The sequence below is a fragment of the Armatimonadota bacterium genome (genome assembly GCA_023511795.1).
Lineage (GTDB): Bacteria > Armatimonadota > UBA5829 > DTJY01 > DTJY01 > JAIMAU01.
This window is the reverse complement of record JAIMAU010000003.1, coordinates 230,686-324,545: the sequence shown is the minus strand read 5'-3', so window position 1 is coordinate 324,545 and position 93,860 is coordinate 230,686. Positions and strand designations below refer to the sequence as shown.

The 93,860-nt window shown below is 50.0% G+C and carries 71 protein-coding genes (1 of these 71 running past the window's edge); 29 read left to right on the top strand and 42 right to left on the bottom strand.

Features of this window, described 5'->3' with window-relative positions; genetic code table 11:
- Positions 1–205: 205 nt before the first annotated feature.
- The gene (locus K6T99_05640) at positions 206–1,348 is read left to right on the top strand and encodes a uroporphyrinogen decarboxylase family protein (GenBank protein ID MCL6519294.1); all 1,143 of its coding nucleotides are present in this window, start codon (positions 206–208) and stop codon (positions 1,346–1,348) included.
- A 65-nt stretch (positions 1,349–1,413) separates the two neighbouring features.
- Here the strand turns inward: K6T99_05640 and K6T99_05635 are convergent, their stop codons facing one another.
- The 14 genes from K6T99_05635 to K6T99_05570 all read right to left on the bottom strand — a co-directional run bounded on the left by K6T99_05635 (position 1,414) and on the right by K6T99_05570 (position 22,035).
- Positions 1,414–2,943 (bottom strand): tetratricopeptide repeat protein, encoded by a 1,530-nt coding sequence (locus tag K6T99_05635; GenBank protein ID MCL6519293.1) that lies wholly within the window; start codon positions 2,941–2,943, stop codon positions 1,414–1,416.
- Complete coding sequence (locus K6T99_05630; protein MCL6519292.1) at positions 2,936–5,131, bottom strand: family 20 glycosylhydrolase; 2,196 nt, start codon at positions 5,129–5,131, stop codon at positions 2,936–2,938. Before K6T99_05630 ends, K6T99_05635 begins: the two co-directional genes overlap by 8 nt.
- On the bottom strand, positions 5,128–6,423 hold the full coding sequence (locus K6T99_05625; protein MCL6519291.1) for a neutral/alkaline non-lysosomal ceramidase N-terminal domain-containing protein: 1,296 nt from the start codon (positions 6,421–6,423) through the stop codon (positions 5,128–5,130). The genes K6T99_05630 and K6T99_05625 overlap by 4 nt, the downstream gene beginning before the upstream one ends.
- Before the next feature lie 21 nt (positions 6,424–6,444).
- Positions 6,445–7,722 (bottom strand): hypothetical protein, encoded by a 1,278-nt coding sequence (locus tag K6T99_05620; protein MCL6519290.1) that lies wholly within the window; start codon positions 7,720–7,722, stop codon positions 6,445–6,447.
- Positions 7,722–10,901, bottom strand: a complete 3,180-nt coding sequence (locus K6T99_05615) for a family 78 glycoside hydrolase catalytic domain (GenBank protein ID MCL6519289.1) — start codon at positions 10,899–10,901, stop codon at positions 7,722–7,724. The genes K6T99_05620 and K6T99_05615 overlap by 1 nt, the downstream gene beginning before the upstream one ends.
- 25 nt (positions 10,902–10,926) lie before the next feature.
- Positions 10,927–12,684: a tetratricopeptide repeat protein gene (locus K6T99_05610; protein MCL6519288.1), complete on the bottom strand. Its 1,758-nt coding sequence runs from the start codon at positions 12,682–12,684 to the stop codon at positions 10,927–10,929.
- 52 nt (positions 12,685–12,736) lie between these two features.
- A complete protein-coding gene (locus K6T99_05605) occupies positions 12,737–13,609 on the bottom strand; it encodes a carbohydrate ABC transporter permease (GenBank protein ID MCL6519287.1) in 873 nt (290 codons plus the stop codon).
- Positions 13,610–13,637: 28 nt separating this feature from the next.
- Positions 13,638–14,576 (bottom strand): sugar ABC transporter permease, encoded by a 939-nt coding sequence (locus K6T99_05600; protein ID MCL6519286.1) that lies wholly within the window; start codon positions 14,574–14,576, stop codon positions 13,638–13,640.
- 81 nt (positions 14,577–14,657) lie between these two features.
- On the bottom strand, positions 14,658–15,956 hold the full coding sequence (locus K6T99_05595) for a sugar ABC transporter substrate-binding protein (protein ID MCL6519285.1): 1,299 nt from the start codon (positions 15,954–15,956) through the stop codon (positions 14,658–14,660).
- A 5-nt stretch (positions 15,957–15,961) separates the two neighbouring features.
- Positions 15,962–16,777, bottom strand: coding sequence for an amidohydrolase family protein (locus K6T99_05590; protein ID MCL6519284.1), 816 nt, complete (start codon positions 16,775–16,777; stop codon positions 15,962–15,964).
- Positions 16,768–18,804, bottom strand: coding sequence for a hypothetical protein (locus K6T99_05585; GenBank protein MCL6519283.1), 2,037 nt, complete (start codon positions 18,802–18,804; stop codon positions 16,768–16,770). The genes K6T99_05590 and K6T99_05585 overlap by 10 nt, the downstream gene beginning before the upstream one ends.
- A 45-nt stretch (positions 18,805–18,849) precedes the next feature.
- Positions 18,850–19,611: an amidohydrolase gene (locus tag K6T99_05580; protein MCL6519282.1), complete on the bottom strand. Its 762-nt coding sequence runs from the start codon at positions 19,609–19,611 to the stop codon at positions 18,850–18,852.
- Positions 19,612–19,711: 100 nt separating this feature from the next.
- A complete protein-coding gene (locus tag K6T99_05575; GenBank protein MCL6519281.1) occupies positions 19,712–20,806 on the bottom strand; it encodes a right-handed parallel beta-helix repeat-containing protein in 1,095 nt (364 codons plus the stop codon).
- Positions 20,803–22,035 (bottom strand): DegT/DnrJ/EryC1/StrS family aminotransferase, encoded by a 1,233-nt coding sequence (locus K6T99_05570; GenBank protein ID MCL6519280.1) that lies wholly within the window; start codon positions 22,033–22,035, stop codon positions 20,803–20,805. Before K6T99_05570 ends, K6T99_05575 begins: the two co-directional genes overlap by 4 nt.
- Positions 22,036–22,279: 244 nt before the next feature.
- Between K6T99_05570 and K6T99_05565 the strand changes: the two genes are divergently transcribed.
- The 4 genes from K6T99_05565 (at position 22,280) to K6T99_05550 (ending at position 26,842) form a co-directional block, all read left to right on the top strand.
- Positions 22,280–23,287, top strand: a complete 1,008-nt coding sequence (locus K6T99_05565; GenBank protein MCL6519279.1) for a LacI family transcriptional regulator — start codon at positions 22,280–22,282, stop codon at positions 23,285–23,287.
- 154 nt (positions 23,288–23,441) lie between these two features.
- Positions 23,442–23,648 (top strand): hypothetical protein, encoded by a 207-nt coding sequence (locus K6T99_05560; GenBank protein ID MCL6519278.1) that lies wholly within the window; start codon positions 23,442–23,444, stop codon positions 23,646–23,648.
- 200 nt (positions 23,649–23,848) lie between these two features.
- Entirely contained in the window at positions 23,849–25,666 is a 1,818-nt protein-coding gene (locus K6T99_05555) for a PQQ-binding-like beta-propeller repeat protein (protein MCL6519277.1), read from the top strand.
- Positions 25,667–25,954: 288 nt separating this feature from the next.
- Entirely contained in the window at positions 25,955–26,842 is an 888-nt protein-coding gene (locus tag K6T99_05550; GenBank protein MCL6519276.1) for a CehA/McbA family metallohydrolase, read from the top strand.
- A gap of 141 nt (positions 26,843–26,983) precedes the next feature.
- Here the strand turns inward: K6T99_05550 and K6T99_05545 are convergent, their stop codons facing one another.
- The gene (locus K6T99_05545; GenBank protein ID MCL6519275.1) at positions 26,984–28,408 is read right to left on the bottom strand and encodes a trimethylamine methyltransferase family protein; all 1,425 of its coding nucleotides are present in this window, start codon (positions 28,406–28,408) and stop codon (positions 26,984–26,986) included.
- A gap of 41 nt (positions 28,409–28,449) precedes the next feature.
- Complete coding sequence (locus K6T99_05540) at positions 28,450–29,760, bottom strand: hypothetical protein (protein MCL6519274.1); 1,311 nt, start codon at positions 29,758–29,760, stop codon at positions 28,450–28,452.
- Between the two features lie 183 nt (positions 29,761–29,943).
- On the opposite strand from K6T99_05540, the gene K6T99_05535 reads away from it, so the two are divergent.
- The 18 genes from K6T99_05535 to K6T99_05450 all read left to right on the top strand — a co-directional run bounded on the left by K6T99_05535 (position 29,944) and on the right by K6T99_05450 (position 57,714).
- Complete coding sequence (locus tag K6T99_05535; GenBank protein MCL6519273.1) at positions 29,944–30,951, top strand: DUF4380 domain-containing protein; 1,008 nt, start codon at positions 29,944–29,946, stop codon at positions 30,949–30,951.
- Between the two features lie 47 nt (positions 30,952–30,998).
- Positions 30,999–31,826: a sugar phosphate isomerase/epimerase gene (locus K6T99_05530; protein ID MCL6519272.1), complete on the top strand. Its 828-nt coding sequence runs from the start codon at positions 30,999–31,001 to the stop codon at positions 31,824–31,826.
- 81 nt (positions 31,827–31,907) lie between these two features.
- Positions 31,908–33,446 carry a sulfatase-like hydrolase/transferase gene (locus K6T99_05525; protein ID MCL6519271.1) on the top strand — a complete coding sequence of 513 codons (1,539 nt, stop codon included), beginning with the start codon at positions 31,908–31,910 and terminating at the stop codon, positions 33,444–33,446.
- A 42-nt stretch (positions 33,447–33,488) separates the two neighbouring features.
- On the top strand, positions 33,489–34,979 hold the full coding sequence (locus K6T99_05520; protein ID MCL6519270.1) for a sulfatase: 1,491 nt from the start codon (positions 33,489–33,491) through the stop codon (positions 34,977–34,979).
- Between the two features lie 69 nt (positions 34,980–35,048).
- Positions 35,049–36,554, top strand: a complete 1,506-nt coding sequence (locus tag K6T99_05515; protein ID MCL6519269.1) for a sulfatase — start codon at positions 35,049–35,051, stop codon at positions 36,552–36,554.
- 23 nt (positions 36,555–36,577) lie between these two features.
- A complete protein-coding gene (locus tag K6T99_05510; GenBank protein MCL6519268.1) occupies positions 36,578–38,098 on the top strand; it encodes a sulfatase-like hydrolase/transferase in 1,521 nt (506 codons plus the stop codon).
- Positions 38,099–38,139: 41 nt separating this feature from the next.
- Complete coding sequence (locus tag K6T99_05505) at positions 38,140–39,528, top strand: glycoside hydrolase (GenBank protein ID MCL6519267.1); 1,389 nt, start codon at positions 38,140–38,142, stop codon at positions 39,526–39,528.
- Positions 39,529–39,601: 73 nt separating this feature from the next.
- Complete coding sequence (locus K6T99_05500; protein MCL6519266.1) at positions 39,602–43,189, top strand: hypothetical protein; 3,588 nt, start codon at positions 39,602–39,604, stop codon at positions 43,187–43,189.
- The gene (locus tag K6T99_05495; protein MCL6519265.1) at positions 43,186–45,117 is read left to right on the top strand and encodes a DUF4838 domain-containing protein; all 1,932 of its coding nucleotides are present in this window, start codon (positions 43,186–43,188) and stop codon (positions 45,115–45,117) included. Before K6T99_05500 ends, K6T99_05495 begins: the two co-directional genes overlap by 4 nt.
- Positions 45,118–45,243: 126 nt before the next feature.
- Complete coding sequence (locus K6T99_05490; GenBank protein MCL6519264.1) at positions 45,244–47,502, top strand: hypothetical protein; 2,259 nt, start codon at positions 45,244–45,246, stop codon at positions 47,500–47,502.
- 120 nt (positions 47,503–47,622) lie between these two features.
- Positions 47,623–48,918: an alpha-L-fucosidase gene (locus tag K6T99_05485; protein MCL6519263.1), complete on the top strand. Its 1,296-nt coding sequence runs from the start codon at positions 47,623–47,625 to the stop codon at positions 48,916–48,918.
- A complete protein-coding gene (locus K6T99_05480) occupies positions 48,915–50,951 on the top strand; it encodes a hypothetical protein (protein ID MCL6519262.1) in 2,037 nt (678 codons plus the stop codon). The genes K6T99_05485 and K6T99_05480 overlap by 4 nt, the downstream gene beginning before the upstream one ends.
- Positions 50,952–50,961: 10 nt before the next feature.
- The gene (locus tag K6T99_05475; protein MCL6519261.1) at positions 50,962–52,845 is read left to right on the top strand and encodes a DUF3604 domain-containing protein; all 1,884 of its coding nucleotides are present in this window, start codon (positions 50,962–50,964) and stop codon (positions 52,843–52,845) included.
- A 108-nt stretch (positions 52,846–52,953) separates the two neighbouring features.
- Positions 52,954–53,526: a rubrerythrin family protein gene (locus K6T99_05470; protein ID MCL6519260.1), complete on the top strand. Its 573-nt coding sequence runs from the start codon at positions 52,954–52,956 to the stop codon at positions 53,524–53,526.
- 42 nt (positions 53,527–53,568) lie between these two features.
- Positions 53,569–54,105: a ferritin gene (locus tag K6T99_05465; protein MCL6519259.1), complete on the top strand. Its 537-nt coding sequence runs from the start codon at positions 53,569–53,571 to the stop codon at positions 54,103–54,105.
- 391 nt (positions 54,106–54,496) lie between these two features.
- Complete coding sequence (locus K6T99_05460) at positions 54,497–55,816, top strand: sulfatase-like hydrolase/transferase (GenBank protein ID MCL6519258.1); 1,320 nt, start codon at positions 54,497–54,499, stop codon at positions 55,814–55,816.
- Entirely contained in the window at positions 55,816–56,592 is a 777-nt protein-coding gene (locus tag K6T99_05455) for a hypothetical protein (protein MCL6519257.1), read from the top strand. The genes K6T99_05460 and K6T99_05455 overlap by 1 nt, the downstream gene beginning before the upstream one ends.
- A gap of 42 nt (positions 56,593–56,634) precedes the next feature.
- Complete coding sequence (locus K6T99_05450) at positions 56,635–57,714, top strand: Gfo/Idh/MocA family oxidoreductase (protein MCL6519256.1); 1,080 nt, start codon at positions 56,635–56,637, stop codon at positions 57,712–57,714.
- A 39-nt stretch (positions 57,715–57,753) separates the two neighbouring features.
- Here K6T99_05450 and K6T99_05445 read toward each other — a convergent pair whose 3' ends face one another.
- The 5 genes from K6T99_05445 to K6T99_05425 all read right to left on the bottom strand — a co-directional run bounded on the left by K6T99_05445 (position 57,754) and on the right by K6T99_05425 (position 63,118).
- The gene (locus K6T99_05445; GenBank protein MCL6519255.1) at positions 57,754–59,043 is read right to left on the bottom strand and encodes an NCS2 family permease; all 1,290 of its coding nucleotides are present in this window, start codon (positions 59,041–59,043) and stop codon (positions 57,754–57,756) included.
- 110 nt (positions 59,044–59,153) lie between these two features.
- The gene (locus K6T99_05440; protein ID MCL6519254.1) at positions 59,154–59,675 is read right to left on the bottom strand and encodes an adenine phosphoribosyltransferase; all 522 of its coding nucleotides are present in this window, start codon (positions 59,673–59,675) and stop codon (positions 59,154–59,156) included.
- A gap of 63 nt (positions 59,676–59,738) precedes the next feature.
- On the bottom strand, positions 59,739–60,773 hold the full coding sequence (gene mtnA / locus K6T99_05435; protein ID MCL6519253.1) for an S-methyl-5-thioribose-1-phosphate isomerase: 1,035 nt from the start codon (positions 60,771–60,773) through the stop codon (positions 59,739–59,741).
- Positions 60,774–60,794: 21 nt separating this feature from the next.
- On the bottom strand, positions 60,795–61,643 hold the full coding sequence (locus K6T99_05430; GenBank protein MCL6519252.1) for a PIG-L family deacetylase: 849 nt from the start codon (positions 61,641–61,643) through the stop codon (positions 60,795–60,797).
- 56 nt (positions 61,644–61,699) lie between these two features.
- A complete protein-coding gene (locus tag K6T99_05425) occupies positions 61,700–63,118 on the bottom strand; it encodes an ROK family protein (GenBank protein MCL6519251.1) in 1,419 nt (472 codons plus the stop codon).
- 339 nt (positions 63,119–63,457) lie between these two features.
- Between K6T99_05425 and K6T99_05420 the strand changes: the two genes are divergently transcribed.
- The 3 genes from K6T99_05420 to K6T99_05410 all read left to right on the top strand — a co-directional run bounded on the left by K6T99_05420 (position 63,458) and on the right by K6T99_05410 (position 68,023).
- Positions 63,458–65,614: a hypothetical protein gene (locus K6T99_05420; protein ID MCL6519250.1), complete on the top strand. Its 2,157-nt coding sequence runs from the start codon at positions 63,458–63,460 to the stop codon at positions 65,612–65,614.
- A 119-nt stretch (positions 65,615–65,733) separates the two neighbouring features.
- Complete coding sequence (locus K6T99_05415; protein ID MCL6519249.1) at positions 65,734–66,930, top strand: MFS transporter; 1,197 nt, start codon at positions 65,734–65,736, stop codon at positions 66,928–66,930.
- 43 nt (positions 66,931–66,973) lie between these two features.
- Entirely contained in the window at positions 66,974–68,023 is a 1,050-nt protein-coding gene (locus tag K6T99_05410; protein ID MCL6519248.1) for a hypothetical protein, read from the top strand.
- Positions 68,024–68,115: 92 nt separating this feature from the next.
- On the opposite strand, the gene K6T99_05405 is transcribed toward K6T99_05410, so the two are convergent.
- The 20 genes from K6T99_05405 to mraZ all read right to left on the bottom strand — a co-directional run bounded on the left by K6T99_05405 (position 68,116) and on the right by mraZ (position 89,616).
- Positions 68,116–68,421 (bottom strand): STAS domain-containing protein, encoded by a 306-nt coding sequence (locus K6T99_05405; protein ID MCL6519247.1) that lies wholly within the window; start codon positions 68,419–68,421, stop codon positions 68,116–68,118.
- A gap of 173 nt (positions 68,422–68,594) precedes the next feature.
- A complete protein-coding gene (locus K6T99_05400) occupies positions 68,595–70,307 on the bottom strand; it encodes a TIGR03960 family B12-binding radical SAM protein (protein MCL6519246.1) in 1,713 nt (570 codons plus the stop codon).
- 119 nt (positions 70,308–70,426) lie between these two features.
- Positions 70,427–71,479, bottom strand: coding sequence for a cell division protein FtsZ (ftsZ, locus tag K6T99_05395; protein ID MCL6519245.1), 1,053 nt, complete (start codon positions 71,477–71,479; stop codon positions 70,427–70,429).
- A gap of 33 nt (positions 71,480–71,512) precedes the next feature.
- Complete coding sequence (gene ftsA / locus K6T99_05390) at positions 71,513–72,751, bottom strand: cell division protein FtsA (GenBank protein ID MCL6519244.1); 1,239 nt, start codon at positions 72,749–72,751, stop codon at positions 71,513–71,515.
- Positions 72,752–72,763: 12 nt separating this feature from the next.
- Positions 72,764–73,120 carry a small basic family protein gene (locus K6T99_05385; protein MCL6519243.1) on the bottom strand — a complete coding sequence of 119 codons (357 nt, stop codon included), beginning with the start codon at positions 73,118–73,120 and terminating at the stop codon, positions 72,764–72,766.
- 10 nt (positions 73,121–73,130) lie between these two features.
- The gene (locus K6T99_05380) at positions 73,131–73,892 is read right to left on the bottom strand and encodes a DUF881 domain-containing protein (protein MCL6519242.1); all 762 of its coding nucleotides are present in this window, start codon (positions 73,890–73,892) and stop codon (positions 73,131–73,133) included.
- A gap of 103 nt (positions 73,893–73,995) precedes the next feature.
- Positions 73,996–74,766 carry an FtsQ-type POTRA domain-containing protein gene (locus K6T99_05375; GenBank protein MCL6519241.1) on the bottom strand — a complete coding sequence of 257 codons (771 nt, stop codon included), beginning with the start codon at positions 74,764–74,766 and terminating at the stop codon, positions 73,996–73,998.
- The gene (locus K6T99_05370) at positions 74,766–75,779 is read right to left on the bottom strand and encodes a D-alanine--D-alanine ligase (GenBank protein ID MCL6519240.1); all 1,014 of its coding nucleotides are present in this window, start codon (positions 75,777–75,779) and stop codon (positions 74,766–74,768) included. The genes K6T99_05375 and K6T99_05370 overlap by 1 nt, the downstream gene beginning before the upstream one ends.
- A gap of 31 nt (positions 75,780–75,810) precedes the next feature.
- Positions 75,811–76,725, bottom strand: coding sequence for a UDP-N-acetylmuramate dehydrogenase (gene murB / locus K6T99_05365; protein MCL6519239.1), 915 nt, complete (start codon positions 76,723–76,725; stop codon positions 75,811–75,813).
- Positions 76,722–78,125, bottom strand: a complete 1,404-nt coding sequence (gene murC / locus K6T99_05360; protein MCL6519238.1) for a UDP-N-acetylmuramate--L-alanine ligase — start codon at positions 78,123–78,125, stop codon at positions 76,722–76,724. Before murC ends, murB begins: the two co-directional genes overlap by 4 nt.
- Before the next feature lie 2 nt (positions 78,126–78,127).
- Entirely contained in the window at positions 78,128–79,222 is a 1,095-nt protein-coding gene (murG, locus tag K6T99_05355; protein ID MCL6519237.1) for an undecaprenyldiphospho-muramoylpentapeptide beta-N-acetylglucosaminyltransferase, read from the bottom strand.
- Positions 79,158–80,351: a putative lipid II flippase FtsW gene (ftsW, locus tag K6T99_05350; GenBank protein MCL6519236.1), complete on the bottom strand. Its 1,194-nt coding sequence runs from the start codon at positions 80,349–80,351 to the stop codon at positions 79,158–79,160. Before ftsW ends, murG begins: the two co-directional genes overlap by 65 nt.
- Positions 80,352–80,354: 3 nt before the next feature.
- Positions 80,355–81,758, bottom strand: coding sequence for a UDP-N-acetylmuramoyl-L-alanine--D-glutamate ligase (murD, locus tag K6T99_05345; GenBank protein MCL6519235.1), 1,404 nt, complete (start codon positions 81,756–81,758; stop codon positions 80,355–80,357).
- Entirely contained in the window at positions 81,749–82,720 is a 972-nt protein-coding gene (gene mraY, locus K6T99_05340) for a phospho-N-acetylmuramoyl-pentapeptide-transferase (protein MCL6519234.1), read from the bottom strand. The genes murD and mraY overlap by 10 nt, the downstream gene beginning before the upstream one ends.
- A complete protein-coding gene (locus K6T99_05335; GenBank protein MCL6519233.1) occupies positions 82,713–84,095 on the bottom strand; it encodes a UDP-N-acetylmuramoyl-tripeptide--D-alanyl-D-alanine ligase in 1,383 nt (460 codons plus the stop codon). Before K6T99_05335 ends, mraY begins: the two co-directional genes overlap by 8 nt.
- Positions 84,096–84,211: 116 nt before the next feature.
- Positions 84,212–85,693, bottom strand: a complete 1,482-nt coding sequence (locus K6T99_05330) for a UDP-N-acetylmuramoyl-L-alanyl-D-glutamate--2,6-diaminopimelate ligase (GenBank protein MCL6519232.1) — start codon at positions 85,691–85,693, stop codon at positions 84,212–84,214.
- A gap of 131 nt (positions 85,694–85,824) precedes the next feature.
- Positions 85,825–87,615: a penicillin-binding protein 2 gene (locus K6T99_05325; GenBank protein MCL6519231.1), complete on the bottom strand. Its 1,791-nt coding sequence runs from the start codon at positions 87,613–87,615 to the stop codon at positions 85,825–85,827.
- A gap of 120 nt (positions 87,616–87,735) precedes the next feature.
- Positions 87,736–88,134, bottom strand: a complete 399-nt coding sequence (locus K6T99_05320; protein MCL6519230.1) for a hypothetical protein — start codon at positions 88,132–88,134, stop codon at positions 87,736–87,738.
- A 104-nt stretch (positions 88,135–88,238) separates the two neighbouring features.
- Positions 88,239–89,174: a 16S rRNA (cytosine(1402)-N(4))-methyltransferase RsmH gene (gene rsmH, locus K6T99_05315; protein ID MCL6519229.1), complete on the bottom strand. Its 936-nt coding sequence runs from the start codon at positions 89,172–89,174 to the stop codon at positions 88,239–88,241.
- A 13-nt stretch (positions 89,175–89,187) separates the two neighbouring features.
- On the bottom strand, positions 89,188–89,616 hold the full coding sequence (gene mraZ, locus K6T99_05310) for a division/cell wall cluster transcriptional repressor MraZ (protein ID MCL6519228.1): 429 nt from the start codon (positions 89,614–89,616) through the stop codon (positions 89,188–89,190).
- A gap of 317 nt (positions 89,617–89,933) precedes the next feature.
- Here mraZ and K6T99_05305 point away from each other — a divergent pair, with 317 nt between their 5' ends.
- From K6T99_05305 to K6T99_05295, 3 genes are all read left to right on the top strand, one after another.
- Positions 89,934–90,881: a glucosamine-6-phosphate isomerase gene (locus K6T99_05305; protein MCL6519227.1), complete on the top strand. Its 948-nt coding sequence runs from the start codon at positions 89,934–89,936 to the stop codon at positions 90,879–90,881.
- 244 nt (positions 90,882–91,125) lie between these two features.
- Positions 91,126–92,655, top strand: a complete 1,530-nt coding sequence (locus K6T99_05300) for a hypothetical protein (GenBank protein ID MCL6519226.1) — start codon at positions 91,126–91,128, stop codon at positions 92,653–92,655.
- Positions 92,656–92,841: 186 nt separating this feature from the next.
- Positions 92,842–93,669: a hypothetical protein gene (locus K6T99_05295; GenBank protein ID MCL6519225.1), complete on the top strand. Its 828-nt coding sequence runs from the start codon at positions 92,842–92,844 to the stop codon at positions 93,667–93,669.
- 73 nt (positions 93,670–93,742) lie between these two features.
- On the opposite strand, the gene hcp is transcribed toward K6T99_05295, so the two are convergent.
- On the bottom strand, positions 93,743–93,860 hold the final stretch of the coding sequence (hcp, locus tag K6T99_05290) for a hydroxylamine reductase (protein ID MCL6519224.1). It continues 1,526 nt past the right edge of the window; the window shows 118 of its 1,644 coding nt (coding positions 1,527–1,644); the start codon falls outside the window, past its right edge — the gene reads right to left on this strand; it ends in the stop codon at positions 93,743–93,745.

Below are 93,860 nucleotides of genomic sequence, written 5' to 3'. Positions count from 1 at the left end.
CGGGGGTTGGATTTGAACCAACGACCTTCGGGTTATGAGCCCGACGAGCTACCGGACTGCTCCACCCCGCAGTGTCGCTGAAATTATACCATGCTGTTCTAGTTTTGTAAAGACCGTGTCCGCAGTTTTTCCAAGGTTTAGTTCAATTTTTGTTATTTCTCGGTAAAAGGACTTCGCCGCCTTTGTGGTGTAACATACTCTTGAGATGATTCCAAAAGAGCGCATAACAGCGGCACTGGAGCACAAGCCGACTGACCGAGTGCCAATCTATCACTGTTCGGTTTCCTCGCGCACAGCATCGCTGGTTCTTGGGCGCGAAGCATATGTTGGCGGCGGCATTCAGCAGTGGCGCGAGTCTGCGGCGATGTGGAGTGGACCAGAGGCGCACAGGGAGTTCATTGAGCGCACCCGTCGGGACACGATTGACCTTGCCAAGGCGCTTGATGTGGACATGGTCCGCCCATCATGCTGGCGAATGACGAGAAAGCCGACCAGGCGGCTGGATGAATATACGTTTCTCTACGGCGATCCCGAAGGCTCATGGGAGGTCATGCGGTTTGACCCCGAGACTGAGCTTTACCAGACGGTTGACCGAAGCCCACAGCCCGAGCCGACCGAGTCAGACATAGAAGCTGAGGTTGAGCGCCTCGAAAGGGGTCTCGACTCCTACGACCCCAAATGCGAAGACGTATGCGCCGATGCGGTTGAGGTGCTGAAGGCATTCGGCGGCGAGCGCGCCGTCCCAGGGATGGGAGTCGGAGTTGGCGTGCCGAACCGCTCGACGATATGGTTTGAAATGATTGCCGCAAGACCTGATTTAGTCAAGCGCTACATTGAGGTTCAGACCGAATACACCTTAAAGCGGATAAGGTGCTACAGGGAGCTGGACGTGCAGGTTATGCTTGGCGGCGGCGACATGGCATGGAACGAGGGACCAATTTATTCTCCGAGGTTTTTCCGCGAGGTCATGGCGCCCGCATTTGAGCGGCTGACAAGCGAATGCAATGCGATGGGGAAGTACTACTTCTTCGCAAGCGACGGCAATCTTTGGCCCATAGCGGATGATGTATTTCCGATAGTTGACGGCTTCTATGAGATTGACCGCCGCGCTGGGATGGACTTGAGGAAGCTTCGCGAGCGGTTTCCGCACTTAACGCTGATTGGCAACATCAGCTCCCACACACTGCATATGGGCACGAAGTACGACGTAATTGAGGAAACAAGGGACTGCCTTCAAGCGGCGAAGGAGCTGGGCGGCATAATCGTTGGAGTGTCCAATCTAATCGTCTGCCAGACTCCGCCTGAGAACTTCTTTGCGATGCTCGAGACGATTCGCAGTGAGCGGTAGCAGATTGAACCGACGAGCTGATACTGGGCGGTTGGTGGGCATTTGAAGTTAGCTTCGTACCCCTGTCATCTTTTTGGAAGGCGCACGGGCGGGCACATGCGGCTGGCAGCTGCCTCGGAGCCGGCTGGCGAGAACCTGAGTTTGATTCTGCGGCGAATGTGCTGGATGCCTAAGCCTAAGCCGACGGCCGCAGATTTTGCTAGCGACCAAAGGACTGCGGCTGGTGTTGCATCTTTTGCGCCGCCCATTTTGCGGAGTATCGGTCTGGCGGCTCTGTATAAGCGGGGGTTCGCAAGCTTTAGTGCTTCTGAGTAGCAGTTTGAAAAAAGGCGGGTATTTCCCTTGGCACTGCATATGCGAGCCATTGCAGAGTAGCCTTCCGACCAGAAAGGGCTTCGGAAGCCGCGCAGGGGAACGCTGGCTATAGGATGTTCAAGCGACCGCCCGGCGTGAGCTGTTCGAAGGTACCAGCGGTACTGCCGCAGTGCTTCTTCCAAGTCTCCTTCCGATTCGGCGAGCGCTGCTAATTCTCGGTGGACCTCAGCGGGCGCATTCGGAAAAGATGCGGCTTGGCTTAGGAATTTGCGGGCGCTTTGCTTATCATTCTTCCGCATGGCGATCCGTCCGAGGCCATACCAGCCCATTGGGTCGCTGTCGCTCAGCTCGATGGCAAGGCGGTAAGCCTTCTCGGCTTTGTCATATTCGCCGTGTGCCTCATAAATCAAGCTGCCGAAGCCGCACGAACATTTGTATGTCAAGTCAAGCTCAACTGCGCGAGCATGGGCTTCCCTGGCGGCATCAATGTTGCCCTCTGCCCTAAGAGCCAGTGCGCGCCAGTGGTGGAGTGAGGCATCTTGGGGATTAAGCTTCTCGGCGGCTTCTCGAAGTTTGTTGTGCAGTTTGATGTCGCCGTCAAGGAGTGCCTCAGCCATTTGCCGCTTAAGCGAGGCATATTCAAGTGCCTTGTCGGGCTGATTTGATGCTAGAATTAAAGCCAGGTCGTCGCCGAGGTGCTTCCACTGGAGGGGAACGAAGCATCCTGAGAGGGAATAGCTGATTGCAACCATCTCCGCCGCCAGCGCCAAATCTGACAGCAGGGGGGCAAGCTCGGATGGCCAAATCCAGGGCCGCTCAGCCATCCGATGGAACCCGCTCAGCGGTATATCTTTGAGGAGGAGGTAGTCAACGTCGATGTCTAGGAGGAGCGGCGGCTTGACTTCGGGGAGTGATTCGAGCGAGCATACCGTTACCGGCCGTCCGTAAAGTGAAAGCCCGCCCTGCCGCTTTTCTGGCTTGAACCAGCAGTCCGCTCCGCCGCTGGTATTGGCAATTGCTTTGAGGTGGCACCAGATGATTCTGCGGCTGGTGTTCGCGTCCCAAGTATGTTTGGGTGTGACCCAGTGAACCTCGCGCAGTATGCCTTCTCTCAGCGCCCACCGCAGGTAGTCGGAGATTACCGGTGCGCTTGTCCCTTGGGGCTCGAAGAGGTCAGGATGGGCATCTACGTGCACTACAGCCGCTTCTTTGATGCCCGCCGCTTTCCAAAGGTGGTAGGCTTTGTCGTGATTGTCGAATGTATTTATTTTCTCAGTCATTTGGCCATTCAATCGGCTTGCATTCCATGACCTTCAGTTCGCCTTTTTGCCCCATCCGAAGCTCGGCGGCGAGATCAACTGCAAATCGGCGCATTAGGGTAAGCTCTCTTAATGCTTGAGGCACGAAAGGCTGGAGCCATGTCTTCTCGATTGCCAGCATTGCTTCATCGAGCTGAGCGGCGGCTTTTTTGACTTCGTCTGCCGCTTTTAGAAGCCTTTCGCCATCTGCGCCACTGCGCGCCAATTTAACAGAGTTGGTCATGCTTAAAAAGAGGTCGAGCACCGCTTTGATGCGCCTGCATTCGACTAGATAGAGGTTGATTAGTGTGCTCTGGCTGTTGAGGGCTGACTTGCTCCTAGATTTAGATGATTTGCCGTCAATCATTCTTTCGAATATAGAAATTGCCTTTTGCGTTTCGGCGGACGCCTGGCTGAGAAAGCCCAATACATTCAGCGAATTGTGGAGCAGCTGTTCGATAATAGCCTGGGGATAGTTCTCGCGTATGAATGCGTCGGCTTCCCAATTGGCGTACAGATATGGATAGCTGAACAGCCGACTGAGCCAGTTCATCATGCCGCCGCCACCGGTAACGTTGTCGAAGTAGCAGAGCCCCCTCAGCCCTTCCTTCCAGCGGGCGCCGAAGAGGAGCTTCGCGTATTCTTCCCTTACTGCACCGGGGTGTGCCCAGCGTTCGGAGTTCCACGATTTCGCCGCCAGCATGATGTAGTGCTGGTGGAATGCTGGATGCCAGACTCCATATGCTTCGACGCCTTCTGCGCTCTCCTCGACGCCCTTATCTATCGCCCAGAAAACATTGTGCAGGTGGTCGGTGTAGTTAATCCAGTAGAAGTACCCCGTCATCGGCACCACCCACCGCCTGAATCCCAGCTCGGGCATAGTGGTGTCGAAGAAGTCGGAATACCGCCACCAGTGGAGCACAACCGAATCCTTTAAGCCTTCCTCTTCGAAGCGCCTCTTCAGCTCGTCATTCATTTTCCCGCCGCGGAGGAAGTGGTCGTGCCACATGCCGATGTGGTTTATCCCTTTCTCTTTTAGGTGTTTCGCCAGGCGAACTGCGTAGTTGACAAAGCGGTCTTCGGGCGATGTCTTTGAACATTCGGGGCACTCGCACCAGGGGTCTATGCGCTTTAGAGGCATATCCATATTCATCCCGACCAGCGGATATACTTCGTCCAAGCCAATGTGGAACCAGTCAATTCCGTTTGGCAGTAGATATCTGTCGCAGATTTCGTCGAAAATGCTGAACATCACCTCAAAGGTTGCCGGACTGCTCATGCAGAAGCCGTATTTCTTCGGTGTGCCGTCTGCGAACTTCGCCGATGTTTCTGGATAGTGGCGAGGTATTTGCGTATTGTGGCCTGGGGTGTTGAAGTGCGGCCTTACGATAACGCCCTTTGACTTCGCATACTTGATAATTTCGCCGAAAAGGTCTTCTGCATATATCCGAGGCACATACTCAAGGCGTATGTCTTTTTTCTTGGACGGCGAGTAGTAGTTTACGAGCTTGGGCGTCTTCAGCTTCGGATACTTCTTTATAGGCACCATCATCCATTCGGAGATTACCCCATCGTATTGGATTGGCCAGTTGTTGTACAAGCCTATGCTGACGATATTCATGCGCATTGCCGCAAGCTCGTCTATAGCATGCTTCCATTCATCGAGCGTCATGCTGTCTGGTCCCCAGCGGCATTCAACGTAAATGCCTCGGTATGCCATATCGGGGTAGTCGAAGACGCTGACATCGGGGAGCTGGGCATTTTTGCCCTTGCCTTCGACCAGCTCTGCGAGCGTCATTGCCGCATAAACCAGCGCCTGGGGAGTGTATCCGAGAAGGACGACATCATCGCCTGTAATGGTTATTTGGTAGGCTTGGTCGCGGTTGACTGGAGCTTCGGGAAGCCTGCTCCCCTCAATCATTCGGCTGAAGCGCGAAGGTCCATCTGGGGTGCATAGAATTATGGCGGGCGACTGCCTGCCGTCCTTGCTTTCGGGTATAATGCGGTCGCTTGGGTGGCTGACTGCCTCGCAGACTATCCGTGCGGCTTCGCAAACTGCCGCATCGGCATTGTCGGCAATCACCACGTGGTAGGCGGGCTTCCCTCCTTTGAAGAGAGGCAGTCTTCTTTCTCTAATCTCTATTTCTTTCGGCTTGAAGAATGCGTTCATTGATTCAGCAACTCTACTTCCCTTAATATGTCGCCTGCCGCATTTGCAATGCGGACTCCTGCTGATGGCTCCAGGGTTGCCGAGAGAATCGGCATCGTTTCGTATGTGCCTGGATAAAATGCGTCTTGGGTTGGGATGTATCCAAAGCATGCATTTGCCAGCCCGACGATGAACGTCTGCGAGAATGGCGACCACTCCTTAATGCTGAGCCCATATTCTACGAAGTATTCGCCTGGAATGCCTGCGAACGCTGTATCGCCTACGCGAATTACCTGCAGTTCAACATTGGCATTCTTGCCGTCAAGCTCGTATTTTTCGATGAGCTTTGCCTGAGCAAGGTCGAACTCGCTTGGGCTGGGCATACTGCGCACCTCAGCCGCCCTGCGCCGAAGCTGGTCGGTGAGCGGATGGTAGAGGATGTCGAGGATGCGCGTCTTCGCCGCCAGCACTTCTGAGCTCATTGGGGTGGAAAGCTCCGATGCGGCAAGCACTTTCCCTGCTAGTACGCGGGCAATTCGCACTGCCTCGCCCCACCCAGACTGCTTTCTTGGGTCTGAGACGTCGAGGTGGTTTATGTTCCCCTGCGCCCCCTGCACGAAGACTACCAGCGGCTTGCTTTCGTAAATATCGCTTACAATGCGCGCCATCTCGCCTGGGAAGTCAGCAGATATCTCGCATCCGCCCACTACGTCAACATGCAGGGCGTAGTTCGCCAGTATGGCGGTCGGCATGCCGTCTTCGCCATCTATGCGCAGTACGTTCACCTGCGGGTCAATTGGGCCGTCGGGGCCGAGTATGTCTGGGTTCAATTTCCCTGGGTTGAACCGCACGCTCCCATCCTTCATCCGATATCGGCGGTTGAAGGCAATTCGGTCCTCGTATTCCTCACCGAGCCTGAGGGTCGCGGGCTTCATGTTAGAATGCGCCTCGATTATGGCATCGGCAATAAGCCTGGGTAGCTCTTGAACATACTTGTCGTTCGGCAGTACAAGGGGCTGATGTATGCGCGTTTCGGGTCCTGTGTGGGTGTGGGTGGCGGAGACCATGATGTTTTCGGGCGGGATGCCGACTTCGCTGTGGACAAGTCTTCTTACTTCCGCGGTTTGGTAGGACTGAATCCAGAGGAGGTCGCAGACGCAGATGGCAGCTTTCGCCGTGCCGCTGTCGAGAACCACCGCCTTCGCCAGGAGGTCGTCGTGAACCGCCGTGGATTTGCGTTCGTGGAAGTACCCTGCAAGCGAGGTGCCTACAGGCGGTGTTATGACTTTTGTTCCTGTCCCAACTTTAATCATATTCTCCTCCGTGGTTGCCGTTTAAGCTAGTGTTTTCAGAAGTTCGCCCGCCGCATTTGCAATTATAACCCCAGCAGATGGCTCGAGCATGGCGGAGACGATAGGCATTGTTTCGTAGGTCCCTGGGCAGAACGCATCTTGGGTGGGTATGTATCCAAACGTATTGTTCGCCAGCTCCACAACGAATGTCTGCCGAAATGGCGACCATTCTTTGATGCTTATGCCGTACTCAACAAAGAGTTCGCCTGGGATGCCGACGACCGCCGTGCCTGCGATTCTAATCGCTTGGACCTCGACATCGGCGAGCTTCCCATCGAGGCTGTAGTTCTCAATGGCTTTTGCTTGTGCCTTGTCGAAGCTGTCTGCGGTTGGGTTTGACCGAACGGCGGCCGCCTTCTCTCTCAGCGACTCGGTCAGCGGATGATATGGTATTTTAAGAATGGATTTGCGAACCCCCAGTGTGCCGTCCATTGGCTGGGAGAGCTCCGAAGCCGCAAGCACTTTGCCCGCAAGCACTCGCGCTATCCGCTCTACTTCGTTCCGCCCTGTTTGGCTGTCTGGCTTTGAAACATCCCGATGGTTGATATTCCCGCATGCACCCTGCATGAAGACTACCAGCGGCTTGCTTTCGTAAATATCGCTTACAATGCGCGCCATCTCGCCTGGGAAGTCGGCAGATGCTTCACAGCCACCCAAAACATCGGGGTGGAGGGCATAGTTCGCCAGTATGGCGGTCGGCATGCCGTCTTCGCCATCTATGCGCAGTACGTTCACCTGTGGGTCAATTGGTCCGTCGGGGCCGAGTATGTTTGGGTCTTGCTTTGGGGGATTAAACCGCACGCTCCCATCCTTCATCCGATATCGGCGGTTGAAGGCAATTCGGTCCTCATATTCCTCACCGAGCCTGAGGGTCGCGGGCTGGAGATTGTCGTGCGCCTTGATAATTGAGCTGGCAATCATCTCCGGCAGTTTGCTGAGGTATTCCTCGCTTACTGGCACAGCTCGCCCGCGCCTGACCTGGGGGCCTGTATGCGTATGAGTCGCCGAAATCATTATGCTGTCGGGCGATATGCCGGTTGCCCGATGCGCAATCTCTCGCGCTCTGCGGACCTCTTCGGCTTCGACTGCTTGGAGGTCGCAGACTGTTATGCTGACCTTCGTTGAGCCGTCGTCGAGAACGACCGACTTTGCAAGAAGGTCGTCGCAGATTCCCGAGCACGGCCGCTCGTAGAAGTAGCCGCCAAGTGAGACGCCAAGCGGCGGGTTGATTATTTGTGTGCCTGTGCCTGCTCGCATCATTATTTGCTACTGCTCAGTTCGAACGAGTATTCCCCGGAGCCGACCTCAAATCTAACCCAATCTCCTTCGTCGCCTGCTGATTCTATGCCGTCAGCGCCTGGGATGAATTTGCCGTCTTCCCATACCAAGACCCCGCTTTCTTTGACGATGGGGTTCTTTATGCCATTCTTCGGCACCCAGATGGATGCGCGGGAGTTTGCGGGAACAGCGGCGGCAAGAGTCAGCTTGCCTTGGGAGCGCTTCCAGTGCGATGCGGCAGTCCCTCGGATGGTTTCAACCGAAGCCTTTGCCTCTGTCAGGTCTCCCATTACAAATGGCTTGATGTCAAAATGCTCGAACCCGCCGTGCTCGAACTTCGGCGCTATGCCCGCAATCTTTCGATAGAACCAGGCGCTGATTGAGCCGAAAGCCGGATGGTTGTGTGAGTTCATGCCGTTGCCCACAGCATACACCCACAGCTCCCATATAGTAGTCGCTCCATTTTCTATCATATAACCCCACCCGGGGTAGTCTTTCTGAGTTGCTATAGTATAGGCGACATCCGGGTGTCCTTCGTTGCAGAGGACGTCGGGAAGGTAGCGTGCCCCAAGGAATCCCACGCTCAGATGCCCCTTGTGGTTTACCATTATATCATGGGCCAGGTTATCCACAACCGCCTTTTTGTGCTTCTCAGGGACGATGCCGAGGTAGAGCGGCCAGGCATTCGAATATTGACTGCCATTTCCATACGTATTGGACTCTGGATGGAAAAACTTGGCATTGAAGGCAGAGGCAATTTTCGAGCACAAGGCGTCGTATTTGCGAAAATCCTTGAAATGGCCTGTTTTTCTCGCTATCTGCCTCAGAATATCAGCGACGTAGTAGAACGCTCCCGTCGAAATTAGGTCCTTCGGAGTCTCGACGACGCCCACCCAATCGCCGTAATTGTTGCGGCTTAGGATGCCGTCTGGCGCCTCTTTGGCAAGCATATCCACATAGCGCTTGAGGTTTTCGTAGTGTCTTTCCAAAAGCCGCTGGTCGCCGGTATGGCGGTACATGTCCCAGACGATAACATGATAAGCCGCCGCCCACATCGGATCTCCGGGATTCGACCCCCAAACATGGGGGACTGTATCTGGGATACTGCCATCTTCGCCCTGCTGGTCTTGTATGTCCTGGAGGAATTTGGAGAATGCGGCACCCATATCGAAGTTGTAGAAGCCGACCTCCGCCGCTACTCCTGCGTCGCCCATCCACCCCTGGCGTTCGTCGCGCTGGGGGCAGTCGGTCGGAATGCTGTGCCAGTTGGTTTTGTAGCCCCAGACGGAATTGTGCTGGATTTGGTTTATTAGCGCATTGGAGCATTCAAAAGAACCTCGCTGGGGGAAATCGGTTCGAACGACGCAGCCGAGAAGGGTGTCGAGGTCTGGCTCCCCAGGGAAGCCTTCCAGCTGGACGTACCGGAAGCCGTGATAGGTGAATCTTGGTTCGTAGACTTCGACGCCGTCACCCTTAAGGATGTAGCGGTCGGTGGCTCGAGCGCTTCTAAGGTTTTCTTGGTTCACCATGCCGTAGTCGTAAAGCACTTCGGCATAGCGGAGGCGCACCTCTGTTCCAGCTGGGCCCGACACTTTCAGGCGGCACCAGCCGGAGAAGTTCTGTCCGAAGTCGTAAACCCAGATGCCTTCTTTTGGACTGGAAACTGCCTTTGGCTTGATTGTCTCACTTACCCGAATGGGTTGAATTATTTCTGCGGAAAGTTTTTGGGTTGGCGGTGGGACTGTTTCCGCCGGCTCCCACTTTGAGTCGTCGAAGCCGGGAGCGTCCCATCCGGGCTGTTCAAGCCGAGCGTCGTACACTTCGCCATGGTAGAGGGAGTTCTCTAGGATTGGGCTGTTGCCTCGCTTCCAGTGGGAGTCGGTAACTATGCTTGTCCTTGTGCCGTCTTCGAATATAATGTTTAGCTGAAGAATGAATCGCGGAGACTTGCTGTACCATCCTTTGCCTAGTACTACGCCGACGGCATTTCTACCTTGCCAGAGCATGTCTGTTACATCGTATGTGCTGTAGAGCACTCGCTTGCCGAAAACCGTGTATGCCGGGTCGAGGACGCGGTCGCCCACTTTTTTGCCATTCAGGTGAAGCTCGCAGTAGCCTAGCCCTGTAACGTATGCCCGCGCCCACCTGACAGGCTTTGGCAGTTCGAACTCCCTCCGAAACAAGGGAGCAATCTTCGGCTCCTCAGAGGACCTGAGGATTCCTTCTGTAAGCTGGCTGGCAGACCATCCGCTGTCCTCAATGCTGTCGAGTGCTTTGACCTGCTTCCCAAAGGCGATGTCGGTGCCGTCTGGGCTTATGATCTGCATTTCTGCAAGTGCTAACAGCCTCTGGCCGTCCTGCCGCATCCAAAGCTTTGTAGCCGTCAGCCTGACGTAGCGCGCCTTGACGGCGTCGAATTTGTGCTCAACGGGCTGTTCCTTTGGGTTCGGCTGGTCCTCGGCAGTTTTGTCAGCAAGTATAGTTGGCTCCTTGAAGTCTGGTTCATTGGAAGCCTCAAGCCGGTAGCGCAGTGGAAAACCAAAGCCAGGGACGTCTTCCCGCCAGTTGTATGGTCTTGCTGGGAACAGCTTAACAGCCGAGAACTCCATTGGTTCGCCCAAATCAACCTGCACCCACTTAACGTCCTCCGCTTTGGAGCTGAGTGCTGAGTGGTAGCCGTTGCCGCCTCCCGGAGCCGCCAGCCAGACGCCCTGCCACTCGGATTGGTCCAGCAGGGCGGTTTCAAACCACGCAGGTTCGCTGAATTCGCTTTCGACATCATTTGCGTCCCAAACCTTGACGCGCCACCAGTATCTCGTCCCGCTTTTCAGCCGGGGTCCAAGCGGAAGCGCAGTTATGTTTTTGCTTGATTCTACTTTCCCGGCGTCCCAGATATTTGCCTTGCCGTTTAGGAGTTCCTGGAGGTCGTCTGCAATTTGAATCTGAAATGCGCTTTGCCTGCAGTTTCTTCCATCCTGAACAAACTGCCACGAGAATCTGGGTTCGAGTGCATCAATGCCAAGAGGATTCTCGCGATATTCAATCAGAAGGCGGGTTGCACGCGGCTTTGAGTCGGCGCGCACGTCGTTTGCAAGGTTGAGTATTACTCCTGCGGCGAGAATGAACAGAAGCCAGCATGGATTTGAAATGTCAATGCTCATAAGAAATCCTTCCCCCATGGTAGTTTTAATGATTGATACCTAATTTTTCTCTAACTTGCTCTACAAATTTTGCGTCGCCTTGGAAGCCTAGGCTGCGGGCAATGCTAATCTCGCGCCACGCCCCAGCATAGTCTCCTTTTGCGAATAGCGCGGTCGAAAGGTTGTAGTGTATAACAGGGTTGTTCGGCGTGAGCTCAATGGCGGCGTAATAGTGTTCGACTGCCTCATCCACCTTGCCGAGCTTCATCAAGGCGTTTGCCAGGTTATTGTGTGCCTTGGCGTCATCTGGTCTCATTTCCAAAATCTGCCGGTAGCCCTCAATTGCATCTTCAATGCGGCCAGTCGAACCTAGGGCGTTTGCCATATTCCCTTGCGCCTCAATTGATTCTGGGTGGATGCGAAGCGCCGCCGCATAGTGCTTTATCGCCTCACCAATCTTTTTCTGGTCTGCCAGCGCGAGACCCAGGTTGTTGTGTGCGACATCGCTCTCCACCACGGCGAGAGAGCGGCGGAAAAGGGTGAAGCTGTTCTTCCAATATCCGAGCTGGGTGTATGTGCATGCGGCGAAAACTGCTATGGTAGCGAACGCCAAGAATGGGAGAATGCTTGCTGGCGTTTTTGAAAGGAGGTCCCGGCTTTTCCCATTTGCCGCTTCTGGTTTGCTTTCTCTACTCGCACATCCTGCCAGTTCGGGCATTCCCCAGGCTAATATTATGAAGATTCCGATAAGTGGAATGTATGTATATCTGTCAGCCATTGCCTGCGCGCCGACTTGAACTAAGCCTATGACGGGTATAAGCGTTCCGATATACCAAAACCAACCTGCCATTAGGTAGGGCCGCCCATGCTTTGAAAGGCGGTAGACGAAAAACGATGCGCTGGCTAGGATTACCGCCGCCGCGAGAACCTTCCACTCCGGCAGGGTATCCTTGGGGTGCGGATAGAAAATAGCTAGGTTCCTAGGCCAGATGGTTTTCCAAAGGTATGTTGCATATGATACTGCGGCATTGGCGGTACGAATCCCAGGAGGAAGCACTTCCAGCGACCCAAGCGACCTGCCTCTCGCTTGGGCAAGGCAGGTAACAACGCTGGATGCAAGGGAAAGGGCGAAAAGCGGCGTCTTTTCCCAGATGAGCTTCCAATAAGAACCCCTGCTTTTCCTTTTTCTTTCGGCCGATATCTTGCTCTTTTGGTTGGTGGTGAATGGGTGAGTAATTCTGCACAGAGGCCAGAAGTCGAGGAGAAGTAGCACGAAAGGAAGAGTTACGAGCATGGGCTTTGCCATTAAGCCTGCGGCAAACAATATTACAACAAGCATATATCTGCTGGCGCTTGGATGCCGAGCATACCAAACGTATGCCAGCATGGTAAGCATCCAAAACATCGTGCTGAGGACGTCTTTTCTCTCGGCTACCCATGCGACAGATTCAATATGGAGTGGGTGGGTGGCGAACAGTGCCGCTACAAAACCGCTCTTCCACGGCGACCTCGTCATCCAATTAAAGGCTAGGAACAGCAGGAGGACGTTCAGCAGGTGGAGCACCATGTTGGTTAGGTGGTGCCCCATTGGCTTGAATCCGAAGAGTTGAATGTCCAATATGTGTGAGACCCAAGTCAGTGGATGCCAGTTGGCGGCATAGAATGAAGTAAGTGCCCAGCGGATGCTCTGCCACGTGCCTGTTCTCAGATAATCGTTGCGGGTAACGTATTTGTCGTCGTCATAGTTGATGAAGTCGTGGCTGAGCATCTGCCAATAGACGGGTAGGGTAATGGCTGTCAGCATAAGAATAATTGCTAAACTTGTACCCCAGGGCTTCTTAATAGTGCCTCACCACCTATCCCTTCAACCCCGACATCACAATGCCCCTCACGAAGTACTTCTGCGCCGAGAAGAATATTATCAGCACCGGCAGTAGGACCGCTACCGAAGCGGCCATCATCAGGTGGTACTCAGTCCCATGAAGGGTTTTGAATGATGCCAGTCCGAGCGCGAGCGTCTTATTCTCCATAGATTGGATGTAAATCAGCGGCCCCATGAAGTCGTTCCAGTGGCTCATGAAGCTGAATACCGCTACTGTTGCGAGCGCTGGCTTGGAGAGTGGAATTGCTACGTTCCAGTAGACTCCGAAAGGACTGCATCCGTCAATTTTTGCGGCGTCCTCCAGCTCTGTTGGGATAGTTAGGAAAAATTGCCTGAGCAGGAAGATAAAGAATGCGCCGCCGCCGAAGAATGCCGGTACAATGAGCGGCTTAAGTGTGTCAATCCACCGCAGATACGTAAATAAAATAAATGTTGGTATCTGCGTAACCTGAGCTGGAAGCATCATCGTTGAAAGCACAAGGATAAAAATCGCATCGCGCCCTGGAAACCTCATGCGCGAGAAGCCGAATGCAACAAGGGATGCGCTTAGCACTTGCCCGATTATGCAGGAGATGGTGATGATGAGCGTATTTTTTAGGAATAAGTGGAATGGCAGAACCGTCAGTGCGTCCTTGTAGTTTTTCCAGACGACAGGGTTGGGTATCCACGACCGATTTTTTACGATGACCTTTGAAGCTTCGGTAAGCGAGGTTGAAAGCATCCAGAAGAAAGGTATGAGAAAGACGCACGACAGCCCAATTAAGACTGCGTAAGTTAGCGCAATCTTCGCATTTCTCCATGCGCGAACTTTCGGGTTGCCAATTCGTTTATTTGAAGCTACAGCCATTGGTTGTTCTCGCCACTCTGCCTTTCTGCTACTGATAATGCACCCATCTTCTGGAAAGACGGAATTGGATTAGCGTAAGCGTAAGTATGATAATAAACAAGAGCCACGCCATCGCCGAAGCATATCCCATTCGGAAGTACATGAACGCGTTTTGGAAGAGATAGAGCACATAGAACAGAGTTGCATTCATCGGGCCGCCGCCAGTCATTATAAATGCGGCTCCAAAGACCTGGAATGCGCCAATAATGCTCATTATTAGGTTGAAAAAGATGGTCGGGCTGAGCATTGGGATGGTAACATAGCGGAACTTTTGGACGGTGTTTGCTCCATCAATCGTTGCCGCTTCATAAAGTTCCTCAGGAATCCCTTGCAGTCCTGCTAGATAGATGAGCATTCCGCCCCCAACGCCCCAAAGCGACATTATTATGAGCGCTGGCATTGCCCAGTGGGGGTCTGCCAGCCACTTTGGGGGATTCGCCACCAGCGGCACCAATTTCCAGTTTATCCCATTTGAAAAGTCAAGCCACCATACCTGATGCCTCAGCGCACGATTCAATAAGCCAAGCTCTGGGTTGAAAATCCAGCTCCACAATAGGTAGGTTGCGACGCCCGCGGTGACCGACGGCACGTAGAAAAGTGTGCGGAAGAGCCTCATGCCTTTTAGCTTTTGGTTAAGCAGAAGTGCCGTGCCGAGTGCGCCGCACATGCCTAGTGGAATTGCAAATGCCGCATAGTAGATTGTGTTAAACAGCGACTTTCGAATCAGTGGGTCGCTAGCCATCTTCGCATAGTTCGCAAAGCCGACAAACTTAGGCGGCGTAAGAATATCCCATTTGCAGAAGCTGAGCGCAAGCGATGCAATCACTGGGCCCAGGGCGAATACAAGAAAGCCAATCACCCATGGAAGGATAAACAAAAAGCCTTGAAAAGCCTCTATTCTTTGCCTCTTAGTCATGCGTTGCTTCATGATTTGACCATAATAGATAGTTGAACTAAAGAATTGCAAGCATTTTGCTTGCTGTCTTAATTTTTCGCAGTGATAGCCCTTCTACCATACTTCACCGCTGACAGCGGCATTTACCTCTGCGGCGAACTCCTTGCATACCTTTTCAACTGGTTCGAAGCCGAGGAATGCCGCTTCGAATTTTGTCATCGCTTGGTTGAACTCGGTGAACTGCGGTGGGAAAGGAGCCTGCCGCCCATATTCAATCGCATCGAGGAAAATCTTGTCGTTCGGCGGCGAGATTGGCGACTTTAATACCATATCGGACATTGCTACCTTTTTAAAGGCTGGGAATGCGTTTCCTGCCTTTACATTTAGGACTGCTCCCTCATAGCCCGATAGAAACTTCAGGAACTCCCATGCTTCTTTTGGATGTTTTGTCGTCTTGAGAATGCAGTTGCCGCCCCATATGAACGTTGTTGCGCGGCATGCTGGTCCCTTTGGCATATGGGCTATATCCCACCTGAAAGGCACCCCTTTGCTGAATATTTTGTAGGCATATCGGCTGTCGGCAATCATCGCCGCACGTTCGGCAATGAACATCTCTTCGAAGCTTTGGCCAAGGGTTTGCGTAGACGTTGGGGCGACGTGCTCTTTGATTGAAAGGTTTACATAGAACTCCATGCCTTTAATTGACTTGGGATCGTCCATTAGACATTTTTTCATGTCGGTAGTGAGAATGTCGCCGCCTGCCATCCAGACCCAGGCTGGCCACCGGTTGTAGGAATTGATGTTCACGAAGCCAAATTGGTCGATTGTGCCGTCGCCGTTGGTATCGCGAGTCAGCTTCTTTGCGGCCCACAGGAACTTATTCCAATCCCAGGTCTCGTCGGGATAGGAGACGCCGTATTTGTCGAACATATCCTTGTTGTATACGAGGGCGATGGTGGAAAAGTCGCTCGGCAAGCCGAGAAGCTTGCCTTTGAAGCGCATGCCGTCTAATACTCGCTCGAAGTAGTCATTTAAATCAAATGTCGGGTCCTTTTTAATTAAAGGGTTGAGGTCCAGCAGAATGTCTTTTACCGCATAGAATGGAAAGTTTTGCTGAGTAACGTGAATTATGTCAGGCGGAATCTTCCCAGCAATTAGCGTAAGCAGTTTTGCATCATATCCCGTATCGCCGAGGCTTGAGTTGAGGCGAATCTTGATATTTGGGTGGGTGCGCTCGAACTCGGGAATTAGGTATTTCTCATACAGCTCAAGGAATTCGGGAGTTGCGTAGTTGTACCATTCTATTACTACTTTGCCATTCTCGTACTCAACCCGTTCCTTGGGCTTCATCACCCAGTGAACCGCGGGAATTGCAATGATTATGATTGCAAGATATGTGAACGTCCTTTTCATTCCACTCAGATTCCGAAGATTCTAGCGGCGTTTAATCCTAGTATCTTTTGCTTGTCTTCCTCCGAGATTTTCGCAAAAGCAACACGCCCGATTTGCGGCCTGGCGTCGAGAAAGGGAATGTCGGTGCCGAAAAGCACTCGTTCAGCGCCGATTTGCTTTACCATTCGCTCGAGCGTGCCGTACACTATAACCGACCCTGTAAGTTCGAGGTTGATGTTTGGGTATTTGAGTGCCGCTTGAATTGACTGGTTTGCACCCTCTGAGCCGAAACCCGAATGCCCTAGGATAATGCTGACATTTGGATACATTTCCGCAAGCTTCTCAAACGTTTTAACAGGGTTTCGCCCGCCAGTCGAGGTATGGGAAAGGAGTGGAAGTCGGCGCTCATTTGCCCACTCCCACACTGGGCGGTATTTCTCATCGTCAACATTGCACTGGTGTACGTCTGGGTGAATCTTAACGCCGACCATACCTGCTGAGATGCATCTTTCCAGCTCGGCGACTAACTCGGCTTCGGGGTAGTTTGGATTCACGGTGGCATAGCCGTAAATTCGTTTTGGAAACTTAGCCATCGCACTAAGCACTTCATCATTCCCATATCGGAAGTCGGGACCAATTGCCGAATGATGAGCGACGATGCACGACCTAATTCCTAAACGGTCCATCATTTCAATCATTCCGGCGGCATCGCCTTTTGGGATATTGAAGTTGTGCCAGCGCCCCATATGGCAGTGAGCGTCTATTACTAGCAGGTCGTTTAGAGGTATGCCGCGGCGTACTTTATCCATCAGGCCGCCCTTAGTTTCTTTGTTCATCTCCATTTGTATATTTCTCCATTCACCTTTTTTGCCGCCGCAATCATCTCAGGGTAGGGCGTGTCGGTTACGTCTACCAGACCTATATTGTAGTTCTCTCCGTCGTAGACTCTGCCTGTAAGCGGCTCATCAACATACTGAAACCAATGACAGCCGACGAACGCTGGGCATTCGATGACGCTTCGCACATATTTTACGAAGCTTTCAGCCCTCTCGCGCTGATTCGCTGTCGGCACGAGCCCTTGGTGGAACATTCCTCGGTCCAATGCGCCAAAGTGGAACTCGCCGATGAGAATAGGCTTCCCAAGGTCGTTCTCGCCAGTCCAATCTGCGCAGTTTATTCCGCGGGTGTAGATGTTGAAGCTGACTACATCCGCAACATCTGCGGCGGCTCGGACTGCCTGCGGATGACTCCATGCGAACCGACAGCCTAGATAGAGATGATGCGGCGCATATTTCTTGAGCACACCCTTGATTATTTCAAAGTAGCGGTGCGAGAATGCATACACCCACTCGTTTAAATCATTTTGACAAGCGGCGTTTGGCGAATCAGGGACTCTTAGCGCATCCCAGCTGGCGGCTTTTGTTTCCCAGGCAGCATTTAAAGCTTCCAAAGTTTTGTACTTTTCTTTGAGCCTTTTAATCATCTCAACTCGGCAGGGTTGGTCTGGCGGGCTGGCAAGCGTTCCTTTCTCAATGGCATCCCATGCCAGCTCATTGTCAACGAAAAAGCCTATGCAGAACCTATCTGCCGTATGCTTCTTCGCTACAGGTGCGATTGAGTTTTCAGCCGCAGCAGCATACTCTGCGTCGAACACATCCGGCATCTTGGCCCAATACCCGCCGCCGCCTTCAATTCGTCGGAACTTCCCTGTCACATGGGCGCAGGCAACGTATGGCAGACAGCCGCTTGTCATGACGTCTTCCTGCGACCAATTGCCAATGGTGTTGAATCCCCATGCCTTCAATCGGGCGCAAGCTGTTTCTCGAAACTTCCGTTCCCATTCGCTTCCATATTTGCGGATTAGGTTAGCACGGTAGAAGTTGACGGTTTTCCCCTTGCCGCCAATTACGTCTGCCATAGAGTGTGCTCCGCTGGAGTATCCAACCGCTGGCTTGAACTTCTCATCTTCTCCAGGGAGCCACTCGAACCATTCTTCGCGCTTTTCGGTGAAAGTGCTGTCGCCAGTTCGCACGCAGTCCACGCCTATGGAGAAGAATAAATTGCCATCTGGGTCAACCAGCCACCATTTGCCTCCCACTTTTTGGGTTCTAAACCAGCCGGTCGCTTCTTGCTTTGGGCCATTTGCCCAGCCGCCGAATCTGTCGCGGTCTTGCCACTTGGATTCTCTCAGCGACTTCTCCTCCATCTCACGGCGTTCGGCGAGCTCTCGTTCGCTTTTTAGCTTTCCTGGCCAGGTTTCGTGCTTGTATTGGCCAAACTTGTCCACAAAGGGAAGAGAAATTGTATCTGCAATTAGGCGCATATTTGCAATCAAGAGAGTATACTCTTGATTGGGATGTGAAAGGAAGACCTGGAATCCGACAATCTTTGAGAGGTCGATGGGAGTACCCGATGCCGGCGGACCAGTAGCTGGCACTCCTCGCATCCCCCAGAATCGCTCGGGCTTGTTTGAGCGAAATGCCATCGAAAGCGTAGTCCACTTCCCCGGCAGAGCGGTCGCGTACCCGGTATTGCAGTGGTTCCACCCGTCAGCGCCTTCATTGTCAACGCGAACGCTGAACTGAATCGCTTGCTTTTGTGGATTGAAGACGTCCACGGCAATACCTGAATAGGCTGACCAGTCCCAGGTGCCTTCCTTGGGCTTGAAAAAGATATTTGGCCACTCTACCTTGCCGAATTTAACCCTAAGTGCGGGTCTGCCGTCCTTAATTTCAGCCTCCGCTTTGACGCTGTTTAATACTGCGTTTTCCGGAATGGATTTTCCATCCAGCGGAATAATTATTTTCTCGGCGCTGGCTGCACTTCCCTGAAGGACTAGCAGAGCTATTATGCTCATGGTCATCAGCATTTTTAGCCTCTCTAAATCTTTTTTTGGCTGAATAGTGATTTACACCTAATACCCTACATTCTGCAATAAGTTGCAGAGATTCTTTCCTGCAATCATTGCTTTCTCTTCGTCGGAGATGTCGGCATAAGCGATTTGGGCAATTGAAGGACCTGCTTCCGTAAATGGAAGACCGGTGCCGAAGAGAAGGCGGTAGGCTCCAAACCGCCTGCACACCTCCTCAATCCCGAAGTTCACCTGGTATGTTGCGGTTTCAATGCGCAAGCCTTCGTATTTCTCAAACAGTGGATAAATATATCGGTCAATTCGGTAGGAAGTCCTAAGAAGAATAAGGTTAATCTTCGGATAATCCCTGAGTATTTGGGCGACGTCCTCCCAACTCGTTTGGTCCATGTCGAGAAATAAGGGAATATTATTTGCCTCAATCATTTCTAGGAGCTCGCCGGAACACCACTTCGATAGGCGGAATTGGTGGAGCACAGGGAACGCACGCAAGGCGCGGACGCCTTTTTTTCTCATTTGCGCCAGGAGCTCGTCCGGGGGAGGCATCTCGCCGGTGTGGTGCGGCATCACGACCCAGCAGGGGTGGAGCGGCTTCCCTTTTATCTCTTGAATCAGCATCTCATTTCCGACGGATGGCGCATATTCTTTTGCCATGGAGTGGTAAACGAGTGCCTCCGAGATGCCGATGTATTCCATTTCTTTCGTCAGTTCATCCGCAGTAGTTAATGCTTCGGGATGGCGGACGCTGTACCTTCCGATTTGCGCATTGCAGTCGAAAAAGTTTATATCCGGTTGTTGATTAACCATTTCCCTCCTCCAAATAGTGGCAGGACTTCAGTGCTGAAAACTCACTCTCCGGTAGAACAAGTACCCAGGAGAGGACAGATAGGATGGCGTGATATTGAATTCACTTCTGCGTGTCAAGGATATTATCTTTCACAATGTGGCCAACTTTTCTATCATACACAATTGGAGTTTCCACACAGTGGCGGATTATGTTGTCCTTAACAATCCAATTTCTGCACCCCTGGCCGAGAACCAAGCCGGATTTCATTTTGGTTGAATTGCTGTCCCAGCTGAATATTTGATTTGAGCAGAACGTTGTATCAACCGCCTTGTATGCGACGACCGCCGAAAATTTCCCCGAATTGGTCTCGGAATTTGTATGTATGGTATTTCCAAGAAAAATGTTTAGCTGGCTCCACTCATCGCTTTTCGGATCGCCAATTACGATGCCGCTTTCCAAACTCTGCTCCAGCCGGTTGTTTTCAATCCTATTAAAATGGCTCCCTATTATCCTCAAGGCAACTTGATTGCCCCAGTGATAATTTTTTGTGTAGGTTCCTGCGGATGAATGGTCGAGATATGCACCTGTTCGAGGAACCCTATTAGGTTGCATTCCAAACTGATTGCCGGTGATGTAAAAATCATTATTGTAGCGGCTGTAAAGCTGATGGCCTAGGTTGCCTACCAGCCAGCAGTTGCTCACCGTATTCGAGGAAAATGGAGCTTTGGGATTTCCCTCAAAGCGAATTCCGCTTTCGGCAAAGTTCATGATGCGGCAGTAGTCAATGTAAGCGATTCCAGACCATTCGCCATCCTTAAATACTATGCCCGACCCAGTCTTTGCATTTGAATCTCCTGTGATTGCAAGATTGCGCACTGAGCAGTTCCAAAGGCTGCCTTGGAATACTAGGGCATCGCCATCGCCTTTTCGCTTGATTACGGTATTCCAGCCGCTGCCGGCTAAGCACACGTCGCTTCTCCTAATTACAATCGGCTCGGTGATTGTATAAGTGCCTGGCTCGAGTATGATTGTACCTCCTTTTTCGTTCGCCTCAGCAACGGATTTTAAAAGCGCCTCGACGCTCGATACCTGCGCATAAACCGGCTTTGCATGCGAATTATCGGCGGATGCCTTTGCCTTCGGTGCGCACATAATGATTAGAATGACTGCCGCTAAAGGGCACAGTTTCATTGTCTTAATCGGACAGCCTTTCAACTAATCAACTCCCCGATGTTGTCTTTGATTTTCCGTATTGCGCCTACTATATCGTCCATGTCTTGCTTCGTTCCAAGGAGCATGTTTTGGGTGAGCCATACGGCTTCGTTGGCGCAGGCATTCTCGGCAATTGGACAGCAGACCTTCGAATAGTCCATCTCCCGCCCGTAGAAAGCGCATCCGACGGGACAGCCGTTTGGCTCGACATAGAAAAGTTGCTCTTTGTAGAGCGGCACGTAGCCCGCACTGCAAGGTATTCCTTCGGCGTTTAGTGCCTCCAAAAACTTCGCCCGCGGAACGCCTCCGAAGCCTGCGGAATCATAGCGGAAAATATAGAGATGATAAGCGTGAGCCGTAACCCTTTGGTTTCGTTTTAGCGGTCGAATGCCCTCAATCTTTGATAGCTCTGAGTCGAGATAGAGAGCGTTTTCCTCGCGGATTTTCATCTGCTTTTCGAGCCGCTCCATTTGCGAAAGTAGGATTGCCCCCTGAAACTCCGTCATGCGCATGTTCCAGCCTAGGATGCGATGCTCATACCACTTCCCTTCCGGCACGCGTCCACAGTTGTGAAGCGACCATGCCGCAGAGTACACCACGGGGTCATTTGTAATTACTATGCCGCCTTCACCTGCCGTCAGATTCTTGCTTGCTTGGAAGCTGAACGTTCCAGCGTCGCCAATGGCTCCGACTCTCCGCCCTTTCCACGCCGCGCCATGAGCCTGGGCGGCGTCCTCGACAACCTTAAGGCCATGTTTTCTCGCGACCGCCATTATGCCGTCCATGTCTGCTGGCCCGCCGCCAATGTGAACCGCAATTATAGCCTTTGTTTTTTCTGTTATCGCCGGTTCAATCTTATTGGGGTCGAGATTGTAGGTGTCAGGGTCAATGTCAGCAAATACGGGTATCGCGTTTACTTGAAGCGCCGCGCTTGCGGAGGCAATGAACGTGTACGGCGGCACGATAACTTCGTCCCCTGGCTTAACTCCAACTGCTCTGAGTGCAACCTCCAGCGCCGCCGTGCCGTTGGTAACGCATACCCCATATTTGGCATCGTGGAACGCCGCAAATTTCTTCTCAAACTCGGCGACCTTGCTTCCAGTGAGACAGCCCCAGTGTCCACTTCGGACTACCTCCGCAACTGCGTTGACATCACTTTCATCAAAAACTGGCCAGCTCGGCCACCCTTTAGTCCGAACTTTGGCTCCACCATTTATAGCAAGCTTTCCCATATTATCGCTCCTTTTGCGAATCTCGAAGTATCAAAATATTTTTGATGCCGTGTAAAGTTTCAACATAGGTGGTCTATTTCCCTTCGCAAAAGAAGTAGCTAATTCCTGCTGGGGATGGTGTGGACAGCGGTATAATTGCCTTCGCTTGACAAACCTCAGCAAAAAGAGTAGTATGCCACTAATAGTCTAATTTCATTCGAAGGGTTTTTAAAGATTCTCCTCGAAGGAGAAGAGGTGATCTTCCGTGCTGCCAACTATCAAGGATGTTGCAAAGTTCGCTGGGGTGTCTACCGCCACCGTATCTCGCGTGCTCAACGGTGCGGATTCCGTTTCGGAGGAAACGAGAATTCGCGTCGAGCGTGCCATTGCCGATCTTGGATATCGCTATAATGCCCTTGCGCGCGGCTTAAAGAAGCGGCGGACAGGACTCCTTGGCCACATCGTTCCCAGTATTGCAGGACCAGTAAGCCCCGCTCTTGCTAGGGCAGTAGAGGACCAAGCTCAAAAGTTTGGATATAATGTCATCCTCTGCAACTCGTACGACAGCATAGAGAAGGAGCGGGCATATATAGATATCCTTCTCGAACGACGAGCCGATGGTATAGTAATGTCGTCGCCAATACTGCCAGAGCACATAACTTTTCTTCGAGAACGCGGGGTGCCTCTTGCGATTATCGAAAGAAGAATGGAGACCACCGGTTTCTATTATGTTGAGCCCGACAATCTCAAAGGCGCCCGAGGTGCCGTCGAATATCTCATCAAGCTGGGACACAGGCGCATTGCTATGATAACTGGGCCAATGCACACGCTAATCTCGCGAATGAGGGTGAAGGGCTATGCAGATGCTCTTGGGGATGCAGGCATTCCAGTAGACCCTGATTTAAAAGCCGAGGGCGACTACACTAGGGCATCTGGCTTCCAGGCTATGCAGAAGTTTCTCGAAATGAAGTCCAGACCAACGGCTGTTTTTGCCGCAAACGACGCAATGGCAATTGGAGCAATGCAAGCCGCACGTCAGGCTGGCCTCAGAATACCGGAGGATATCTCGTTTATCGGCTTTGACGATACTTACGCCGAATTGACTATTCCTCAGCTCACCAGCGTTCACCAGCCGCTTTATGAGATTGGCGTCCTTGCGGCTAAGCTGGTCGTAGCTCAAATCCAAGGGAACGCGGACCAATTCCGAATGGAAAATATCCTTCCATGCTACTTGAAAGAGCGCGAATCTTGTGCCCCAGCTCCGGAGAGTTAAAGCGCTGTAGAGCTGATGTAGTAACCATTGAGGATAGCCTATTTCCCAAGGAGACCCAATCGTTTTCCCAGTTGGATGAGCCACTTCGAGTTCCCCTTTCAATGAGAAAAGTGGTATAATAAATAAAACAAACTTTATTCACGGAGGTCTGTTTATGACCAATACGGAATACGAAGGCACGGGTGCCGAACCGCAGGAGACCCACTTCACGTCGACAAGCTACAGCAGTAAAATTCGATGCGGTGCTTGCGGCTCACCTGTGCGAAATGTTCCGACAATGTACGAACACATGAATATTGATTGGCGCTGTGCAAAGTGCCTCCGAAAGGACAAGCCAGTCCTAGAAGACCAGATTCCCTAGTGCAGAATCAACAAAATAGGTTTCTTAGGAAAGCCGGGTTAATCCCGGCTTTCTTTTTTGGGAAAATGGAACAAGCCATCGCTTTAACTACGTCAGTGAAATTGTATGATAGCTTGCCGTCGATAGACCCACTGGTGGTTGACGCTAAGCACCGTATGCGTTATACTTCTTTCGGACTGTTTTTTTGAAGGAGGATGACGATGCCCAGAAGGCTAATCGTCTGCGTTATAACCTTATTTGCTCTTTTATCCATGGCTGTAGCCTTTGCACAGGATAACTCACCACCGCCGCTCCCGCCACTTCCCCCTGAACAAGGCGTTGGGGCTGATGAGGCACTGCCGCCCATGCCGCCGCCTCCTCCGCCACCCGTGCCCAAGCAGAAGCCCCCTGCCGATGAAGCAAAAGAGGTTTTGCCAAAGCCTCCGGCCGAAAATGGCAACAATGGTTTGCCTGGTTCAACCGATGTGCAAACAGAAAATCTTGCGCCATCTTTCCCAAGCTCTGGTGCGAAGTGGCCAATGTTCAAAGGTAACGCGGCGCATACAGGATATACCGAAGAACAGCTTACATTCCCGCTCAAGCTCGCCTGGCGCCATGTAACGGAGAGGTTTCTTGAAAATCCGTCTTCGCCTGCAATTGCCGACGGAGTTGCCTATTTCTGTTCGAATGGAAGAATATACGCTGTAAATGTGGAAACCGGTTCGCTCAAATGGAGATATCCTGAGGAGAGCCTAACCGCCAGCATAAAGACATCTCCGCTGATAGGTGATGATTTAGTCTACTTCGCCGCTGGGGATGGAAATCTTTATGCCATTGACAAAGAAACCGGCACTCTGAAGTGGACGTTCCGCACAAAAGGAGGCATTGTTTCATCTCCCGTTCTTGTTGATGGTGTTATCTACATTGGGGCAACTGACAACAACCTTTATGCTTTGGATGCGGCTACCGGCGCACTGAAATGGCCAGGTGGCTTTCGTACGGGCGATGATGTTCTATGCTCGCCAGCAGTGGCAGAAGGGTTGGTTTATTTTGTATCAAATGACATGGTTCTGTACGCCGCTTATACTGCCAGCGGCAAGCTCAAATGGTCGGTTAGGATAGGCAGTGCAACCAGAAATTCAACGCCTGTCGTAGCCGAAAACACTGTATATGTTGGCGGCGGTGTAATCCTCCATGCTTTCCAGGCGCAAAGCGGACGCTTGAGGTGGGCGGTCAACCTCCCCACAGATATTTCGACAGTTCCTGCATTTGCAAACGGAACCATTTATGTTGGATGCAGGGACGGCAAAGTCTACGCGCTCACGTCGGCTGGCAAATTTAAATGGAGTGCTCCTCCCGACCTAGGTGCCCCCATTTATGGGTCTCCTATAGTGGCTGGAAACACCGTGATAGTTGGCGGGAGGAAAGGCGTTTTGGCGGCGATTGACGGAACCACGGGCGAAATCAAGTGGAAGTACATTTTGGGACCAACCATCTCGGAAGCCGGCTCGCTTATACAGGTGAATATAACCGCGGCGCCGGCCGTTTGCGATGGAACACTCTATGTCGTGGGGGATGATGGGTCTCTCAACGCATTCCGCGCTGACGCCCCTGACAGCACACCGCCGGTGGTCGAAGCCGTGAAACCTTCGCGAGACAGCGTTCTGCCCGGAATGCCGCCCGTGGAGTTTGCCGCTCTCGTTACCGACCCTGGTAGCGGGATAAACCCAAAGAGCATTTCAATGTTGCTTGATGGAGAAGCTGTTGATTATAAGTTTGCGGCAGAGCGAGGCATAATTTGGTATAAAACAGTTAGACAGCAGCCAATCACTCCTCTTAAAGATGGCCGCCATATTGTTACTCTTTCGCTTGAAGACTGGAGTGGAAACAAGACTACCGAGCAGTGGAGCTTCTTTGTAGACAACAGACTGCGTTTGGCTCCCAAGCCAAAGCCAAGTGGCACGGAGACTAGCGGAACGGGCGAAGGCCCGCCGCCAGGGGCCGCTCCCGGGGAAGGCCCGCCCCCAGGATATCGCTAGATTTTTACTGCTCAAGGATTTAGAGCGGGCAGTGCTTTTTGCGCACTGCCCGATTTTATTTGCATCCAAACATTGGCAGTCAGAAGGCGCCTGCACTGCTTGGCAGAGATTGGCAATGCGTGCAATAATGGATAGCGAGAAAGTGCCGAGGTTAGCAAGTAAATATAACCTTGCATTCATGATGACATGCCGCCTGGGAAGATATGCTCAAGCATATTCTAGGAGGCTGTCCTAATGAGGAGTTTTGATTACTTAACAAGGTATATGAAATTGTTGTGAGGTAGTACCGTGAGTGCAACATCGCCATTTGTAAATCCTTTCGAAAGCAGTGGAAATTGGTATAAAGCCAACTTGCACACCCACACAACCACGTCGGACGGGGGGTTTAGCGTGCAGGAGCGCATCCAACAGTACCACGAGAAAGGGTACTCCATCCTTGCTATCACCGACCACGACCGAACGAACGATGTCTCAGCTCTTTCGACGGATGAGTTTCTCGTTATCTCTGGAACGGAGACACATCCGAATTGTCCAGGTGCTGACCCGTATCACTTCGTTTTCTTAAACGTTCCATATGGTTTTGATTGCTTAAATGAACCTAATCCAAATGCTCGGATAAAAATGGCGCGCGAGGCGGGCGGAGAGGCGATTATCTGCCATCCATATTGGTGCGGCCACAATATAAACCACCTAATGAAGATTAGCGGGGCAATCGCCTTGGAGGTCTATAATGCTACATGCACAAAAATCGGCAAAGGGTTCAGCTCTGTTCAGTGGGATGACTTGCTCGACGCCGGGATTATCCTTCCTGCAGTAGCTGTTGACGATGCACACCGAGGCAGGGACATCTTTATGGGCTGGACGTGGTTCAAGGCTGAGAATCTTACTGCCGAGGCTGTTATGGAAGCACTTCGTACAGGATGCTTCTATTCCTCATGCGGTCCTATCATAGAAGATGCTCGGGTTTGCGATGGAAAGGTGATTGTAAAGTGCTCGCCAGCCTCCGAGGTACATTTCATTGCCCAGAGGTCACACGGCTTAAGCATCTACAGCGACGGCGAGGGGCCAATTACCAACGCAGAAATTCCTTTGCGCGATAGCTGGCGGTATCTTCGCGTAGAAATCGTTGATTTTCAGGGAAATCGCGCATGGACCAATCCACTTGTTGTTAGGTAGTAAACTTGAAGAAGCCATAGCGATTTATCATTTTGCTTGCCGCAGGTAGCGCGTTTTCGCGGCTATACCATACAAAGCTGTAGCGGTGGCGAAATGGAAATATTTTAATTATCCGGTTTGCCCAACGAATAGGCCATCCCCTCAGGCTTTCAGACTTCTGGCTTCCAGCAGTATCTCCTCAAATATTTGCTCAAGCTTGGGTGGCAGTGGCTCAGGCGTGTGGGTGCTGAGTATTTCCTCTTTTAGATGGCGGCACTTTTCTTCCGTGCTGAGTGCACCACTTTCGAGCCATGCTTGGTAGTAATTTCGGTCAAGCAAGCGAGGGAACCAAAGCTCGCGTCGGAAATGTTCCACAGTGTGTGGGCGGTCTATAAATATTCCCCCGGGTCCAACTTCTTCTATTTCTTTCAGCCCAAGCGCATCGTCCGAAAAATCAATTTCTCGCATTATGCTTTCTACATAAGAGATAATTTCGTCTTGCAGGACAAGAATGTCCAGCGATGATGCCTGGTCCACCCCTGAGATTCCCATGTGGCCAAAAATATCCGCTCCTGCGGCGGCTCCCAAAGCCAATGTGATTCCAACCTCTAGCCCTGCTTGGGCATCTGCGCGTTTCGAATCTGTTAGGCCGACGTTAATGTATACCGGCAAGCCGTAGTGCTTCCCTATTTGTGTCATTGCCACCCCGAAAATTGCTTGTTCCGGACCCGAGAAAATAAGCTGTGTTGTTCTCATGTCGAATGCATGACAAATGCCTCCATAGCATACTGGCGTTCCGGGCTTAATAAGTTGTGTTATGCAGATGCCTGCCAGTATCTCAGCATTTTCCTGCGCCAATGTCCCCGCTACTGTCGCCGGTGCCGAAAGACCCATTTGAGCCATCGGCCCGACTGGCACGGGAAGGTTGAGCCTTGCGGTCTCGAACAGAATGTCCACCCCGTTGAATGGGAAGCGCAGAGGGCTGATTGGCTCAAGAAAAGGATAGCAGACAGGGAATTCTGCCGCCTTTTTTTCATCGCCGCGCAGGGCAATCATCATCTCAATAATATATTTTGCGGAAAGCCGATCATGGAACCAGAAGTGAATCGGCTTGGTTGTGTTTCGAAGCATGGTTGCCATGACTTCCACGCACCGATATTCGGACGGAATCTCTCGGGGGTCTGCCATTGCGCCTACAATGTTGATATTATCCAGGGCATCGGCGAAGCGCGAGGCGGTTCCAACATCGGCTAGCGTTGCAGGCCGTCGGCTTTCGCCGAGATTGTCAACCCACAATGCTTCGCCGGCGATAGAATTGTAATTCCGTTTTCCAACACCAAACGCCGCTTCTTTGGAAACGTCGCGTCCGTAGATGGCAAACTTCTTCCCCGCCTGTTCCAGCGATTTTGCAACAAGTTCGTTAGGGATGTAGACGCGTTTGTTGCAGAAGTCAACCGACGCACCTGAGTCTGCGAAGCGCCGAAGCATTTCATCATGGGGTAAATGGATTCCGACCCGCTCAAGGATAATAAGCGAAACGTCATGTATTCGTTTTATTTGGTCGTCTGTAAGTACTTTTGCAAACATATATTAAACCCGCTTTTAAACCGCAGCCGAAACATCACCAATTAGTGTTCGAACCCCCAGAGCTCCTGCGGGAGATACTCCTTTTGAGCGGCTAGAAGCTCATCAGCCAATTTCTCAGCCATCTCAAGTGATTTGACCGAGCCATCAAGGACAAGCGCTTGGACGAATTTAGTTCTGCTTCCCTCTAGGGCGGCTTCGACAATTGTTTCTACCCACATCAGCCTAGTGGCAAGAGTTCCAGCCAATGCGGAGGGAAGAGGCTTCTGGGGGATTGGTTTTAAGCCTGATGCATCTGCAACTGCCGGCGATTCTATGACTGATTCCGGTGGCAGGTTTGGCACTTGTCCTCTGTTTGGCAGATTAGCAGAATAAACTCGCCCAGCATTTGTTTTGATGCTGTCAATGATTTCGATTACCTGCTCATGCTCGCCACCTATTTTCAGGAAGTATTCTTCCCTAAGTGGCTTCGACGACAGCGCATCTTCCTTCATTTCTTCAAATATCCTATCGCCCCAGGCGATTGTCTCCTCGAAGCTAAATGCATCTACCCCCAGTTTCTTGCCATAGTAGCTTCCATCCGAGAAAAACTGGGTGAAAAACTCGCATACATGCCTATCTAACACGGCTGGGAATGCGCCAAACAACTTAAGCAAATGCCAGCTGAATGGGTCGCCGTCTTCGATTTTTCTAACGGCTGCTATTTCCCGAAGCCTAGGCATCGCATCCTTTCCGTCAACCTGGACTTCGGTGAACCAAGTCAAATGGTTCATCCCCACCGCTGTGTAGCTCAAGCGCGAGATTTGGACGCCGAGCATATTTGCTAGGTAATGGGCGACTCCATTTACGCCGTGGCACAGCCCAACAACTTCAGCGTCGGTTGCCTTCCTCACGCCTCGACATACTGGCGCCATTGGGTTGCCATAATTAAAGAATAGAGCGTTTGGTGCAAGGTCGAGCACGTCTTTGGCGATTTCAACCATCGCTGGAATCATTCGCAGGGCGCGCGAACTTCCGCCAGGCATAACGCTGTCGCCCACCGGCTGGTAAATTCCATACTTTCTGGGAATGAAAACGTCCTTTTCCCATGCCCGCCGCCCGCCAACGCCTATAGTGCAGATGATGGCAGTTGCACCAGGTAACATGTCGCGTCGGTCAGTCGAAGCGCTGAGTTTGATTGGTGCTCTTCGAGCTTCAATCATTTTGCGAGCCAAACCTTCAGCCACTGCCAGAGCTTCGGGATTAATATCAACAAGCCCCAGCTGGATTTCATTCCCCCGATTGATTAGGTCTGCGATGAGTCCTCTTGTAAACATGGCGCTGCCAGCACCAATGAGAACAATTTTTTCTCCCACTTTTATCCTCACATTTTTTGGTTCTTATGAATCGGCATTTGCCTGCAGGGTGTCTGCTTTCTTATGCATTCTAGTCAAGCGCTCTCTCCTGGGTCAAGAGAAAGTTATTTGCAATTTATGAGCATATTAAAAGGATAACGCTTTTTCACCGATGAATTGTTCATTAAAGGAGCGCTATGGCATATGGAGAAAAAAATGCGAATTGGCGGCATGATTTTCCTGCTTGCGGCGGCAGCCATTCTAGCGAATACAAATATCTCGGAGGGCGGAAAGGTGAAGATTGACAAGATTGCATACTTCAATCAACCAAATTGCTATCGGCTTTCCAATGGCACGGTAGAGGTCATCGCCACTAGCGACATCGGCCCTCGGGTCATTGCTTATCGGTTCATTGGCGGCGAAAATATCTTGGCTGAGCTTGGACAAGGGGCGGTCGTGAAAACCGACCTCGGCGATTGGCATCCGTGGGGTGGCCATCGGCTGTGGCATGCACCAGAATCAATACCAAGGAGCTATGTTCCCGACAATGCGCCAATTGAGGTAGAAAAGGTTGGTTCAAATGCTATCCGACTGATACAGCCTGTTGAAGCACCCACCGGCATCCGTAAAGAGATTTTGCTAAAGCTGGCAGATGAGGGAACTAAGGTTACATTGATTCATAAACTTACAAACGAAGGTATCTGGCCTGTCGAATTGGCTCCATGGGCACTGAGTATTGTGGCGGGCGGGGGGACAACAATTATTCCTCAAGAGCCATTTATTCCCCATGAAAAGGAACTTCTCCCAGCTCGCCCTATGGTGCTTTGGCATTATACCGACTTGAGCGATTCCAGGTGGAGGTTCCTAAAGAAATACATCTGCCTGCGGACCGACGAGAACCTGCGATACCCGCAGAAGATTGGCGTATTGAACAAGCAGGGCTGGGCTGCATATCTCCGCAAGGAATTGCTTTTCGTTAAGAAGTTTCCTTTTGTGGAAGGCGCAACATACCCAGACATGGGTTGCAACTGCGAGACTTATACCGACGGCACGTTCATGGAAGTCGAGACATTAGGCCCAATGGTCAGACTTAACCCCGGGGCTAGCACAGAGCATATAGAGGAGTGGTTCCTTTTCGACGGCATAAAAGCAGAGCTTACAGATGCTTCGCTTGATGAGGTTCTCAAGCCAATAGTTGAAAAATGTAAATAGAGCGCATCAAGCGTTGTGTTTTCTATTTAGATGGTAGGAAACGTCCCATGAAATATTATCTTTTTGCAAAATTCTTCCAGCATCTCTCCATAGATGAGTTAATGGCTCACTGCGCAGAGGCTGGCGTCGATGGACCGACTGCCGTAATTCGTGAGGGGTATTGGCTCGAGCCTGAGTCATACGCAGAGGCGCTTCCGGGATACGTGCAGGCGGCTGAGAAAGCTGGATTAGAGGTAAAGTTTGCGGATACTAGCTTCCCAATGGGCGAGTTGGCGAGAGATAATACGCCTCTGAAGGTTCTTGCAGATAATGGCATAGAGGCCGTCAGGCTAGGTTATATTGCAAAGAATGATGCGGGACACATGCGCGACTTGGCCAACCTTGCCCGCTATCTTGCCGAGGGAGTTGCGCATGCCGCAGAGGATGCCGGCATAAAGGCTGTTATCCAGCTTCACGGCAACTGCTATCCCCACAATTCCACTGCCGCTTGGCCCATGGTTAAAGGGCTTGACCCTAAGTATATTGGCATAATGATTGACCCCGGCAACAACCTGCACCAAGAAGGTTTTGAGCGCTGGGACTATCAAATTCAGCTGCTGGGGGAGTATATCGCCGCCGTGGGTGCCAAGGATGCAGTGAGGGTACGCTCAGGGCAACCCGATTCTCCTACCAAAGGTTGGGTAAGCGAGTTTGTGCCGGCATTCGAAGGCCAAGCAAATTGGGAGCAGATTTGTGCCGAGCTCCACAACATCGGCTTTTCAGGCCCAATGATATTGATGCCGTTCTACGATACTGACAATTTTCCACTCATGTACAAGAAATTCAAGCAGGAGGTCGAGTATCTTAGAAACATCGAAAAAGCAGTCGGAAAGTAATCAAATGCATTGAGGATATTTCTCAGAGCTGGCCGCCTCGAATAATCGTTGCCAGCAGCATGAATGGCGGAGAGACAAGCCATGGAGCAAAACAATGCGATGACTAGAAGGAATTTTATTAAGGCGGCAGGCGTCATGGCTGCCGGACTAGCGCTTGGAAGTTCTGAAGCATACTCGGAGGAAGTCATGAAGAAAAAAAGACCAAACATACTTTGGATTTGCACCGACCAACAGCGATACGACACGATTGCCGTCCTTGGGAATCCTTATATACGCACACCAAATTTGGACAAATTGGTTTCAGAAGGCGTCGCCTTCACGCATGCCTTCGCCCAAAATCCTGTCTGCACCCCCAGTAGGGCTTCTTTTCTTACTGGGCGCTATCCTCGCACTACTGGCGCCAGGCAGAATGGCCAGGCAATTCCGCCGCATGAGGTGCTTATCACCAAAATGCTAGCCGATGCAGGCTATGACTGCGGCCTATCGGGCAAGTTGCACCTTGCTCCTTGCCATAAGCAAGTTGAAAAGCGGATTGACGACGGCTATAGGGTATTCAATTGGAGCCACGACCCTCACCCTCACTGGGGAAAGGACAACCAGTACACAGCTTGGCTTGAGTCCAAGGGCTATAAATGGAATGACATTTATCGTCCTCCAAAAGGCAAGCACGCCTTTGCAGGAGTGCCAGCAGAATTGCACCAGACCAAGTGGTGTGCTGATAGGGCGATTGATTTTATTACCGAGAAGCGTCAGGGTCCTTGGCTGATGAGTGTAAATATCTTTGCCCCTCACCACCCATTCGACCCACCAAAAGAGTATCTTGACCGCTACGACCCCGACAAGCTTCCAGACCCAGCATATAAGCCAGGAGAACTCCACAACAAGCCAATATTCCAGCAGGTAGACCACGACGGCGCATACGGGGGAATGCTGCTGGGATTCAGCAAAATGACTCGCAGAGAGCGGAGAGAGGTAACTGCCGCATATTACGCAATGATTGAGCAGATAGACGACAACGTCGGCCGCATGCTGAGAGTGCTGGAGGAAACCGGCCAAAGAGAAAACACGATAGTTATCTTCATGAGCGACCACGGCGAGCTTTTGGGCGACCATGGTATGTACCTCAAAGGACCCCATATGTACGATTGTTCGCTGAGGGTGCCGCTTATTATTTCTTGGCCAGGACACTTCGTAGCTGGGCTCAAGAGTGATGCGCTGGTCGAACTTGTAGATATCGTGCCTACGATACTTGACGCCGTTGGGATGGAGATTCCAGTTCGCGTTCAAGGCAAGTCGTTCTACGGCATCTGTACCGGAGATGCAGACCCACATAAGCACAAAGATTATATCTACGCAGAGTATTACATTGGTCAGCCTTTCCATGACAGCTTGAAGGAAAAACCCCTGCTGACTACTGTGCGAACTCGCAAGCATAAGCTGACTTCTTATGCGGGCTTAAAAATAGGCGAGTTGTATGACCTGGAGGCTGATCCTGGCGAACATGATAATCTGTGGGATAGCCCTGAGCACACCGCTCTCAAGATGGAAATGCTTAAACTTTGTTTCGACGCTAGTGTGCTTACTCAAGACCCAATTCCTTTGCGCACGGCACCTTGGTAAGTTATTTATTTAAAGCCTTCAAATGGCAGGGAGGGAGAAGAAATGAATAGTAAGCGAGCAATCACCCGGCGGGATTTTTTCAAAGCGGCGGGAGCGGCCTCAGTGGGTTTGGCATTCAATACCTTTGGCGTGGTTTCTTCTGCAAAGGCGTCCGACGAACGCCCGAATATCCTCTTCATGATTGCAGACGACTGGTCATTCCCGCACGCCAGCATTCTTGGCGATAGAGTAGTGAAGACCCCTACCTTCGATAGAGTTGCGAGAGAGGGCGTACTATTCACAAATTCATTTTGTGCCGCCCCAACATGTACGCCGTCAAGGGGAGCCATATTGACTGGCCAGGCTATACACTGTCTGGATGAAGGTGCAAACCTCTACGGCATTTTGCCTGCCAGGTTCAAGACATTCCCTGATATCCTGGAGGAAGATGGTTACTTTATTGGGCTGAGCGGCAAAGGATGGGGACCTGGGAAGCTTGAGGGCACGGGAAGAACGCGCAACCCAGCAGGTCCGCAGTTTAAAAACTTCAAAGAGTTTTTGGAGCAAGCCCCGAGAAACAAGCCATTTTGCTTTTGGTTTGGCAGCCATTTTCCGCATAGAGATTATGAATTGGGCTGTGGTGTTAATTCTGGTATGCGTCTAGAGGATGTAGAAGTTCCGCCTTTCTTGCCTGACACCCCAGAAGTGAGAAGCGATATCCTTGATTACTATTGGAACGTTGAGCAATTTGACAAGCAATGTGCCGCTGTGCTCGAAAATCTTGAATTGTCTGGCCGCGCCGAAAACACCATAGTGGTCATCACAAGCGACAACGGCATGCCATTCCCAAGGGCGAAGGCAAACCTTTATGAGGCAGGTGCGCATATGCCTCTCGCCATCCGTTGGCCAGCAAGAGTGAAGGGCGGCCGAAAAGTGGATGAGGTCGTAAGCCATACGGACTTCGCACCGACGTTCTTGGAGGCGGCTGGCCTGAAGCCGCTTCCTGACATGACTGGACGCAGCCTGATTGATTTGTTGACCGAAGATGAACCAGCACGGCGCGACGCCGTTTTCGTGGAAAAGGAGCGTCATGTAAATTGCCGTGAAGGCAACTTGGGATATCCTTGCAGAGCAATACGCACTAAGGATTTCCTTTATATTCGCAACTTCCACCCAGAGCGGTGGCCTGCAGGCGACCCAAAAATGTGGGTGGCAGTTGGCGATTTTGGTGATATAGACACAAGCCCATCTAAAAAGCTCATCTTGAGCCGGCGGGATGACCCCAAAATTAAGCCATACTTCGAGCTTTCAACCGCAAAGCGGCCAGCCGAGGAACTCTATGACCTAAAGCGTGACCCGTGGACCGTCCACAACGTGGCAGACGACCCTGAATATGCCGGCATCAAGGAGAAATTAGCGCGGAGACTGCAGACCTGGATGACAAAAACAAGGGACCCACGTGCGACTAATCCAAACGATGACCGCTGGGATAGCTATCCTTATTTCGGCAGACAAGGAGAGTGGGTTTACCCCAAACCTAAGCAAAACAAGTGATAATCAAAAGAAAGGGAGTCGAGCGATATGAAGCAATACACGCGAAGAGATTTCTTAAAAGCGACATTAATGGCTGGTGCTTTTGCCGGGCTTTCTGCCATTTCGCCAGAGCTTGCATTTGGAAAGGAAGAAGGCAAATATAATGTCCTTTTCATAGCCGTTGACGATCTTAGGCCTACTTTGGGATGCTATGGTGCACCAGTCATCAAGACGCCGAATATTGACGCCCTCGCAGCTCGGGGCACCGTCTTCACCCGTGCTTACTGCCAGCAAGCGGTATGCAGTCCGTCGCGGACCTCGCTCCTCACGGGTCTTCGTCCTGACAGTACCAAGGTCTACAACCTTGAGGATCATTTCCGAAAATTCATTCCGAACGTTGTAACGTTGCCAGAGTACTTTAAGAAGCATGGCTACCACACCCAGGCGATGGGAAAGATATACCATCCTGGCCTTGATGATCCCCAGTCCTGGAGTGTACCACATTGGGCGGCAAAGGCACCAACTTACTTGAAGCCCGAGAGCTTGGCTCAGCAGAAAGAACTTAGAGAGAAGCTAGAAGCACAAGGAAGAAAGCTCAAGGACGAGGTAGTAGAAAAAGACCCCCAAACTGGATTGCCTCTCAAAATTATCCGCAGGGCATCCATTCTAAAAGGGCCGGCTTGGGAAGACCCCGATTGTCCCGATAATGCTCTTGCTGACGGAATGATCGCCGACCATGCAATCGAAACCTTATGCGAAATCAAGGATAAAAAGTTTTTCCTTGCAGTCGGCTTCCATAAACCACACCTACCGTTTGTGGCGCCTAAAAAGTATTTCGATATGTACGCAGGCGAAAAAGCCAAAATAGGCTTATCTCCAAATCCCTTCCCGCCAAAGGACAGCCCTGAGATTGCACTTACTACTTTTGGTGAACTGCGTTCGTACACGGATATCCCGGACGTTGGACCCATATCCGATGAAAAGGCGCTAGAGCTTCGCTATGCTTATTATGCAGCCGCAAGTTACACTGATGCTCAGATTGGGCGGGTGCTTAATGAGTTGGAAAAGCTTGGCCTTAAGGATAAGACAATCGTTGTGCTTTGGGGCGACCACGGGTGGCACCTGGGCGACCACAGCTTGTGGTGCAAACATACAAACTTCGAGGTTGCAACTCGCTCGCCTCTCATCATAAGCGCCCCCGGACAAAAGAACAAGGGTGCAAAGACAGACGCTCTAGTGGAATTTGTCGACATTTATCCGACCCTCTGCGAGCTTGCAGGACTGCCCATACCCGATAACCTTGAGGGCACTAGCGCTGTGCCAGTGATGAATGATCCCAAGCGCAAATGGAAGAAGGCTGCATTCAGCCAGTATCCACGTCCGGGGAATGTGATGGGTTATTCCATGCGCACAGACCGCTATCGCTACACCGAATGGATTAAAATGGATGGTGGCGATGTTGTTGCAGTTGAGCTTTATGACTATGAAAAAGATCCATTGGGCAACGTAAACATTGCTGGCTTGCCAGAGAATAAGGAACTTGTGGCTAAATTGAGCAAGCAACTTCGCGGTGGTTGGAAAAGGGCTAGACCTTAAGAGCAAAGTTTAGGAGGCTTGGCATGTCCGAAAATCAACCTAGGCAAACAAGGCGGGAGTTTCTAAAGGGAGCTGGTGCGATTGCAGCAAGTGTAGCACTAAGCGGGCGAATTCCTGCTGGATTCGCTGATAATAATGCGCGAAAGCCAAATGTAATATTCATTTTTGCTGACCAACTCAGAGCCTGTTCTGTGGGATGTTATGGCGACAAGCAGGCGAGGACGCCAAATCTCGACAAGCTGGCGTCGGAGGGAGTGCGATTTACCAACGCCATCAGCACCTGGCCTGTGTGTTCGCCGTTCCGTGCAATGTTAATGACAGGGCGGTATCCTATGTCGAACGGCGTTGTATACAACGACTTCCCAATATGGGATGGGCTTCCGTATATTGGCACTGCGTTTAAATCACAGGGCTATGCCACAGGGTACATCGGCAAATGGCATCTTCAGGGCAAGACTGAAGGCAAGGGTGGAGTGCCGCCAGATAGAAGGCTTGGGTTCGACTACTGGGAGCCGGTGAAGGGACCGATACTCTCGGAAGGACCCGATGGCAAGCAAATATGGCGGCCTAACGTCCAAACCGACAAGGCAATCAGCTATATTAAAGCTAACAAGGATAGACCCTTCTGTTTATTTTTATCTTGGAACCCACCGCATGACCCATACATCGCTCCTGACGAATACATGGCAATGTTTCCGCCGGAAAAGATGGAGTTGCGCCCTAACACCGCTGAAAAAGAGCTTGTGCGAATCGAACTTGAGAGGCATCCTATTCCAGCTAGCAACTCCGAAGCCGCGATGAAGCGGGCAAAATGGCGGAGGATAATAGACTCCGACGACGGTATACGGCGGAATATGCAGGGATATTATGCCGCTACCCATGGCTTGGATGTCTGCATTGGTCGTATCATGAAGGCTCTAGATGAAGAAGGCATTGCAGAAGATACAATTCTTGTATTCAGCTCTGACCATGGCGATATGCTTGGTTCACATCGGATGTCGCATAAGCAGGAGCCGTTCGAAGAATCCATAAATATCCCATTCATACTTCGCTACCCAAGGCGCGTTCCTAAGGGCATAACTACTGATGCGCTTTTGTCGCCAATGGATATCATGCCGACGCTTCTTAGTTTGGCAGGTCTGCCTATTCCAAAAGGCGTTCAGGGAATTAGCCTTGCAGATGCGGCACTCGGCAAGCGCTCTGACCAACGCGATGCGCTGCTTATTATGAAGATGCTCCCCGGTGGCAATCCCTGGATTATAAACGCGGCCACTGAGTGGCGAGGAGTGCGCACAAAGACCCATACATACGTTCGCCTTGCGGACGGCGGACCATGGATACTTTATGATAACAAGAATGACCCCTACCAAATGAGGAATTTGGTAAACGACCCGGCATATAAGAAGCTCCAAACTGAGATGGAGAGCAGACTCAAGCGGCTCCTCAAGGAGGCAGGCGACCCATTTGACACAGAGAAAATCGAGCGGGAAATTGCTGAGAAAAGCAAGACAATGCTGAAAAGCCGAGCTGGAAAAGGCATTTAACCTTTTCATTTGTCAGGATTGTTCAGTGCGCCAATTATAAAATGAGCAGAAAAATTAATCGGCGGTTTTTTCTAAGGCAGCTTGGCATGTCTGCTGCTGGTCTTAAGCTGGCTCCAGGTGTGTTGTTAGGCAAAGATAGAGGCGAAGAAGCGGCAATGGGTAATGTGGAAGATATCCTAAACACAGAAATTCAGCGCACCAAGCCCGACTATATAGTGTATAAGCCTAAAAGCATTGATGGCTCAACGTTCGATACTGGAAACGAACATTTCCTGGTGTTTGATGGGCCGGATGGCTCGCTGATGGCTGTGTGGACCCAGAGTAGCTATGAAGGTGCTGGGGACCACCGCATTGTTTTCTCGCGTTCTGATGATGAAGGAGCAACTTGGTCTCCACCAAAGCGCTTGGTAGGTCCCACCAAACCCGGCGATGGATATATGGCAAGCTGGGGATTCCCCATTGTCTCGAAGTCAGGGCGCATTTATGTAATCTATAATCAGTATCAAGGCATAGACGATGTCATCCACCAACATACAGGCACAATGGACTGCATCTACAGCGATGACATGGGGAAAACTTGGTCGAAGCCGCAAACCATACCCATGGCTCGAAGCCCCTACGACCACCCTGATTCAAAAGTGCCCTCCAATTGGATTGTCTGGCAGAAGCCAATAAAAGATTTGAAGGGCAAGTGGTTTACAGGCTTTACCCGCTGGGTCAGCAAGGCTGTACGAACCCCTCCACATAACAACTCTTGGACTGCATGGGAAAGTGTGGTTGAGTTCATGCGCTTTGAGAACATAGATGAAAATCCTCAGCCCAAGGATATCGAAGTTACATATTCCGCTTGGGGTAACAATGCGCTCCGAGTCCCTCATTACAGCAATCCCCTTCTAAGTATTGCCCAAGAGCCGAGTCTGGTGCGACTTCCCGATAAGCGGTTGTTTTGCACAATGCGTACAATGTCTGGTTATGTTTGGTACAGCATTTCCAACGACGACGGTCTTAATTGGTGCAATCCACGGCCACTCCTCAGACGCGACCATGGCCTTCCAATACTCCAGCCGCTCTGTTGTTGTCCGATATACGAATATTCAGCGGGCAGGTACATCCTCCTTCATCACAATAACGATGGTCGTGTGGATGGCCACCAGCCTGAAGAGACGAAATTCAACCGCCGCCCAGCGTTTATCGCCCTAGGTGAGTACCGTCCAAATGCTGAACAGCCGATTTGGTTCAGCCAGTCAAAGCAGTTAATGGATAACGACGGGCATGGCATTGGTCCGCTGAACCGCCTCGATATCGGGGTCTATCCAAGTGTAACGAAACGCAATAATAACTTTGTGCTCTGGCATCCAGACCGCAAGTTTTTCTTGCTAGGCAAAAAGATAACCGATGAATGGCTGTCTGACCTGGAGGTGCCTGCCTGAATTGTTGCGTTTGACTACAGCCTTCGCCTGCTTGGCTCTAACGGCATTAACCTCATCTAAAGGAGTGTTCTCTATGGGTTATATGCTCGATGCCGTGCCGTGCGGTTATTACCTTTATGCTTATGACGATTGCGGCATCGAGGGTAGGCAGCCGCATGTTAGGATGGACGACTGCTATCTCTGGACCTTCAACACTAGCGATACGGACGCTGATTTGAAGTCTAGGTCGGCGGTCTTCAGCTATAAAAAGATAATCGCCGTATACGAAAATCTTGATCCAAAGCTGGACTACATTGTTGCCGTAACTTATGCGAATGACCACGTATACAACCGAGTGCAAAGCATGTGGGCGGATGGCGTCGAGCTCCATGGTCCATATGCGCTTCCAAAGGCGAAGGCAGTCCGTCTTATATGCAAAATACCCCCAGAAGCTACAAGTGATGGTAAGGTAACACTGGAGTGGAGAATTCACGGCGAGGTTAACGCCACAGTTTCGATAATTGAACTTTGGGCTTCGTCTCCACCACCAGGTCCATCTATTCGCTTTGGGTCTATTTTCGGCACTCAGACCGAGTTGACCGGCAAAATACTGAGTTTGAGCTATGATGGCATTGAGGGCGTTAATGTCAAGCTTACCTCGGCTGATAAACCTGGCGTGGTATTAGAAACTACCACTGGAGTCGGTGGCTCATTCAGCTTCGACCGACAGCAGGTTGAGCGATTGGAGGGGGATGTTCGCATCACGGCGAACTTTGAAGGGTCAAGGATTGAAAAGGTCTTGGCTTCTAAGGACTTATTCTTCGACCCTATTCGCTTCAGGCCGATTCCCGTCAAGGTGGGCGGCTTGAAAAGCAACCACCTGCTACTTGATGGCACCTGGCGCATCAGTCCCAACCCCCCTGAAGACAAGCGCCCGCTTCCAATGGACAGCACCCTTTGGGGCGATATAAAAGTTCCTGGCCAATGGCTCCAGCAAGGATACGATATCCCTCAGGATAAGCCGGTCGCAATGGCGCTCGAGTTTGTAATCCCACAAGAGTGGGCTGGCCACCGCATCTTTCTGCGGTTCGATGCAGTTCATGCCGGAACTGATTACTGGCTAAACGGGCGGTATCTAGGCTACAGCGAGAATCTGTTTACGCCTGTCGAATGGGAGATAACAAAATTCGCCCATGTTGGTGTGACAAACCGCCTCGACCTTCGCATGATTGTCGCAACCGTTTCTGAGGCACTTTCGTATTCTTCAGGGTATGCATTCCACAACCTGGGTGGTATTGATCGTTCGGTGCATTTGTATGCACTGCCGGCGGTCCATATCAGAAGCCTGCGTTTGAATACAGACCTGGACAAAGATTATAAAGATGCCGACCTCAAGCTTGCATTTTCTGTAGACGGAGCACCAAACCACGCGGGCATGGTGCTTAATATCCTTCTTTTTTCGCCCCAAGGAAAGCAAATCAAGCATTCCCTTCCGAAGCTTGACCTAGTGGCTGGGCAGACTGATTTTGAGGTGGTTGCTCATGTCAAGAATCCGCTCAAATGGAGTGCAGAGAAACCCAATCTCTACCGCCTTGTACTCGAACTCATGGATGGCGAAAATCTCGTTGAGCGGATTGAGCGCACCGTCGGCTTTCGCAAGATTGAATGGCACGACAAACAGCTTTTCATCAACGGCAAGCGAGTCAAGCTGGCTGGTGCATGCCATCATGAAGTTGACCCACTGACGGGTCGAGCGAATACGATGCACCATGCCGAAGAGGACGTTCGCTTGCTTAAAGCGGCGAACTTGAATTATATCCGAACATCTCATTACCCGCCGACCAACGAGCTGCTTGATGCCGCTGACCGACTTGGAATGTACGTCGAGGTGGAGGCGCTATTCTGCTGGGTGGGCCCTAGAGATGATGTGGAGTGCCTGCGGCAAATACTCGTACCAACGTCAGCAATGGTTGACTACTGCCACGCGCACCCCAGCGTGATTATCTGGTCGCTTGCCAATGAATCACACTTTAATGAGTTTTTTGAAGTCTCAAATAAGCTGATAAAGTATCTAGACCCTACGCGTCCCACGACATTCAACAACCCAGACCCGAAAGAAATCTGCGATATCGAGAATTACCATTACCCTCCAATGCCTTGGCATGAGCAGTTTAAAGATCGCTCACGTCCCATCCTCTTTGGCGAGTATTGGTTTCCGGTTTGCCATGAGCAGACCGACGTTATGATCAACCCTGGCCTGCGAGAATATTTTGGCCGCGGCCATGCCGACCCCGATTCGAAATTTGCAAGGGAAATAGCGGCAGAATATGACCTTCCGGTCATGAAGCCGTGCGCAAAGCCTGGCGCATGGAGCGGCATCTATCACTCCGACCACATAGTAGGTGGAGCGATATGGGCTTCCCACGACGATGCCTTTTACTTCCGCGATGGAAAGCATTGCGGGTATGCTTGGCACCATGGCTTTTGGGGCTTGATTGATGTCTGGCGCCGTCCGAAGCCTGAATGGCATCTTGCACGACTTATCTTCAGCCCTGTTTGGTTTCCAGCTAGTTGTGTGGATTATACCCCTGGCAAGGAGTTTGTGCGTGTTCCAGTAGAGAATCGCTATTCGTTCACAAGTTTGTCGGGATTGAAAATAACCTGGGAAGTTTGTGGTAAATCAGGAATCGTAAAAGCTAGCATTCCTCCTTCTTCGATTGGAAATATAGAGATTCCAATCCCAGAGGGGACTCCGATGGGCGAAAGTCTCATCCTGCGAGTTTGGGATAAAAATGGCAATTTGGTTAATGCCCGTTCGATTCAATTGGGTGAAATTGAGCAAAAACCTCTGCCAAGAAGTAAGGCCGGCCCGCCGGAATGGCAGGATGACGGGAAAACAATCGTTATTTGGGGCAGAGGATTCTCGCTGGTTCTCGACCGCACTCTAGGCGATTTCGCAGTCAATGATAAACGGCATGATGCTCCAATCACTGCATTTCCTTCCATCCACCTGACTAGATATGACTTTGGAGATTTGGCAGGCCCAAACTCGCCGCCCTACGCGGTATTCCCCGAAATCAGAACTAGGGTTGTTGAGGAGGTCTCCGCCAAAGAGACGCAGGAAGGCCTGAAGCTCACTGTTCGCGACCGCTATGAAGGTTTTGCAGGTTGGACCAGCTGGCTTGTAGATAAAGAGGGCATGGGACGAATTATTTATGACTATATCTACTTAGGCGACGAGATGAATATGCGGGAGCTAGGCGCAAAGCTTATCCTAAAGTCGGAATGCGACGAGATAAGGTGGCGCCGGTGGTCGGAGTGGGGAAATGTATTCCCCCAGGAGTGCATTCTTAGACCTGAGGGTAGCGCAAGGGCCCGCCGCGACTCAAGGTGGGGAGAGGAAGCGTGGAATAAGAAGCCAGCTTGGCCTTGGTCGCTCGACCAAACTGAGCTTGGAACTGCAGACTTCCGCTCAGTAAAGTTCAATATATACGAAGCATCGCTCGAATCGCCGGATAGAAAAGGCATCAAAGTTCACGCCAATGCCGACGTTCACGTACGCACCGCACTTTCGAAAGACGGCGTCTGGATGCATATCTTGTCTCAGTGTCGTCTTGGCCAGATTTTGCTAAAAAAGGGCGACCGCCTTTCAGGCGAGTATGTTGTGGAGATTGTGAAATGAGAAAGGGGTCGGTGTGGCTAATCGCATTAACCTTGCTTTTATTCCACAGTATGGGGGTTGCCGGCAATATGGAGGCTGAGATTGTTAAAAAAGGCAAAACTAACTGGCGGATAGTCAATGTATCAGACGGCGAAGTCTGCAAGTTTGCGGCAGGCGAACTGCAGAAATATCTAAAAGAGATGAGCGGCTGCGAACTGCCGATAGGTCCGGGCGACGGCCCTGCGATTGTGCTAGGCCTCCGCACGGACCTTTCTTCGGACGATGATATGCTTCTGCCAGAGCCCGCGGTTGGTTTTGATGGCTATGCTGTGGCAATAACCTCGGACAGAATTGTTGTTGGCGGCGACAATGAACGCGGCGTTGTTTATGGCATTTATGACCTCTTGGAGCGCATCGGCTGCCGATGGTTTTATCCTCAGCAGGATCCCAAAGATGTTGAGGTTGTTCCTCGCCTAAGTACTGTTCGTTTGGAGGTTGGTAAAACTGCGATTGCCTCACCTATCGAATACCGAATTTGCAACGCGAGCTCTTTCTTTTTTGAGGTTAATCCTCCAGCAATGAAAGCCCAGCTCGACGTTGCCATGAAAGCACGGTATAACGGCATGGGCTGGCAGTGTGACCACCGTACTCCCGTAGGCGAACAATATAAACAGATGGAGGCTGGGGGCGTCATTAAAGAGATAAAGAAGCGAGGCATGATTCTTCATGGCCCGGCGCACAGTTATCCCCATTTCCTTCCGAACGACCTCTACAGCGAACATCCAGAATGGTTCGGAATGCGTAATAGAAAGCGTGTTAAGCAGGAGTTTGCCGGCTCGCAATTCTGCCTTTCAAACCCTGAGGCTCGGCAAATGTTCATTAAAAATGCTGAGAAGTTTGTGCTGGAAAGCCCTGGACTAGACATTTTTTGCCCGCTTCCCTTCGATGGTGGGCAGTTCTGCGAGTGCCCCGAATGCTCCAAATCAACGCCAGCTGACCTGATGTTCGTGCTAATGAATGAGCTAATTGAGCGGCTTTCGGTAAGTGCGCCGAAATTGCTGGTCGAGACCTATGGCGGCTACAACCCAAAAGAGCCGCCAGAAAAGGTGAAGCCCCATCCAAAACTGCGAATCATTTGGGCTCACTGGGGGCGCTATCATGGCTATGGGTATGACGATGCAAGATATGACCTTAGAGATAATTTGGAGAAGTGGCGCAAGGCAGCACCAGGTGGGTTCACCCTCTGTCAGTATTATACCGATAACTTTGCAACTCCATGGATATCTGCACCTTATGCGATTGTCATTAAGGGTGATAGGCGATATATCCTAAGTAGTGGCGTCAAAGGTGTATATGTGCTTCATTGGGCGAAGGGATATTGGTGGAACCACGGTCTGAACAGCTATATGGCTGGTAGGTGCTTCTACGACATTTCCCTAGACCCATATGACCTAATTCGAGACTATGCCGTGCGCTATTTTGGCGAGAATGCTGGTCCATTGCTGTCAGCCTACTACATTCAGTGGGCAACGAATATAGATTTGCTTTATCATGTGAGGGATGGGACCAGCGAGTCGGACCGCAAATTGCTTGCCGAACAGCGCCGCCTCTGGGTAGACCCGGCGGTCGAGGCAGTTAAGGACGACCCCCTTCTATCCCACCGTGTTGGCAAGGTTGACAAGCTTCACCGTGTGGCTGAAATGCTGGCGGAGGCGCATCGCATGCGGGAGGAGGTTGCCGAACAGCGCAAAGCGGGCGACATCAAAGGGGCTAGGAAGTTGCTGGAAAAGGCGAAGGCATACACAGATGGAGTTCTCGCTTATATGGCATCCGTCGCCGAACTAGGAGAGGGCTTGATTGACCGCAACGAGGTTTCTGGTTTTATTACCCTGGGGGTCAAGAGATGGATTGAAGAAGAGGAAAAGGCGATTGAAGGGATTGCAAAGTAAAAGCCGCTTGCTTTTTAATTAAAACCGTTGGTTTTTGCCGATGAGAGATGTTTGCTTTTTAAGCAAGCGCTAATCTTTATCGGCGGTGAAAGAAATTACAAGCAGAGGATTTTTTGGAGGGTTAGTATGAGATTCCTAAAGTGCGGATTAGTAGTATTGTTGGCATTTACAATTCTGCCACTTGCAGCACTCAGCGGACAAAATACCGAAAGGATTCCAACGGTCCAAGAAGCTATTAATTCGCGGCGAGATATATGGGGCGAATTGGCGATGAAACAGCCTAATGGGCCAAGCTATGAGTTTTTCGAAAAGCTTCTTCCACCACTTAGGTATGTCAGTGCCACATTTGAGCACTACCCAATAGTGCTCTGCGCACCCAGTGGAAAAGTAAAGGCAAGGTTGGTTAGCAATGGGAGCTCGGTCAACGCCTTAGCCCGCACTCTAACTTGGCGCTCTGAAGCCGGCAACCCCGTTATCTTCTATGTTGGAAGGGATGAGGAAGTCTTCGGCAAGGACCTTAGCAAACTTGACGGCCCAAAGTACGAAAAAGGTTACCTCCCGATTGTTCACAACCGCTACCGCCATGCCGGCGTCACCATCGAACAAGAGGCATTCGCATGTGTTGAGCCGCCATATTCTGATAGCGGCGTCGTGTTCTTGAGCTTCAAAGGAAGCGGCAAATTGGTGGCATTGCTCACAATGACCACAAATGCGGCTATGTACCCCAAAGACGGAGTACTTCGCAATTCAGAAGGCGGCGCTGTGTTGTGGTTTGGCAAGGGATGGAAATGGGAGCCTGGAGGCCAAAGGTTGGTTACTGAACTGTCTCCTATTAGGCCGGCACTGCTAGCTGTTCCAACAAAGCCTATACAGGAACAGCTACCAGCTCTTGATCAATCGCTATATCAAGCTCAACGCAGAAAGTGTGCCGATGTCTGGGAAGCACTCCTCAGCCGTGGGATGCAAGTTGAGACCCCCGAGCCAATTGTTAACAATGCTTGGAAAGCCCTTATAATTGGTATTTTTGAACTCGTGCACGGCGATGAAATGCGTTATAGCGCCGGTAACCAATATGCGCAGATGTATGTAAGTGAAGGGTCAGACGCAATCCGAGCGGTTTTGCTGTGGGGCTATAAAGCAGACGCACGCCGAATGCTCTTGCCGCTAATGAACTTCAGACGCCAGGGTCTACTTTACCATCAAGCTGGCAAAAAACTTCAAATGCTGAGCCACTACTACTGGCTGACAAGGGATGAATCGTGGTTCAAGGAGCATCGGGACCTATGGATGCTCGAAGCCAACCGGCTTGCAAACGAACGCGAGAAAGAAACGGGATTGCTGCCTCGCGAACGCTACTGCGGCGATATTGGCACGCCGGTTTATTCCCTGAGCACGAATGCAAATGGATGGGCAGGTCTCCGCGACCTTTCAGCTATCCTCAGAGAAATGAAAGAGTATGACGAAGCAGTCCGTCTTGAAAAATCGGCTGAGGAATGGCTGCCACCTATATTCGATGCTCTTGAGAAAAGTATACGTAGAGATATAGACCCACCTTTCATCCCCATTGCGTTATTTGGAGAAGAAAAGCCATATGACCCTCTGACTGGGACGCGAATTGGCGGCTACTGGGACCTAGTGGCACCGTATATACTCGGTTCGGGCATTTTCAAAACTGGTTCGTACTATGAGACTTGCATCAAGCGCTACCTTGAGGAAAAGGGTGGGCTAATGATGGGTATGGTGCGCACCCATCCGGGGATATCGTGGTGGATGGTCAATCAAAACATTGATGATCTCTACACGATTCGGTATGTTCTTACACTGTTGCGGCGGGACGAAGTAGAGCGTGCTCTTGTGAGTTTCTACGGCAAGCTGGCTCAAGGGCTCACGCGCGATACTTTTATTGGGGGCGAAGGAACCTGCCCTCTGCCAAGGGACGAGTTTGGTCGTCAGATATCTCTCCCTCCTAATAGTGCAAGCAATGCTTTCTTCCTCTGGATGCTTAGGTACATCCTAATTCAGGATTGGGATACAGACGATGACCGAAAGCCAGATACTCTGCGGTTGATGTTTGCCACACCAAGGAGATGGATGGAAGATGGTAAATTAATCAAAGTAGAACGAGCTCCAACTGCCTTTGGGGAAGTCTCGGTAACCATGACCTCCTACCTTAGCAAAGGCGAGGTCATCGCCGAAGTAACCGCGCCGCCCGAGCCGCCGAAGCACATGCTTATCCGCTGCAGGCTTCCGGATGGTTGGAAAGTTGTCTCGGCAAAGGTGGGCAACCGCAACCTGGATGTAGATGGACAGGGCACTGTAGATATAACGGGGCTGAAGGGCAAATTTGACATGTCTTTCAAGGCCGTTCGAATAGCTAGCAGATAGCTTACGGCAGTTTAATAGATATTACTGCGATAAGAAGCTCAAATTTAGCAGTATATGCGAAGGATTTGCGGATTTACTGCCTAAATGTGAAACGAAGACTTTTGTAAGGAGGCTTGTACTATGCCAAAGCTACCAGATCCTACGCCTGGCGACACTAGTTGGTTTGTTCATGATAGATTCGGCTTGTTTATTCATTGGGGAATTTACTCCGCTGCGGCCCGCCACGAATGGGTCAAGAACCGAGAGAAAATCAGCGATGAGGATTATCAAGTATATTTTGACCACTTCGACCCTGACCTTTATGACCCCACCGTCTGGGCTAGGGAAGCAAAGAACGCAGGAATGAAATACTTTGTTGTTACAACCAAACACCATGACGGATTTTGCCTTTGGGATTCTGCGCTCACCGATTACAAGGCTACCAACACCCCGGCTGGGCGCGATCTCCTCAGACCAATGGTTGAGGCGTTCAGGGCAGAGGGCCTAAAAGTCGGATTCTATCACTCGCTTATTGACTGGCATCACCCTGAGTTTCCAATTGATGGCTTGCACCCAATGCGTGACAACCTAGAGTTTCGCGAAGCCCAAAAAGGGCGGGATATCAGAAAGTATGTCGAATACCTCCACGGACAGACTCGAGAATTGCTTACCATGTTTGGGCGTGTCGACATCATGTGGTTTGATTTCTCATATCCAAAAGCCGATTGGGGCTGGTCAAAGGGCAAAGGCCGCGACGACTGGCAGTCCGAAAAATTAGCCAAAATGGTTCGGGAGCTTCAGCCGCACATAATCCTTAATGACCGCATCGACCTGCCGGAAAGTGCGGATTTCCGAACGCCGGAACAGTATCAACCAAAAGGATGGCTGGAGGTTGATGGCAAGCCGGTTGTTTGGGAAGCATGCCAGACCTTCAGCGGAAGTTGGGGATACTACCGCGATGAATGCAATTGGCGCTCGACAGATGAGTTGATTCGGACGCTAATAGATTGTGTTTCCAAGGGCGGCAACTTCCTACTGAATGTTGGGCCGAATGCTCGAGGCGAGTTTGATCCAAGGGCTATTGAAAGACTTCGGGGAATCGGCGAGTGGATGCGCCTGCATAATAGATCAATCTACGGCTGTACTGCCAGCGACTTTGTGCCTCCTCCTAATTGCGCGTATACTCAAAATGGCAAGCGGCTGTACCTGCATATCTTTGCATGGCCTTATAAACACATCCACCTGGAAGGACTTGCGGGCAGGGTTGCCTATGCTCAGTTGCTGAACGACGCATCTGAAGTAAAGAGAATCGAGATTGACCCTCATCAAGAACCGCAAAACACTACGATGAAGGGCACGCCTGGGACTCTTACCCTTGAGCTACCGCTTCAGAAGCCGCCCGTGGCAATTCCGGTGGTGGAGTTGTTCCTCAAGTGAAGCAAATCATGCTTTTTCTTGCTATTATCCCAGCCTGCGTGTATGCAAGGGATGTATACCAGGTCCGCAGGCTTTCTGAGCATGAGTTGCTGAAAACCTACGAGAATATAATGCTTGACTGCTGCCGATTCTCGGACAGAGATTGGCATGAGTCAGCCTTCGATGTCGAAGCTGGATATTGGGGCAACGGAATAAGCGAGGGTAATGAGGGCATTCGTGCAATTGGAAACATGGTTCTCTCGAGTGCCGCACTTTTAAAGTACTCTCGCCTAAAAGATGCTGAGCGCCAATATCTCAAAAGCAGGGCTCTACGCGCAATTCGGTATGCTGTTGCAACCCATGTCACCGGGACGCAAAAGTGCACCGACGGCAAAAAGTGGGGCTGCAGTTGGCAGTCAGGGATGTGGGCGAGCAACCTGGCGTTCGGTGCGTGGCTTATTTGGGACGACCTTGATAATGAATTGCGGGAAGGGATTGAGCGCGTCATTTCTAAGGAGGCAGACCGCCTCCTTAATCGAACCCTGCCAACTAATCGCTGGGGTGATACCAAGGCTGAGGAGAATGGTTGGGACCTTACTTGCATATCTATTGCATCAAATATGTTTGCCCGGCATCCCAATGCATCTGAATGGAGCAAAAAGGCAATCGAATATATGATGAATACCCTTTCGGTTCCCCGCGACCTTAGGGATGAGAGGCTAATAGATGGGAGACCGGTCAAAGAATGGGTCAAGGGTGCAAATTTACATCCCGATTTCACGCTCGAGAACCACAACTTCTTCCATCCATCCTACGTTGCCTGCAGTAGTTATTTCCTCGCAGTGGCTTCGATGCACTATGCCTATGCAAGACGTCCAATTCCACAAGCAGCAACTCACCACCTCATGGATACTTGGGCAATGTTCCAAACTTTAGTGCTTCCCTGCGGAGAAACCATTTTCCCACAAGGGATGGACTGGGAGTTGCACGGGCTTCCCTATATAAATCTATTTGCTTTTCTATCCACCAAAATGCACGATTCCCTTGCCGCAAGGTTGGAAAGCATTCACTTGCAGTACATAAGGACGTGGCAGAATATGCAGGATGGCAACCTGGCAATTCCTGGGTCAAAATTAGGATTCACGCGACATGCCATCTTTGCCGAACAGGTGACATACGGCTTTCTCTCGCATAAGCTATTTGGTCCGGCATGCGAGCCTAACGCCGCCACTCGCCAATTGGAATGCGTGCGGCAATTCGGTCCAATTGGCGTTATTCTTCATCGCACCCCTAGCAAGCTCGTCTCTTTCTCCTGGAAAAATCGAATCATGGGCACGCTGGCACCCATTGGAGAGAAGCACGAAGGCAATTGTCATTTCGCCGTCCCGATAACGAATGGCTTTATAGGCACGTTCCAATTGGGCGAAGAAGGGAGCCAGGCGCTGACGGTTGTAAAGCACTCATGGCGAAAAGCGGAGAATGGATTCGAGACATTTGGTGAGCTGCTTACAAACGGCGGACTTCTTAAACAGGAGCTCAAGGTGACATCGGTTGGTGAGAAAGTAGTGGTCTATGAAGACAAGGTGACCGCTCTAGATGACGTATTAATTGAAAGCGAACTCGGCGTTCCAGTTGGTATTGAAAATGATATTCTCACTGGCGGCTTGAGAACTGTATATCACCAGGGCGGCAAAATTAACTTCGACTGGCGGAACCCGCAGAAGCCAGTTGCATTCCATGGCAAGTGGGTCAATGTAGATGGACGGTTGGGTGTTGTGTCTGTTGCTGGATCTGGAATAGCTTATGTGCAAGCCACGGCGTACAATAGTCAGGCAGTCTATGCAGATACACTCTATGGTTCTTTCTCAAATCGCCGGCGGCAATTCAAAGCAGGCGATCAGATTGCATATAGGTTAATTGTTTTCTTTGTTGAAACAACACCGGAAGAGACTTCTCTAATATCGGAAAGTGTAATGATAAAAGAGAAGCCCGAAGGCAGAGCGCTCAGCATTAAACTTTATGAAGGTAAAGAGCTTCAAGTACCGCTAATGTAGAGGTTTTTGCATGCAAAGTCGTCCGCTTAGAATACCAAAGGATGTGTTAATTAGCAAGCCTAATCCTCCAATCGCATGTGCCGGCGAAAAAGGGTCATGGGTTCTCTCCTTTATCCTCTCTAAGCCGGTTTCGTCTGACCAAGTGCTCTGGCTTTGCTTTCATGGCGGCCGCAATCTTAAGCCTCCATGGCAAGGGTTTCAAACCGATAATCCATCCCAAGAAGGATATGTTTCCCTGCAAACCGCATCTGGCGAACTGCTGAGCGCCATCAATCGTAGCGAAGATAACGGCATCTTTTCATTCAGGGTTCCCTTAGAAGGGTTTGAAAAAGGAGAGGTTTTGACAGCACATCTGACTGGAGTTACCGCACCTCGGCTGTCTCACCCCGATCGGTTTGTTCTGCTTATGGTTGCCTCTCCTATTGAGGAAATCAAAATTCACGGCCTTTTCGGAGATACGCTGAATCGCATCGTTGGTGCGTGCATGTTTCCAATCATAGGAAGTGTTCCTGTTGGCATCAGGGCAATAGCGCCGAGCACCGTTCCTCCTGCGGAAGGGTTCTCCCTGCTTGTGAGGCCTGAGGATGCGAATCGGAATACGGCGTGCCAAACCCCCGGTGATATTGTCGTGCACTTGAATGGCGAAAGGATACTCACCAGCCGCTTTGAGGTTGATGGCTCGAACTGCGTCCGCATTGCCGCTTCAATTTCCAAGGAGGGTATCTACCGATTCGAGGTGGAGGATGCCGCAAATGGTATGAAATCTGTTACTAATCCAATCATATGCGGCAACGCCGAATATAAACTCTTATGGGGTGCTTTCCACGGCCATACTGAAATTTCCGATGGCGTCGGCTCTCTCGATAGGTATTTCAAATACATTAGGGACGAATGTGCGCTTGATTTTGCCGCCTCAAGCGATCACGACAATGAGAAGGAAACGCCAGACAACCTTTGGCACTTAGTTCAGAAAGCTGTGGCTCGATATAATGAACCTCACCGATTCACAGTTTTCCTTGGTTATGAATGGGCAAAATGGCGCAAGCTTGGTCACGGTGACCGCAATGTGTATTATCTAGAAGATTATAGGCCAATCTACCGCTCTGATGAGGGCCATTATCCGACGCCGCTGGATCTTTTTGGTGCACTGAAGAATGAATCAGCAATCATCATCCCACATCATCCTCCACATCCGGGCAACCACAACGATTGGACCTTTCATGAGTCGGATAAGGAGCGGCTGGTCGAGATATATTCGATATGGGGATGCTCTGAACGCAGCCCCGAGGATGGCAATCCTTTGCCTGGTAGTCCTGTCCTTCGCGAGGATAACACGCCAATGAACCCCTTAGGCTACGTGCAGCGCGCCCTTGCGCTCGGATGGCGTGTGGGTTTTACAGCGGATTTTGATGACCATCTTGGTCATGTGGGCGACCGAACAACGCGCGGTCGTGGGCAGACTGGCGGGCTTACTGCTGTTTGGGCGAAAGAAAATACCCGGCAAGCAATCTGGGAGGCACTTTGGAATCGTCGGTGCTATGGAACTACAGGCGAGCGCATTATTTTGAATTTTCAAATGAACAATGGTTTTATGGGGTCGGAATTCCTGCTTGCAGAACATCCGAACCTTGCGTCATCTCGAAAAATCCTGGTTTCGGTCTGCGGCACTGCACCAATCAAGCTAATCGAAATAGTAAGGAATAATAAAGATATCTATACTTCAACTCCTGGCAGGCTCGACGTCGAACTAGAATGGGTGGATTGCGAACCGCTTGACGATGTTAATCTGCCGCCTACAGTGCACTTGCCCAAGCCATTCACCTTCTACTACGTTCGCATTACCCAAGAAGATGGCGCAATTGCCTGGTCGAGCCCAATTTGGATTATCTCATAGCACAATTTAGTGTTTTAAATTGCGCCTAGGTTGGTAGTATATTTAGGATAGGCAGGTTAAGCGCTAAGCCTATAAGGGTCAAAATGATGTAGAAGGGAGAAAAGCACTTTGGACTTGAAAGGAACGCAGACAGAAAAGAACTTATTAAAAGCATTTGCCGGAGAATCTCAGGCAAGGAATCGTTATACCTTTTTTGCAAGCGTCGCGAGGAACGAAGGCTATATGCAAATCGCTGACGTTTTCCTCGAGACAGCTGAGCAAGAGAAGGAGCATGCCAAGCGATTTTTCAAGTTTCTCCAAGGCGGCGATGTTGAAATTCAAGCCACCTATCCCGCAGGTGTGATTGGTACAACCGCTGAAAATCTCAAGGAGGCAGCAGAAGGCGAATACTTCGAATGGGCAAAGCTTTATCAGGAGTTCGCCAAAGTTGCCGAAGAAGAAGGCTTCCGCCAGATTGCAGCTGTATTCCGCGCAATTTCAATCTCCGAGAAACAACACGAAAAGCGCTATCGGGGGCTTTTGGCAAATGTTGAGGCTGGAACCGTGTTCCAAAAAAGCCAACCGGTGGTTTGGCGTTGCAGGAATTGTGGATATATTCATGAAGGAACATCGGCGCCGAAAGTTTGCCCAGCTTGCGAGCATCCCCAGGCATATTTTGAATTGCTAGCAGAGAATTGGTAGCCATCGCTATCAAATCCCATTAACTTGCAATAGGAGGCAAGAATGTTAAGTCAGAGAATGTTAGATGCATTAAACAAGCAGATAAATGCAGAGATGTATTCGGGCTACCTTTACCTCTCAATGTCTGCCTACTACCAATCAATTGGCTTGCCCGGTTTCGCAAATTGGTTCTTTGTGCAGAATCAAGAGGAGCAAGCCCATGCCCAGATTATCTACAATCACGTAATTGACCGCGGTGGGCGGGTCATCCTCAAAGCAATTGAGGCGCCGCCGACTGATTGGTCAGGACCTATCGCACCCTTTGAAGACGCCCTCAAACACGAGCAAAAGGTTACCGCAATGATTAATGATTTGGTGAACCTTGCGCTGGAAGAAAAGGATTTTGCCTCAAATGCCATGCTTCAGTGGTTTGTAACCGAACAGGTAGAAGAGGAGAAAAACCCAGCGGACATTCTCCAGCAACTCAAGTTAACAGGCGATGCACCTGGCGGTTTGCTGATAATTGATCGTGAGCTTGCCACGCGTGTCTTTGTGCCTCCCGCAATTCTAACAGGCGGTGAAGCAGCGTCCGCGGGTTAGCCCCTGTCGTTCGCAATATAGGCTTCTCTTCTCCCTTGCCTAATGAGAAGGAAAAAAGGCCCAAAAGGGAGAAGAGGAGCCTTGTGAGTAGATTCCAAATCCCAATCAACATTTTCCAGTTGAATGCTGATATATTTTTTCCTAGGACCATCTTGCATTCCCCAACCGAACACATAACTCCCTTGCATGCAATAATTAACTGCTTGATATTTATTCTGGTTAGCGGCGTGAACCCCTTAAATTATGAAGGTGAAAGCAGTTTGGCGAATCTTAAGGGTATATTAATTGCTTCGCTTTGCAAGGAAAATTAGTCATGTTAGAGCAAAAAGTAACTAGGCGGGAATTTCTCAAATCGTCCGCGGCAGTCGCCGTTGGAATCGGAGGTATCGGTATGCCTTTTGCAAAAGAGCCTGCTGCAAAGAAGCCCAACTTTGTTATTATCTACTGCGACGACCTGGGATATGGCGACTTGGGGTGCTTCGGGTCGAAGGAGGCGAAAACTCCAAACCTAGATTCTCTTGCTAAAAGCGGCGTACGCTTTACAAATTGGTATTCGAATTCCCCTGTATGTTCTCCATCTCGCGCATCTTTGCTGACCGGCCGCTATCCAATGCGCGCCGGAGTTCCTCGTATTCTCGGCGGGAAGCGGGGTTTGGCTGGCCTTCCGCCAACAGAGGTTACGTTGGCAACAGCCCTGAAGCCCCTCGGGTATCGAACAGCGATTTTCGGCAAATGGCATCTTGGCACGGCAGAAGAATACCGGCCAAATGCTCATGGGTTTGATGAGTTTTTTGGGTTTCTGGCTGGCTGTGTTGATTACTATTCGCATATTTACTACTGGGGCCAGGGACGCGGCGAAAATCCCGTGCACGACCTTTGGCACAACGACAGAGAGGTGTGGGAAAATGGGCGCTATCTAACTGAGTTAATCACCGAGAAAGCAGTGGAGTTTATCAAGCATCAAAGCAACCAGCCGTTTTTCCTCTATGTGCCTTACAGCGCACCGCACTATCCAATGCATGCGCCTAAAAAGTATCTTGACCGCTTTTCTAACATGCCTCCCGACCGCCGAATCATGGCCGCTATGATTGCCGCTGTGGATGATGGAGTCGGCGAGATAGTCAAAGCGCTCAAGCAGGCGGGTCAACATGAGAATACCGTAATCTTTTTCTCAAGCGACAATGGACCATCTAATGAGACCCGCAATTGGCTCGATGGCAGGGTTGATCCATATCTCGGCGGCAGTGCGGGAATCTTTCGCGGACACAAGGGGAGCCTTTTCGAGGGAGGAATACGCATGCCGGCAATCATGAGCGCACCTGGCCGCATTCCAGCAGGAAAAGTTTGCCACGAAGTAGGCGCAATGATGGACATCTTTCCGACATTCATTGAATTTGCTGGCGGTAAGCTCCCAGCTGGCCGAAGTATTGACGGCATAAGTATCCGGCAGATGGTAGTCGAAGGTGCAAAGTCCCCACATCATCGGCTCTTTTGGGAGTATGATGGCCAACTTGCAGTTCGACAGGGAGAGTGGAAGCTCGTGCTGAATGGCAAGCTTGATTTCAACCAAACCCAGCCCGATGCTGTTCATCTTTCTAATCTAGAGACAGACCCTGGCGAAAAGACCAATCTAGCAGATAAGCATCCGTCCCTCGTAGAAGAGCTGACGACTGCCGTCCAAGGTTGGTTCGCCGAACTAAGGAGTGATTAATGATGAGTGACAGTTCGAAAAATCGCCGTGGTTTTATATTGAAAGGCTTGCTGGCATTATTAGGTGGACTCATTGGCAGGCGCGTGCTGGCCGAGGAGAATTCTTCTGGATTAGAAACCGAAGGGGAGGTGCTCAAAACCTGTGTATATAAAGGACGGCCGCCTATTGAGCCGCTTGATACAATGATTCGCTTTGAGCGCTCGGATAACAATAACGGGCGGGCTATGACTCACGAAATCCTGTCCCTAATGCATGAAGAAAAGGGCACAAAGTCTTATCCTTGGACAATTTATTCTCACTTGACCACTCATCATGTCGAAGGAGATGCTTGTGTAATCTGTTCTCGCCTGCATAAAAACGGTAGGGGTTGGTCTTGTGGTCTTCATTCGGAAGTTTTCAGCAATGCTCCAATGGTTGGTCTAGGCGTTAATGTTGAAATGAGCAATCTTTATGCAGGCTCAGAGCAGACGGTATTGTATGGCGTCAATGTCATGGCTTGTGGACCAAATCCATGCCAGAGCGGCATTGTCATCAAGAATAATGGCTCAGGCCCAGGTGCTATCTTTGAAAAGCAAATATCGCTTGAAAGCAGCGGTTCGATTGGGATTGACCTGCCTGCGAAGTTTGACGTTGGCATTCAAATGCATGGGAATGCCATAGCTTTAGACGGTGAGGGCAAAATTAAATTGCGCTACTCCAATGGGCGCATAGAATTCCTAAATGGCGACAAATGCATTGGTCATATTAATGTGGAAGAAGAGGACCACAAATTATAGGGCTTGTGCATTTGAATATATTGGTCTTCAAAGGAGGAGAAAATGGCTTACAAGATGATTCAAGTTGGCACGGGAGGCTTTGGTGCCTGGTGGTGCAAAGTATTTCTCCCACCAAACATCAAAGAAGGACTTGTTGAAGTAGTAGCTGCTGTGGATATTAATTCGGAAGCTTTATTAAATGCTCGTGAGCATCTTGGTTTGCCAGAGGATAGGTGCTATACCGATATTAAAAAAGCGTTCGGCGAAAACCCTGCCGATTTCTGCACTATAGTCGTACCACCGGCATTTCACGAGGATATAGTCGACGTGGCGCTTGCTCATGATATGCATATACTATCCGAGAAGCCAATCGCAGACACCTTGGAAGCATCCGTCCGCATTGCCGAAAAAGTCAAACGCGCAGGAAAGAAAATGGGCGTTACCATGAGCCACCGCTTTGACCAAGACAAGACTACTCTTCGGCAGGAGCTTAGGTCGGGGCAGTATGGCCAGCTTGACTATTTAATTTGCCGATTCACATGTGATTGCCGGCGGTTTGGAAGCTGGGGCAAATTCCGTCATGAAATACCCGACACCCTAATGGTTGAAGGAGCTGTTCACCATCTCGACATACTTGCAGACCTAGCTGGGGCAAAGTGCGATACTATTTACGCACAGACCTGGAATCCGCCGTGGGGTGAATTTGCTGGTGACTCCCAAGGTCTTGTTATGATGTCTTTTCAAAACGGAGCGCGCGCTTTCTATGAGGGTGCCAAGACCAATGCTACGGGGCTCAATGGCTGGGGCCAGGAATACATTCGCGCCGAATGCGAGAAGGCAACTATTATCCTAAACCACCGCCGGATTGAGCGATTTTGGTACAACCCATCTGGTTCATATTCGGATGAAGGCACAGGCGAAACAATACCGCTCATCGAGCAGCCAAAATGGGCAAATACATGGCTTATTGAGAAATTCGTGCGTTGGCTCGACGGCGGCGAACCAATGGAAACAAATGTGGAGGACAATCTCCAGTCGGTTGCGCTAATCTTCGCGGCAATCAAAAGTAGCAAAACAGGTAGCCCCGTTAAGGTGCAGCAGCTTCTAGAAGAAACGCGCAGAAACATCACACTAGGCTGGTGACGGCATGGCGATGGCTATTTCGGCGAACAATCGCTTAGCTTATTTCTGCAAGGCGAAGCTTAGGGCGAATAGGGCGGAAACAACAACCATCAAAGGGTGCAATTCCCTCCACTTCCCAACCATCAGCTTAACTAGAGTGTAGGCAATGAATCCGTATCCGATTCCTCGCGATATGCTTAGTGTGAGAGGGATTACGAGGATGGTTAGGAATGCTGGGAACGATTCCTCTAAGTTGCCGAATGGAATCTCGCAGACTACAGCCATTAAAAGAAAGCCAACGACTATGAGCGCTGGCGCGGTTGCTACGGCGGGAACAATGCTGATTGCTGGTGCAAAGAACACGGCAAGCAGGAATAGAACGCCTACAACCACTGCAGTCAGCCCAGTTCGGCCGCCCGTCGAAACTCCAGAAGCGCTTTCAATATAGGTAGTTACTGAGCTTGCACTACATATCGAACCCCACACTGCCGCAAGTGAATCCACAAGGAGCACTCGGTTCAGGCGCGGAAGGCGTCCATCAGGGGTCAGATAGCCTGCTTCGCCTCCAACTGCGATTACTGTGCCCATGGTGTCAAAGAAGTCAGTGATTAGAAAAGCAAATATCGTTGCAACTAAGCTGAGATTCAACGCCCCCAAGATGTCCAGCTTTGCAAACGTCGAAAAGTCTGGAGGGGCGATTAGCTTATCGGGTATCTTACCAATTCCGGCGGCGATGGCAATGCCGGTGGTGATTAAAATCCCGAGAAGTATAGATCCTTTAATTCGCCGAGCCATGAGCACAAGCATGATAACTAAGCCGCATGTCGAAACTAACGTGCCGGTGTTTCGAAAAGAACCAAAGCTTGTTAGCGTCGCTGAGTCTCCAATTACCCAGCCGGCTTGCTGCATGCCGATATATGCGATTAGAAGTCCAATTCCAACCCCAATTGCTCGCTTTAAGCTTAGAGGGATAGCATGCATAACGGACTCGCGAATTCGGGTAAGCACTAGAATTGTAATGATTGCTCCCTCAACAAAAACAATTCCCATGGCTGTCTGCCATGGGATATTCATGCCCTTTACAACCGAATAGGCGAGCACAGCGTTTAAGCCCATTCCGCTTGCTAGCGCAAAGGGGTAGTTTGTGTAGAACCCCATCAAAAGTGTTGGGATTGCAGCAGCAAGGGCAGTGGCCGCGATAGTTGGGACAAGGGGTAGCCCGGCTGCCTGAAGTATGCTCGGGTTGACGAAGATAATATACGCCATGGTCATAAACGTAGTTAAGCCGGCAATTACCTCGGTTCTTATGTCAGTGTTTCTTTCTTTGAGTCGGAATATGCGTTCGAGCATTCTGCCACCCCAAACTGTTGCTATTGTTTCAATGCCCGGCTCTAGCCGACTTTTCTAGCGCCGTTGTGTCTTTTTTACCATGGACGATAACAAGAATCGAGCGATTTATATCAGTAAGTTACAAAGCTTTTCACATCATAGCCTTTGAGTTGATCTCGACCACGAAGGAAAGTAAGCTCTACAAGGAAGACAAGGCCAGCAACTTTTCCGCCAAGCTCCTCAACGAGCTTCACCGAAGCCGCCGCAGTGCCGCCCGTTGCCAATAAATCATCCACAATTACTACTCGCTGTCCAGGAACAATTGCATCACGATGCATCTCGACTACGTTTGTCCCATATTCCAAGGCATACTCGCACTGGATTGTTTCATGTGGGAGTTTGCCTAGTTTCCGCACGGGGATAAACCCAACGCCTAGCTCTAGCGCAATTGGAGTCCCGAACATAAAACCCCTTGACTCAATACCAACGATTGCCTCTGCCTTTTTCTCTCTGGCAAAGTCAGCCATCCTTTGTATAACCTCAGTAAATGCTTGTGGATGCAATAGGACTGGGGTGATATCTTTGAAGATTATCCCCGGCTTAGGGAAATCGGGTATATCTCGAATTAGGTTCTTTAAAAGCTGTTCAGACATGGCGTCAGCTCCTCTCTGTGAGCTATTGTAATTATAAGATACAGTAATTACAACAATAGTTTATTACCTCCTCCCAATTGCTAGGCTTTCCTCATATGGCGGCTTTAGGATGCCGCGCTCGGTGATGATAGCGGTCACATATTCGGCTGGAGTCACGTCGAAGGCTGGGTTCATTACACGCACGCCCTCCGGGGCAATTCGAATACCAGAAATATGGGTAACTTCCTCAGACGGTCGTTCCTCAATGGGGATCATTTCGCCGTTGGGAAGCGAAAGGTCCACGGTTGACATGGGAGCTGCGACGTAGAACGCGATGTTGTGTTTTCTCGCTAGAATGGCGAGGCTGTACGTGCCAATCTTATTTGCAACATCGCCATTGGCTGCAATTCTGTCTGCTCCGACAATCACGCAATTGACTAAACCTTTTTGCATGGCATAGCCAGCCATGTTGTCTGTAATAACCGTGACCGGAATGCCAAGTTGCTGAAGTTCCCATGCTGTAAGGCGCATGCCTTGGAAGCGAGGGCGTGTCTCGTCGGCAATGACTTTGACTTTTTTGCCAGACTCAACGGCGGCTCGGATTACCCCAATAGCTGTTCCATATCCTGCGGTTGCAAGGGCTCCTGCATTGCAATGAGTGAGCACGGTGTCCCCATCTTGAATAAGCTCGGAGCCATTCTTGCCGATGCGTCGGTTTACCTCAATATCTTCTTCGAGTATTGTGATAGCCTCGTCTACGAGTCTGCGCCGGATTTGGTCTATTGGAAGGCTAGCATTTTCGTTTGCCGCGCGTAGCATCCGTTCAATCGCCCAGAAAAGGTTTACGGCAGTGGGCCGGGTGGCGCGGAAATCATTGGCTACTTTCGCGATTTGTTCCCAAAAATTGTTTTCTGGAATTGACTGAGCAGCAAGAGCAATCCCAAGGGCAACCGCAACTCCTATGGCGGGTGCGCCTCGTACTTGCATTCTTCTTATTGCTTCCGCGATGCCTTGGTAGTCGGCATATTCAATATATGCCAGCTCGTCTGGAAGCTTTGTCTGGTCTATAAGAACTACCTTACCATCTTTCCAATCAACTGGTCGAAGTTCGGCAGCCACCGCAATACCTGTGTACTTTTTCTAGCTGAACTTAGTTAAGCGATTGGAGACTTCGTTTGCAAATCGCGAAATATAGCCTGCAACGTACTCCTTCACGTCTAGCGATGGGTTCTTAATTAGGGGAGTTAAGTCCATCGCAAAGCTCATCTGGGTTGTAATATCAGTGCCGTGAGACTCGAAGTAGGTTGCATTTGCCCTGCGCCGCCCAATTGTCGCTAAGTCATACCGCTTTCCTCCGCAGATTTGGGAGTCGAAGACTCCTAGGAGCGCTGCTGCCAAATTCTCATGCCCCGCAAGGTCGAAGGCTACTTTGTCCTCATCAGTCATCCAGTCGAGGTCCCGCCAAACTTCGCATCCATAGACGGCTTTGGGTTTGGCATCGTCCGGAAGCTCTCTCAATGCTTGAATTGTGCGGAGGGCGACCGACACGTGGGTGTCGTGTTTGTCCGCTAGGTTATGAGTATAAAGAATCTGTGGGCGGCCCGCTAGCAGCAGTTTTTTAATATCCTCAACTACGTTCTTGTTAGACGGATCTTTTACCGCTGAACTGCTGTAATCGAGAAGCGCAACCGCTGCGTATTCACCTACAACAGCTGCTTTCTTTTGTTCCGTTCGCCGGACCTTCTGCATGTCTTCATCGGTGTAGTTGGCATACAAGTCGTCCCTCGGACTGCCGGCTCCATTTGTCACTACAACGCCCGTGAACCAATTTGTTGGGCTTCCAAAGCATTTTAGAATGCCGTCGTATGCCATAATTTCAATATCATCTTGGTGACACCCTATTGCCATATGGGTTGTTCGAGCAATTGCTTTTTCAACTAGTTCGCCATCTGGGACAAATATTTCGGCATTTGGATTTGTGAGTTGCATTAGTTTTCCTCCGCATCCGTCGCTCCCTATTCTTGTGAAAGAGAGCGAGGTTTGAATTATTTCTTAATCTCCGGAAGGCTTGCCGCCGCAACGGCTTGGCCAACACGACGTGTGGCTTCATCCTCTGGCAGGTGAAGCGATATCCGGTCCACGAGCTCAGGAAATTCCGTCCGTAAGACTTCCTTCGCACGCTCGATTATTATTGGTCCTCCACTGCCTGAGGTTACGCGGCCAAGAACTAGCATGTGCCTGATTTCATAAAAGTCAGCGTAGTGGGCGATGGCGTATCCTACATAGCAACCAATTGTGTGCCAAATTTGCTTTGCACGTTCTTCGCCTGCCTCAAGCAAGTTTTGAACCGATTTTAGCTTGTCTGCTAAACTCAGATTCTCATTAAGTTCGATTCCTGCTGCGCTTGCCAACCTGAATACTCCCTGCTGGGAAAGATATTGAACGCCACAGCCTGCGTCACCTGACCATTCGTCTACCGGGGCATCAGGATGATAGTCAATCGGCGCAAAAGCAAGTTCATTCAGCCACCCTGTGATATTTCCTTCTTGGTTGACGTATCCTGCCGCCTCGCTTGACCCCATTGCAATGCCAAGAACGGCGTTGTCATTTAGAGACATTGCACCTGCAAGTGCGGTCACATCGCCGTCGTTTACAACAACTAGTGGAACACCCCATTCTTCGCCCATTCGATTGAATATCGATTTTACTTTTGTCTCAAACAGCTCCTTCGGGACGCCACGGAATAACGAGGCAACCATTGGGCGGTTATTGATAATAACCCCAGCAGAGCTTCCGCCTATTGCGTCTACCCGAGGCATATGGGCGGCGGCCGATTTGAGCCCAGCCATGATTTCGCGGTAGTGGTACTCAGGATCGCTCTGTCCGCGTGGGTCCCATACAACTTCCTCGCTGAAAACAGGCTCGCCATTAATCACAGCGGCGGCTTTCCGATCGCTTGCGCCGAGATCAAATCCTATGCGGCATCCATCTAAGTGTCTGCCAAGAGCGGCGCTAACTTCGTGTGGTGGGGCAACCTTTTCAGGGTCGGTAATTTCAACTTCGAACGGCTTCTCGTACGTAGTTGGGCCCATGAAGTCCCAATCAAAGGCGCGCTCCCCATTTGGCGAATACACTTCTTGAATGTATTCGCCAATCTCTCTCGGTCCGCCGATGGTTACTTTCCATGCGCCTTTCTGCCATAGAAAGAACTTTACCAGGCGCTCAACGTATGGAAAATTGAGGCTTGCTTTCTCATGGCTCGCCGGAAGTATCTGCGTTTCATATCGCGACCTGGTTCCGTCCCCTCTCTCCAAACCTATTACGAGAGGGACGCCTCTGCCAGATTCTTTGACAAGTTCGCGAAATGCCCGGTTTGCCAGGACCGCTGGGCGGAACATGTCATCTAATGGCGGTTTAACCTTCGGTATGCCGAGTTCTGCTAGCTTTTCCAAATCTTTACTCATACAATTACCCCTCTGCTATATGCGAATTGGCGGTATGATTGTTGCTGAACAGAGATTGCGGCGGTTTGCCCGCCTTTTTCGCCAAAACGCGATTGCCAATGTAAACGTATGCATTTCAATAATACGGTGCAGGAGTGATATTGTCAAGGTGGGTGAGCGTTTCCCAGCCTAGCAATTGGCGTTCATGCAGGACACGGCAAAAATACCTGGCAAATTCCAAATCTTTATAGAAGGATTTGACCTGCTATTGAAAGTATGAATCATAAAGAGGTTGATTATGATTATTTTTGAATACCAATACTAACCGAACAGTTGTATTGGACCTGGAGCGAGTAAAGGATGAAAAGAATTTGGGTTATTTTGCTTGCCTTAGGCATTATTATTCCCTGCAGAGGTGATGTCGTGAGCATTCCAGACGATTTTCCAAAGTTTTCAGTCCCTGGCTATGAAAAGGAGATGGCGAGCATTCGTCAGCTTTTCTGGCTGCATTACCCTGGCTCAGGTCCCAAGGCTACGCTTTGGGACGAGTGGCTCAGTAGCCCAGCATTGTGGCCTGCTGTGAGTGGTTCGATGGAAAAAATGCGTAAGGATTGGGCTCGTGTTCTTAGCGAAAGGATTATTGACCCCGAGGGGTATGTGGCTACTCATCAGCATGCATCAATAGCTCATCAGCTTGGCTGGCCGTTTCCTTTTTGGAATCAGGGCGTGGGTACTGTAGGGTGGCATTTTTCGTTCAAGAACACCGTGGGTCCCCCTTGGCGTCAGCATGATTTGAGCACAACCAGCGGATGGAAATTATCTGGTGCTGAGGATAATGGAATTAGCGAAGACGGTTGGAAACTCGAACTGACCGAGCCAAATGCCTCTGCTTCTACGCCTTCGATTAAGGTGGACACCTTCCAGTCGCCATTCCTCCAACTTCGCTGGTCAGCGACCGGCCTTGGAGATGCAAAGCCCTTCATCGAATGGGCAACCAAGGAAAATCCCAGGTTTTCTGCCGACCGCCGAATGTACTTTGAGCCTGTTGAGGGGACAGCGATAACCTATACGATGATTCCACTCTACAAGCACCCAAAATGGGGTGGTGAGGTCACAAAGCTTCGAATCTGCTTTGGAAACTCTGTTCCAGGCGGGTTGGTTACTATTCAAGCTTTTTTTACCCAATACGATACGCGGCACAATGTTAACAGCCAGAACTTTATACTTGGTTGCTCAAATTACTTTCACTGGACAGGTGACATCAATTTTCTTCGACGGAATATTAACCGCATGAGAATGGCGCTGAGGCATATGATGACAGAACATCATACGCTTGAGAAAAAAGTTGTCTATACTACTTGGGTTGGTCATGATGGTCGAAGCGGTTTGAAACGCAACGCCGATGGGTCAAAGGAAATCTTCTCCGGCATGGGAATTGGAAATAACTATTGGGATTTGCTGCCATTTGGTAGAATGGATGCGTATGCGACAATTCATTACTATGGTGCACTTCTGGCAATGGCAGAAATAGAAAAAGAAATTACTGAGCATCCGGAATGGAACATTCCGCTTGGCACGCTTGCTTTTAATTCCGAAATGCTGATTAAGCATGCAGAGGAAGTAAAGGAAACTGGCAACAAGATTTTTTGGAACTCTAAAACTGGACGTTTTGCTACTGGTCCCGATGCAGATGGGAAGATGCATGATTATGGATTCACTTTCTTAAACCTAGAGGCAATTTACTATGATTTTGCTACGCCAGAGCACGCACGCTCGATTATGGAATGGATGTCAGGCAGGCGTACTGTAAAGGATGATACTGCGCAAGGGCTGGATATCTACCATTGGAGATTTGCGCCTAGGGCGACTACAAAGCGAAATCTGGATTACTATTTCTGGGCATGGAGCTCACCTGAAAGCATTCCTTGGGGCGGTCAGGTTCAAGACGGTGGAGCAGTACTTGGATTTTCTTATCATGACATCATGGCGCGCATTTGCACTCTCGGTGCGGACGATGCTTGGGCTCGCCTAAAAGAAATCGTTAAATGGTTCGATGAAGTCCAGGCGGCAGGCGGATATCGGAAATACTACGACGGTTCTCGCGAGGGCACTTTGCAGGGTGGTGGAACCGCAGGCGGCCTCGGCCTTGATTGTGAGTTCTTCGAGAGTGTTATGGTTCCGCAAGTGATGCTCGACGGATTCCTTGGTTTCAAACCGACTGCGGATGGTTTTAAAATAGCCCCCAAGCTTCCGCGAGACTGGCTTGAGCTGACCATTGACCGTATCCGCTGGCACGATTTCATCTTTACCATCAAGGCGACGCATACCTCAGTAGAAGTTCGCCGAATTTCCAGTCTACCAGCATGTGAACCGGTCGTTATCTCACTGCCTGGCAGTTGGAAAGCATCGGATGTATCAGGAAGTGTGGTTAAGAGGCTTCACGATGGGTTGTTTGAAGTAGATTGGAGAAGCGGTGATGCTGTAAGGTTTGAGATGACCGACTCGAAGGTGCGATAGAAATAAGTCATCTGCGAAGAGGTTCGATGGCGACTTTCTAGGGTTTGCTTGACATACGCACGGATATATGGCATCCTGTAAGAAGTTATAGTACCCACAACAGTAAGGAAGATTAGTAGTTGTTCGCCGCACTCAGACACCGAAATTATAGGCTGTATTGGTCAGGAATACTGATCTCAGCCATTGGTAGCTGGGTGCAGACAATTGCTCAGGGATGGCTTGTCTTCAAGCTAACAAACTCCTCCCTGATGCTTGGCACAGTGCTGTTTCTAAATAGTATTCCCTTCACAGCGCTGTCGCTTTTCGCGGGGGTGATTGCAGACCGGGTTGACCGCCGAAAGTTACTTCTGCTGACCCAAAGCATATTGGCACTTTCGGCTTTCATATTGGGGGTGCTCATCACTATTGGGAGCATTAGAATTTGGCATATAATGGGGTTGGCGTTTTTAAGTGGATGTGCAAACGCTTTCGATATCCCCACACGCCATTCGAGCATCCCTTTCCTTGTTGCAAAAGAGCACATAATGAATGCAATTGCTTTGCAGTCGGCAGCGTTCAACAGCGCACGTATCATTGGGCCGGCGATTGCAGGGATACTTGTAGAACACATCGGGATAGGACGGTGTTTTTTCGTTAATTCGGTTAGTTTTTTGGCGGTCATTGCGGCCTTAATATTAATAAGAATTAAAAGTCCGAAGACTGCAGAGCGAGCCGACGTGCTCTCTGAGTTTCGACAAGGGATGAGATATGTTTGGGAGCACAGCACCATTAGGACTCTTATCATTATGGTGGCTTTCCCCAGTGTGTTTTCGATGCCTTATACGACGTTGATGCCTGTATTTGCAGACCGAGTGCTAAAAGTTGGCGTGACTGGCTACGGGACCCTAATGTCGGCAGTAGGTATAGGAGCACTTGTTGGAGCATTGAATCTTGCTTTTTTTAGCAATTCCCAGAGGAAAGGCTTGATTCTCTCCATAGCGTCGGTCTCGCTTGCAGTTATGCTGATACTTTTTGCAAATTCAAAGATATTTCCCTTGTCGCTGGTTTTTTTGGTTGGCCTTGGTTTTATGAATGTAACTTACCTTGCAACGACAAATACGCTTGTGCAGAGCATTGTGCCGGATAATCTTAGGGGGCGCGTTGTGAGCGCATACTTATTTGCATTCCAAGGCCTTTTGCCACTTGGGCATATCCAAGCGGGGGCGCTGGCAAATATAATTGGAGCGCAAGCGACGTTGACTATTGGTGGTATTATCTGCGGCAGCGCCGCTACTCTGATGCTCTTATGTCAACCCAAAGTAAGGTCCCTTAAGTGATGTTTTAGATGATACCGCCTAATCCGATTATGGAGGTAAGTATTTGTTCCGAATCTGTTATATAACTTTGCTTTTCTTGGTTTTATCTGTGGGTGCAACAGCGGCTGTCTCAATCCCACCAGTAGCTTGGTCAGGTGACGGTGCAAAAATTGCCGTAGCCAGCCAAATTGAAGGATCGTATGGCATACATATATTTGACCCTAATGGATGTAGGGGTAATTTTATAAGATTTCACCATGAAATTCTTGCGATGAAATGGCCAGCAAGCGACCAGCCAATTGCAGTTTTAGCACGTCAGCCGGATGGCAAGTGCTATTTGTGGCTATTAAATATTTCAGGAGTCATTAAGAAAATTTCTAGCAGGGCTGTCTACATACCGAAAATAGCAAGCCCAAATTATTTCTCTTGGTCGCCAGATGGAACATCTATCGCCTTCGCTTCGAACTCCGGCGGTAGCGTGGATATATACCGCATTCGGGTTGATTCGGGCAGAGAGCAAAAGCTGACAAGCGGGAGCATGGATTTTGAGCCAGCTTGGTCTCCCGATGGTAGTAAAATTGCTTTCACAAGCAGAAAGGGAAAATCCCTTGGCATATATCTCGTCTCCTCAGCAGGCGGTTCTGCGCGGTGTGTTATTGACACACCTGACGACGAAGAGAACCCAACATGGTCGCCCGATGGTACGCACTTAGCATTTCTTCGCACTGGCGGGCGTACCGGAATATACACCATATCAATCTCAGGTTCGGGGTTAAGGCCAGTCGCCATAGGGGGAAGTAGTTATCGGTCGCCAGTATGGTCATCTACCGGTAAGTGGATTAGTTATATATATGGAAAGGAACCAGCAAACATTTTTGCTACTAGCGTTGCAAAGTCCACAGGATTTGGTCCCCATTTTCAGGTTTCGTTCGACCGTTCAAAAGCATTTAGCACCTGGTTAAGAGTGCCGACGTGGTCTCCAAACCACGACCGCCTTGTTTATGCAACTTACGAAGACGGGAGATTGAGCGTCCGCATTGCCACTCTTTCAGAAAAAAGTGGCCCCGCGATATCTTATGTTTATACTGCTCCGCCTATTGTCCACAAGCGCTAGTAAGGGCAATTGTTTAGATTCATGCGCTGTCAACAATTCAAAAGCGTATTTATATCGAAAAAGCAGACGTTCCACGTATTCGAATGCTAAAATCATTTGATGTCGAAAAGTTTGTGTAGACCTGAGATTTCAAATATTCGGCGGATTGAGCCATGAGTTCCTCTCACCTGAATTTTCCCTTGTCCTTTTAGCTCATGGTAAGCTTTAATAAGAGCTTTCAATCCCTCCGAATCCATGTATTCGACGCTAGTTAGGTCTACGCAAAATGTGGTATGATTACTTTCTATTAGTTGTTGGAGACATTTGGCGAGGTGCGGGGATGTATCAAAGTCGAGATCACCAGTTACAATGACGACAGGCATTTCGCCATCGTATTCGAGGTTTACTTTGAAGTCCATCTACTTCCCCCTAATCAATTTTTTCTTTGCCATCCCTCAACTTCGGGGGATAACGACGGCCTGCTTATCCTATAAATTAGCATATATTAGCCTTCTTGTCAATCTCTTTAAGCAACTAGTAGATTAAAAATTCGCTTTTAAAATACTTTGACTTATTTAAAAGTATTGCTACTTTAAGTATGGCAGACGCCGCATCTACGGCAGATTCCGACCAAACATTCTTCCGTAGGAGCAGCTATCATTGCTCGCTCGTATTCAGCCCAGAGATATGCTTTTGCTACTCCGATGTGGATGTGGTCCCAAGGGAAAATTTCATCTTTGTGCCTCTGCCGGTGAGCGTAAAATTCGGGGGAAATCTGAGCATTCTCAAAAGCTTTGCGCCATGAGAGACCCTCACGATGCATCAAGAGTAGTATTTCTTTCAGCCTGCGGTCGCCTCTAGCGAAGATTCCTTGGAGCACGGCTTCCCTTGCGCTTTCGCATGAAACGTTCACATGTTTGACAGTTCGAAGCGCCCTTCGGATGGTCGTTAATTTTTCTGAAAGTTCTTTTTCATGTTCCATTGAGCACCATTGGAATGGCGTCCAGGGTTTAGGAACAAAGCAGCTAGCAGATACGATAAGCCGCCGCCATTTAAATGCCTCAGCAATTTTCGTAACGAGGTGAATGATTGCATGAACATCTTTGGTTTCCTCAGTTGGAAGACCAACCATAAAATAGAGCTTCAAGCTTCGAAAGCCTCCGTCCCAGGCAATGGCCGCCGCATTAAGTATCGCTTCGTCGCTTATTGGCTTATTTATCACTAAGCGAAGCCGCTCACTTCCCGCCTCCGGTGCCAATGTTAGAGTCTCATGGCCGCCTGCATGAAGGGCTCCTACAATGTCGCGGTTGAGGGTGTCCAAGCGAGTGGATGATATCGAAAAAAGTCTGTTTTGCTCAATAAGCGATTGGCAAATTAAAAGCGAACTTGGATGGTCGAACACAGAAGCACTCACAAGGCCTACTCTTGTTTGTCGTGCCGAGCGCTCGGAAGCCTTTATCCCCGAAAGCACAGATTCTGGGCTTCGGGGTCTTGGAGGGCGATAAATGTGTCCCGCAACGCAGAATCTGCATTGCCTACCGCACCCGCGTGCAATCTCGGCGAGTATCATATTCGAAAACTCGGTCTCGGGCGTTTGTATGACGCTTGCTGGGTTATACAAGTTGAGGTTCCTTACCCAGCGCCGCCTAATTCGTTCTGGTGCGCCGTGGGTTACTTTGTAGCCGCTGAGCGTGCCATCGTCTTTATAAGAGGGGTGGTAGAACTTCGGTATGTAGATTCCTTCGACTTGTGCCAGGGCTTCCAAAACGGCATCACGATCGTTCGGGCGGCGAAGTATCTCAACCATTTCCTTGATGAGTTCTTCCGCCTCACCGATTATAAAGGCATCAAAGAACGGCGCTAGAGTTTCAGGATTGAATGTAACGGCGGCTCCCCCTGCGATTACAAGTGGCTGGTCTTGCCCACGTTCCTCTGGAAGTTCGCTAATTTTCGAAAGAGAAAGCATTTTAAGCACATTGAGGTAATCAAGCTCATATGAGATTGAAAAAGCTAGCACATCAAAGTTTCGAACCGGCATTTGGGATTCCATGGTTATAAGCGGCTCGTTGGTTCTAAGTAGGTCTGCCATATCATCGGCATCGGGGAGGAAAACTCTCTCACAGACCGCGCCCTCTGTTTCATTTAGCATACGGTAGACCACTTGGAAACCTAGATTTGACATGCCGGTGTAGTATGTGTTTGGGAAAGCGAGGGCGAATCGAATGTTTGCAGCATGGGGTTTATAGATTGTGCCCGTTTCCTTTTCAAGGCGCTTCCTAATAGTCTCTGCTAGCTGCTTTGACATGCCGGCACCTCAGGGAACGGGTTAATAGAGAATGGGAGAATGGGAATCATTGCTCTTCTTTTCTTTTGCCCATTCTCCCATTTTAACTCTGGTTTGTTTTTACCCTTTTGCGTGTCTTTTTATCTTCGCCGCAGAAAAGCAGGGATATCAAAATCTTCTGCCACGCCGCGGGTTGGAATGCTCTCGCGGGCTGTCATGCGTTCGGTGCCCATGGTCCTAGCTCCGTCGAAGCCAGTTGCTAGAACTGTGACCTGGACTGCGCCTTCCATTCGCTCGTTAATAACTGTTCCAAAGATGATATTTGCGTCGCGTTCGTCGCTTGTCTTGAATATAACGTCAGCTGCTTCATATACCTCGGAGAGCGTCAAATCTGGGCCACCGGTAATGTTGAAGAGAACTCCCCTGGCTCCTTCGATACTGCTTTCAAGAAGCGGGCTTGATATCGCCGCCTGAGCAGCCTCCACAGCGCGATTGTCGCCCGTTGCATAGCCAATGCCCATTAGGGCTGTTCCTGCGTCTGCCATTACAGCCTTAACATCTGCGAAGTCTACATTAATCATGCCGGGAATAGTGATGATATCCGAAATTCCCTGAACACCCTGCCTGAGGATGTCGTCTGCCATCCGGAACGCCTCAATGAGGGTGGCTTTCTTTTCGGTGACTGCTAGTAGACGGTCATTTGGGATTGTGATGATTGTATCAACTTTGTCCCTGAGGCTGTCTATGCCTTCCTCTGCTGTGCGCGCCCTTCGGGGCCCCTCGAAGCTGAATGGTTTGGTGACCACAGCTACCGTGAGAGCACCCAATTCTTTGGAAATTTGGGCCACAATCGGAGCAGCGCCGGTCCCTGTGCCGCCGCCCATGCCTGCGGTGATGAAAACCATGTCCGCGCCTTCAAGTGCCTTTTTGATGTCTTGCTTGCTTTCCTCAGCCGCATTTCGTCCAATCTCAGGATCGCCACCGCAACCCAGGCCTTTTGTAAGGTTCTCGCCAATCTGCAACCGTTCGTCAGCAGATGACATTGCAAGGACCTGTGCATCGGTGTTCATGGCTAGGAAGCCTACGCCAGTAACGCCGCACTCAATCATGCGATTGACTGCGTTCGTGCCTCCTCCCCCAATGCCGACCACTTTGATTTTTGCGTAATGGTCCGAATTGCTGCCGTTTGCCATAATACTTTGCCCCCCTTTGCTGTATTTAGAAAGCTAGTCTTGGTTAATCCTAGCAAATATCTCGCGGATACGCTTTAATATGTTAAAGAGAACTGTGCCGTCGCGCCTTTCATCCATTTGCTTGTCCTGGTATTTGCGCCAGAACTCTAGCAGACCGACCGCCGTCGAACATGCTGGACTGCTCACCGCGCTTGCATGCCCAGTAAGGTTTGACGGTGCCCCGACTCTCACGGGGAAGCCTAGTACCTCGGACATCAACTCCGGCAGACCCCGAAGTAGTGCTCCTCCGCCAGTTAGCACTAGCCCAGCAGAGAGCTTTTCTCGGCATCCTGCCTTTTCTATCTGCTCCCCAATAAGCTGGCACATCTCTGCGGCTCTGGGTTCGATTATCTCCGCCAGCACTTTTTGGGGAAGCCGCCTTACTTTATTGCTGCCTATACTGGTGAATTCGAAGCTTTCATCATTTCCCACAAATTTGATGGCAGCATATCCATAATTTAGTTTGATGCGCTCCGCTTCCTCAATTGTTGTTCGAAGACCGACGGATATGTCCTTTGTGACATGGTTTCCGCCGACGGGAACAATCCCAGAGAAATATATTTCTCCTTCTATATATGCGGCAACATCACTTGTGCCGCCGCCAATGTCTGCCAGGGCAACGCCAAGCTCGCGTTCCGCCGGCAGAAGTACACACTCGCCGGTTGCTACGGGCTCAAGTACCGTGCCATCAACCGACAGCCCAGCTTGGTGGACACATTTTAGCACATTTTGGAGGAATGTGGATACCCCTGTTACAACATGAGTTTCTACTTCTAACCGATTTCCATGCATTCCAATTGGGGCACGAATGCCACGCTGTCCGTCAACCGAATACCACCGCGGGATTGCATGGATTATTTCACGGTCGGAAGGCAGAACAATAGTTCTGGACGATTCCAAGGCACGCTCTAAATCGGCCTCGGTAATTTCTCTCCTCGGATGTGTTATTGCTACAACGCTTCGACTATTTAGGCAGGCGATATGTTCGCCAGTTATGCCGACGACTACGGAGTCTATCCTTTCGCCTGCCATTTTTTGTGCTTCCTCGACTGCCTTGCGAATGGCTGAAACGGTCGAGGCAATATCTACTACCACCCCTTTCCTTAACCCCGTGCATGGAGTTATTCCAACACCCAGTATTTCAAGGCTTGCACCAGTGGTTATCTCGGCAACTAGGCAGCAAATTTTAGTGGTTCCAATGTCTAGACTGCTTATTAGATAACTGTAGTCCAAAGCAATCCCCGCCTAATGTTCCTTTTTTGTCAGCGCAATCTGGGTGAGCCAGTAGCGCCTTATAAGCGACAGGTTGAGGAAGACTCGCCCTCCAAGTGCAACAACAGCCGCAAGGAATAAATCAACTCCAATCTGGTCGCCAAGATAAGCTAGCAGAACGGCGAGAAGCGTATTTACTAAGAAACCGCTAATAAATATGTCTGCGCGAAACTTTTCTTCCAGTCCTGCGCGAATACCGCCAAAAAGTGAGTCCAATCCGGCAAGTGTCGCCAGGGAAAGGTAGCTTGCAAATCCAGCTGGTACTGTAACATTTGGTAAATATATAATTGTGAATCCAATTAGTAAGCCAACTATCGGCAGCCAAACCATTCTGCCCATCCTATTCTACGCTCACCGGCTTGGCATATTGGAATTCTGTGCTTCCGTTGTATGCCGGCACCATCAGGTTTTTCTTTTTTTGAATTCGAACCATATCGCTTAGGTCTTCTAGCATTTTAAACTGGTCGACAATCCCGCCCCTGATTTTTAAAGCACTCTCCATCGCATCCGGTGGCCCAATAGCAACAATTGTGTATGGAGGAGCAATGGCTACATCATTTACTTTGATGCTTCCTCCTGTGCATCGAATTGCTGATTTTGCTATGAGGCGCTGGCCGTTTACGGCTATTGCCTCCGCTCCTGCCGCAAGGAGCTCGTTGACAAAATTGCGAATGTCCTGATCGTGAATAATATATTCCTGTGCTAAATCGGGCGGTGCATCCGGCGGTGGTTCCTTGGTGCTGTCTTTGAGAATAACTACTATTCCATCTCCTTGAACGGGGGTCAGACCAGCGAGAAACTTCGCCTTCTGCAAGTCTTTGTTCAAGAGTTCTGTGCGAGTCGACCCCTGCCCGAGAGCTGACTGATACTCCTCTAATTTCTTTTGATAATTTGCGATTTCTTTGCGCAATTGCTCTCCTCGCTGGCGCTCGTCTTGAAGGGCTTGAACCAACCCTGGGAAACGAGTAGTGGGAATCCCAGAGGCAGTGCGGATGTGTTGCTGAGTTTTTAATGCTGCTGCTAGTAGCATTCCCAACACAATGCTGAGAATTGTAACCTGCCATATCCACGAGTTGTGTTTGATGCCAACGGGAGTGCTCATATTTGTTGACCAAGGATTGTCCTTTAGATTGCTAAGGACATTCTCCTATCATTGCGTTTTATTTATAGAAGCGAGTTAAATTATAGTGCAAAACCCTAAGGCTTTACTTGTATTTTATCGCCGAACCTTCGCGCCCGCAGCTGACGTCAATATATTCCGCACCAGTGCGTGCGCTTGGCAACTGCTTCATTACCGACTCGACTATATCAAGCTTTTCGTCGAGTTTGTCTGGGCGGCCTATTTTGACCTCAAGCCCGTCGGATGTATTTAAACATAAATCACCATTTTGGTCAACGAATATTTTGGCTACGGTGAAATTCTTTTTTTGTTGCGCAAGAAGCAAGCATTCTATTGCAGAATTGAAATTTTGCGTTTTCAATGGCTTGCCTAAAAGGATTTTTCGCGGGGCTGGGCAGATTACTAGCGGAAGGTTCGCAGATGGTTTGGGAACAATTCTAAATGGCACGCTGTAACGGTCAATTTCATAGTATTTGTCGTTCGCACTTAGTGTTAGTATTGGTTTTCTTTCTGTAATTCTGACAACTAGGGTTCCGGGAACTACCTTGTGCACTGAGGCTCGAAAAACAATTGGATTGCATTGTAAGCGCTTAACTAACCGGCGGGTTTGCAAACGAAAAAGGTTAGTCTTTGGTGGAATATTAAGATCCTGCGCTACCGCTTTTGGAGAAAGAATTTTTGTCCCTTCAACTCTGATATTAGTAATATAGAACCATGGCGAGGTGAAAGCTGTTGCCACAAGTTCCAAGAAAAGTAGAAAGAGCAGGCAAGATAATGTCAGACGCCAAGCGTTTATGATGTAGCGCTTTCGACGTCGGCGCTTTGGTCTCGGCTGTATGTAGGTAATATCGTTCATTAAGCTCTGCCTTCCAATGCGTACTCGATTAACATATCAAGCAGCTTTGGGAAAGAAATACCCGCGGCTTGTGCCGCACGCGGTAGCAGGCTTGTTGGGGTCATTCCCGGGATTGTGTTTACCTCTAGCACCCAAATGTTCGTTCCTTTGACTATCATGTCTGTGCGCGACATCCCCCTGCATCCAAGAGCTTTATGTGATGCGAGTGCCAAGCGCTCGGCTTCGCGGTATTGTTCCCTTGGGATGCGAGCTGGACAGATTTCCTCGGTTGCGCCAGGTGTATATTTGGCATGGTAATCATAGAACCCACCTTCGGGTACAATTTCAACTAACGGTAGAACGAAAGGCTTTTCATTGCCAAGCACTGCGCCGGTAATCTCAACTCCGCCCTCGATGAATTCCTCAACTAAAATGTCGCTGTCGTATTCATAGGCAGATTCGATGGCCTTAGCGAAGTCCCCTGCAGTTCGAACTATGCTGATGCCAATGGTAGAACCTTCCTCATTGGGCTTAACGATGACGGGGTAACCTAATATGCGCTCGACTTCGGCCTGGAATTCTTTTATATCGCTGCCTCGGCGAATTGAAAGACCCTTAGGAACAGGGATTCCCTCGTATTGGAGCACTTTGCGAGCCATGATTTTATTGAGAGCTAGGGCGCTGGCAAGCACGCCCGAGCCGACATATGGTATTTCAAGTAGCTCAAGTAGTCCCTGAATGGTGCCATCTTCGCCAAACTTTCCATGGAGTGCGATAATTACTACATCAGGTTTTGGAGAATGGTCGTCCATTCGAACTATGTCGTCAAGAGGCCGCAGTTCAATCGACGCATTGGATGAAGGTTCAGCCTTCGCCGACGACCCTGTAAAGGCAGTTTTCGGTTGAGTTGCGGCCGATACCCCAATCAGTGCACTATCAACCGCAAAGGCGTCGTACTTTTGCGGGTCTAGAGCGTTCATAATCATTCGGCCCGTTGAGAGTGAGACTTCCCGCTCTTTAGATCTTCCTCCCATTAAGACGGCAACTCTAATTTTTTGCGACACTCTACCACTCTCCGACTATTCGTATTTCGGTTTCCAATTTAATTCCATGTTTTTCTTCAACAAGTTGCTGAAGGCGTTGAACGAGCTCGTGGATGTCCGCGGCGGATGCTCTGCCAATGTTTTCAATAAAGTTCGCGTGCATTGGCGAAACTCTTGCACCTCCAACGGACATCCCCTTTGCACCGGCGGACTCAAGCAATTGGCCAGCATATCCGTTCGGCGGGTTCTTAAATACCGACCCTGCCGTTTTCATGCTGACAGGTTGCTTCTCACGGCGCTTTGCCATTAGCTGGTTCACGGTACGCGCTATTTCAGCTTTTTCACCGTGCTTAAGCTCAAAGGTCGCCTCGAGAATAATTAGCCCGCGGTCACTGATATCGCTAGTTCTATAGGCAAAATGTAATTCGTCTCTTTTTAATTCACACGGGCGGCCTTCGGAATCCAGAGCCTTAATTGAGTAAAGTGTGTCTTTAATTTCACATGATGGGATGCCGGCGTTCATGCATACTGCTCCACCGACTGAACCGGGAATGCCCACCAAACCTTCTAAGCCCGAGAGTCCGCTATCCAGGGCTTGCTTCACGAGTGCCGGAAGTCGCGCTGCCGCCCCTGCAACCAGCCGTGTTCCCTGGGTATGAATGTGTGTAAATGCCGAACCAAGTTTTAGTACTAAACCCTTTAACCCTCTGTCCGAAACTAAGAGGTTTGTCCCGGAGCCAATAACAAATATGGGCTTTGAGTGTTCGCGTGCCCATCTAAGAAGCAATCGTATGTCATCTGGGTCCTCGGCGATTGCAAATATCTCTGCTGGACCGCCGACGCCTAAGGATGTATGTTTAGACAATGGTTCTCCGAAAAGTATTTCGCCGCGAATTGTCGGCAATTCGCAGAGAGAGCGCTTCTGTGTGATCTTCATTTAGATATTCCTTTTTCCTCGGCTTCTCGAAGCAGTGCGAGAAGCGTTTCGCCAGCTGTTCGTATGTCCCCTGCACCCATGAACAATACTAAATCGGAAGGCTGAAGCTCTGCCATCAAATTTTCTGCAATTAGCTCTTTATCTGCAATAAACTTTGTTGGCTTATTAGGCTCTTTTGCGCGGATTAGGTTGGCAATTTCGGCGGCCGTCACACCAGGGATTGGCTTTTCTCTTGCAGGGTAGATTTCTGTTACTACTACTCGGTCTGCTTCGCTGAGGGCCTCAGCAAACTCACTTGCAAACTGCTGGGTTCGGCTGTAAAGATGTGGCTGAAAAACGGCAATGATTCGTCGTCCCAATGTCCTGGCTGCCGCCAATGTTGATCTAATTTCGGTGGGATGGTGGGCGTAGTCGTCCACTACCATGATTCCTGCGGCGGTTCCTAATATTTCAAATCTACGTTCGGCTCCTTTGAATTCCCCAAGTGCTTTGCTGATTACATCAAAACTGATTCGTAGCTCCAAAGCCACCGCTGCTGCCGCCACAGCATTTGCAACATTGTGTCTACCTGGGATACGCAAAGTAACTAATCCCAGCTCATTACCTTTGTTGAGAATTTTAAACGAAGGCTGAGGTGAATCGTTTATATCGGTTGCTGTGTAGTCAGCAGGGAAGTCTAGGCCATAAGTTACAACTCGTGTCTTAACTTGCGAGATAAGCGATCGCGTGTTAGGACAATCAGTGCAGAGGACGGCAAATCCTCCGGGTTGTACTTGCGATAGAAACCGACTGAACGCCGCCATGACGCCATCCAGCGATTTGTAGTGGTCTAAGTGCTCAGCCTCAATGTTGGTGATGATAGCAACAGCGGGATGGAGTTCAAGAAACGAATCATATGCTTCGCATGCCTCGGTGAGAAAATATCTACTCTTTCCCAGCCGCGCATTGCCCTTTAAGGTTTCGAGGTCGCCGCCAATTAAAATCGTTGGGTCTAGTCCTCCGCGTTCAAGCACGAGCGCAAGCATGGATGTTGTCGTTGTCTTGCCATGTGTCCCTGAGACTGCTATACCAAAGGTTCCAGCCATCAAACGCCCAAGCATTTGTGCCCGTGTGAGCACAGGTATGCCTTTTTCGCGAGCGGCAATAATCTCAGGATTATCGGCAGGTATCGCTGCGGATGCCACTACTAGCTCGGCATCGCCGACATTTTGGGCGTGGTGTCCTTCGGCTAGTTCTATGCCGAGGGCCGAGAGCCTTTCCTTTACATGGCCTATTTTCAAGTCAGAGCCGGAGATATGATAACCCATACCAGCCATCACAGTGGCTAGGCCGCTCATCCCGACCCCACCGATTCCAATCATATGAATACGGGTGCCTTTCGGTAGATTTGTTTTTATCATTTCTAGTTTCCAACGAGCTCCATAGCTACTTCAAGTACTTTCTCGGCAGCGTTGGGTCTGCCAAGCGCTTTGCTTGCTTTGCCCATCGCCACGAGCTTTTCCGGCGATTCCATCAATTGCATTATTGTATCTGACAATACCTTAGGACTGAGATTGGCCTCCAAAATCACAACGGCGGCTCCTGCCCTGGCTAAGTATTCGGCATTTAATTGCTGATGGTTCGCTTGTGCATAGGGATATGGTATTATTACAGCAGGCAAACCCACTGCCGTAATTTCACATATGGTTGACGCTCCGCCACGGCTAACGACGAGATTGGAGGCTGCATAGGCTGTTACCATATCCTCGATATAGGGAAAAAGGTGATAGTTTTCCCAATTTTGGGATTTTTGGCGAGTCTGGGCTTCTTCAAAGTTGCGCCTGCCCGATTGATGGATTATTTGAATTGGCAGATTGCGCAATGTTGGCAAACAGTCGGCAACTATCTCATTGATCTTTCGCGCGCCTTGGCTTCCACCAAGCACTAGCACTGTAAACAATTGCTCATCCAAACCTAGCGACTTCCGAGCAGTTTCCTTGTCGGGTGGGTTTGAGAACGCCGAACGAATCGGCATGCCTGTGAGAACTGTCTTTCCTTTTGGAAAATAGGCAAGTGTATCTTCAAAGGAGATACATATCCGGTCAGCAAACCGACTTAGCCATTTATTTGTTCGTCCCGGTATGACGTTTTGCTCATGGATGAGTATATGTCCTCGCCTAAGAGCCTGGGCCAGCACTACTGCAGCTGCTACGTAACCCCCAGTTCCGATTACCAAATCGGCCCGGAATCTTCTCAAGACTGCCAATGCTTCCAAGAAGCCTCTAGCGAGGACGGCGGCGGTTAGAAGCGTGTCCGGCGAAGCAAGTTTTTTCAGTTTGCGGCTTGATAAGCCAATGAATTCGATGCCCGCTTTATTTGCGAGCTCCGCTTCAGGCCCGCTTTTGCTTCCGAGATATAGAAGACGCCAATCTTGATATTTTCTACGGATCGCCTCAGCTATACTCGTAGCCGGGTATGCGTGTCCTCCTGTTCCGCCTCCTGTTATTACGACTCTCATTAATGTACTCTTTCACAGGCGCCGGATACTTCGATATACCAAGCAGTATTCCGACGCCAAAAAGGTTTAGTACCAAGCTTGAACCGCCATAGCTTATGAACGGTAGTGGCACACCAGTAGCCGGGACAGATGATGTGACTACCAGCATATTCAGCAAAGCTTGCCCGCATATTAAAATTGATATTCCAGCAGCTAGAAGTTTGCCAAAATTTTCCTTTGTCCGATACGCAATTGCAAGACCTCGTAGACCAAATATCAGAAAAAGTCCCGCCAAACTAAGAGTGCCTATTAGTCCTAATTCTTCTCCCAAGGTTGCTAAAATGAAATCAGTATGCTCAGCAGGAAGGTAAAAGCATTTTTCTCTACCTTCACACAAGCCAACTCCTCTGATGCCCCCTGAACCCAGCGCAATGAGCGACCTGCATACTTGGTAGCCGCTTCCATGGTAATCCGCAAAGGGATTTCGAAACGACATTACTCGTGCAAGCCGGTAAGGTTCGATAATTATAAGTAATGAACCTAATATAGCGCCGACTAAGAAGATTGCTAATAGGTGTTCTTTTTTTGCACCAGCCATAAAAAGCATAGCGAACCAAGTGCAACATATTATTATTGCTGTGCCCATATCTGGTTCAGCCATGATTAATGCGCCTGTAATACCCATGAGCGCAATTGGGATGATGAGTCCCTCTTTGAATCGGCGTATGTCGGTTTTCTTGTTTGATAGGTACACTGCAAGAAAAAGAACGAGCGCTATTTTGGCCAATTCAGACGGCTGAATTTGAATAGGCGAACCGTTTATACCTATCCATCTTGAGGCACCGTTAACTTCGATGCCCAAGCCAGGAATAAATACCGCGAAGAGACCAATGATTGCAATAAGAAGCAGAGTAGGTGCCAACCCCCTTAGCTTCCAGTAGGGGATGTGCGATGTAATTAGTAACACTATTAAGCCAGCAACTGCAAAGACTGCTTGGCGCTTGAAAAAGTAGAAGCTGTCGCCGCCGGTATACTTTGCTTGGCCTGCTGTCGCATAGCTCGCATCGAAAACCAGCAGAATGCCGCCGACGAGAAAAATGATGGTTAGCAGAAAAAGCAGAGTATCTATTTGTCTCTTTCTAATTTCCAAAGCTTACGCCTCCACCCGAGCGGCAAGGTTGGCTACTGCCGCCTTGAATGTTGCTCCTCTGTGTTCAAAATCCCTAAACATATCAAAGCTTGCACATCCAGGAGATAGCATAATTGTGTCGCCAGGCTCTGCATTTTCCCAAGCAATGCGGACTGCCTCGTCCATTGAGGCCGCTTTGCTAATTTGGCTGAAACCTGCTGCTCTAGCTGCCTTTTCGATTAGTGGTGCATCTTGGCCAATTAGGACTACATGCTTTGCATAGCGAGCAAATGCCTCGCCGAGAGGTCCATAATCTGCACCCTTGTCTTTCCCACCGGCGATTACAATGGTTGGTTTGCCAATGGCTTCGAGAGACCGAACTGCCGCTGTGACATTTGTGCACATCGAGTTGTTGAGAAACTCAACGCCCTTGATTACCGCCACCGGTTCAAGCCTATGCTCTAAGGGTTGGAAAGCATCCACGGCTTCCTGCACTGCGTGACGGTTAGCACCGAATGCTAGGGCGGCAGCAGCAGCGGCGAGGACATTTTCGAGATTGTGTGTGCCTCTAAGTCGCATGTTTGCCGTATCACAAACGAAGCTCTCACCTTCTGGCGTTCTGACCCACACTTCTGTCCCCCGTGTGAATGTTCCAATTTCGACTTCTTTGGTGCGGCTGAACTGCCATATTTGGCTTTTGATTTGGGGCGCATATTGCATAACAATAGGGTCGTCTGCGTTTAGTATTGCGAAGTCCGCTGGTTCCTGGTATTGGAAAATCTGCGCCTTCACTTTGGCGTAGGTTTGCAAATTAGGATGGCGGTCCAAGTGGTCAGCGGAGATATTTAGAAGGGCGGCAACCCTGGGGCGGAATGAACTGACCCATTCGAGTTGGAAGGAGCTAATTTCTGCAACGATTACGTCTGATGCTGATGCTCGATATGCTGCGCGGACAAGCGGCAGACGTATCTCACCTGCAACGATGTTGCCTGCTACGTAAACGTGGTGGCCATCACACTTCAAGATTTCGCCTGTCAAAGCCGTTGTGGTAGTTTTTCCATTCGTGCCGGTTATGGCGATAATTGGAGCAGGGGAAATGCGATATCCTAGTTCTACCTCCGAGAATATGGGAATACCGCGTTCGCGGCCCATAACAATTGCTGGGCATGTATCCGGCACCCCAGGGCTTGTTACAATAAGGTCGGCAGTCCAAAGGTTTTCATATGCCTGCTTGCCAACCTTTGTTTGAAGGCCAAGTTCGCGCGCAATCCTCAGGGATTCCTGAATTTCTGATTCTTCTTTATGGTCATGAAGCGTTACAATTGCGCCAAGGGCAGTTAAAACTTCGGCTGCCGCCATACCCGACCGTGCCATTCCGATAATGTGCGCATTCTTGCCAAAGAAATCGGTCTGCTTGCTTAATGCCATATTCTAAACATCCCCATCCCTGCCAGTACGGTGAATGCAATCAATCCAGACACCAACCAGAATCTGACTACAATTTTTTGCTCCGGCCATCCCATAAGTTCAAAATGGTGGTGAATGGGCGTCATTTTAAACACCCTCTTCCCAGTAAGCTTGAACGACGCTACCTGAATCATTACGGATAATCCCTCAATCACAATTACCAAAGCAATGAGTATATAAAGAAGTTCTCGTTTACCCGCAATGGCAATTCCGGCGGTGGCGGCACCAAGTGCGAGCGACCCTGTGTCGCCCATGAAAATTCTTGCTGGATTGGCGTTGTACCAAAGAAATCCTACGCATCCACCTGCCAGCGCCCAAGCTAGAATGGTCAGTCCACTTTCTGCAGATAGGACAACAAGTGCCCCGAGCGTAAGCGCGATTATTGTCGTAAGCCCTGCGACCAAGCCATCAAGCCCATCTGCAAGGTTGAACGCGTTTGATATCCATACTATCAGCAAAACCGCAAGTGGATAGTATGCCCAACCTAAGTGAACGTCCGTGTTCCCCCATAGATGCACTACTGTAGTTGCAGGCGTTCGATTAATATGTAGCCACCATACAAAGACGATTGCTATCAGAAACTGGCCGAGAAGTTTATGCCGCGCCTTAAGCCCCAGTGATTTTCCCCTTGATGCAATCAAGTAATCGTCTATAAAGCCCAGTGCTGCAAAAGCTAGGGTGAGAAGTGCGACCGCCAGAATCTTCGCATGACTTACCCATACGGCCGCCGCTCCTGCCGCGGCACCCACCAAGATGATTAGTCCGCCCATTGTAGGCGTTCCTTGTTTTTCTCGATGCCGCTCGGGAACGTCCTCGCTTATTGTTTGCCTCACCTTAAGGCTTGCGAGCAGCGCGATTGTTTTGTGCCCAATCAATAGCGAAACCACTGTGGCTATAAGAAATGCTACTGCCGCGTTATTCACTGAGCAATATCCTCACAATCTCTTCCATCTTCATAGCTCTTGAGCCTTTTACAAGGATTGCATCGCCGTTGGTAACCTGCTTTTTTAGGTATTCAGCTGCATGTAAACTATCTGGAAACCACTGGACTGCTGAATCCGAAAGTCCTCGCATCTGGGCACCTTCTGCGATTCCCCGCGCGAGTTCGCCAACTGCGATTAGCATATCCACCCCAGTTTCCACTGCTGCGGCGCCGACATCTTTATGGGCCTTTGGGGCATAGTCGCCTAGCTCGAGCATATCGCCCAATACCGCGATTCTGCGCTTGTATCCGCCGAGCGATTGGAGAGTCCGAAGCGCTGCCAAAGTAGACGCAGGGCTTGCGTTGTAGGCATCGTTCAGCACTACGTAGCCGGCTCTTGACCTGACCAATTCCATTCGCATTGCAGGAGGAGTGAAATTTTCAAGGCCTTCCCGAATTAAGCGTAAGTCTACGCCAAGTGCGTAGCCTGTTGCTGCTGCTGCAAGCGCATTATAAACATTATATCTGCCAAGCACAGGAATAGAAATCTTTATCGCAGCGCCTTCTACCACGAGTACGAATTCGTATCGGCCGCATGCCGCTTGCTTGATTCGTGCTCCAATGACATCGGCTGATTTGCACGACCCGAAGCTTATTATCCTGCCTGCAAATCGATGCTTTAGAAACTCGAAGTATCCATCTTCAGCATTTAGAATTGCAATCCCGTCTGGTGGTAGTTCGCTCAAAAGCTCAGATTTTGCTTCGGCAATCGCGCCTTGGGAGCCAAGCCTTTCGATATGGGAGATGCCTATGTTGGTTATCACACCAATGTGGGGTTTGGCAATCTGAGAAAGCCGCCGAATTTCACCAAGTCCTCGCATCGCCATCTCTAGTACTACCATTTCATGGGTGCGGTCAAGTTGGAAAAGCGTCAATGGTACGCCAATTTCGTTGTTAAAGTTAGCTGCGTTTTTTAGAACATTCCACTTGCGACTGAGGACCGAAGCGGTCATTTCCTTGGTTGTCGTCTTTCCTACGCTTCCTGTAATTGCCACGACTCGCACGTCAAACTTGCTTCGGTAATAGCTTGCTAGATCGCCCAGCGCCCATAATGTGTCAGAAACGCCCACAACTGGCACGTCTGCTTTGGGGAGACAGCTGTTTTCTGCAATGACTATTCCACTGGCGCCTTTTTTGATTGCCTCATCAACATATGCATGCCCATCTGTTCGCTCACCCCTCAGCGCGAAGAAGAGGTCGCCAGGCTTCAGCGTTCGGGTATCTATGCTGACGCCCGTGGCCTTTGCTGAAGCATCGCCTCCGAGCAAGTCTCCCCCTGTGGCAGCTATGACTTCTTGTATGGTGATGCCTTCCAATTATTGTCTCCAGAAACTTTTAGAATAGCTAGCGGCACAAGTTTTAAGGATTTAGCTGTGCGTTTCAAGATATTTATACCTAAATCCCATATATTGGGCTATTACTTTCCAAGCATTCATTTAGTCTTATCAAGAATTTCACGAACCACTTGACGGTCGTCAAACGGGATTGTTTTGTCTTTAAATATCTGATAAGTTTCATGGCCCTTGCCGGCAATGACGACTATATCGCCAGGCGAAGCAACCTCAAGTGCTTGCTTAATTGCCTGCCGCCGGTCGAGGTCTATCTTTACTCGGCCCATGTTCTCTGGAAAGATACCCGCAAGTATTTCCTGGGCTATTTGGTCGGGCGGCTCGCTCCGTGGATTGTCGGAGGTTATAATACAGATGTCAGCCATTTCCGAGCCTATCCTTCCCATAATTGGGCGCTTTGCTCGGTCGCGGTCACCCCCACAGCCGAATACGACAATAAGCCGACCAGCCGTGAGCTCTCTTGCCGACCTCAGGACGTTTTCTAGGCCATCTGGAGTGTGCGCATAATCAACAATCACCGAGAATGGCTGGCCGCAGTCCACCGCTTCGAATCTGCCGGCTACTGGTGGGATGGATTGGATGCCTGCTTTAATCTGCTCAATGCTAAGGTCAAGGGCAAATCCTACGCTTATTGCGGCTAGGGAGTTGTATACGTTGAAGAGTCCGCCTAGCTTTAACGCTACCTCAAATTCTCCAATCGGCAAAGCTGCACAGAATGAAATCCCTTTAGCTGTGGCATGGACGTTCGATGCACATACGTCGGCTTTCTCCCGCATCCCATAAGTTATAACTTTTCCACACGTAGCATCAACAAACCGTTTGCCATTTGGGTCGTCAATGTTTACAACCCCAGTGAACGCTTTATTAGAAGCCTGCGGGTAATCCCTAAAAAGCTTTATTTTTGTCTCGAGGTAGTGCTCGAAGGTTTGGTGGAAGTCCAGATGGTCTTGAGTAAGGTTTGTGAATACCCCAACGTCAAACTCACATCCGTCTGTTCTATGCATAGCCAAGGCATGCGAGGATACCTCCATCGCTACTGCCGCGACACCTTCATCTGCCATATGTGCTAGAAGTGCCTGAAGGTCCACCGCCTCTGGTGTAGTTCGCTCAGTGGGTATGGTTTTCCCTCTAATACGAGCGCCCAGCGTACCGATGACGCCTGTCGCAATCCCTGCTTGCCGTAGCATGCTTTCTACAAGGTAGGTCGTGGTTGTCTTGCCGTTTGTGCCGGTTATGCCAATAAGCTTTAGGCGTCGCGAGGGGTAGCCAAAGAATTGATTTGCCAGGATAGGCAGTGCTTGGCGAACGTTAGGCACTATGACGAACGGCACGGAATTGCAGCTCGCATGAAGGCAATCAATACGGTCAATTAGGACCGCCGATGCTCGGCGGTTTATTGCCTCGCCAATGAAATCGTGGCCGTCGAATTTCTCGCCCCGAATGCATGCGAAGAGCGATCCAGGATCTACCCGGCGAGAATCGTAAGCGACAGCCTTAATCTCGGGATTCGCCGATCCTGTGACGCGCTTTTCTGGAAGCGGCTCGATTAATTGACTTAACAACATCGGACGAACTCCCTTGAGCTTTCCTTGTTAGGTGCTTTGGACTGCCTTCACCAAGGTTGCTCGTGAATATGAAATTATACCATATGGAAAATTCCTTGTGAATTGGAAACACTCAGACGCTCCTTTGATGGCTATCCTGACCTTTGCTTGCCGTTTGCCTCCCGTCCTTTTGTTCTGTTCGCAACTGGCGGGCTGTTTGGCAAGTCATCGGGAGGAACTTTCATATACCACATTGCTTTTCTCGCCACCTCACGGAAAACAGGCGCGGCGGCTACCGCTCCGAATTGGGTGTCCTTTGGCTCGTCAACCGCAATTAGGATTACTGCACGTGGATTTGTCACAGGAAGAAAGCCTACAAATGATGCGACATACTTGCCTGCAGCATAGCCCCTCCCAACCGTGCTTGGCTTTTGGGCAGTTCCTGTTTTGCCGGCAACGCGGTATCCTTCTACTCTTGCTGACTTTCCAGTACCTCCAGAGACTACACCATGAAGCATTTCGGCGATCAAGTCCGCGGTTTCTTCCGTAACTACTCGCCGAACAATCTTCGGGTGAAATACTCTGAATGGTTTTCCGTCTGGCCGACGAATCTCTTTGACGATGTGCGGGCGCATCATTATTCCATGGTTGGCAATTGCCGCGTAGACCTGAGCTAATTGGAGTGGTGTAACTGCAATTCCTTGTCCAAAAGCAATGTTCGCTACCTTAATGTCTGGCCAATCCTGCCATTTGCCTGCCCATCCGCTCATTTCTCCTACCATTCCGGTGCCGGGCTTGTCGAAAAGACCGAAGGCTTTTTCATATTGGTAGAGCTTTTTGGGCCCCAGTTTAAGCCCGATGGATGCAGCTCCGACATTGCAGGAGTGTTGGAGAACCTTTGCGACGTTGAGTTGGCCATGGCCGCCTTTGAATTTTCCATGGAGTGAGCAGTGGATAACGTGATTGCCTATCCCCATGCTTCCGCGACAATAAAATGTATCATCTAGGTCAATAACTTTTTCGTTAAGGGCCGCGCTACATGTTACTGTCTTCAGCGTTGAACCTGGTTCGTAAAGATCGGTAATTGCTCGATTTCTACGCGCAGCAGCACTCGACGCTGCAATTTCCTGCGGGTCAAATGTTGGCATATTTGCCAAAGCCATTATCTCGCCAGTCTTTGGGTCAATCATGACTGCCGAGGCGCCGGCCGCTCTGCGGTCGTTATATGCCTTCCTCAATTCCATTTCAAGGTTGTGCTGAAGTGTAGAGTCTATTGTGAGGATAATATCCATCCCATCTACTGGTTCGACCCGCTGGCGAATTGTGCCGGGGATAATCCTCCCTCTAGCGTCTACCTCAGCAATTATATAGCCGTCTTTGCCTCTCAAAAATTTATCGTAGGCTTTTTCCAAGCCTTCAATGCCCTTGCCATCAATGTTTGTAAAGCCAATAACATTTGCCGCTAAGCCACCTGCTGGATAGACTCGCTTAATGAGCGGGGTTACTTCGACTTGAGGCAATTTGGCTTCTTTGATTGCAAGTCCTGCTCTAGCGTTCACACCACGTTTAATATAGACAAATGCTTTATCATTGCTGAGTTTAGAAAGCACGAATTTCTCACTGCAACCCAAAATTTTTGCAAGCTGGGCAGCAATCTTGGGTCTGTCTCTTTTTGCTATCTTTTTGGGGTGAGCACCGATGTCGTAGGCCTGGACGTTTACCGCAAGTTTGACCCCGTTCCTATCGTATATGGTACCTCGTCTAGCATGGAGAACGAATCGCTTTAGGCGGTAGTACTCTGCTTTTTTAGCGAAATATGGGGCGCGGATGACCTGTATCCAAATGAGACGCAAGGCAAGGCAGGCGTAGAGGAAAATCAAAATATAGAAAAGCATCCGCAACCTGCACTGTACACACCGTTCGAAGAGTATTTGGCGTCTCAATTCAGCCACCCCTCATGTTGTGCTTCATGAGAACTTTACAAGAATACCAGCTCATGACTTTGCGAATCATGAGCTGGTTTTTGGGAGAGCAATAAATAGGGTTGGTGTTAGCCTGCTGGTCTATCTTGCTTCGCGACCTGTAGTATTCTCCGCCAACCAAAGCTCACGCGTAGGGCACTGAACATAAGCCATTTGCTGGGCTGGCACCATCCCATTTTCAATGGCGAGTTTCGTAATTCTGTCCGGTTGTCGAAGAATATCTCTTTGAACCCTTAGCTCCTGGTTTTCGATTTTAAGCGTCTTAAGATAAGATTGTAGGTCTGATTTCTCGTATCCCTGTTTTGCAACTTTGGCGTACGCGCTTACGTAGACCGTCAAAACACCGAAGCATGTTGCTGCTATCACAAGGATTGCCACCATAGGGTTGCTGAGTAGCAATCCTAGTAACCCTTTGCGCTTTCGCCTTCTGGTTTTCGGAGCAATTTCATAACGGACTTCGTGTCTCTTTTGTGCCAACATTTTAGCCACCTCTCCCCATGTGGTGAAAACTTATGTAATGGGAGGCCTGCGTTCTGCTTTTAAAGCGGTCGCTTAGACTTCCCCGTCCATGCTAATATTCATAGCTACAATTTTTTTGCTGCACGGAGTTTTGCACTCCTAGCCCGAGGATTTGTTCGAATCTCTTCCTCAGACGGCGTCACTGGTCGCTTTGTAAGAATCTCGATATCCTTTTTTGCTCCGCAGGCGCATACCGGCAGTCCTGGCGGGCAAATGCATCTGCCAATGTGCTTTCCGAAAGTGTCTTTTACGATTCTGTCTTCGAGCGAATGATAGCTTAAGACGACCAGCCTGCCGCCGCTTTTAAGGAGCTGGATAGCGGCTTCCAAACCTTCTTGAAGTGATTCCAACTCGCGATTAACTGCAATTCTTAGCGCCTGAAACGTGCGAGTTGCCGGATGGATGCTGGTAGGCCTTGCACCCGCAGGCATTGCCGCCAAGATTGTTTCAACCAGCTCGAAGGTCGTTTCGATAGGACGTCGCTGTCTTCGGTTTACAATGAACTTAGCTATTCTTTTTGCCCAGCGTTCCTCGCCGTATTTCCATATTGTCTCGGCTAAGCGACGCTCGGAAAGAGAGTTCACAATCTCTTTGGCTGTCAGTCGCTGAGCCGTATCCATTCGCATGTCGAGCGGAGCATTGTATCTAAAGCTAAAGCCTCGCTCTGCGGCTTCAAGCTGCATAGATGAAACCCCTAGGTCGAATAGTATGCCATCAGCCGCATCTATGCCTGCTCTCTCTGCGATTGCTAGCAAGTCAGCATAATTCCCTTTAACGAGAATTAGGTTGTCGGAATAGTCAGCGAGGTTCTTGGAGGCGGCTTCAATTGCCTCCTGGTCCCGATCTATCCCGAGCAGTTTACCTCCCGGCACTATCTGCTTGAGGATTGCGGCAGCGTGCCCTCCGCCGCCGATAGTGCAATCAACTATTGTTTCTCCCGCCCGCGGGTCCAAAAACCGCAGAACCTCTGCGAGCATGACGGGAACATGGAATTCCGTCATGGCTAGCCCGCCATTATCCAAGTCCTATTTCTCTTGCGGAAGCACTTAGTTGTTCGTCAGTCAAGGTGGAGTTGAACTCATCCCACCGCTGTTTGCTCCATATTTCGATTTTGTTGCCAGCGCCGATGATCATTGCTTCTTTTTCAATACCGGCGTGTTCTCTGAGATTGGCGGGAATTGCAACTCTGCCTTGAGCATCAGTGCTGCAATCAACAGCTTCGCCGGAGAAAAACCGCTGGAGGGTGACAGCATTAGGGTCTAGAAGTGGCTGTGCCTTCAACCTTTCATCTAGCTGTCGGAATACTTCATCCGTGAAAATCCAGAGGCAGCCATTCAGGCCCTTGGTGATGACGAACTTTTCGCCAAGAAGTAGCCTGAACTTCTGCGGAATTATTATTCGCCCCTTTTCATCTAAATTATGGGCGTAACCACCCCTGAACATGCCCGCCGCCTCCGCTGAGTTACTACTCCGGCACCACTTGCTACCCCAAAATATACTGCTAGTTTTCCTGCTTGTCAACCCCTTTTAGCCCGGAATGTAAAAATTTTTGCAAGAATTTTGCGCTGACTTGCATAATCAGCGAATAATCGTAAGGGAAACAAGCCCTTTGATGGATTAATTAGTAAATCGAGAATCTAAAATTTGTAGCTGTTTTTGTTTGGCCGAAGGTTGCAAGGAAATCTTGGGTCATTGTAGAAATAATTTTTGGTGTAGGCATAAGCTAGAAAACTTTATGGCGAAGGAGTGAACAAATGGCAATTAACCTTATTACAACAATTAAGGGCTCTCTTCTTGAGAATTTCTTCCCAGCGGGGTGGGACCTTGAGAAGATTGATAAGCTCTGCTCGCTTCCGCCCGAGTCCATTACGGAGCGCCAGCCGTGGTGGAATCCCCAATTTAGACCCATACCTTGTGAATCTCTTGAAGATTTCAACGTGATGATGGGCGAGGGTATTGCAGGATGTATCCGCGATGCACGGGCTGCTGGGAAACCTATCGTTTTCATTCTTCCTGTCGGACCGATGGGCATGTATAGATGGGCGGTCTACTTCTTGAAGGAATGGAATATCCCTTGTGACCATGTCCACGGCTTTAATATGGATGAGTGGAGTGATGCAGAGGGAAATACAGTTTCTCCTGACAGCCCAGAGTCATTCCAGTATGCAATGGAGGATGCGTTTTATGGACCGCTTGGCAGTCTTACAGTTCCCAAGGAGCAGCGCCACTTTGCGGTAAAGTCGGAATTGCCGACTTATGGCGAGAAGATACGTGCCCTCAAAGCGCAGGGCGCACGGTTGGTCGTTGTCTTTGGCATCGGACGCGTTTGTCATATTGCATTCTGGGAGCCTCACTTCGCTGCCGAGTTTACCCTTGACGAGTGGAAGAAGCAAGATTATCGGCTCGGTGCCCTGCTTCATCCACTCACGATTGAACAAAATGCGATTACGAGTTTCAAGAGCCGAACAACCCTGGTGCCTGCGCGGGCAAACACTATAGGTCCGGGGCTCTTTCTGATGGCTGACGAGATAATAGGCGGCGCAGATGGCTCTCTTGGTCGAGGGATGATGTGGCAGGGAATGTCGCTTTGGATGACGCTCAGACATGAGCCAACTCCTTGGATTCCGAGCACATTTATGACCACGCTCCCCGGCAGGCTCTTCTTCTTGAAGGAGCTTGCTGGCCCACTGATTCCTGAGTGTAACTAGGGGCTGTAGACGCTGGCAATATTGTTATTCAAGTTTTGTCCTCGAATGCAAATCGGCGGTGGCTCGTAGAGGGCTTTAGCGTTAATTCTTATGCCCCGATTATGGCATTTAGAAGTGGTTCGTGCACGTCAATTGGGGGATGTTTCAACATTGTTTGGCTAGTTGAGCAGTCCAAACTTGAGTGGTGTAATACTTAATGCTATACTGTGGGCAGATTAGGAGCTCCAGGGGGGTAGGAGAGAAAATGAATTCAAGGGAGCGGGCTTCTAAAACTGCCAAGACGTCTCCCCAAAAGCCGCTTGCTGAATCTGCGAACCAGTCGCCACTTATCACAACAGGGTACGTTCTTGTCCTCCTTGCGGCTATTTTCGCAATCAATTTTGGCCGCCAGCTCAGTGGGGATGTTTATTGGCACCTCAAGACTGGCGAATGGATAGTTACTCACCGCTCTTTTCCTTGGCCGGACCCCTTTTCTTATACCGCCACGAAGCAGTGGATCTTTCAGGAATGGGCATTTCAAGTATTCGCTTGGTTTGTTTCGCGCATCTCGTTCGAATTGCTCACGTGGTTGTGCTTTGGTTTGGTAGCCGGAGCAATTGTTTTATTGTTTTTTACAGCGCGGTCGCAAGCATCCGTTCCAGCTGCATTTCTTGTAAGCGTATTAACCGCTGGTGTAAGCGCAGATATGGTGGACGTTCGTCCGAATGTCGCAGGAATTCTTGCTTTTGCAGTCCTTGTATGGGGGGTTGAGAATGGTGCCCGAAGCGGAAAAGGACTGCCATATTGGTTGCCTATCCTATTTCTCGTATGGGCAAATTCACACGGGAGTTTTATAGCAGGCCTTCTACTCCTTGGTGTTGAGTGCGTTGCTGTCTTTTATACTGCTTTTCGTGAGAAAAACAAGAAGATTGACTACTCGATTCCTCTGCGGAATCTAGCTGTAACTTTTGGGTGTGGCGTTGCTGTTTTAGTGAACCCCAACGGTATGAACCTTTACGCTTATCCATTTAAAACAGTCGGTCATGGGGAGATGACTTCAATTATACCTGAGTGGATGCCGCCCGACTTTCGGTCTTTATTTGGTGCTTTCTTGTGCGTGCTGATATTAGTTCTTATATTTGCCGTCTCGCAGAGCAGTAAGCCGCTCCGCCCGAGAACGCTGGCAATGATTGTTGTTTTTCTCTCTGCATCGCTCATGGCCAAGCGAATTGGCCCTTTGTTTGCCATTGCAGTTGCGCCTGCTTTGGCGAGCATGATAGCCCCACTTCTTAATAGGTTATTACAAAACCGTTGGAGGGCGTGGGTGATAGGAATACTTGTCATTGCCGCTGTTTCTGGAGGCGTTGTATATAGGATATCCGATATAGATGGGATGGATGTCTTTACCTATGTCACGAGCTCCGATGTTTTTCCAGCTGCTGCTTGCGACTTCATTCTAAGAGAGCGACCGCCCGGTCCTATGTTTAACGAGTTAAATTACGGCAGCTATCTTATCTGGCGACTTTGGCCCAAGTATAAAGTTTTTATAGATAACAGAGACGACATTTTCTATGAAGGCGCCTTTGAAGATTTTGTGCGGGTAGCAATGGTAGGCGGCAACTCCGCATGGAGAAAGATATTCGACAAGTATGGCGTAAACTTAGTTATCATTATGCCGGATACCCTTCTCGCAGACGTGCTTGCTGAAGCTCCTGACTGGCGGCGTATTTATCAGGATGACAAAGCAGTTATATTTGTACGTCGGGTTCTTTATAAACGGCCGGTTTCAATGTAAGTTTGGCTTCTAAGCGTACCAACTCATTGGCGGCTGTGCCTTTGCCCCTTTCCCGCAAAAGTTATTAATCTGTTCGGCTAGTTTGCTTGTTCATCAGAAGAAAGCACATGCCAGTAGGTGAACATTTACCATACAGCGCCGTCATGTTAAAATGAGTGTATCTAAACTGTGCTTTAGGAGGTGGTTTTGGTAAGAAGGCTTTGCTTTTTTCAAGGCGTTGTTGCACTTATAATTTGCATAGTTAGTGCTTCAGTTTATTCGGCTCAGGAACCTGAGAAAACTGCGCCCAAGCCGATGCCGGCTCCGGCGCAAAAAACACAGACTTCATCTGCAAAACCAAAGAAGCCGCGTGGCACTCGAACAATCGAAACCCAAGTAAGCGGATTTACCTCGCAGGACGCAGACCAGTTGTACCTAAGAGTCTCGCTGTCGGAGAAAAAGAACCAGCGTGATTGGTTTGTTCGTGGGGCTTACATCCGCACAGTCACCAAATCTGGGAATACATCGTGGCACGTGACGACACAAAAGGTTGATTCGCGGCTTGAAAACTCCAAAGCCGATGGCGGTTATTCTGTCTGGACTGCGGTGTTGAGCAGACGCGATAGAAATCGGGTGTCAAAAAACCAGCCAAAAAAATCCGGCTACCATCTTCTTTCCTATGGAGTTGGTAAACAACTTGGAACGAAGATGAAGGGTGATGTCGGCCTTGGTTTTTTGGAAGACTATGACAATGGCACCGGTACAAAGCCAGTACTTGTTGCGTCGCTACGTGGTCGGCATTCTCTCAATCCGAAGCTTGCTCTAGAATCAGATATTTTGTTGCTTCAATCTATGGAAAAATTCCGCACAACAAAAGTTGATTCAGACATTTCCCTGGTCCATGAATTTGCACCGGGGCTGTCGTTGCGACTCGGCTGGTCTGTGAACAACCTCATTCGCTCCGTTCGTGGGAGCCGCGAGTGGGATTCAATCCTTAGGTTGGTCATTGGCTATCGGCATACGAGCACAATCTAGCTGAAAGTGGAAAATGGAGGAAAGGAAAACAGATGTTCACTTTCCTCCATTTATCTTTTTACAGCTCCACTAATTATCCAAGGATTGCCTTCAAGTCTTGCTCAGGGGTTGTGATTGGCATGATGTTGAACTTTTCAACAAGAACTTTTAATGCTGTTGGCGGCAGGTAGGCTGGCAGGCTTGGCCCAAGC

Excerpts from the sequence above, each read along its gene's own strand:
- K6T99_05490 (MCL6519264.1), top strand. The coding sequence starts at position 45,244 with ATGAGATTCCTAAAGTGCGGATTAGTAGTATTGTTGGCATTTACAATT.
- K6T99_05445 (MCL6519255.1), bottom strand. The coding sequence starts at position 59,043 with ATGCTCGAACGCATATTCCGACTCAAAGAAAGAAACACTGACATAAGA.
- K6T99_05380 (MCL6519242.1), bottom strand. The coding sequence starts at position 73,892 with ATGAGCACTCCCGTTGGCATCAAACACAACTCGTGGATATGGCAGGTT.
- K6T99_05530 (MCL6519272.1), top strand. The coding sequence starts at position 30,999 with ATGAAATATTATCTTTTTGCAAAATTCTTCCAGCATCTCTCCATAGAT.
- ftsZ (MCL6519245.1), bottom strand. The coding sequence starts at position 71,479 with ATGGCAAACGGCAGCAATTCGGACCATTACGCAAAAATCAAAGTGGTC.
- K6T99_05405 (MCL6519247.1), bottom strand. The coding sequence starts at position 68,421 with ATGGACTTCAAAGTAAACCTCGAATACGATGGCGAAATGCCTGTCGTC.
- mraZ (MCL6519228.1), bottom strand. The coding sequence starts at position 89,616 with ATGTTCAGGGGTGGTTACGCCCATAATTTAGATGAAAAGGGGCGAATA.
- K6T99_05570 (MCL6519280.1), bottom strand. The coding sequence starts at position 22,035 with ATGGGAAAGCTTGCTATAAATGGTGGAGCCAAAGTTCGGACTAAAGGG.
- K6T99_05560 (MCL6519278.1), top strand. The coding sequence starts at position 23,442 with ATGACCAATACGGAATACGAAGGCACGGGTGCCGAACCGCAGGAGACC.
- K6T99_05440 (MCL6519254.1), bottom strand. The coding sequence starts at position 59,675 with ATGTCTGAACAGCTTTTAAAGAACCTAATTCGAGATATACCCGATTTC.
- murG (MCL6519237.1), bottom strand. The coding sequence starts at position 79,222 with ATGAGAGTCGTAATAACAGGAGGCGGAACAGGAGGACACGCATACCCG.
- K6T99_05535 (MCL6519273.1), top strand. The coding sequence starts at position 29,944 with ATGGAGAAAAAAATGCGAATTGGCGGCATGATTTTCCTGCTTGCGGCG.
- K6T99_05635 (MCL6519293.1), bottom strand. The coding sequence starts at position 2,943 with ATGACTGAGAAAATAAATACATTCGACAATCACGACAAAGCCTACCAC.
- K6T99_05375 (MCL6519241.1), bottom strand. The coding sequence starts at position 74,766 with ATGAACGATATTACCTACATACAGCCGAGACCAAAGCGCCGACGTCGA.
- K6T99_05595 (MCL6519285.1), bottom strand. The coding sequence starts at position 15,956 with ATGAAAAGGACGTTCACATATCTTGCAATCATAATCATTGCAATTCCC.
- K6T99_05625 (MCL6519291.1), bottom strand. The coding sequence starts at position 6,423 with ATGATTAAAGTTGGGACAGGAACAAAAGTCATAACACCGCCTGTAGGC.
- K6T99_05330 (MCL6519232.1), bottom strand. The coding sequence starts at position 85,693 with ATGTTGTTAAGTCAATTAATCGAGCCGCTTCCAGAAAAGCGCGTCACA.
- K6T99_05430 (MCL6519252.1), bottom strand. The coding sequence starts at position 61,643 with ATGCAACTCACAAATCCAAATGCCGAAATATTTGTCCCAGATGGCGAA.
- K6T99_05370 (MCL6519240.1), bottom strand. The coding sequence starts at position 75,779 with ATGGGAGGAAGATCTAAAGAGCGGGAAGTCTCACTCTCAACGGGCCGA.
- K6T99_05465 (MCL6519259.1), top strand. The coding sequence starts at position 53,569 with ATGTTAAGTCAGAGAATGTTAGATGCATTAAACAAGCAGATAAATGCA.
- K6T99_05525 (MCL6519271.1), top strand. The coding sequence starts at position 31,908 with ATGGAGCAAAACAATGCGATGACTAGAAGGAATTTTATTAAGGCGGCA.
- K6T99_05510 (MCL6519268.1), top strand. The coding sequence starts at position 36,578 with ATGTCCGAAAATCAACCTAGGCAAACAAGGCGGGAGTTTCTAAAGGGA.
- rsmH (MCL6519229.1), bottom strand. The coding sequence starts at position 89,174 with ATGACGGAATTCCATGTTCCCGTCATGCTCGCAGAGGTTCTGCGGTTT.
- K6T99_05520 (MCL6519270.1), top strand. The coding sequence starts at position 33,489 with ATGAATAGTAAGCGAGCAATCACCCGGCGGGATTTTTTCAAAGCGGCG.
- K6T99_05300 (MCL6519226.1), top strand. The coding sequence starts at position 91,126 with ATGAATTCAAGGGAGCGGGCTTCTAAAACTGCCAAGACGTCTCCCCAA.
- K6T99_05605 (MCL6519287.1), bottom strand. The coding sequence starts at position 13,609 with ATGGCTGTAGCTTCAAATAAACGAATTGGCAACCCGAAAGTTCGCGCA.
- K6T99_05585 (MCL6519283.1), bottom strand. The coding sequence starts at position 18,804 with ATGCTGATGACCATGAGCATAATAGCTCTGCTAGTCCTTCAGGGAAGT.
- K6T99_05630 (MCL6519292.1), bottom strand. The coding sequence starts at position 5,131 with ATGAACGCATTCTTCAAGCCGAAAGAAATAGAGATTAGAGAAAGAAGA.
- K6T99_05455 (MCL6519257.1), top strand. The coding sequence starts at position 55,816 with ATGATGAGTGACAGTTCGAAAAATCGCCGTGGTTTTATATTGAAAGGC.
- murC (MCL6519238.1), bottom strand. The coding sequence starts at position 78,125 with ATGATAAAAACAAATCTACCGAAAGGCACCCGTATTCATATGATTGGA.
- K6T99_05475 (MCL6519261.1), top strand. The coding sequence starts at position 50,962 with ATGCAAAGTCGTCCGCTTAGAATACCAAAGGATGTGTTAATTAGCAAG.
- K6T99_05495 (MCL6519265.1), top strand. The coding sequence starts at position 43,186 with ATGAGAAAGGGGTCGGTGTGGCTAATCGCATTAACCTTGCTTTTATTC.
- K6T99_05460 (MCL6519258.1), top strand. The coding sequence starts at position 54,497 with ATGCCTTTTGCAAAAGAGCCTGCTGCAAAGAAGCCCAACTTTGTTATT.
- K6T99_05555 (MCL6519277.1), top strand. The coding sequence starts at position 23,849 with ATGCCCAGAAGGCTAATCGTCTGCGTTATAACCTTATTTGCTCTTTTA.
- K6T99_05615 (MCL6519289.1), bottom strand. The coding sequence starts at position 10,901 with ATGAGCATTGACATTTCAAATCCATGCTGGCTTCTGTTCATTCTCGCC.
- K6T99_05505 (MCL6519267.1), top strand. The coding sequence starts at position 38,140 with ATGAGCAGAAAAATTAATCGGCGGTTTTTTCTAAGGCAGCTTGGCATG.
- K6T99_05485 (MCL6519263.1), top strand. The coding sequence starts at position 47,623 with ATGCCAAAGCTACCAGATCCTACGCCTGGCGACACTAGTTGGTTTGTT.
- K6T99_05590 (MCL6519284.1), bottom strand. The coding sequence starts at position 16,777 with ATGGAGATGAACAAAGAAACTAAGGGCGGCCTGATGGATAAAGTACGC.
- K6T99_05500 (MCL6519266.1), top strand. The coding sequence starts at position 39,602 with ATGGGTTATATGCTCGATGCCGTGCCGTGCGGTTATTACCTTTATGCT.
- K6T99_05385 (MCL6519243.1), bottom strand. The coding sequence starts at position 73,120 with ATGGTTTGGCTGCCGATAGTTGGCTTACTAATTGGATTCACAATTATA.
- K6T99_05610 (MCL6519288.1), bottom strand. The coding sequence starts at position 12,684 with ATGCTGACAGCCATTACCCTACCCGTCTATTGGCAGATGCTCAGCCAC.
- K6T99_05580 (MCL6519282.1), bottom strand. The coding sequence starts at position 19,611 with ATGGTTAATCAACAACCGGATATAAACTTTTTCGACTGCAATGCGCAA.
- K6T99_05515 (MCL6519269.1), top strand. The coding sequence starts at position 35,049 with ATGGCTGGTGCTTTTGCCGGGCTTTCTGCCATTTCGCCAGAGCTTGCA.
- K6T99_05620 (MCL6519290.1), bottom strand. The coding sequence starts at position 7,722 with ATGATGCGAGCAGGCACAGGCACACAAATAATCAACCCGCCGCTTGGC.
- murD (MCL6519235.1), bottom strand. The coding sequence starts at position 81,758 with ATGGCATTAAGCAAGCAGACCGATTTCTTTGGCAAGAATGCGCACATT.
- K6T99_05400 (MCL6519246.1), bottom strand. The coding sequence starts at position 70,307 with ATGTCAAAGCAGCTAGCAGAGACTATTAGGAAGCGCCTTGAAAAGGAA.
- K6T99_05320 (MCL6519230.1), bottom strand. The coding sequence starts at position 88,134 with ATGTTGGCACAAAAGAGACACGAAGTCCGTTATGAAATTGCTCCGAAA.
- K6T99_05640 (MCL6519294.1), top strand. The coding sequence starts at position 206 with ATGATTCCAAAAGAGCGCATAACAGCGGCACTGGAGCACAAGCCGACT.
- K6T99_05425 (MCL6519251.1), bottom strand. The coding sequence starts at position 63,118 with ATGAGTAAAGATTTGGAAAAGCTAGCAGAACTCGGCATACCGAAGGTT.
- K6T99_05450 (MCL6519256.1), top strand. The coding sequence starts at position 56,635 with ATGGCTTACAAGATGATTCAAGTTGGCACGGGAGGCTTTGGTGCCTGG.
- K6T99_05600 (MCL6519286.1), bottom strand. The coding sequence starts at position 14,576 with ATGAAGCAACGCATGACTAAGAGGCAAAGAATAGAGGCTTTTCAAGGC.
- K6T99_05545 (MCL6519275.1), bottom strand. The coding sequence starts at position 28,408 with ATGTTTGCAAAAGTACTTACAGACGACCAAATAAAACGAATACATGAC.
- K6T99_05420 (MCL6519250.1), top strand. The coding sequence starts at position 63,458 with ATGAAAAGAATTTGGGTTATTTTGCTTGCCTTAGGCATTATTATTCCC.
- murB (MCL6519239.1), bottom strand. The coding sequence starts at position 76,725 with ATGAAGATCACACAGAAGCGCTCTCTCTGCGAATTGCCGACAATTCGC.